This is a genomic window from Streptomyces sp. NPDC085596 (genome assembly GCF_044541565.1).
Taxonomy (GTDB): domain Bacteria; phylum Actinomycetota; class Actinomycetes; order Streptomycetales; family Streptomycetaceae; genus Streptomyces.
This window is the reverse complement of the sequence record NZ_JBITTC010000009.1, coordinates 1-114875: the sequence shown is the minus strand read 5'-3', so window position 1 is coordinate 114875 and position 114875 is coordinate 1. Positions and strand designations below refer to the sequence as shown.

Annotated in this window: 99 protein-coding genes, 3 pseudogenes and 1 riboswitch (1 of these 103 running past the window's edge); of the genes and pseudogenes, 63 read left to right on the top strand and 39 right to left on the bottom strand. The window is 70.8% G+C overall.

Features of this window, described 5'->3' with window-relative positions; genetic code table 11:
• The 3 genes from pyrH to ACIGA3_RS24695 form a co-directional block, all read left to right on the top strand.
• Window positions 1-274, top strand: the end of a protein-coding gene (gene pyrH, locus ACIGA3_RS24705; protein WP_399719547.1) for a UMP kinase. It extends 485 nt beyond the left edge of the window; the window shows 274 of its 759 coding nt (coding positions 486-759); its start codon lies beyond the left edge, outside the window; the stop codon is at window positions 272-274.
• 183 nt (window positions 275-457) lie between these two features.
• Complete coding sequence (gene frr, locus ACIGA3_RS24700; RefSeq protein ID WP_399719544.1) at window positions 458-1015, top strand: ribosome recycling factor; 558 nt, start codon at window positions 458-460, stop codon at window positions 1013-1015.
• Window positions 1015-2064 (top strand): phosphatidate cytidylyltransferase, encoded by a 1050-nt coding sequence (locus tag ACIGA3_RS24695; protein ID WP_399719541.1) that lies wholly within the window; start codon window positions 1015-1017, stop codon window positions 2062-2064. The genes frr and ACIGA3_RS24695 overlap by 1 nt, the downstream gene beginning before the upstream one ends.
• A gap of 84 nt (window positions 2065-2148) precedes the next feature.
• On the opposite strand, the pseudogene ACIGA3_RS24690 reads toward ACIGA3_RS24695, so the two are convergent.
• The 4 genes and pseudogenes from ACIGA3_RS24690 to ACIGA3_RS24675 all read right to left on the bottom strand — a co-directional run.
• Window positions 2149-2268 (bottom strand): annotated as a pseudogene (locus ACIGA3_RS24690) (GNAT family N-acetyltransferase); the annotation flags it as partial.
• A 7-nt stretch (window positions 2269-2275) separates the two neighbouring features.
• Window positions 2276-2695 (bottom strand): arsenate reductase ArsC, encoded by a 420-nt coding sequence (locus ACIGA3_RS24685; RefSeq protein ID WP_399719538.1) that lies wholly within the window; start codon window positions 2693-2695, stop codon window positions 2276-2278.
• The gene (gene arsB, locus ACIGA3_RS24680) at window positions 2688-3755 is read right to left on the bottom strand and encodes an ACR3 family arsenite efflux transporter (protein WP_399719535.1); all 1068 of its coding nucleotides are present in this window, start codon (window positions 3753-3755) and stop codon (window positions 2688-2690) included. The genes ACIGA3_RS24685 and arsB overlap by 8 nt, the downstream gene beginning before the upstream one ends.
• Before the next feature lie 23 nt (window positions 3756-3778).
• Window positions 3779-4186: an ArsR/SmtB family transcription factor gene (locus tag ACIGA3_RS24675; protein ID WP_399719532.1), complete on the bottom strand. Its 408-nt coding sequence runs from the start codon at window positions 4184-4186 to the stop codon at window positions 3779-3781.
• 79 nt (window positions 4187-4265) lie between these two features.
• On the opposite strand from ACIGA3_RS24675, the gene ACIGA3_RS24670 reads away from it, so the two are divergent.
• The 5 genes from ACIGA3_RS24670 (at window position 4266) to ACIGA3_RS24650 (ending at window position 9906) form a co-directional block, all read left to right on the top strand.
• Window positions 4266-4718, top strand: a complete 453-nt coding sequence (locus ACIGA3_RS24670) for an ArsI/CadI family heavy metal resistance metalloenzyme (RefSeq protein ID WP_399719530.1) — start codon at window positions 4266-4268, stop codon at window positions 4716-4718.
• A gap of 79 nt (window positions 4719-4797) precedes the next feature.
• Window positions 4798-5904 (top strand): 23S rRNA (adenine(2503)-C(2))-methyltransferase RlmN, encoded by a 1107-nt coding sequence (rlmN, locus tag ACIGA3_RS24665; RefSeq protein WP_399719527.1) that lies wholly within the window; start codon window positions 4798-4800, stop codon window positions 5902-5904.
• A gap of 57 nt (window positions 5905-5961) precedes the next feature.
• Window positions 5962-6069, top strand: a riboswitch (TPP riboswitch).
• 80 nt (window positions 6070-6149) lie between these two features.
• Window positions 6150-7223 (top strand): thiamine ABC transporter substrate binding subunit, encoded by a 1074-nt coding sequence (locus ACIGA3_RS24660; RefSeq protein WP_399719525.1) that lies wholly within the window; start codon window positions 6150-6152, stop codon window positions 7221-7223.
• Window positions 7224-7282: 59 nt separating this feature from the next.
• Window positions 7283-8884 carry an ABC transporter permease gene (locus ACIGA3_RS24655; protein WP_399719522.1) on the top strand — a complete coding sequence of 534 codons (1602 nt, stop codon included), beginning with the start codon at window positions 7283-7285 and terminating at the stop codon, window positions 8882-8884.
• Window positions 8884-9906: an ABC transporter ATP-binding protein gene (locus ACIGA3_RS24650; protein ID WP_399719520.1), complete on the top strand. Its 1023-nt coding sequence runs from the start codon at window positions 8884-8886 to the stop codon at window positions 9904-9906. Before ACIGA3_RS24655 ends, ACIGA3_RS24650 begins: the two co-directional genes overlap by 1 nt.
• Before the next feature lie 73 nt (window positions 9907-9979).
• Here the strand turns inward: ACIGA3_RS24650 and ACIGA3_RS24645 are convergent, their stop codons facing one another.
• The 8 genes from ACIGA3_RS24645 to ACIGA3_RS24610 all read right to left on the bottom strand — a co-directional run bounded on the left by ACIGA3_RS24645 (window position 9980) and on the right by ACIGA3_RS24610 (window position 17152).
• Window positions 9980-10687: an LAETG motif-containing sortase-dependent surface protein gene (locus ACIGA3_RS24645; RefSeq protein WP_399719517.1), complete on the bottom strand. Its 708-nt coding sequence runs from the start codon at window positions 10685-10687 to the stop codon at window positions 9980-9982.
• 158 nt (window positions 10688-10845) lie between these two features.
• Window positions 10846-11973, bottom strand: coding sequence for an LOG family protein (locus tag ACIGA3_RS24640; RefSeq protein WP_399719514.1), 1128 nt, complete (start codon window positions 11971-11973; stop codon window positions 10846-10848).
• Between the two features lie 20 nt (window positions 11974-11993).
• Complete coding sequence (locus ACIGA3_RS24635) at window positions 11994-12560, bottom strand: chloramphenicol phosphotransferase CPT family protein (RefSeq protein WP_399719511.1); 567 nt, start codon at window positions 12558-12560, stop codon at window positions 11994-11996.
• Between the two features lie 10 nt (window positions 12561-12570).
• The gene (locus tag ACIGA3_RS24630; protein ID WP_399719508.1) at window positions 12571-12978 is read right to left on the bottom strand and encodes a VOC family protein; all 408 of its coding nucleotides are present in this window, start codon (window positions 12976-12978) and stop codon (window positions 12571-12573) included.
• A gap of 95 nt (window positions 12979-13073) precedes the next feature.
• Complete coding sequence (locus tag ACIGA3_RS24625) at window positions 13074-14339, bottom strand: hypothetical protein (RefSeq protein ID WP_399719505.1); 1266 nt, start codon at window positions 14337-14339, stop codon at window positions 13074-13076.
• Entirely contained in the window at window positions 14321-15061 is a 741-nt protein-coding gene (locus tag ACIGA3_RS24620; RefSeq protein ID WP_399719502.1) for an ABC transporter ATP-binding protein, read from the bottom strand. Before ACIGA3_RS24620 ends, ACIGA3_RS24625 begins: the two co-directional genes overlap by 19 nt.
• 205 nt (window positions 15062-15266) lie before the next feature.
• Window positions 15267-16631 (bottom strand): aspartate aminotransferase family protein, encoded by a 1365-nt coding sequence (locus ACIGA3_RS24615; protein WP_399719499.1) that lies wholly within the window; start codon window positions 16629-16631, stop codon window positions 15267-15269.
• 2 nt (window positions 16632-16633) lie between these two features.
• Window positions 16634-17152, bottom strand: coding sequence for an Lrp/AsnC family transcriptional regulator (locus ACIGA3_RS24610; RefSeq protein ID WP_399719496.1), 519 nt, complete (start codon window positions 17150-17152; stop codon window positions 16634-16636).
• A 207-nt stretch (window positions 17153-17359) separates the two neighbouring features.
• Here ACIGA3_RS24610 and ACIGA3_RS24605 point away from each other — a divergent pair, with 207 nt between their 5' ends.
• From ACIGA3_RS24605 to ACIGA3_RS24585, 5 genes are all read left to right on the top strand, one after another.
• On the top strand, window positions 17360-18808 hold the full coding sequence (locus ACIGA3_RS24605) for a gamma-aminobutyraldehyde dehydrogenase (RefSeq protein ID WP_399719493.1): 1449 nt from the start codon (window positions 17360-17362) through the stop codon (window positions 18806-18808).
• A gap of 71 nt (window positions 18809-18879) precedes the next feature.
• Window positions 18880-20073: an extracellular solute-binding protein gene (locus ACIGA3_RS24600; RefSeq protein WP_399719490.1), complete on the top strand. Its 1194-nt coding sequence runs from the start codon at window positions 18880-18882 to the stop codon at window positions 20071-20073.
• A 47-nt stretch (window positions 20074-20120) separates the two neighbouring features.
• On the top strand, window positions 20121-20564 hold the full coding sequence (locus ACIGA3_RS24595) for a helix-turn-helix transcriptional regulator (protein ID WP_399719487.1): 444 nt from the start codon (window positions 20121-20123) through the stop codon (window positions 20562-20564).
• Window positions 20565-20574: 10 nt separating this feature from the next.
• Complete coding sequence (locus ACIGA3_RS24590) at window positions 20575-20985, top strand: VOC family protein (RefSeq protein WP_399719484.1); 411 nt, start codon at window positions 20575-20577, stop codon at window positions 20983-20985.
• A 48-nt stretch (window positions 20986-21033) separates the two neighbouring features.
• The gene (locus tag ACIGA3_RS24585) at window positions 21034-23415 is read left to right on the top strand and encodes an ATP-binding cassette domain-containing protein (protein WP_399719482.1); all 2382 of its coding nucleotides are present in this window, start codon (window positions 21034-21036) and stop codon (window positions 23413-23415) included.
• Window positions 23416-23464: 49 nt separating this feature from the next.
• Here the strand turns inward: ACIGA3_RS24585 and ACIGA3_RS24580 are convergent, their stop codons facing one another.
• Window positions 23465-24127 carry a DUF305 domain-containing protein gene (locus ACIGA3_RS24580; protein ID WP_399719480.1) on the bottom strand — a complete coding sequence of 221 codons (663 nt, stop codon included), beginning with the start codon at window positions 24125-24127 and terminating at the stop codon, window positions 23465-23467.
• 177 nt (window positions 24128-24304) lie between these two features.
• Between ACIGA3_RS24580 and ACIGA3_RS24575 the strand changes: the two genes are divergently transcribed.
• Window positions 24305-25807: an LVIVD repeat-containing protein gene (locus ACIGA3_RS24575; protein WP_399719477.1), complete on the top strand. Its 1503-nt coding sequence runs from the start codon at window positions 24305-24307 to the stop codon at window positions 25805-25807.
• A gap of 501 nt (window positions 25808-26308) precedes the next feature.
• Window positions 26309-26722 (top strand): hypothetical protein, encoded by a 414-nt coding sequence (locus ACIGA3_RS24570; protein WP_399719474.1) that lies wholly within the window; start codon window positions 26309-26311, stop codon window positions 26720-26722.
• Between the two features lie 154 nt (window positions 26723-26876).
• Here the strand turns inward: ACIGA3_RS24570 and ACIGA3_RS24565 are convergent, their stop codons facing one another.
• Both ACIGA3_RS24565 and ACIGA3_RS24560 read right to left on the bottom strand, forming a co-directional pair.
• Window positions 26877-27566, bottom strand: a complete 690-nt coding sequence (locus ACIGA3_RS24565; RefSeq protein WP_399719471.1) for a glycerophosphodiester phosphodiesterase — start codon at window positions 27564-27566, stop codon at window positions 26877-26879.
• A 349-nt stretch (window positions 27567-27915) separates the two neighbouring features.
• Window positions 27916-29107 (bottom strand): annotated as a pseudogene (locus ACIGA3_RS24560) (adenosine deaminase).
• Between the two features lie 48 nt (window positions 29108-29155).
• Here ACIGA3_RS24560 and ACIGA3_RS24555 point away from each other — a divergent pair.
• Window positions 29156-29929: a DUF4190 domain-containing protein gene (locus tag ACIGA3_RS24555; RefSeq protein WP_399719469.1), complete on the top strand. Its 774-nt coding sequence runs from the start codon at window positions 29156-29158 to the stop codon at window positions 29927-29929.
• On the opposite strand, the gene ACIGA3_RS24550 is transcribed toward ACIGA3_RS24555, so the two are convergent.
• Window positions 29915-30487: an NADAR family protein gene (locus ACIGA3_RS24550; protein WP_399719466.1), complete on the bottom strand. Its 573-nt coding sequence runs from the start codon at window positions 30485-30487 to the stop codon at window positions 29915-29917. The genes ACIGA3_RS24555 and ACIGA3_RS24550 overlap by 15 nt on opposite strands.
• Window positions 30488-30694: 207 nt before the next feature.
• On the opposite strand from ACIGA3_RS24550, the gene ACIGA3_RS24545 reads away from it, so the two are divergent.
• The 8 genes from ACIGA3_RS24545 to ACIGA3_RS24510 all read left to right on the top strand — a co-directional run bounded on the left by ACIGA3_RS24545 (window position 30695) and on the right by ACIGA3_RS24510 (window position 40382).
• Window positions 30695-32233, top strand: a complete 1539-nt coding sequence (locus ACIGA3_RS24545; RefSeq protein WP_399719464.1) for a gamma-aminobutyraldehyde dehydrogenase — start codon at window positions 30695-30697, stop codon at window positions 32231-32233.
• Window positions 32234-32289: 56 nt separating this feature from the next.
• Window positions 32290-33537: a spermidine/putrescine ABC transporter substrate-binding protein gene (locus ACIGA3_RS24540; protein ID WP_399719461.1), complete on the top strand. Its 1248-nt coding sequence runs from the start codon at window positions 32290-32292 to the stop codon at window positions 33535-33537.
• Window positions 33534-34694 (top strand): ABC transporter ATP-binding protein, encoded by a 1161-nt coding sequence (locus ACIGA3_RS24535; RefSeq protein ID WP_399719458.1) that lies wholly within the window; start codon window positions 33534-33536, stop codon window positions 34692-34694. The genes ACIGA3_RS24540 and ACIGA3_RS24535 overlap by 4 nt, the downstream gene beginning before the upstream one ends.
• Entirely contained in the window at window positions 34694-35620 is a 927-nt protein-coding gene (locus tag ACIGA3_RS24530) for an ABC transporter permease (RefSeq protein WP_399719455.1), read from the top strand. The genes ACIGA3_RS24535 and ACIGA3_RS24530 overlap by 1 nt, the downstream gene beginning before the upstream one ends.
• A 1-nt stretch (window position 35621) precedes the next feature.
• Window positions 35622-36422: an ABC transporter permease gene (locus ACIGA3_RS24525; RefSeq protein WP_399719453.1), complete on the top strand. Its 801-nt coding sequence runs from the start codon at window positions 35622-35624 to the stop codon at window positions 36420-36422.
• A 21-nt stretch (window positions 36423-36443) separates the two neighbouring features.
• Window positions 36444-37889, top strand: coding sequence for an NAD(P)/FAD-dependent oxidoreductase (locus ACIGA3_RS24520; protein WP_399719450.1), 1446 nt, complete (start codon window positions 36444-36446; stop codon window positions 37887-37889).
• 126 nt (window positions 37890-38015) lie between these two features.
• Entirely contained in the window at window positions 38016-38477 is a 462-nt protein-coding gene (locus tag ACIGA3_RS24515) for a hypothetical protein (protein WP_399719447.1), read from the top strand.
• 144 nt (window positions 38478-38621) lie between these two features.
• The gene (locus ACIGA3_RS24510; RefSeq protein WP_399719903.1) at window positions 38622-40382 is read left to right on the top strand and encodes a chitinase; all 1761 of its coding nucleotides are present in this window, start codon (window positions 38622-38624) and stop codon (window positions 40380-40382) included.
• On the opposite strand, the pseudogene ACIGA3_RS24505 reads toward ACIGA3_RS24510, so the two are convergent.
• Window positions 40324-40995 (bottom strand): annotated as a pseudogene (locus ACIGA3_RS24505) (phosphatase PAP2 family protein); the annotation flags it as partial. The gene ACIGA3_RS24510 and the pseudogene ACIGA3_RS24505 overlap by 59 nt on opposite strands.
• A gap of 398 nt (window positions 40996-41393) precedes the next feature.
• Complete coding sequence (gene gabT, locus ACIGA3_RS24500) at window positions 41394-42728, bottom strand: 4-aminobutyrate--2-oxoglutarate transaminase (RefSeq protein ID WP_399719444.1); 1335 nt, start codon at window positions 42726-42728, stop codon at window positions 41394-41396.
• Between the two features lie 247 nt (window positions 42729-42975).
• Here gabT and ACIGA3_RS24495 point away from each other — a divergent pair, with 247 nt between their 5' ends.
• From ACIGA3_RS24495 to ACIGA3_RS24470, 6 genes are all read left to right on the top strand, one after another.
• The gene (locus ACIGA3_RS24495) at window positions 42976-45102 is read left to right on the top strand and encodes an ATP-binding protein (protein ID WP_399719442.1); all 2127 of its coding nucleotides are present in this window, start codon (window positions 42976-42978) and stop codon (window positions 45100-45102) included.
• Window positions 45103-45223: 121 nt separating this feature from the next.
• Window positions 45224-46804: a PucR family transcriptional regulator gene (locus tag ACIGA3_RS24490; RefSeq protein WP_399719439.1), complete on the top strand. Its 1581-nt coding sequence runs from the start codon at window positions 45224-45226 to the stop codon at window positions 46802-46804.
• Between the two features lie 146 nt (window positions 46805-46950).
• Window positions 46951-48396 carry an aldehyde dehydrogenase family protein gene (locus tag ACIGA3_RS24485; protein WP_399719436.1) on the top strand — a complete coding sequence of 482 codons (1446 nt, stop codon included), beginning with the start codon at window positions 46951-46953 and terminating at the stop codon, window positions 48394-48396.
• 155 nt (window positions 48397-48551) lie between these two features.
• Window positions 48552-49376 (top strand): isocitrate lyase/phosphoenolpyruvate mutase family protein, encoded by an 825-nt coding sequence (locus ACIGA3_RS24480; RefSeq protein WP_399719433.1) that lies wholly within the window; start codon window positions 48552-48554, stop codon window positions 49374-49376.
• A gap of 186 nt (window positions 49377-49562) precedes the next feature.
• On the top strand, window positions 49563-50426 hold the full coding sequence (locus ACIGA3_RS24475; protein ID WP_399719430.1) for a formate/nitrite transporter family protein: 864 nt from the start codon (window positions 49563-49565) through the stop codon (window positions 50424-50426).
• Between the two features lie 148 nt (window positions 50427-50574).
• Window positions 50575-52512 carry an acyl-CoA dehydrogenase family protein gene (locus ACIGA3_RS24470; protein ID WP_399719429.1) on the top strand — a complete coding sequence of 646 codons (1938 nt, stop codon included), beginning with the start codon at window positions 50575-50577 and terminating at the stop codon, window positions 52510-52512.
• Between the two features lie 3 nt (window positions 52513-52515).
• Here the strand turns inward: ACIGA3_RS24470 and ACIGA3_RS24465 are convergent, their stop codons facing one another.
• The gene (locus tag ACIGA3_RS24465; RefSeq protein WP_399719426.1) at window positions 52516-52974 is read right to left on the bottom strand and encodes a lamin tail domain-containing protein; all 459 of its coding nucleotides are present in this window, start codon (window positions 52972-52974) and stop codon (window positions 52516-52518) included.
• A 211-nt stretch (window positions 52975-53185) separates the two neighbouring features.
• On the opposite strand from ACIGA3_RS24465, the gene dxr reads away from it, so the two are divergent.
• The 3 genes from dxr (at window position 53186) to ispG (ending at window position 57093) form a co-directional block, all read left to right on the top strand.
• Window positions 53186-54463: a 1-deoxy-D-xylulose-5-phosphate reductoisomerase gene (dxr, locus tag ACIGA3_RS24460; RefSeq protein WP_399719423.1), complete on the top strand. Its 1278-nt coding sequence runs from the start codon at window positions 53186-53188 to the stop codon at window positions 54461-54463.
• Window positions 54460-55764, top strand: a complete 1305-nt coding sequence (locus tag ACIGA3_RS24455) for a M50 family metallopeptidase (RefSeq protein ID WP_399719420.1) — start codon at window positions 54460-54462, stop codon at window positions 55762-55764. Before dxr ends, ACIGA3_RS24455 begins: the two co-directional genes overlap by 4 nt.
• A 171-nt stretch (window positions 55765-55935) precedes the next feature.
• The gene (ispG, locus tag ACIGA3_RS24450) at window positions 55936-57093 is read left to right on the top strand and encodes a flavodoxin-dependent (E)-4-hydroxy-3-methylbut-2-enyl-diphosphate synthase (protein ID WP_399719417.1); all 1158 of its coding nucleotides are present in this window, start codon (window positions 55936-55938) and stop codon (window positions 57091-57093) included.
• 21 nt (window positions 57094-57114) lie between these two features.
• Here ispG and ACIGA3_RS24445 read toward each other — a convergent pair whose 3' ends face one another.
• The gene (locus tag ACIGA3_RS24445; protein WP_399719414.1) at window positions 57115-57534 is read right to left on the bottom strand and encodes an ATP-binding protein; all 420 of its coding nucleotides are present in this window, start codon (window positions 57532-57534) and stop codon (window positions 57115-57117) included.
• Window positions 57535-57669: 135 nt separating this feature from the next.
• Here ACIGA3_RS24445 and ACIGA3_RS24440 point away from each other — a divergent pair, with 135 nt between their 5' ends.
• The 7 genes from ACIGA3_RS24440 (at window position 57670) to ACIGA3_RS24410 (ending at window position 62584) form a co-directional block, all read left to right on the top strand.
• On the top strand, window positions 57670-58500 hold the full coding sequence (locus ACIGA3_RS24440; protein ID WP_399719411.1) for a helix-turn-helix domain-containing protein: 831 nt from the start codon (window positions 57670-57672) through the stop codon (window positions 58498-58500).
• The gene (locus ACIGA3_RS24435; protein WP_399719409.1) at window positions 58497-58754 is read left to right on the top strand and encodes a DUF397 domain-containing protein; all 258 of its coding nucleotides are present in this window, start codon (window positions 58497-58499) and stop codon (window positions 58752-58754) included. Before ACIGA3_RS24440 ends, ACIGA3_RS24435 begins: the two co-directional genes overlap by 4 nt.
• 30 nt (window positions 58755-58784) lie before the next feature.
• Window positions 58785-59042 carry a DUF397 domain-containing protein gene (locus ACIGA3_RS24430; RefSeq protein ID WP_399719407.1) on the top strand — a complete coding sequence of 86 codons (258 nt, stop codon included), beginning with the start codon at window positions 58785-58787 and terminating at the stop codon, window positions 59040-59042.
• Window positions 59039-59296, top strand: a complete 258-nt coding sequence (locus tag ACIGA3_RS24425; protein WP_399719405.1) for a DUF397 domain-containing protein — start codon at window positions 59039-59041, stop codon at window positions 59294-59296. Before ACIGA3_RS24430 ends, ACIGA3_RS24425 begins: the two co-directional genes overlap by 4 nt.
• Before the next feature lie 95 nt (window positions 59297-59391).
• Complete coding sequence (locus tag ACIGA3_RS24420) at window positions 59392-60240, top strand: GNAT family N-acetyltransferase (protein ID WP_399719403.1); 849 nt, start codon at window positions 59392-59394, stop codon at window positions 60238-60240.
• Between the two features lie 34 nt (window positions 60241-60274).
• Window positions 60275-60805 (top strand): GNAT family N-acetyltransferase, encoded by a 531-nt coding sequence (locus ACIGA3_RS24415; RefSeq protein WP_399719400.1) that lies wholly within the window; start codon window positions 60275-60277, stop codon window positions 60803-60805.
• Window positions 60806-60880: 75 nt separating this feature from the next.
• A complete protein-coding gene (locus tag ACIGA3_RS24410; RefSeq protein ID WP_399719397.1) occupies window positions 60881-62584 on the top strand; it encodes a proline--tRNA ligase in 1704 nt (567 codons plus the stop codon).
• A gap of 67 nt (window positions 62585-62651) precedes the next feature.
• Here ACIGA3_RS24410 and ACIGA3_RS24405 read toward each other — a convergent pair whose 3' ends face one another.
• The 3 genes from ACIGA3_RS24405 to ACIGA3_RS24395 all read right to left on the bottom strand — a co-directional run bounded on the left by ACIGA3_RS24405 (window position 62652) and on the right by ACIGA3_RS24395 (window position 64694).
• Complete coding sequence (locus ACIGA3_RS24405; RefSeq protein WP_399719392.1) at window positions 62652-63569, bottom strand: aminoglycoside phosphotransferase family protein; 918 nt, start codon at window positions 63567-63569, stop codon at window positions 62652-62654.
• A 100-nt stretch (window positions 63570-63669) separates the two neighbouring features.
• A complete protein-coding gene (locus ACIGA3_RS24400) occupies window positions 63670-64179 on the bottom strand; it encodes a ferritin-like domain-containing protein (protein ID WP_399719390.1) in 510 nt (169 codons plus the stop codon).
• On the bottom strand, window positions 64176-64694 hold the full coding sequence (locus tag ACIGA3_RS24395) for a hypothetical protein (protein ID WP_399719387.1): 519 nt from the start codon (window positions 64692-64694) through the stop codon (window positions 64176-64178). The genes ACIGA3_RS24400 and ACIGA3_RS24395 overlap by 4 nt, the downstream gene beginning before the upstream one ends.
• Window positions 64695-64979: 285 nt before the next feature.
• Here ACIGA3_RS24395 and rimP point away from each other — a divergent pair, with 285 nt between their 5' ends.
• From rimP to ACIGA3_RS24350, 9 genes are all read left to right on the top strand, one after another.
• Complete coding sequence (rimP, locus tag ACIGA3_RS24390) at window positions 64980-65498, top strand: ribosome maturation factor RimP (protein ID WP_399719384.1); 519 nt, start codon at window positions 64980-64982, stop codon at window positions 65496-65498.
• Window positions 65499-65500: 2 nt separating this feature from the next.
• On the top strand, window positions 65501-66487 hold the full coding sequence (gene nusA, locus ACIGA3_RS24385) for a transcription termination factor NusA (RefSeq protein WP_399719382.1): 987 nt from the start codon (window positions 65501-65503) through the stop codon (window positions 66485-66487).
• Between the two features lie 82 nt (window positions 66488-66569).
• Entirely contained in the window at window positions 66570-66866 is a 297-nt protein-coding gene (locus ACIGA3_RS24380; protein ID WP_399719379.1) for a YlxR family protein, read from the top strand.
• A gap of 145 nt (window positions 66867-67011) precedes the next feature.
• Window positions 67012-70137, top strand: coding sequence for a translation initiation factor IF-2 (infB, locus tag ACIGA3_RS24375; protein ID WP_399719378.1), 3126 nt, complete (start codon window positions 67012-67014; stop codon window positions 70135-70137).
• Window positions 70138-70381: 244 nt separating this feature from the next.
• Entirely contained in the window at window positions 70382-70675 is a 294-nt protein-coding gene (locus ACIGA3_RS24370) for a DUF503 domain-containing protein (RefSeq protein WP_030817206.1), read from the top strand.
• 41 nt (window positions 70676-70716) lie between these two features.
• Window positions 70717-71169 (top strand): 30S ribosome-binding factor RbfA, encoded by a 453-nt coding sequence (gene rbfA, locus ACIGA3_RS24365; RefSeq protein ID WP_399719376.1) that lies wholly within the window; start codon window positions 70717-70719, stop codon window positions 71167-71169.
• Window positions 71166-72071 (top strand): tRNA pseudouridine(55) synthase TruB, encoded by a 906-nt coding sequence (gene truB, locus ACIGA3_RS24360; protein ID WP_399719373.1) that lies wholly within the window; start codon window positions 71166-71168, stop codon window positions 72069-72071. Before rbfA ends, truB begins: the two co-directional genes overlap by 4 nt.
• A 274-nt stretch (window positions 72072-72345) precedes the next feature.
• Window positions 72346-75795, top strand: a complete 3450-nt coding sequence (locus ACIGA3_RS24355) for a trypsin-like peptidase domain-containing protein (protein ID WP_399719371.1) — start codon at window positions 72346-72348, stop codon at window positions 75793-75795.
• A 124-nt stretch (window positions 75796-75919) separates the two neighbouring features.
• On the top strand, window positions 75920-76867 hold the full coding sequence (locus tag ACIGA3_RS24350; RefSeq protein WP_399719368.1) for a bifunctional riboflavin kinase/FAD synthetase: 948 nt from the start codon (window positions 75920-75922) through the stop codon (window positions 76865-76867).
• Between the two features lie 71 nt (window positions 76868-76938).
• Here the strand turns inward: ACIGA3_RS24350 and ACIGA3_RS24345 are convergent, their stop codons facing one another.
• The 3 genes from ACIGA3_RS24345 to eccE form a co-directional block, all read right to left on the bottom strand.
• Entirely contained in the window at window positions 76939-79824 is a 2886-nt protein-coding gene (locus tag ACIGA3_RS24345; RefSeq protein ID WP_399719365.1) for an SCO5717 family growth-regulating ATPase, read from the bottom strand.
• A 217-nt stretch (window positions 79825-80041) separates the two neighbouring features.
• A complete protein-coding gene (locus ACIGA3_RS24340; RefSeq protein ID WP_399719362.1) occupies window positions 80042-80821 on the bottom strand; it encodes a hypothetical protein in 780 nt (259 codons plus the stop codon).
• Window positions 80818-82152, bottom strand: coding sequence for a type VII secretion protein EccE (gene eccE / locus ACIGA3_RS24335; protein ID WP_399719360.1), 1335 nt, complete (start codon window positions 82150-82152; stop codon window positions 80818-80820). Before eccE ends, ACIGA3_RS24340 begins: the two co-directional genes overlap by 4 nt.
• Before the next feature lie 185 nt (window positions 82153-82337).
• On the opposite strand from eccE, the gene eccB reads away from it, so the two are divergent.
• Genes eccB through ACIGA3_RS24320 form a run of 3 tightly spaced genes read left to right on the top strand, consistent with a single transcriptional unit; the run spans window position 82338 to window position 86605 of the window.
• Window positions 82338-83861, top strand: a complete 1524-nt coding sequence (gene eccB, locus ACIGA3_RS24330) for a type VII secretion protein EccB (RefSeq protein WP_399719357.1) — start codon at window positions 82338-82340, stop codon at window positions 83859-83861.
• Between the two features lie 27 nt (window positions 83862-83888).
• Window positions 83889-85118, top strand: a complete 1230-nt coding sequence (gene mycP, locus ACIGA3_RS24325) for a type VII secretion-associated serine protease mycosin (protein ID WP_399719355.1) — start codon at window positions 83889-83891, stop codon at window positions 85116-85118.
• The gene (locus ACIGA3_RS24320; RefSeq protein ID WP_399719352.1) at window positions 85115-86605 is read left to right on the top strand and encodes a PQQ-binding-like beta-propeller repeat protein; all 1491 of its coding nucleotides are present in this window, start codon (window positions 85115-85117) and stop codon (window positions 86603-86605) included. Before mycP (ACIGA3_RS24325) ends, ACIGA3_RS24320 begins: the two co-directional genes overlap by 4 nt.
• Before the next feature lie 64 nt (window positions 86606-86669).
• Here the strand turns inward: ACIGA3_RS24320 and ACIGA3_RS24315 are convergent, their stop codons facing one another.
• Window positions 86670-86999 (bottom strand): DUF397 domain-containing protein, encoded by a 330-nt coding sequence (locus tag ACIGA3_RS24315; protein WP_399719350.1) that lies wholly within the window; start codon window positions 86997-86999, stop codon window positions 86670-86672.
• 293 nt (window positions 87000-87292) lie between these two features.
• On the opposite strand from ACIGA3_RS24315, the gene ACIGA3_RS24310 reads away from it, so the two are divergent.
• Both ACIGA3_RS24310 and ACIGA3_RS24305 read left to right on the top strand, forming a co-directional pair.
• Window positions 87293-87631 (top strand): WXG100 family type VII secretion target, encoded by a 339-nt coding sequence (locus ACIGA3_RS24310; protein ID WP_161150876.1) that lies wholly within the window; start codon window positions 87293-87295, stop codon window positions 87629-87631.
• A gap of 32 nt (window positions 87632-87663) precedes the next feature.
• On the top strand, window positions 87664-87975 hold the full coding sequence (locus tag ACIGA3_RS24305; protein ID WP_399719347.1) for a WXG100 family type VII secretion target: 312 nt from the start codon (window positions 87664-87666) through the stop codon (window positions 87973-87975).
• A gap of 77 nt (window positions 87976-88052) precedes the next feature.
• Here ACIGA3_RS24305 and ACIGA3_RS24300 read toward each other — a convergent pair whose 3' ends face one another.
• From ACIGA3_RS24300 to eccCa, 10 genes are all read right to left on the bottom strand, one after another.
• On the bottom strand, window positions 88053-88700 hold the full coding sequence (locus ACIGA3_RS24300; protein ID WP_399719344.1) for a hypothetical protein: 648 nt from the start codon (window positions 88698-88700) through the stop codon (window positions 88053-88055).
• On the bottom strand, window positions 88700-91024 hold the full coding sequence (locus ACIGA3_RS24295; protein WP_399719341.1) for a hypothetical protein: 2325 nt from the start codon (window positions 91022-91024) through the stop codon (window positions 88700-88702). The genes ACIGA3_RS24300 and ACIGA3_RS24295 overlap by 1 nt, the downstream gene beginning before the upstream one ends.
• Window positions 91025-91034: 10 nt before the next feature.
• Window positions 91035-91469: a hypothetical protein gene (locus ACIGA3_RS24290; protein ID WP_399719338.1), complete on the bottom strand. Its 435-nt coding sequence runs from the start codon at window positions 91467-91469 to the stop codon at window positions 91035-91037.
• 10 nt (window positions 91470-91479) lie between these two features.
• Window positions 91480-92088, bottom strand: a complete 609-nt coding sequence (locus ACIGA3_RS24285) for a hypothetical protein (protein WP_399719336.1) — start codon at window positions 92086-92088, stop codon at window positions 91480-91482.
• A 17-nt stretch (window positions 92089-92105) separates the two neighbouring features.
• Window positions 92106-94376, bottom strand: a complete 2271-nt coding sequence (locus ACIGA3_RS24280; protein ID WP_399719333.1) for a DUF6571 family protein — start codon at window positions 94374-94376, stop codon at window positions 92106-92108.
• A 20-nt stretch (window positions 94377-94396) separates the two neighbouring features.
• The gene (locus tag ACIGA3_RS24275) at window positions 94397-94813 is read right to left on the bottom strand and encodes a hypothetical protein (protein ID WP_399719330.1); all 417 of its coding nucleotides are present in this window, start codon (window positions 94811-94813) and stop codon (window positions 94397-94399) included.
• A gap of 57 nt (window positions 94814-94870) precedes the next feature.
• Window positions 94871-96169, bottom strand: a complete 1299-nt coding sequence (gene mycP / locus ACIGA3_RS24270; RefSeq protein WP_399719327.1) for a type VII secretion-associated serine protease mycosin — start codon at window positions 96167-96169, stop codon at window positions 94871-94873.
• Between the two features lie 68 nt (window positions 96170-96237).
• The gene (locus ACIGA3_RS24265) at window positions 96238-97776 is read right to left on the bottom strand and encodes a hypothetical protein (RefSeq protein WP_399719325.1); all 1539 of its coding nucleotides are present in this window, start codon (window positions 97774-97776) and stop codon (window positions 96238-96240) included.
• On the bottom strand, window positions 97776-98300 hold the full coding sequence (locus ACIGA3_RS24260; protein WP_399719322.1) for a hypothetical protein: 525 nt from the start codon (window positions 98298-98300) through the stop codon (window positions 97776-97778). Before ACIGA3_RS24260 ends, ACIGA3_RS24265 begins: the two co-directional genes overlap by 1 nt.
• An 86-nt stretch (window positions 98301-98386) precedes the next feature.
• Entirely contained in the window at window positions 98387-102349 is a 3963-nt protein-coding gene (gene eccCa, locus ACIGA3_RS24255) for a type VII secretion protein EccCa (RefSeq protein WP_399719319.1), read from the bottom strand.
• 162 nt (window positions 102350-102511) lie between these two features.
• On the opposite strand from eccCa, the gene eccD reads away from it, so the two are divergent.
• The 6 genes from eccD to ACIGA3_RS24225 all read left to right on the top strand — a co-directional run bounded on the left by eccD (window position 102512) and on the right by ACIGA3_RS24225 (window position 109622).
• Complete coding sequence (eccD, locus tag ACIGA3_RS24250) at window positions 102512-103981, top strand: type VII secretion integral membrane protein EccD (RefSeq protein WP_399719317.1); 1470 nt, start codon at window positions 102512-102514, stop codon at window positions 103979-103981.
• A gap of 177 nt (window positions 103982-104158) precedes the next feature.
• On the top strand, window positions 104159-104446 hold the full coding sequence (gene rpsO, locus ACIGA3_RS24245; protein ID WP_376118562.1) for a 30S ribosomal protein S15: 288 nt from the start codon (window positions 104159-104161) through the stop codon (window positions 104444-104446).
• A 320-nt stretch (window positions 104447-104766) separates the two neighbouring features.
• Entirely contained in the window at window positions 104767-106989 is a 2223-nt protein-coding gene (locus tag ACIGA3_RS24240; protein ID WP_399719315.1) for a polyribonucleotide nucleotidyltransferase, read from the top strand.
• Window positions 106986-108365, top strand: coding sequence for a M16 family metallopeptidase (locus tag ACIGA3_RS24235; RefSeq protein ID WP_399719312.1), 1380 nt, complete (start codon window positions 106986-106988; stop codon window positions 108363-108365). The genes ACIGA3_RS24240 and ACIGA3_RS24235 overlap by 4 nt, the downstream gene beginning before the upstream one ends.
• Before the next feature lie 38 nt (window positions 108366-108403).
• Window positions 108404-109156 (top strand): 4-hydroxy-tetrahydrodipicolinate reductase, encoded by a 753-nt coding sequence (gene dapB / locus ACIGA3_RS24230; RefSeq protein WP_399719309.1) that lies wholly within the window; start codon window positions 108404-108406, stop codon window positions 109154-109156.
• Between the two features lie 13 nt (window positions 109157-109169).
• The gene (locus ACIGA3_RS24225; RefSeq protein WP_399719307.1) at window positions 109170-109622 is read left to right on the top strand and encodes a hypothetical protein; all 453 of its coding nucleotides are present in this window, start codon (window positions 109170-109172) and stop codon (window positions 109620-109622) included.
• 67 nt (window positions 109623-109689) lie between these two features.
• Here the strand turns inward: ACIGA3_RS24225 and ACIGA3_RS24220 are convergent, their stop codons facing one another.
• Both ACIGA3_RS24220 and ACIGA3_RS24215 read right to left on the bottom strand, forming a co-directional pair.
• Entirely contained in the window at window positions 109690-110244 is a 555-nt protein-coding gene (locus ACIGA3_RS24220; RefSeq protein ID WP_399719305.1) for a hypothetical protein, read from the bottom strand.
• 91 nt (window positions 110245-110335) lie between these two features.
• Window positions 110336-110572, bottom strand: coding sequence for a hypothetical protein (locus tag ACIGA3_RS24215; RefSeq protein ID WP_399719303.1), 237 nt, complete (start codon window positions 110570-110572; stop codon window positions 110336-110338).
• A 215-nt stretch (window positions 110573-110787) separates the two neighbouring features.
• Between ACIGA3_RS24215 and thyX the strand changes: the two genes are divergently transcribed.
• The 3 genes from thyX to ACIGA3_RS24200 all read left to right on the top strand — a co-directional run bounded on the left by thyX (window position 110788) and on the right by ACIGA3_RS24200 (window position 114478).
• On the top strand, window positions 110788-111516 hold the full coding sequence (gene thyX, locus ACIGA3_RS24210) for an FAD-dependent thymidylate synthase (RefSeq protein ID WP_399719301.1): 729 nt from the start codon (window positions 110788-110790) through the stop codon (window positions 111514-111516).
• A 221-nt stretch (window positions 111517-111737) separates the two neighbouring features.
• Entirely contained in the window at window positions 111738-112637 is a 900-nt protein-coding gene (gene dapA / locus ACIGA3_RS24205; protein WP_388994541.1) for a 4-hydroxy-tetrahydrodipicolinate synthase, read from the top strand.
• 155 nt (window positions 112638-112792) lie between these two features.
• Window positions 112793-114478, top strand: coding sequence for a ribonuclease J (locus tag ACIGA3_RS24200; protein WP_399719299.1), 1686 nt, complete (start codon window positions 112793-112795; stop codon window positions 114476-114478).
• Window positions 114479-114875: the final 397 nt, after the last annotated feature.

Below are 114875 nucleotides of genomic sequence, written 5' to 3'. Positions count from 1 at the left end.
CGCCGAGGCGCTGCTCATGGGCAAGAACGGCGTGGACGGGGTCTATGACGCCGACCCCAAGACCAACCCGGACGCGGTCAAGTTCGACGCGCTCGGCTACGGCGAGGTCATCACCCGCGACCTCAAGGTCGCCGACGCCACCGCCGTCACCCTGTGCCGTGACAACAGCCTGCCGATCGTCGTGTTCGAGCTGCTGGCGGAGGGCAATATCGCGCGGGCCGTCAAGGGTGAGAAGATCGGCACGCTCGTGGGTGACCAGGGCAGCCGGGACTGACCGGCGACCCCGTCCTATGAGCGCGACCCCGTCCGGGACAAGGACGGGACGCGCCCCGGCCGGGGGATGGACAATGTCCTGCCGGTCGGGAACCGTGCAGGAAGCAGACGCGACGCAGCCGGCCGGCCGCCGCCCGATCGGGGACCGCAGCCGGGCCTTACTCAAGACACGCAGGAGCAAGTGGTGATCGAAGAGACCCTCCTCGAAGCCGAGGAGAAGATGGAGAAGGCCGTCGTGGTCGCCAAGGAGGACTTCGCCGCGATCCGCACCGGCCGTGCGCACCCGGCGATGTTCAACAAGATCGTGGCTGACTACTACGGTGCCCCGACGCCGATCAACCAGCTGGCCTCGTTCTCCGTGCCGGAGCCGCGCATGGCCGTGGTCACCCCGTTCGACAAGAGCGCGCTGCGCAACATCGAGCAGGCGATCCGTGACTCCGACCTGGGCGTCAACCCCAGCAACGACGGCAACATCATCCGTGTGGTGTTCCCCGAGCTGACCGAGGAGCGCCGCCGCGACTACATCAAGGTCGCCAAGCACAAGGCCGAGGACGCCAAGGTCTCGATCCGCTCCGTGCGCCGCAAGGCCAAGGACGCCATCGACAAGATGATCAAGGACGGCGAGGTCGGCGAGGACGAGGGCCGCCGCGCCGAGAAGGAGCTCGACGACCTGACCGCCAAGTACGTGGCGCAGGTGGACGAGCTGCTCAAGCACAAGGAAGCGGAGCTGCTCGAAGTCTGATGAGCGACTCTTCCTGGGGGGCGCCGCCGCAGGCGGGGCAGGCCGGGTACTGGGGGCCCACCGCGGGTGGGCCTGTCCAGGGGGCTGCCACGGCGGGTCCCGCATACGATGCGCCACAGGCGCAGCAGACTCACCCCATGCCCAGCGTGCCCGACGTGCCCGACGTACCCGCGTATGGCGGAGACCAGGACGACGACCCGATGCCCGACTCCCCGCAGCCGGTGCCCGCGCCGAAGAAGACAGCGGGCCGTGACCTGAGCGCGGCCATAGGCGTCGGCGTCGGACTCGGCGTGGTGATCATCGCCTCGCTGTTCGTCGTCAAGGCCGTCTTCGTCGGTGTCGTCGCCGTCGCGGTGGTCGTCGGATTGTGGGAGCTGACCAGTCGGCTCCAGGAGCGCAAGGGGATCAGGGCGCCCCTGGTACCGCTCGCGGTGGGCGGGGCGGCCATGGTGGTCGCCGGGTACGCGCGCGGTGCCGAGGGTGCCTGGGTCGCCATGGCGCTGACCGCGCTCGCGGTCCTGGTCTGGCGCATGACCCAGCCGCCGGAGGGCTACCTCAAGGACGTCACGGCCGGCGTCTTCGCCGCGTTCTACGTGCCGTTCCTGGCGACGTTCGTGGCGATGATGCTCACCGCCGACGACGGGCCCTGGCGGGTGCTGACGTTCCTGCTCCTCACCGTCGTCAGCGACACCGGCGCGTACGCGGTCGGCTGGCGCTTCGGCAAGCACAAGCTGGCTCCGCGCATCAGCCCCGGCAAGACCCGCGAGGGTCTGATGGGCGCGGTGGCGTTCGCCATGGTCGCGGGCGCGCTGTGCATGCAGTTCCTGATCGAGGACGGCGCCTGGTGGCAGGGCCTGGTCCTCGGCCTCGCGGTCGCGGCCAGTGCCACGCTGGGCGACCTCGGCGAGTCCATGATCAAGCGTGACCTCGGCATCAAGGACATGGGCACCCTCCTCCCCGGCCACGGAGGAATCATGGACCGCCTGGACTCCCTCCTGCCGACCGCACCGGTGGTGTGGCTGCTGATGGTGGCGTTCGTGGGGTCCTGAGCCCGGCCCGAATCCCGGCCTTCGGGCCCTGCCCGTATGAGGGCAGGGCCCGTCGGTGTCCACGGGGCACCTTCTCGGAGAATTGCCGATGCGTTCTCGCGTTCCGATGACGCGGAATCCCGAGGACCGGTGCAGGGTGAGGCTGGCGGAGTTCTCCGGGAAGACGCCGGACCGGATCGTCCAGATGTCCGCTCTCTCGGTCGATGTGGTGTCACTGCCGTACCGCCGGGGCGATCTCCTCGATGAGGCCGCGGACGCGGTGTTCGATCTCGTCGCGGATGGGACGGACGGCGTCGACGCCCTGGCCGGCGGGGTCGGTGAGTTGCCAGTCGAGGTAGCGCTTGCCCGGGAAGACGGGGCAGGTGTCGCCGCAGCCCATGGTGATGACGACGTCGGAGTCCTGGACCGCTTCGACGCTGAGCACCTTGGGGATTTCGGCCGAGATGTCGATGCCGACTTCGGCGAGTGCCGCGATCACGGCCGGGTTGACGGTGTCGGCCGGTGCGGAGCCGGCGGAACGGACCCGGACGCGGTCCCCGGCCAGCCGGGTGAGGAAGGCGGCGGCCATCTGGGAGCGTCCGGCGTTGTGGACGCAGACGAACAGCACCGTGGGCAGGGCAGTCTCAGACATGGGCGGGGTCTTCCGGGGCTGTGAGCGTGGCGGGGGTGAAGAAGCGGCGGGCGTACAGCGCGACGTGGACGAGGCCGATCAGTACCGGTACTTCGATGAGCGGGCCGACGACGCCGGCGAGGGCCTGGCCGGAGGTGGCGCCGTAGGTGGCGATGGCGACGGCGATGGCCAGCTCGAAGTTGTTGCCCGCCGCGGTGAAGGCGAGCGTGGTGGCACGCGGGTAGTCCAAGCCCACACCCCGGCCAAGGACCATGGAGCCGGCCCACATGAGCGCGAAGTAGACCAGCAGCGGCAGGGCGATGCGGGCCACGTCGAGGGGCTTGGATGTGATGGCGTCGCCTTGGAGGGCGAAGAGGATGACGACCGTGAACAGCAACCCGTAGAGGGCGAAGGGCCCGATGCGCGGGATCAGCTTCGACTCGTACCAGGTGCGGCCCTTGGTCCTCTCGCCGATGCGGCGGGTGAGGTAGCCGGCCGCGAGCGGGATGCCCAGGAAGATCAGCACGCTGCGGGCGATCTCCCACACCGAGACGTCGAGTCCGCTCTGTGCCAGGCCGAGCCGGCCGGGCAGGAAGCTCAGGTAGAACCAGCCGAGGGCCGAGAACGCGATCACCTGGAACACGGAGTTCAGGGCGACCAGGACGGCGGCGGCCTCACGGTGTCCGCAGGCGAGGTCGTTCCAGATGATGACCATGGCGATGCAGCGGGCGAGGCCGACGATGATCAGGCCGGTGCGGTACTCGGGCAGGTCCGGCAGGAACAGCCAGGCCAGAGCGAACATGAGCGCAGGGCCGACGATCCAGTTCAGCAGCAGCGAGGGCAACAGGAGCCGGCGGTCCCGGGTGACGGTGTCGAGGCGGTCGTAGCGGACCTTGGCCAGCACCGGGTACATCATCACGAGCAGGCCCGACGCGATCGGCAGGGACACCCCGCTCACGGTCACCGTCGCCAGCGCATCTCCGAGCCCGGGAACCAGGCGCCCCAGGCCGAGCCCGACCGCCATCGCGGCGAGGATCCACAGAGCCAGGTGGCGGTCCAGGAACGACAGGCGCCTGGCCACGCTCTGATCAGGTGCGTCCGGATTCAAGACGAAGCTCCGGCGGTCTCCGCGCGGACGGGCAGGGGCTCCCCGGCCGGGCGGGTCAGGATGCCCGCGAGACGGTCGGTCATCTCCGGCAGCAGCCAGTAGTAGACCCAGGTGCCGCGCCGCTCGCAGTCGATGAGGCCGGCCTGCCGCAGCAGCTTGAGGTGATGCGAGATGGTCGGCTGGGACAGGTCGAACGCCGGAGTCAGGTCACAGACACAGACCTCCCCGCCCGCCCTCGAAGCGATCAGCGACAACAGCCGCAGCCGGACCGGGTCCCCCAGCGCCTTGAACACTTTCGCCAGCTCGACGGCCTGATCCTCGCCCAGGGGAGCGGTCAGCAGCCCCGGGCAGCAGCCATCGTCCCCGGAGACCTGGCTCAACACGGCAAGCTCTTGCTTCGACATGCGTCTATGTTGACAGGCTTCTATTCAAGGCGCAATCTTGCATCGACAGACGTCAATGCAAGCCGATGGGAGTACCGCCATGTCCCGAGTTCAGCTCGCCCTCCGCGTCAGCGACCTCGAAGCGTCGGTCAGCTTCTACTCGAAGCTGTTCGGCACCGAACCGGCGAAGCGGCGCGAGGGCTACGCCAACTTCGCGATCACCGAACCGCCGCTCAAGCTCGTACTGATCGAAGGCGAGCCCGGACAGGACACCCGCCTGGACCATTTCGGCGTCGAGGTCGAGTCCACCGAGCAGGTCTCCGCGGCAACCGGACGACTTAAGGACGCCGGCCTGGCCGCCTTCGAGGAGAACGACACCTCCTGCTGCTACGCCCTCCAGGACAAGGTGTGGGTCCACGGCCCCGGGAAGGAGCCCTGGGAGGTCTACGTGGTCAAGGCCGACGCCGACACCCTCGGCAAGAGCGCCGCCCCCGGCCTCACCGCCGGCGGCTGCTGCTCCGGTCAGGGGCCGTCCGAGGCCGACCGACGCTGACGGTGGGCACCCACAGGTGACCGCCCCCACCCCGGTCTGGCCAAGGCCGGTCGTGTTGATCTGCGACACTGGAAGGGTTATGCCGAAGCCCGGAGAACTCACTTTCGTCGCCCCCCGCGGAGCCAAGAAGCCGCCGCGGCATCTCGCTGACCTTTCGCCCGCGGAGCGGAAGGACGCTGTTGCGGAGGCCGGCGAGAAGCCGTTCCGTGCCAAACAGCTCTCGCAGCACTACTTCGCGCGGTACGCGCACGACCCCGAGCAGTGGACGGACATCCCGGCCGGCTCGCGGGAGAGGCTGCGGGAGGCGCTGTTCCCGGATCTGATGTCGGTGGTCCGGCATCTGGCCACGGACCAGGGCACCACCCGTAAGACGCTGTGGCGGCTGTTCGACGGCACGCTCGTGGAGTCCGTGCTGATGCGGTACCCGGACCGGGTCACCATGTGCATCAGCTCGCAGGCCGGATGCGGGATGAACTGCCCGTTCTGCGCGACCGGGCAGGCGGGGCTGGACCGGAACCTGTCCACCGCCGAGATCGTGCACCAGATCGTGGACGGTATGCGGGCGCTCAGGGACGGGGAAGTTCCCGGCGGGCCCGCGCGGCTGTCCAACATCGTCTTCATGGGCATGGGCGAGCCGCTCGCCAACTACAAGCGCGTCGTCGGCGCCATCCGCGCCCTCACCGACCCCGCCCCCGACGGCCTCGGCCTCTCGCAGCGCGGCATCACCGTGTCGACGGTGGGCCTGGTCCCCGCCATTCACCGCTTCGCCGACGAGGGCTTCAAGTGCCGGCTGGCGATCTCCCTGCACGCCCCCGACGACGAGCTGCGCGACACCCTCGTCCCCGTGAACACGCGGTGGAAGGTGCGCGAGGTGCTGGACGCCGGGTTCGAGTACACGGAGAAGTCCGGGCGCCGGCTGTCCATCGAGTACGCGCTGATCCGGGACATCAACGACCAGGCGTGGCGCGGTGACCGGCTCGGCCGGCTGCTCAAGGGCAGGCCCGTGCACGTCAACCTGATCCCGCTCAACCCCACCCCCGGCTCCAAGTGGACCGCCTCCCGTCCCGAGGACGAGAAGGCGTTCGTGGAGGCCATCGCCGCGCACGGCGTGCCGGTGACCGTCCGGGACACCCGCGGTCAGGAGATCGACGGGGCGTGTGGTCAGCTCGCGGCCACCGAGCGGTAACCTGGGCCGGTCAGTACAAGTTCATACCCGTACACCTTCGTACGGTCATACATCTGCATATTCCGACAGGGGAGCGCCACAGCGCTGAGAGTGCGGCAAGCAGGCCGCAGACCCTCTGAACCTCGCCCAGGTCATTCTGGGTAGGAAGTTCGGTCATCACTCAAGCTGTTGCGCCCTGCCCGGGCTCCCGCGCGGAGTCCGGGCGGGGCCGCGTCTCTTCCTGGCCCACCCCAGGAGGACCACCAGTGCACACCAAGACCTTCGTGGCCGCGGCGGTCGGCCTCGGCCTGCTCACGCTCTCCGCGTGCGGGTCCACCGACACCAAGGGGGGCGCGGACACCAGGACCGTGACCCTCGTCAGCCACGACTCGTGGGCCGCGTCCAAGAACGTGATCGCGGACTTCGAGAAGCAGTCCGGCTACCGGTTGCGCGTCCTCAAGGACGGCGACGCCGGGCAGGCCGTCAACAAGGCGGTCCTCACCAAGGACAACCCGCAGGGCGACGTCTTCTTCGGCGTCGACAACACCCTGCTCTCCCGCGCCCTCGACAACGGCCTCTTCCAGCCGTACGCCGCCAAGGGCCTCGACCAGGCCGACCCCGCCTTCCAGCTCGACCGGGCCGAGCACCGGGTCACGCCGGTCGACCACGGCGACATCTGCGTCAACTACGACAAGGCGTACTTCGACAAGCACAAACTGAAGCCGCCGCGCACCTTCGCCGACCTCGCGGACCCCAAGTACAAGAACCTGCTGGTCACCGAGAACGCCGCCACCTCCTCGCCCGGCCTCGGCTTCCTGCTCGGCAGCGCCGCCAGTTACGGCGACAAGGGCTGGGAGGGGTACTGGAAGAAGCTCAAGGCCAACGGCGTCAAGGTCGTCGACGGCTGGGAGCAGGCGTACTACCAGGAGTTCTCCGGCTCCTCCGAGGGTAAGAAGGCGGGCGGTGACCGGCCGCTCGTCGTGTCGTACGCCTCCTCGCCGCCCGCCGAGGTGATCTACGCCAAGAAGAAGCCGGCGACCGCCCCCACCGGCGTCTCCGAGGGCACCTGCTTCCGGCAGGTGGAGTTCGCCGGGCTGCTGAACCACGCGAAGAACCCCGCGGGCGGCAAGGCGTTCCTCGACTTCCTGCTCTCCAAGGAGTTCCAGCAGGACATGCCGCTGAACATGTTCGTGTACCCGGTGATCAAGGACGCCAAGGTCCCCGCCGAGTTCACCGAGTACGGGCCCGCCGCCAAGGACCCGGCGACCATGGCGCCCGACAGGATCGCCGCCAACCGCGACCAGTGGGTCAGCTCGTGGACGTCACTCGTACTGAAGTAGCTGAAGTAGCTGAAGCAGCTGGACGGCGAAGCCGCGGGAGCGCGGCGCGGCTGGGGCTGATGGCCCTGCCCGTCGCGTTCTTCGCGCTGTTCTTCGCCTGGCCCGTCGCCGCCATCACGGCGCGGGGGCTCAAGGCCGACGGCAGCTGGCACCTCGGGCGGTTCGCCGAGGTGCTGGGCCGCTCCGACATCCGGCACGTGCTGTGGTTCACCACCTGGCAGGCGCTCGCCTCCACCGCGCTCACCCTGCTGATCGCGCTGCCGGCCGCCTACGCCTTCGCCCGGCTGGACTTCCCCGGCAAGCAGGTGCTGCGGGCCGTCGTCACGGTGCCGTTCGTGCTGCCCACGGTGGTCGTCGGCACCGCGTTCCTCGCGCTGGTCGGCCACGGCGGGCTGCTGGACGAGCTGTGGGGCGTGCGGCTGGACACCACGGTGTGGGCGATCCTCCTCGCACACGTCTTCTTCAACTACGCCGTCGTCGTCCGCACCGTCGGCGGACTGTGGGGGCAACTGGACCCTCGGCAGGAGGAGGCCGCCCGGATGCTCGGCGCGTCCCCGCCACGCGCCTGGCGCCAGGTGACCCTGCCCGCGCTGGCGCCCGCCGTGGCCGCCGCCGCGCTGATGGTGTTCCTGTTCACCTTCACCTCCTTCGGCGTGGTCCAGATCCTCGGCGGTCCCACCTTCTCCACCCTGGAGGTGGAGATCTACCGGCAGACCTCCGAGGTCTTCGACCTGACCACCGCCGCGGTCCTCACCCTCGTCCAGTTCGCCGCGGTCGGCGCGATCCTCGCCGTGCACGCCTGGACGGTGCGGCGCCGGGAGACCGCGCTGCGCCTGGTCGACGCCTCCGGCACCGCACGCCGGCCGCGCGGCGCCGGGCAGTGGGCGCTGCTCGGCGGGGTGCTCGCCACCATCGCGGTGCTGCTGGTGCTGCCGCTCGGCGTGCTGGTGCGCCGCTCGCTGGACGCGCCGGGCTTCGGCTACTACCGGGCGCTCACCGATGCCGATGGCGGTACGTTCCTGGTGGCGCCGCTGCACGCGGTGTGGACCTCGCTGGAGTACGCGGTCGCCGCCACCGGCATCGCCCTGGTCGTCGGTGCTCTCGCCGCGGCCGCGCTGGCCCGGCGGGACGCGGGCCGGCTGGTGCGCGGGTTCGACGCGCTGCTGATGCTGCCGCTCGGCGTCTCCGCCGTGACGGTCGGTTTCGGCTTCCTGATCGCGCTGGACGAGCCGCCGCTGGACCTGCGCCAGTCCTGGTTCCTGGTGCCGCTCGCCCAGGCGCTGGTCGGCGCACCCTTCGTCGTACGGACCATGCTGCCGGTGCTGCGGGCGGTGGACACCCGGCTCAGGGAGGCGGCGGCCGTGCTCGGCGCCTCGCCCTGGCGGGTGTGGCGGGAGGTCGATCTGCCGCTGGTGCGGCGGGCGTTGCTGGTCGCGGCCGGGTTCGCGTTCGCCGTGTCGCTGGGCGAGTTCGGAGCGACCGTGTTCATCGCCCGGCCCGACAACCCCACGCTCCCGGTCGCGGTGGCCCGGCTGCTGGGCCGGCCGGGCGAGCTGAACTACGGCCAGGCGATGGCCCTTTCCACGATTCTGATGGTGGTCTGCGCGGCCGCGCTGCTCGTCCTGGAGCGGCTGCGCACCGACCGGACGGGGGAGTTCTGATGCTGCTGAGCCTTGAGGAGGCGACCGTCCGTCTCGGCGGACGCCCGGTGCTCGACACGGTGGACCTCGATGTCGCCGAGCACGAGGTGGTGTGTGTGCTCGGGCCGAGTGGCAGCGGCAAGTCGACCCTGCTGCGAAGCGTGGCCGGGCTCCAACCGCTGTATTCCGGGCGGGTGTTGCTCGACGGCCGGGACCAGGCGGGTGTGCCCGCGCACCGGCGCGGGGTCGGGCTGATGTTCCAGGACCACCAGCTCTTCCCGCAGCGGGACGTGGGCGGCAACGTCGCCTTCGGGCTGCGGATGCACGGCATGCCCAAGGGCCAACGGGACGAGCGGGTGGGGGAGTTGCTGGAGCTGGTGGGGCTGCCCGGCGCGGCCCGGCGGGCGGTGGCCGCTCTTTCGGGCGGTGAGCAGCAGCGGGTGGCCCTCGCGCGGGCGCTCGCACCCCGGCCGCGGCTGCTGATGCTGGACGAACCGCTCGGGCAGCTGGACCGCTCGCTGCGGGAGCGGCTGGTGGTCGAACTCCGGGAGCTCTTCGGACGGCTGGGCACCACCGTGCTCGCCGTCACTCACGACCAGGGCGAGGCGTTCGCGCTGGCCGACCGGGTGGTGGTGATGCGGGACGGGCGGATCGCGCAGTCCGGGACACCGCTGGAGGTGTGGCGCAGGCCGGCCGACGCCTTTGTGGCCCGGTTCCTCGGCTTCGAGAACGTGGTCCCGGCGAGCGTCACCGGGGCGGCCGCCGACACCGCGTGGGGCAAGCTGCCGGTGCCGGAGGGTTCGCGGCAGGGCGCCGGGGAGCTGCTGGTACGGCCTTCCGGGGTGCGGCTCGTGGCCCTTGGTGAGGGGCTGCCCTGCACGGTGACCGCCCGCACCTTCAGGGGCACCCATGTGGCGCTCCGGCTCCGGCCCCAGGGCGGCGGCCCGCACCTGGAGGCGGCCTGCCCGCTGCGCGACGCGCCCGAGACCGGCGCCGAGACCGGGGTGGAGTTCGACGCGGCGGAGATCGTCGTCCTCGGCTGAGGTTCCAAAGGACAGCGGCCCGCCCCCGTGCGTGACGGGGACGGGCCGCTGTCGGGTACGGCGGGCGAAGGCGTCAGCTGCCGCTCTTCGCACCGCGGCGGCGCATACCGAAGTACACCGCGCCACCGCCGACGACGACGAGGGCACCGGCGACACCGGCGATCAGGCCGGTGTTGGAGTTCGCACCGGTCTCGGCGAGGTTCGAGTCACCGATGGCCGCGGACGGCGCGTTGCTCGGGGCCTCGGACGCCGGGGCGGCGGCGCTGCTCTCGGACGCCGAGGCGGACGGGGAGGCGCTCTCCTCGGCCGGGGCGGAGGCCGACGGGGTCGGCTTCGGCGACTCGGCGGCGGGCGGCTTCGGGGAGGGGGACTCCTCCTTCTTGCACGCCGTGGCCGGGGCCGTCAGGTTGGGCTCGATGTCCTTGTTGTTGATGAAGCGGGGCACGTTGACGCTGACGCGGTAGACCGCGCCGGGTGCCCAGTCCTCGTCGAAGACGATCGTGGCGCCCTGCTTGGAGCCGGTCACCACCTGCTCGCCGATCTTCTTCTCGTCGGCGCCGTTGTTCTCCAGGAACACCGTGACGGTGGCCTTCTGGCCGGAGGGGTCGACGTCCTTGACGACGATCTGACCCTTCTCGCCCGTGCAGACGGCCTCGGCCGAGAACTCGCTGATGTTGCACGCGAGAGCCTGGCCGGAGACGCCCAGGACCAGAGCGGCCGACGCGGAGGCAAGACCCAGGATGCGCACGGAGCGGCGCGCGTTACGGCGGGATATGGACAAGGCATGTCCTTTGCTGAGTGCAGAACTGCGGGGGGCAGAGGAGGAGTTGGAGCGGCGGACGGAGCGGAGCCCCAGCATCCCCACAAGACACACAGGTTTATAAGCGTGCCATAAGCATGTCAATGCGTAGGCGGTCAACGGGCGTTGACTTTACCTTCTTATTGCTCAGCGAGACGTTTCAACGTGTCGGAAGCCAGCTCGATCCGGCCAACCAGGGCTATTCGGGACTCCATCGGCCGTTCCCGTGCCAACGCCCGCAGCAGGGGCCAGGCGGGGAGCTTCTCCGTCCAGTGCTCCTCGTCCACCAGCACCATGGGCGTGGGATTGCCGCGCGAACCGTAGTAGTTGGGCGTGGCGTTGTCGAAGATCTCCTGTACGGTCCCGGCCGCGCCCGGCAGGAACACCACCCCGGCGTTGGAGCGGGCCAGCAGGCCGTCCTCGCGGGTGGCGTTGGCGAAGTACTTGCCGAGATGGGAGGCGAACGCGTTGGGCGGCTCATGGCCGTAGAACCAGGTCGGGATGCCCACCGACTCCCCGCCGTCCGGCCAGCGTTCCCGTACCTCGAAGGCGGCCCGCGCCCAGTCCGTCACGGACGGCGTGAATGACGGCGCCTTGGCCAGAATCCGCAGGGCCTCGCTGAGCATCCCGTCCTCGAACGGAGCCGCGTACGCGCCGAGGTTGGCCGCCTCCATCGCGCCCGGACCGCCCCCGGTCGCCACCGTGAAGCCCGCGCGGGCCAGTTCACGGCCGAGCCGCGCCGCACCCGCGTACGCCTCGGTGCCGCGGGCCATCGCGTGGCCGCCCATGACGCCCACCACCCGTGCGCCGGCGAGGAGTTCGTCCAGCGCGTCGGAGACCGAGTCGTCGTGGACCGCGCGCAGCATCGAGGCCAGGATGTCGCCGTCGGACTTGGTCCGCTGGAACCACTCGTAGGCCAGCGCGTCCGGCGTCGCCTCGTACCCGTCCGCCAGCGATGCGAACAACTCCTCGGGGGTGTAGGCGAATCCACGGTACGGATCGAAGGGCAGTCCCGGCACCGGCGGGAACACCAGAGCGCCACGCGCGGTGACTTGAGCCGCCGCACCGGCGTCCATCGGGCACCCGAGGAAGACGGCGCCCTCGGTGTCCAGCGCGAGCAGGTCGTCCGTACGGCCGGTCAGATCGACGGCCTGCACACGGAACCGCGCGAGTGTCCCGTACGCGGCGACGACGGCGTCGAACTCCGCCAGCGACTCGATCTCACGGTCCGGGGCGACCTCTTGGGGCCGGGCGGGTATCGGAGGCATCCGCACATGCTAGTGCGGCCTCACCTCTGACCCTCGATGGAGTACCGGGCCCGCAGGCGGCTGAACGCCGTGGGGGTGGGCCGGTGAGGGAGGAAGTCCCTGATGTGCTCGGCGCAGTCGCGCGGGCTCGCCGTCCCGGTGTCGCACTCCAGGTCGTAGTCGCCGTGGCTGTGGACCAGGTCGTACTGCTGGGCAGCGAGGCCCGCCTCCCGGTCGCCGCGTGCCCGCTCGCGCCGCTCCAGCTCCTCCAGAGAGCAGTGGACGCCGACGAAGAGGACGTCCTCGGGCCGCAGCACCGCCAGGCAGTCGGCCAGCCGCCACGGCTCGCTCAGCACATGGTCCACCACGAGGTCGTTGCCCACCCCGGCCATGGCCGCGATCGAGCGGTGGAAGCCGAGACGGGTCCGGCGCAGCGCGGCGTCGAACTCCCGTGGAGACAGCTCCCGTTGGGCGCGCATCGAGTTGAAGGCGTCCACCGACAGGTGGGAGAACACGCCGTCGTCCAGGATGTCGAGCAGCTCGCGCGCGATGCTCGACTTCCCGGAACTCGACGTGCCGTTGAGGAAGATGATCCGGCCGGGTGTCATACGGGCATGCTCACCCCTGGACCGCGGCCGGGTCCATCCACATGACCTCCCAGGTGTGGCCGTCGAGGTCGTCGAAGGCACGGCCGTACATGAAGCCGTGGTCCTGGGGTTCGCCGTGCGAGGTGCCGCCCGCCGCGATGGCCTTGTCCACCAGCTCGTCCACCTTCGCGCGGCTCTCGGCGCTCAGGCAGAGCAGGACCTCGCTGGAGGTACGGGAGTCCACGACCTTCTTCTGGGTGAAGCGGCCGTAGTGCTCGGGCGTCAGGAACATCGCCACGATGGTGTCGCTGATCATCACGCTGACGCAGTCGTCGCTGCTGAACTGCTCGTTGATGCCGTAACCCAGGCCGCCGTAGAACTTCCGGGTGGCGGGCACGTCGGCGGTGACCAGGTTCACGAAGATCATCTGCTGGTACATGGGTTCTCCCCTGAAATAGGTGCGCGGGCTGCCGTTCGCTGAGATAGACGACGGGCCGCCGGGAAACTCATCGGCGGCCCGTGGACTGGTCCTTCTCAGTTCGTCGGCGGCAGCGCCGACAGGTAGGCGATCAGCAGGGTCAACGGCACGAACAGGGCGATCAGGGCGCCGGCCCGCAGCGCGGCGGAACCGCGCAGCATCGTGGCCGGCGCGCCGAGCCGGAGCAGTGCGGCCGTGGTGCCGGCGCGGGACTGGCGGGCCTCCACGGCGGCCGTCAGCAGCGTCGCCAGCGTGCAGCCGCCGACCACCAGCGTGGCCACCGTGGACAGCGGTCCGAAGGCGGCGGCCGGCTGGTCGTACATCGCGGTCGTGGCGAGCGCGGCCGACGTCACCGCGCAGACCACCCCGAGCGGCCGCCCGATCCGGGTGGCCTCGGACATCAGCACCCGCCCCGCCAGCAGCCGCAGCGCGCCGGGCTGCGCCGACTGGAGCACCCGCCCGCACAGGTAGGTGAGGCCCGGCGCGGCCAGGACCAGCCCGAGCGCGGTGAGCAGCCACGCGCCCAGCACCGCCGCGCCCTCCACGGGCAGCGCCAGCACGGACGCCGGGGCGGCCCGGTTCGCGTACGCCTGCACGGCGAGGCCCGCCGCCAGCGCGGCGACACCCCAGGGGAAGCCCGCCGGAGCCTCACGGGGCGGCGGCGCGACGGTCAGCACGTCCGACCAGCCCGCCTCCTCGGCCCCGGCTGCCACGGGCGCCGTCTCCTCCGGCTGGGCCTCGGCCTTGCGGGTGACGGCGTGCCAGCGGGCGCCGAAGGACGCCGCGCCCTTCGTCGAGGCGGGCCGGCGCGGGTCCCTCGGGCGCAGGCTGAGCGCCACCGCCCCCGAAGCGGCGAGCGGCAGCAGCGCCAGCAGGGTCAGCGCGGCCGGTACCGGAAGCGGCCGGTCGGCCGCGAGGAACTGCGCGCCCTGCCCGTCGAAGGGCATGCCCGTCAGGTCGCCGCGCAGATGCAGGAAGAGCATCAGGGCCACCAGCGAGCCCAGCGTGCAGGCGAGCAGCGTGGTCAGCGCGGAGACCGCCATCAGACGGCCCGGCCCGAGTCCCACCGCCGACAGGCCCGGCCGGGGCCGGGTGCCGGGGTCGGTGCGGGCCACCGCGAGCGCCAGGTAGACCGTCGCGGCGAGCGGCACCACGCACCAGGCCAGGCGCAGCGCGGCCGCGCCCGGTGTCTGGGGGTGGTTCATCGCGTAGCCGAGCGAGCCGAGCAGCAGGAAGCCGGTGCCCGCCGAGGCGGCCGCCACGAGCAGTCGGCGCAGCTGGACTGCGGGCCGGGCCGCGCGGGTCAGACGGAGAGCGAGCACGCCGCCCGGCCTTCCGTGTCCGGGGCGTCCGGGAGGTGCACGGTCTTCACGCGGCGCCCGTCCAGCAGCTGGACCGTGCGGTCGGCGAGGGCCGCCGTCTCCGGGTCGTGGGTGGCGAGGACCACGGTGATGCCGTGCGAGCGGGCCGCCGTGGTGAGCGTGCGCAGTACGTGTCCGCGGTCGGCGCGGTGCAGCGGCGCGGTCGGCTCGTCGGCGAACAGGACCGTGGGGCCGGGGGCGAGCGCGCGGGCGATGGCGACGCGCTGCCGCTCCGCCTGGAGCAGTTCGTGCGGGCGCTTGCGGGACTTGTCCCCGACGTCCAGGCGCTCCAGCCACTCCATGGCGGCCACCTTGGCGCGGCGGCGGCTGGTGCCGCGCAGCATCAGCGGGAGCGCCGCGTTCTCCCAGACGTTCAGCTCCGGGACGAGTGCCGGGGCCGGGTCGATCCAGCCGAACCGGTCGCGGCGCAGCCGTTCGCGGGCCATCGGGCCCAGGGTGTGCACCGGGGAGCTGTTGAACCACACCTCGCCCTCGTCCACCTTGACCTGCCCGGACAGACAGCGCAGCAGGGTGGTCTTGCCGCTGCCGCGCGGGCCGCCGACCGCGAGGATCTCGCTCTCCCGTACGCCCAGCGAGATCCCGGCGACACCGGGAGAACCGTCGGGATACTTGAAGTGCAGGGAGCGTGCCCAGAGCACGTCGTTGTCCGGCGGAGCCTCCATGGCGTACACCTCGGTTCTGATCCGTTTTCCCGTGTCCGTATGCCCCGCCCGGGGGAACGAAGACCGGGCCGATCGGTCACTGGGCACGCTAGGCAGCACCGAGGGGGAGGCGGCACAGCACACGGCCCCGGACCGCCGTTCTCACTCGAACGGGCGGCGCCGGGGCCGTGTGCCGGCCGACCGGCCGGAGGCATCCGCTGGAGGCTCAGAGCTTGGTCCACGCCTCCGTCAGGGTCGCGCGCAGGATCTGCTCGATCTCGTCGAACGTCTCCTGGTTGGCGATCAGCGGCGGGGCGAGCTGGATCACCGGGTCACCGCGGTCGTCGGCGCGGCAGTACAGGCCGTTCTCGAACAGGGCCTTGGAGAGGAAGCCGTACAGGACGCGCTCGATCTCGTCGGCGTCGAAGGACTCCTTGGTGTTCTTGTCCTTCACCAGCTCGATGCCGTAGAAGAAGCCGTTGCCGCGGACGTCGCCGACGATGGGCAGGTCGTGCAGCTTCTGGAGGGTGCGCAGGAAGGCGCCCTCGTTGTCGAGGACGTGCTGGTTCAGGCCCTCGCGCTCGAACAGGTCCAGGTTGGCGAGACCGACCGCGGCGGAGACCGGGTGGCCGCCGAAGGTGTAACCGTGCAGGAAGACGTTGTCGCCCCGGTAGAAGGGCTCGGCGATCCGGTCGGACACGACGGTCGCGCCGATCGGGGAGTAGCCCGAGGTCATGCCCTTGGCGCAGGTGATGATGTCCGGCACGTAGCCGAACTTGTCGCAGGCGAACATCGTGCCCAGGCGGCCGAAGGCGCAGATGACCTCGTCCGAGACGAGCAGGACGTCGTACTGGTCGCAGATCTCGCGCACCCGCTGGAAGTAGCCGGGCGGCGGCGGGAAGCAGCCGCCGGCGTTCTGCACCGGCTCCACGAAGACCGCGGCGACCGTGTCCGGGCCCTCGAAGAGGATCTGCTGCTCGATCTGGTCGGCGGCCCAGCGGCCGAACGCCTCCGGGTCGTCGCCGTGGATCGGGGCGCGGTAGATGTTGGTGTTCGTCACCTTGTGCGCGCCCGGCACCAGCGGCTCGAAGGGGGCCTTCAGCGCGGGCAGGCCGGTGATGGAGAGGGCGCCGTGCGGGGTGCCGTGGTAGGCGAGCGAGCGGGATATGACCTTGTGCTTGGCGGGCTTGCCGACCAGCTTGAAGTACTGCTTGGCCAGCTTCCACGCGGTCTCCACGGCCTCGCCGCCGCCGGTGGTGAAGAAGACCTTGTTGAGGTCGCCGGGGGCGTAGCCGGCCAGCCGCTCCGCCAGCTCGATCGCCTTCGGGTGGGCGTAGGACCACACCGGGAAGAAGGCCAGCTCCTGGGCCTGCTTGAGGGCGGTCTCGGCCAGTTCCACCCGGCCGTGCCCGGCCTGGACCACGAACAGGCCCGCCAGACCGTCGAGATACCGCTTGCCCTTGTCGTCGAAGACATGGGTGCCCTCGCCCCGCACGATGGTGGGGACGGGCGAGTTCTCGTACGAGGACATGCGGGTGAAGTGCATCCACAGGTGGTCGTACGCGGTGCGGCTGAGGTCCTTCTGCGTCACGGTTATCGGGTTCCCCACATATAGGTCTGCTTCTTGAGCTTGAGATAGACGAAGCTCTCGGTGGAGCGGACACCGGGCAGGGCCCGGATGCGCCGGTTGATCACGTCCAGCAGGTGGTCGTCGTCCTCGCAGACGATCTCGGCGAGGACGTCGAAGGAGCCCGCGGTCATCACCACGTACTCGACCTCCGACATGGCGCTCAGCGCGTCCGCGATCGTCTCCACGTCACCCTCGACATGCACCCCGACCATCGCCTGGCGGCGGAAGCCCACGGTGAGCGGGTCGGTGACCGCGACGATCTGCATCACGCCCTGGTCCAGCAGCTTCTGCACCCGCTGGCGCACGGCCGCCTCGGAGAGGCCGACCGCCTTGCCGATCGCGGCGTAGGGCCTGCGGCCGTCCTCCTGGAGCTGCTCGATGATGGCGAGGGAGACGGCGTCCAGCTGCGGGGTGCCGCTCCTGGACTCGCGGGCGGAGTCCCTCTGTTCTGCGCTTCGACTGGCCACGTCCTCACTGTGCACGACGTCTCGACAGTTTCGCAAGGTTCGATCGATGAAATTCGTTGTTTACGGGCTTGCAGTGTGCGGATTTCGCAGGACTGGCGGTGGTGGGGGTGTTGAAAACGTGGGTGTCGCGACTAGGGTTGGCCTGTCCCAGCCATTGGACGGCCGTACTGGCCCGACCAGGCGGGACCGCTCGAACCCTCGAACCAGATCAGGAGGCCGGCAGTGAGCACCGAGCCGCGTGGGCTGCGCAAACTCCGGAACTATGTCGCCGGTGAGTTCCGGGACGCCGCCGACGGACGGACCACCGAGGTGGTCAACCCCGCCACCGGTGAGGTGTACGCGACCGCGCCGCTGTCCGGGCAGGCGGACGTGGACGCCGCCATGGACGCCGCCGCCAAGGCGTTCCCGGCCTGGCGCGACGCCACACCCGCCGAGCGGCAGAAGGCCCTGCTGAAGATCGCCGACGCGTTCGAGGAGCGGGCCGAGGAGCTGATCGCGGCCGAGGTGGAGAACACGGGTAAGCCCATCGGGCTCACCCGCTCCGAGGAGATCCCGCCGATGGTCGACCAGATCCGCTTCTTCGCGGGCGCGGCCCGGATGCTCGAAGGGCGCTCGGCCGGCGAGTACATGGACGGCCTGACCTCGATCATCCGCCGCGAGCCGATCGGCGTCTGCGCCCAGGTTGCGCCGTGGAACTACCCGATGATGATGGCCGTGTGGAAGTTCGCCCCGGCGCTCGCCGCGGGCAACACGGTCGTCCTCAAGCCCTCGGACACCACCCCGGCCTCCACCGTCCTCATCGCCGACATCATCGGCTCGGTCCTGCCCGAGGGCGTCTTCAACGTCATCTGCGGCGACCGCGACACCGGCCGCATGATGGTCGAGCACCCGACCCCGGCCATGGCCTCCATCACCGGCTCGGTGCGCGCGGGCATGTCGGTCGCCGAGTCGGCGTCCAAGGACCTCAAGCGGGTCCACCTGGAGCTGGGCGGCAAGGCGCCGGTCGTCGTCTTCGAGGACACCGACATCCCCAAGGCCGTCGAGGACATCTCCGTCGCGGGCTTCTTCAACGCCGGCCAGGACTGTACGGCCGCCACCCGCGTCCTCGTCCAGGAGTCCATCCACGACGAGTTCGTGGCCGCGCTCGCCAAGGCCGCCGCCGAGACCAAGACCGGGCAGCCGGACGACGAGGACGTGCTCTACGGCCCGCTGAACAACCCCAGCCAGCTGAAGCAGGTCGCCGGCTTCATCGAGCGGCTGCCCGCGCACGCCAAGGTCGAGACGGGCGGCCACCAGGTCGGCGACAAGGGGTACTTCTACGCCCCGACCGTGGTCTCCGGCCTTCAGCAGGACGACGAGATCATCCAGAACGAGGTGTTCGGGCCGGTCATCACCGTCCAGTCCTTCACCGACGAGGACCAGGCCGTCGAGTGGGCCAACGGCGTCGACTACGCGCTGGCCTCCTCGGTGTGGACCAAGGACCACGGGCGCGCGATGCGCATGTCCAAGAAGCTGGACTTCGGCTGCGTGTGGATCAACACCCACATCCCGCTGGTCGCGGAGATGCCGCACGGCGGCTTCAAGAAGTCGGGCTACGGCAAGGACCTGTCGGGGTATGGCTTCGACGACTACACGCGGATCAAGCACGTCATGACGTCGCTGGACGCCTGACCCCGTACCGGGGCCGACCGTCTCTCCGGGCGGAATTGTCCCTCCGGCGGGCGGGGCGGCACACTTCCTGGGTGCTTCACACCTCTGTTCGTGGCTCCGCCCCCTCCCGCCGGTCCTTCCTGCGGGCCCTCGGGGGCACCGCCGCGCTCGGCGCGCTCGCCGGGTGCGGGGTGCCCTCGGCGTACGTCCGCCCCGGCGACCGCTCCGCCCCCGACCGGTCCGCCACCGACCACCGGCTGACCTGGTCGAACTGGCCGCTGTACATCGACACCGATGACAATGACGCGGGCAGGCGGCCCACGCTGGACGCCTTCGAGAAGCGCACCGGGATCTCCGTCGACTACGTCGAGGAGATCAACGACAACGACGAGTTCTTCGGCAAGATCAGCCCCGCCCTGATGAACCACCGGCCCACCGGCCGCGACCTCATCGTCATCAGCGACTGGATGTGCGCCCGGTACGTCCGGCTGGGCTGGGTCCAGCGGATGGACCGGGCCCGCCAGCCCGACGTGGCGAAGTACCTGGACCCGCTGCTGCGCCGGCCGGCCTTCGACCCCGGCCGTATGTTCACCGTCCCCTGGCAGTCCGGCATCACCGGCATCGCGTACGACCGCCGCCGCGTCGGCCGCGAGATCCGGCACGTCAAGGACCTCTGGGCGAGCGACCTCAAGGGCCGGGTGACGCTGTTCTCCGGGCTGAACGAGGCGTTCGCGCTGCTGATGCAGGGCAACGGCGTGGACATCACCCGCTGGACGGCGAACGACTTCCACACCATGTGCGACCAGGTGGAACGAGAGGTCCGCCGGGGCCAGATCCGCCGCTTCACCGGCAACGACTACACCAAGGACCTGGTCAGCGGCGATGTCCTCGCCTGCCAGGCGTACTCAGGCGACGTCATCCAGCTCCAGGCCGACAACCCCCACATCCGCTTCGTCGTCCCCGAGGAGGGCGCCGAACTCTGGTCGGACTCCCTGATGATCCCCGACCGGGCCGCCCACAAGGCAGACGCCGAGCGCCTGATCGACTACTACTACAACCCCGACGTCGCCGCCGAACTCGCCACCTGGGTCAACTACGTCTGCCCGGTCCCGGCCGCCCAGCACATCCTCGCCGACAGCGACGACCCGGAAACGGCGTCCCTGGCGGCAAACCCCCTGATCTTCCCCACCCCCACCATGCGCCGGCGCCTGGCCATCGCCCGCGACATCGAGCCGACGGAACGAGCGGAGTTCACCCGGCGGTGGAACGGGATCGTGGGGTTGTAGGGACCGATGCCCCCTTCCCGGCGCCGCTCCCGTGGCACGATTTCAGGATGACCAGCTCACCCGGTGACACGCGGCGGTTGCGGGAGCTTCGGTTGTTGCGGCGGGTGCGGGACCGGATCGACCGGGAGTACGCGCGGCCGCTGGACGTGGAGGCGCTGGCTCGGGGGGTGAACATGTCGGCGGGGCATCTCAGTCGGCAGTTCCGGGCCGCTTACGGGGAGTCGCCGTACAGCTATCTGATGACGCGGCGGATCGAGCGGGCGATGGCGTTGCTGCGGCGCGGGGATCTCAGTGTGACCGAGGTGTGCTTCGAGGTGGGGTGTTCGTCGCTGGGGACGTTCAGCACGCGGTTCAGTGAGCTGGTCGGGATGCCGCCGAGCGTGTACCGGACCGAGGCCGCGCGGGCCACGGAAGGGCTGCCGACCTGCGTGGTCAAGGTGGTGACCAGACCGGTCAGGAATCGAGAAGCGCGGGTTCGGGGCCACGGCTAGCGTGACGGCCATGGACATCAGCATTCACGCCAGTTTCCTCCCGCAGGACGACCCGGAGGCGGCCCTCGCCTTCTACCGGGACACCCTCGGCTTCGAGCTGCGCAACGACGTGGGACACAACAACCTGCGCTGGCTCACCGTCGGCCCCAAGGGCCAGCCGGACACGAACATCGTGCTGAGCCCGCCCGCCATGGACCCCGGCATCACCGACGACGAGCGGCGCGTCATCGCCGAGATGATGGCCAAGGGCACCTACGCCAGCCTGGTCCTCGCCACCCCCGACCTGGACGGTACCTTCGACCGGCTGGTGGCCGCCGGTGCCGACATCGTCCAGGAGCCGGCCGACCAGCCGTACGGCATCCGGGACTGCGCGGTACGGGACCCCGCGGGCAACATGCTCCGCATCCAGGAACGCCGCTGAGCCGTCCCGGCGTACGACCGTAGTCCGGCACGTGAAGATGGAGACAGGATGACCAAGGCCACGGACGCGCACTCCGCCGAGCCGCACGCCGCCGACAGCCACGAGATGATCCGGGTCCACGGCGCGCGGGTGAACAACCTGAAGGACGTCAGCGTCGAGATCCCCAAGCGCCGGCTGACGGTGTTCACCGGCGTCTCCGGCTCCGGCAAGAGCTCGCTGGTGTTCGGCACCATCGCCGCCGAGTCGCAGCGGCTGATCAACGAGACGTACAGCGCGTTCGTCCAGGGCTTCATGCCGACGCTCGCCCGCCCCGAGGTGGACGTGCTCGACGGGCTGACCACCGCGATCATCGTGGACCAGCAGCGCCTCGGCGCCGACCCCCGCTCCACCGTCGGCACCGCCACCGACGCCAACGCCATGCTGCGCATCCTGTTCAGCCGGCTCGCCGCCCCGCACATCGGCCCGCCCAGCGCGTACGCCTTCAACGTCGCCTCGGTGCAGGCCAGCGGCGCGATCACGGTGGACCGGGGGGCGCGCAAGGCGGAGAAGGTGACGTTCAGCCGCACCGGCGGCATGTGCCCGCGCTGCGAGGGCCGGGGCGCGGTCACCGACATCGACCTCACCCAGCTCTACGACGACACCAAGTCGCTGCGCGAGGGCGCGCTCACCATCCCCGGCTACAGCGTCGACGGCTGGTACGGCCGTATCTACACCGGCTGCGGCTTCTTCGACCCCGACAAGCCGATCGCCAAGTTCACCAAGCGCGAGCTGCACGACCTGCTCCACAAGGAGCCCACCAAGATCAAGGTGGAGGGCATCAACCTCACCTACGAGGGCCTGATCCCGAAGATCCAGAAGTCGTTCCTGTCCAAGGACGTCGACGCACTCCAGCCGCACGTACGCGCCTTCGTGGAACGGGCCGTCACCTTCACCGTCTGCCCGGACTGCGAGGGCACCCGGCTGGGCGAGGGCGCCCGTACCTCGAAGATCGGCGGGGTGAGCATCGCGGACGCCTGCGCGATGCAGATCACCGACCTCGCCGAGTGGGTACGCGGCCTCGACGACCCCTCCGTGGCCCCGCTGCTCACCGCGCTGGGCCACAGCCTCGACTCGTTCGTGGAGATCGGCCTCGGCTATCTCTCCCTCGACCGCCCCTCGGGCACGCTGTCCGGCGGCGAGGCGCAGCGGGTGAAGATGATCCGGCACCTCGGCTCCTCGCTCACCGACGTCACGTACGTCTTCGACGAGCCCACCACCGGTCTGCACCCGCACGACATCCAGCGGATGAACGGACTGCTGCTGCGGCTGCGCGACAAGGGCAACACGGTGCTGGTCGTGGAGCACAAGCCGGAGACGATCGCCATCGCCGACCATGTGGTCGACCTCGGTCCGGGCGCCGGTACGGGCGGCGGCGCCGTCTGCTTCGAGGGCACCGTCGAGGGGCTGCGGGCCTCGGACACCGTCACCGGGCACCATCTGGACGACCGGGCCTCGCTCAAGGAGACCGTCCGCGAGGCCAGGGGGGCGCTGGAGATCCGGGGCGCGGACGCCAACAACCTGCGCGGGGTCGACGTGGACATCCCGCTCGGGGTGCTGGTCGCCGTGACCGGGGTCGCCGGGTCCGGCAAGAGCTCGCTGGTGCACGGGTCGGTGCCCGAGAGCGAGGACGTCATCTCCGTCGACCAGGGTGCGATCCGGGGCTCGCGGCGGAGCAACCCCGCTACGTATACCGGGCTGTTGGACCCGATCCGCAAGGCGTTCGCCAAGGCCAACGGGGTCAAGCCCGCGCTGTTCAGCGCCAACTCCGAGGGCGCGTGCCCCACTTGCAACGGCATCGGCGTGGTCTACACCGACCTGGCCATGATGGCGGGCGTCGCCACGACGTGCGAGGAGTGCGAGGGCCGGCGCTTCCAGTCGGCGGTGCTGGAGTACCGGCTCGGGGGCCGCGACATCAGCGAGGTGCTGGCGATGCCGGTGAGCGAGGCGGAGGAGTTCTTCGCCGAGGGCGAGGCCCGTATCCCGGCCGCGCACCGCATCCTGACCCGCCTCCGTGACGTGGGCCTCGGCTACCTCACCCTCGGCCAGCCGCTGACCACCCTCTCCGGCGGCGAACGCCAGCGGCTCAAGCTGGCAACGCACATGGCGGACAAGGGTGGTGTGTACGTCCTGGACGAGCCGACCGCCGGGCTGCACCTCGCCGATGTGGAGCAACTCCTCGGCCTGCTGGACCGGTTGGTCGACTCCGGCAAGTCCGTCATCGTCGTGGAACACCACCAGGCGGTGATGGCCCACGCGGACTGGATCATCGACCTCGGTCCCGGTGCGGGCCACGACGGCGGCCAGGTCGTCTTCGAGGGGACACCGGCCGAGCTGGTGGCGGACAGGTCGACGCTGACGGGGCAGCACTTGGCGGAGTACGTGGGGGAGTGAGGCATCGCTGACCGGGGCGCCCGGCCGTCCGTCCGGCCCGTCGCCCCGGTCAGAGCATGTCGCGCATCCGGACGATCTCGCTCGTCTGCTGGGCGATGACGTCGTCGGCCATCTCCTCGATCTGGATGTTGTTGCCCTGCGCCTTCACGTCGGTGGCCATCGTGATCGCGCCGTCGTGGTGGGCGATCATCAGCTTGAGGAAGAGCTGGTCGAACGCCCTGCCCTTGGCGGCGCGCAGCTTGGTGAGCTGTGCGGCGGTCGCCATTCCCGGCATGGTCCCGTGGTGGTGATCCTCGCTGCCTTTCCCGTTCGTGGCCAACCAGCCCTTCATGGCGCTGATTTCGGGGCCCTGGGCGGCGGAGATCCGTTCCGCGATGCGCTTCACCTGTGTCGACTGGGCTCTCTTCGGGGCGAGTTCGGTCATCTCCAGGGCCTGGGTGTGGTGGGTGATCATCATGTGCGCGTAGGAACGGTCCGCCGCGTTGGGGGAGTTGTCGTCCTTGCGCTGCTCGGCGGCGTCCTCGGCGGACATCGTCCGGTTCGCCTCGCCCGGCTTGCCCGGCGCGATGACCGAAGGTCCGCCGTGCGCGGCGGACTTGGCGCCGGGATCTCCGGAACCTCCGGAACCTTCGGAACCTGAGCAGCCGCCGACCGCGAGCACTGCCGTGGCGGCCAGGAGGGCCGTGATGAGGGACGCGCGGCGGTGAAGCACGGAAATCTCCTGCCTTCGTGACGGTCCGGGTGCTGACCGTCCTAGCACTCTTCGGCCCGCGAATGACCGAGAACCTTCGGACGCGACTCATTGCGCACTGTTGACCTGTCCATGACGCGGACGATACTGCGGGGGAGTGTGAGCCGCGCCCCCACGTCCGGCACCAGGGAGGAAACAGTGACTCTGTCCCACGATCCCCGAACTCGCCACAGACGACTTGGAGTTGCCGCAGCCGCGGCAGGACTCCTGGCCGCGTTGCTCACCGCCGTACCGGCCTCCGCCACACCCGGCCCCGGCGACAGCCCCGCCGCCGGGCAGCGTGTCTCCAAGAGCGACGCGGCCGAGGTGCGCGGTGCGATCGCGGACGGCGAGATACCGGGCCAGGACGAGATCGTCCACTCCGCCAACATCGAACACCTCACCAACGTCCCCAAGGACGCCCTCCCCGGCTTCAACACCGACCTCGCCTTCCAGGGCCGGTACGCCTACGCCGGCAACTACGACGGCTTCCGCATCTTCGACATCAGCAACCCCAAGGCGCCGAAGACGGTCTCGCAGGTGCTGTGCCCCGGCTCGCAGAACGACGTCTCCGTCAGCGGCGACCTGCTCTTCCTCTCCACCGACTCCTCGCGCAGCGACAACTCCTGCGCCAGCACCACGCAGCCCGCGACCGAGAAGTCGTCGTGGGAGGGCATGAAGATCTTCGACATCAGCGACAAGGCGAACCCGAAGTACGTCGCCGCCGTGGAGACCGCCTGCGGCTCCCACACCCACACGCTGGTGCCCGAGCGCAGAGACGTCTACGTCTACGTCTCCTCGTACTCGCCGAGCGCCACCTTCCCCGACTGCCAGCCGCCGCACGACGGCATCTCGGTCATCAAGGTGCCGCGCAAGGCGCCCGAGAAGGCGGCCGTGGTCGGCTTCCCCGTCCTCTTCCCCGGTGAGGGCCCGGACGGCGGCGGCAACCCCGGCGCGCCCACCAACCCCGGCGTCTCCAAGACCACCGGCTGCCACGACCTGACCGTCCTGCCCTCGAAGGACCTGGCGGCGGGCGCCTGCATGGGCGACGGCATCCTGTTCTCCATCAAGGACCCCGAGCACCCGAAGGTCATCGACCGGGTCCAGGACAACGTCAACTTCGCGTTCTGGCACTCCGCGACGTTCAACCAGCGCGCGGACAAGGTCGTCTTCACCGACGAGCTGGGCGGCGGCGGGGCGGCCACCTGCAACGCGGCCATCGGCCCGAACCGCGGCGCCGACGGCATCTACGACATCACCGGCCGCGGCGACCACCGCAAGCTGGTCTTCCGGAGCTACTACAAGATCCCCCGCCACCAGGCGGACACCGAGAACTGCGTCGCCCACAACGGCTCGCTGATCCCGGTCAAGGGCAAGGACCTCATGGTCCAGGCGTGGTACCAGGGCGGCGTCTCCGTCTGGGACTTCACCGACTCCCGCCACCCGAAGGAGATCGCCTACTTCGAACGCGGCCCCCTCTCCACGGACACCCTCCAGGTCGGCGGCTCGTGGTCGGCGTACTACTACAACGGCTACATCTACTCCAACGACATCGTGAAGGGCTTCGACGTCCTGAAGCTGAGCGACCGCCGTACGGACTCGGCCCGGCGGGTGCACCTGCCTGAGCTGAATGTGCAGACGCAGCCGGATTACTTCGACTGAGCGGATCTTGTGGGCATCGGCGGCTTCTCGCGCGGGGCGCGTTCGGGAGAGGGGAGCTGCCGATGCCCAGGCTCTACGCCGACACCTAGGATCGGCGACGGACCATGCCTGAGCGCACGGTTCGACCGGATAGACGATGATCAAGCGCGTGGGCTTCTACCAGGAGTTCGGGTATCACGACGTGACCTCGGCCCGCTTCCTCCGCGATGCGGTCAGGAGACGTCCACTGAGATCTACTCCGTCACGGTGGCGGAGCGGGACGTCATCACGGGCGACACCCGGATTCCCGGCGCCGGGTCCCTCGTCACCGACGGAACCTGGCTGTGGCCGGCCAGCTGGCGCACTACGTGCGGCGACGGTGGGCCGCAGGCGACCGCCCTCGCCCGCGTGTCACGTTTCCCCTCGCGGATCGTTGAATTCTCTGAATGCTGCTTTCCCTTGCTTTGCGTCGCTGGTTGCGTTACCTTTAGGGGGTCGACGCCGGCTAGCAAGGGGGTGGGCATGAGCCCGACTATTGACGTTGACGAGCAGACCTATCGTTCCATCGAGTTCGCCGCGCGCATGGGTAGTACCACTGCGGGTGAGGTCGTTGCCCGGCTTGTGAGGACCGCAAGCATGCCGTCCTCCGAGACGGCCGCCACGAGCGAAGACGGCGCGGAATCAGAGCGCAAGGTAGGTGTGTACGTCGACTATGAAGGTCATCGCACTCGTGGCAGCTATGACCCGGACACGAAGCGGATCGACATCGCGTCGGGGCCGCTTGCCGGGCAGAGCTTCAAGACACCGACCGGCGCGGCACGGGCAGTAGTGACGCACTACAAGCCAGGCGTCAATCCGAATCGGAACGGCTGGTCGTTTTGGTTGCTTGATGACGGGTCCGGCGCTTTCCTGCAGACCATCCGGCACGCGACCTGAGTTCGCAGGGGGGGAACCGATAACGGCACGTCGGTGGCATCGCCCCTGAAACGCTGTAGGGCCAGTTCAGGAGGAGACCCCTCCCGGACTGGCCCTTCTCTGCGCCCCGGCGGGATGCGAAACCTACGACCCCCGTTTTAGGGGAACGGTGCTCCTATGCCACCTTCGCCCGCAGAGCGGTCAGCGTGTCGATCCTGTTTGTCGTGATCGAGTCCGCCCCCAGCGCCAGCAGCTTGCGCATCGAGTGGCCTGTGTCCGGGGTCCATACCGACAGGAGGTAGCCCTCCTTGTGGACTCGGGTTGCCAGGTCCCGGTCGACGAGGGAGAAGCGGTAGTTGAGCCAGTGGGGGCGTAGGGCGTCCAGGAGCGCTGGGCGGGGGCGGGCGGTGCTGGTCCAGGTCAGGGCGATTTCGGCGGAGGGGTCGGCGGCGCGGAGCGTGAGCATCGACTCCGCGCCCGCGCAGTAGTAGACGCGGTCTTCCGCTCCGGCGTCGCGGACGGCGCCCAGGATGCGGTCCGCCGTACGGGGAGTCACGCCGCCGCACAGGTCCGCCATGACCCGGGTGCCCTCCGTGGCGGACAGGGCTTCCGCCAGGGTCGGGATGCCGCCCGCCGTCAGTTCCGTCACCCGGGCCGCTGTCAGGGCCGAGAGGGGGCGGTCGATCTCCCACAGGCGCTTCAGGCTGTCGTCGTGCAGCAGGACGGGTACACCGTCGCGGGTGAGGCGTACGTCGATCTCGACCGCGTCCGCTCCCCGGTCGAGCGCGGAGCGCAGCGAGGCGAGGGTGTTCTCGCGGAAGCGGTAGGGGTCGCCCCGGTGTGCGACGGCGGTCCAAGTCTGCATGGGCGCCATTCTGGCAGCCGACGACGCGTCAGCGGGCGAACCCAGCTGGCAGCCGGCGTCGGTCCGCAGGACGGCCGGCCCGGTAGCCGACGCCAGTCATGGGACGGCCAGGCTCCGGTAGCCGACGCCAGTCATGGGACGGCCAGGCTCCGGTAGCCGACGCCAGTCATGGGACGGCCAGGCTCCGGTAGCCGACGCCAGTCGTGGGACGGCCGGGCCCCGGCAGCCGGCGCCGGTCAGTGGATGAACCGGCGTGGCAGCGGGACCGCCATGCCCCGGCGGTCATCGCCGGGGCAGTGGACGAACCGGGCTGGGCATCGGTCAGTGGTCCGGGCGGGACTCCGCGGCGTCAGCCGGCGAGCCAGGACTCCGTGTACGCGTCGATCTCCGCCGCGATCCGCTCCTTGCCCGCCGCGTCCAGGAACGACGCCTCCACCGCGTTCTTCGCCAAGGCCGCGAGACCGCGCTCGTCCAGGTCGAGCAGGCGAGCCGCGATCGCGTACTCCTTGTTCAGGTCCGTGCCGAACATGGGCGGGTCGTCGGAGTTGATGGTGACCAGGACGCCCGCGTCCACGAACTGCTTCAGCGGGTGCTCGTCCAGGGTGCGGACCGCGCGGGTGGCGATGTTGGAGGTGGGGCAGACCTCCAGGGCGATGCGGTGCTCGGCGAGGTGGGCGAGCAGCTTGGGGTCCTGGGCGGAGCTGGTGCCGTGGCCGATCCGCTCCGCGCCCAGAGTGGTCAGGGCGTCCCAGACCGTCTCCGGGCCCGTCGTCTCGCCGGCGTGCGGCACCGAGTGCAGGCCCGCCGCGATCGCGCGGTCGAAGTACGGCTTGAACTGCGGACGGGGTACGCCGATCTCCGGGCCGCCGAGGCCGAAGGACACCAGGCCCTCCGGGCGGATGCGGTCGTCCGTCGCCATCCGGGCCGTCTCCTCCGCCGACTCCAGCCCGGCCTCGCCGGGGATGTCGAAGCACCAGCGCAGCACGGTCCCGAAGTCGGCCTCGGCGGACTTGCGGGCGTCCTCGATCGCGTCCATGAAGGCCCGGTCCTCTATCCCGCGCCGGGTCGAGGAGAACGGGGTGAGGGTCAGCTCGGCGTACCGCACCTGCTGCCGGGACATGTCACGCGCGATCTCGTACGTCAGCAGCCGGACGTCCTCCGGGGTGCGGACCAGGTCCACGACCGACAGGTACACCTGGATGAAGTGCGCGAAGTCGGTGAACGTGAAGTACTGCGCCAGCGCCTCCGGGTCGGTCGGGACCTTGGAGTCGGGGTGCCGGGCGGCCAGTTCCGAGACGATGCGGGGGGAGGCGGAACCGACGTGGTGGACGTGCAGTTCGGCCTTCGGCAGTCCGGCGATGAAGGTGTGCGGATCGCGGGCGGCGCTGCGCTCGGTCAAGGGGTCCTCCCCAGGGAAAGGCGCCCGTGGGCCAGGTGTGGTGGTCCGGGCGCGGGTGATCGGCTGATCGGGTGGTGCGCAGACATCCTAGAGCGGGGCGGGAGGCGCCGCGGTCGGTCAGGGGCAGCGCCGTACGGCCCATGGGGCCGCTCTAACATGGGCTGAACAAGCTACGTGGGGGGATGAGGACGTGACGGAGCAGACGCAGCCCGACGGCGGACGAGGGACGACCGGAGAGGGGCCGGCCTCCGACCCGTGGGCGCCGCCGCAGGGCCCCTCACTGCACAAGGGCACGCAGAACCAGACGCCGCCCTCGGTCCACGACCAGGCCACCATGGCCGCCATGCCCGCCGTCGGATTCGGCCCCCACGCCGGCCCCACGGTGCCCCCGCAGCAGAGCGGCCCCGCCGTCCCGCCGCCGCCCATCGGCCCGAACGGCCCCGGCGTCCCACCCTTCGCCCCCACCGGCGCCCCCACACCCCCCGCCGGCTACGGCTACCCGAGCTACCCCGGCTACCAGAACCCCCAGGGCTACACCCCGAACCCCCAGGGCTACGCCCAGAACCCCCAGGGCTACACCCAGCCCCCCGCCTACGGCTGGCCCGGCGCCCCCATGGGACCCGTCCCGCAGAACAACGCGGGCACCGCCGCCATGGTGCTCGGCATCCTCTCCATCGTCCTCTTCTGCCTCTACGGCGTCGTCTCCCTCGTCCTCGGTGTCATCGCCGTGATCCTCGGCGTCCAGGGCCGCAGGCGTGCCGACCGGGGTGAGGCCACCAACCGCTCGCAGGCCCAGGCGGGCTTCGTCCTCGGCATCATCGGCATCGTGGTGGGCCTGGCCGCCCTGGTGTTCTTCATCGGCATCCTCGTGTTCGCCGCGCACAAGGAGGACAGCAGGCAGGACGAGCCGAGCGGCTCCTCCTACAACTCCGCGCCGCAGATCCCCGCTTCACCCCGCCTCTGATCCAGCCGCCCGCAGCCGCTCCCGAGCCTCCATCAGGGCGAAGCCCAGGAGGTTCGGGCCCTTCCAGCGGGCCGGGTCGGACGCGGCCTCGTCCCGCACGCTGAGCCCGATGCCCCACACGCGGTCCACCGGGCTCGCCTCCACCAGCACCCGCTCGCCCGTGCCGAGCAGGAACTCCCGCAGGCCGGGATGGGCGGCGAACTTGTGCACGCTGCCCTCGACGACGATCCGGAACCGCTCCCGGCGCCATATCTCCTCGTCGAAGCCCCGGACCAGCCGCCCCGCCTTCTTCGCCTCGGCCGGATGCCCGGCGGCCAGGACCTGGCGCTCGGCGTCGGGGTCCGCGAAGAGCCGCGCCTTGCCCGCCATCATCCAGTGCTCGGCCGTCGCGTAGCCGACCCCGTCCACCGTGAACGGCGCCGGCCACCACTGGCTCAGGCACCCCGCGCCCACGCCGCCGTCCCGCTGCGGGCGGTGCCCCCAGAAGTGCAGGTACCTCACGGGCGCCCCCGCCCGGACCGCGCTGATCAGCGCATCCACACCGTCGATCTTCCCCATGCACGCGAGTGTGGCAGCCGCCACTGACAATCCGCCCGGCCCTTCCCTTCCGACTCGGCAGCCGGCCGACAGATTTCGTCGCGTAACCAAAAGGCAACAACGGAATCCCTTGTTGGAGTGCTGCCCCTCTGTCAGGATCGGCACTCAAATCGAGCTGGAGCCACGCCACTCGGCCCCCGAACGGGGTGTCCGGCGGAGGAGAGCGACATGCACAAGCCGGGCACCGACACCCCGGAACGATTTCCCGCGCGCGACCGCTTCACCGAGGGCGCGCAGTTCATCGCGGGCCGCCCCGCGCCGGGCACCTCGGGCCGCACCCACGCGGTGACCGACCCCGCGACCGGCGAGGAGGTGTACCGCTACGAGCTCGCCGGTGAGCAGGACGTCGACGCGGCCGTGGCCACCGCCCGCGCCGCCTTCCCCGGCTGGTCCGCCGCCACGCCCGGCGAGCGCTCCGACGCCCTCCATCGCTTCGCCGCCGTGCTCGCGGACCGGGCCGAGGAGTTCGCCCGTGCCGAGTCGCTCCAGTGCGGCAAGCCGCTGAAGCTCACCCGCGAGTTCGACGTACCGGGCACCATCGACAACACCGCCTTCTTCGCGGGCGCCGCCCGGCAGCTCCAGGGGCAGTCGGCGGGGGAGTACTCCGGTGACCACACCTCGTACGTCCGGCGCGAGCCCATCGGGGTGGTCGGGTCGATCGCGCCCTGGAACTACCCGCTCCAGATGGCCGCGTGGAAGATCCTCCCGGCCGTCGCCGCGGGCAACACGATCGTGCTCAAGCCCGCCGAGCTGACCCCGCTCACCTCCCTGCTCTTCGCGCGGGCGGCCACCGACGCGGGCATCCCGGACGGCGTGATCAACATCGTCAGCGGGACCGGGCCCGAGGCGGGGGAGCGGCTGGTCGGGCATCCGGACGTGGCGATGACGTCGTTCACCGGGTCCACCGCCGTCGGCCGCAGGGTCGCGGAGATCGCCACGGCGACCGTCAAGCGGCTGCACCTGGAGCTGGGCGGCAAGGCGCCCTTCGTGGTGTTCGACGACGCCGACCTGGAGGCCGCCGCCAACGGCGCGGTCGCGGGCGCGCTCATCAACACCGGCCAGGACTGCACGGCCGCCACCCGCGCCTATGTGCAGCGCCCGCTGTACGAGGCGTTCGTGGAGCGGACCGCCGCGCTGATGGAGACCGTGCGGCTCGGCGACCCCTTCGCGCCCGGCACCGACCTCGGCCCGCTCGTCTCGCACGCCCACCGCGACCGCGTCGCCGCCTTCGTGGACCGGGCCCGCGCCTACGCGACGGTCGTCACCGGAGGCGAGGCTCCCGGCGGCGACCTCAAGAGCGGCGCCTACTACCGGCCCACTCTCGTCACCGGCGCCGCCCAGGACAGCGAGATCGTCCAGTCGGAGATCTTCGGCCCGGTGCTGGTCGTACTCCCCTTCGACACCGACGACGAGGGCCTCCGGCTCGCCAACGACACCCCGTACGGGCTCGCCGCCTCCGCCTGGACCGGCAACGTCTACCGCGCCCAGCGGGCCACCCGCGACCTGCGGGCCGGCTGCGTGTGGATCAACGACCACATCCCGATCATCAGCGAGATGCCGCACGGCGGATACAAGGCGTCCGGCTTCGGCAAGGACATGTCGGCGTACTCGTTCGAGGAGTACACCCAGGTCAAGCACGTCATGTTCGACAACACGGCGGTGGCCCGCAAGGACTGGCACCGCACGGTCTTCGGGGACCGCCCCTAAGCCCCCCTAAGCCCCCCCCCGCCAAGCCCCCCGCTTTCCGAAAGGGCACCACGCGTATGGATCAGTACGAGCCTGACCGCCTGACCCCGGCCCAGCTGGCCGCCGTGCGGCGCGGCATGCGCAACGGCCGGGCGGCACTGACCCGCCGGTCGCTGCTGCGGGCGTCCGCCACAGGCGTGCTCGCGGTCGGCGGCCTGGGGACGCTGAGCGCCTGCGGCATCCCGGCGGCCGGACGGACGCCGGGCGGCACCTCGGCGGACGACCGCTCGGCACGGGAGAAGACGGTCAACTTCTCCAACTGGACCGAGTACATCGACGTGGACGACAGCGGCAAGCGCCACCCCACGCTCGCCGCGTTCCAGAAGAAGACCGGCATCACGGTCCGCTACACCGAGGACATCAACGACAACAACGAGTTCTTCGGCAAGATCAAGCCGCAGCTCGCCGCAGGCCAGGAGACCGGCCGCGACCTGATCGTCCTCACCGACTGGCTGGCCGCCCGGATGATCCGGCTCGGCTGGGTGCAGAAGCTGGACCCGGCGAACCTCCCGCACGCCTTCGCCAACCTCTCGCCGCAGTTCCGCGAGCCCGACTGGGACCCCGGCCGCGCCTACTCGTACCCCTGGCAGGGCATCTCCACGGTCATCGCCTACAACAAGAAGGCGCTGGACGGCGTCGAGGTGAGATCCGTCTCCGACCTGCTCGACAACCCCAAGCTCAAGGGCCGGGTCGGCTTCCTTTCCGAGATGCGGGACAGCGTCGGGATGACCCTGCTCGACATGGGCAAGGACCCCGCCGACTTCACCGACGACGACTACGACGCTGCGATATCCCGCCTCCAGAAGGCCGTAGACAAGGGCCAGATACGGCGGTTCACCGGCAACGACTACACCGCCGACCTCGCCAAGGGCGACTTCGCGGCCTGTGTCGCCTGGGCCGGTGACGTGGTCCAGCTCAAGGCGGACAGCCCCGACGTGGACTTCGTCATCCCCGACAGCGGCTACATGACCTCGACGGACAATATGCTGATCCCCAACAAGGCACGTCACAAGACGAACGCCGAGCGGCTGATCGACTTCTTCTACGAACCCGAGCAGGCCGCCGCGCTCGCCGCCTACATCAACTACGTCACTCCGGTCGACAGCGTGAAGCCCTGGCTTGCGAAGATCGACCGGGACGCGGCGGACAATCCGCTGATCGTCCCCGACAAGGCCATGCAGGCGAAGTCCCACGCCTTCCGCTCCCTGAGCCAGAAGGAAGAGACGGCCTACGAAGAGAAGTTCGCAAAGCTCACAGGGGCGTGACGAGGATGAAGACGACGACAGACGGCAGCGGCGACGTCCGCCTCACCGGGATCGGCAAGACGTACGGCAGCTTCACCGCCGTGCACCCGCTGGACCTCACCGTGCCCCAGGGCTCCTTCTTCGCGCTGCTCGGCGCCTCCGGCTGCGGCAAGACCACCACCCTGCGCATGATCGCCGGGCTGGAGGAGCCGACCTCCGGGACCGTGTACCTCGGTGACCTGGACGTCACCGGGCTGCCCCCGTACAAGCGGCCGGTCAACACGGTCTTCCAGTCCTACGCCCTCTTCCCGCACCTCGACATCTTCGAGAACGTCGCCTTCGGCCTGCGCCGGCGCGGCGTCAAGAGCGTCAAGAAGCAGGTCGAGGAGATGCTGGAGCTGGTCCAGCTCGGCGAGCAGGCCCGCAAGAAGCCGCACCAGCTCTCCGGCGGCCAGCAGCAGCGCGTCGCGGTCGCCCGCGCCCTGATCAACCACCCCAAGGTGCTCCTGCTCGACGAACCCCTCGGCGCCCTCGACCTCAAGCTGCGCCGCCAGATGCAGCTGGAGCTCAAGCGCATCCAGACCGAGGTCGGCATCACCTTCGTCCATGTCACGCACGACCAGGAGGAGGCCATGACCATGGCCGACACGGTCGCCGTGATGAACGCGGGCCGCGTCGAGCAGCTCGGCTCGCCCGCCGAGCTGTACGAGAACCCGCGCACCACCTTCGTCGCCAACTTCCTCGGCACCTCCAACCTGATCGAGGCGGAGGTCGACTCCCGTGGCGGCGGCGACATCGTGCTGCGCGCCGGGGACGGCAAGCTGCTGCTGCCCGAGGCGCGATGTTCCGCGCCCGCCCCGGCCGGCGGCAAGCTGCTCGTCGGCATCCGCCCCGAGAAGATCGCGCTCACCCACGCCGACGACGCGGGCGCGGTCCCCGAGGGCCGCAACCGCCTCACCGGCACCATCGCGGACGCCAGTTTCATCGGCGTCTCCACCCAGTACGTGATCGACAGCCCGGTCGCGGGCGCGCTGGCGGTGTACGCCCAGAACGTCGAGCGGGACACCCGGCTGGTGCCCGGCGCCGAGGTCGTCCTGCACTGGAACCCGGCGCACACCTTCGCCCTCGACGCGGCCCAGGACATCGACGCCGGCACCGAAGAAGAGGCGGCTCTCTGATGCCGACGCTCGCCGAGGCGCCCCCGCCGCTCGCCCCACCGGAGCCCGCGAAGCCACCCCGCGGGCGCGGCCGGTTCACCCCGTACTGGCTGCTGCTGCCCGGCATCCTGTGGCTGATCGTGTTCTTCGCGCTGCCGATGGTCTACCAGGCGTCGACCTCCGTGCAGACCGGGTCGCTGGAGCAGGGCTACAAGGTCACCTGGCACTTCGCCACCTACTGGCACGCGCTCGCCGAGTACTGGCCGCAGTTCGTCCGCTCGGTGCTCTACGCGGCCGCCGCGACCGTGCTCTGCCTGCTGCTGGGCTATCCGCTGGCGTATCTGATCGCGTTCCGCGCCGGGCGCTGGCGGAACCTGATCATGATCCTGGTGATCGCGCCGTTCTTCACCAGCTTCCTGATCCGCACCCTCGCCTGGAAGACGATCCTCGCGGACAACGGTCCCGTGGTGCACGCGCTGAACACCCTGCACGTGCTGGACGTGACCGGCTGGCTCGGCTGGACGGCCGGCGACCGGGTGCTGGCCACCCCGCTGGCGGTGGTGTGCGGGCTGACGTACAACTTCCTGCCGTTCATGATCCTGCCGCTGTACAGCTCGCTGGAGCGGATCGACGTACGGCTGCACGAGGCGGCCGGCGATCTGTACGCCCGGCCCTGGACCACCTTCCGCAAGGTGACCTTCCCGCTGTCGATGCCCGGCGTGGTCTCCGGCACCCTGCTCACCTTCATCCCGGCGGCCGGTGACTACGTCAACGCCGAACTGCTCGGCTCCACCGACACCCGCATGATCGGCAACGTCATCCAGACCCAGTTCCTGCGCGTCCTGGACTATCCGACGGCCGCCGCGCTCTCCTTCATCCTCATGGCCGCGATCCTGGCCATGGTCACCATCTACATCCGCCGGGCCGGGACGGAGGACCTCGTCTGACATGGCCGTCTTCACCTGGCTCAAGCGCCGTCTCGTCGTCGTCGCGGGACTGCTGACGCTCGCCTATCTGCTGCTGCCGAACATCGTCGTGACGGTGTTCTCCTTCAACAAGCCCAAGGGCCGCTTCAACTACGAGTGGCAGCACTTCTCCACCGACGCCTGGCAGGACCCCTGCGGGGTCGCCGACATGTGCGGCTCGCTCGGCCTCAGCCTCCAGATCGCCCTGTGGGCCACCGTCGGAGCCACCGCGCTCGGCACGATGATCGCGTTCGCGCTGGTCCGCTACCGGTTCCGGGCGCGCGGCGCGGTCAACTCGCTGATCTTCCTGCCGATGGCGATGCCCGAGGTCGTCATGGCCGCCTCGCTGCTCACCCTGTTCCTCAACATGGGCGCCCAGCTCGGCTTCTGGACGATCCTGATCGCCCACATCATGTTCTGCCTCAGCTTCGTCGTCACCGCGGTCAAGGCGCGCGTGATGTCGATGGACCCGCGCCTGGAGGAGGCCGCCCGCGATCTGTACGCGGGGCCGGTGCAGACCTTCTGCCGGGTCACCCTGCCGATTGCGGCACCCGGAATCGCCGCGGGCGCGCTGCTGTCCTTCGCGCTCTCCTTCGACGATTTCATCATCACCAATTTCAACGCGGGCTCGACCGTCACCTTCCCCATGTTCGTCTGGGGCTCGGCACAGCGCGGAACGCCCGTTCAGATCAACGTCATCGGGACGGCCATGTTCCTGGTCGCCGTACTGTTCGTGCTGGTCTCGATGCTCGTCACCCACCGACGCGGTAAGCAGAAGGCGTAAGCCCCGTAGGGAGTTGAAATCATGGCCCCTGGTGCCATGAGCCGTGGAAAAGACAGCCGTGGAAAAGACAACTGGATCGCTTCCCTCTCCGAAGCCCAGCCGGTCCCCTACTGGCTGGAGGACCCCGGCAGGCCCCACCCCGAGCCCGCCCTCACCGGCACCGACACCTGCGACCTCCTCGTGGTCGGCGGCGGCTACAGCGGACTGTGGAGCGCGCTGAACGCGAAGGAGCGCGACCCCGGCCGGGACGTGGTGCTGCTGGAAGGGCGCGAGGTGGGCTGGGCCGCCTCGGGCCGCAACGGCGGGTTCTGCGCCGCCTCCCTCACCCACGGCCTCGCCAACGGACTGGCCCGCTGGCCGGGCGAGATCGGCCGGCTCCAGGAACTCGGCACCCGCAACCTCGACGAGATCGAGGCCGCGCTCGCCCGGCACGGCATCGACTGCGACTTCGAGCGCACCGGCGAGATCGACTTGGCCACCGAGACCTACCAGGCGTGGGAACTGCGCGACTGGCACCGGGAACTGGAGGACAGGGGCCTCGCGGAGGGCATGGAGTTCCTGGGCCGCGACGCCCTGCGCGCCCAGGTCGACTCGCCCACCTTCGAGGCCGGACTGTGGGACCGCCGGGGCGTGGCCCTGCTGCACCCGGCCAAGCTCGCCTGGGGCCTGAAGCGGGCCTGCCTCGCCGTCGGGGTGCGGGTGTACGAGCGCACACCGGCCCTGACCCTGAAGCAGTACGGCGCCGGCATGGAGGTCGGCACCCCGTACGGCACGGTCCGCGCCCGCAAGGTCGCGCTCGGCACCAACATCTTCCCGAGCCTGCTGCGCCGGGTCCGCTCCTACACGGTGCCGGTCTACGACTACGCGCTGACGAGCGAGCCGCTGAGCGCGGAGCAGCTCTCCTCGCTCGGCTGGAAGAACCGCCAGGGCCTCGGCGACGCGGCCAACCAGTTCCACTACTTCCGGCTGACCCCGGACAACCGGGTGCTGTGGGGCGGCTACGACGCGATCTACCCCTACGGCGGCCGGGTCCGCGCGGAGTACGACGACCGGCCGGAGACCTACGCCAAGCTGGCCGGGCACTTCTTCACCTGCTTCCCGCAGCTGGAGGGCGTCCGCTTCACCCACGCCTGGGGCGGCGCCATCGACACCTGCTCCCGCTTCTCGGCGTTCTTCGGCACCGCCCATCAGGGCCGGGTCGCCTACGCGGCGGGCTACACCGGGCTCGGTGTGGGTGCCACCCGCTTCGGCGCCGATGTGATGCTGGACCTGCTGGACGGCGCGGACACCGAGCGCACCCGGCTGGAGATGGTCCGCAAGAAGCCGCTGCCGTTCCCGCCCGAGCCGTTCGCCTGGACCGGGATCGCGCTGACCCGGTGGTCGCTGGCGCGGGCCGACGCGCAGGGCGGGCGGCGCAATCTGTGGCTGCGGACCATGGACCGGCTGGGCCTCGGCTTCGACAGTTAGCCGCCGATCTCACCCGATGTGATCCAGCTCACTCGAAAGAGCCCGGCGAACCCGCGTAATGCGCGCGGGCCGACCTCCCTCTCATTCGCAGACGCGCCCGCGTCCACGAGAGAGGGAGGTCTTTTCATGACAGGGGCGAAGACTGCGGTCGAGTGGCTGGCGTCCGTGGCACCGGACCCGGAAGCCTGCCGGTGGGAGTGGGAGCGCAGCCCGCTGGGGGTCGCCCTGCTGCCCGCCGGAAAGGCGTGGGACGTGCTCGTCCTGCCGGGGGAGCTGGGCTATCCGACGCTGGACGTGCTCACCCGCGTCCTCGATCAACCCGGCCCGGTGCTGGTCGACTTCGGGGACAACCGGGTGGGCTTCTTCGTGCCGCCCGGCACCGCCGCCCGCTGGCTGGGCACCGGTATCCGCACGGCCGGCTCCGGCACCTGGATCGTGGTGCCGTATCCCGGCCGGGCGACCCAGGGGGTGCGCTGGCTGGTGCCGCCGGACGGGTCGGGCACGCTCACCGACCCGGCGCTGCTGGAGCTGGCGATGCACGAGGTGGCGGCCGCACTGGCCAGGGACGAGGACGGGCGCCGCTTCTGACTCCTCGGCGGCGACTCCTGGATGGCGACTCCTTGACAACGCAATTGGTCTGGACCAAGTTGGGTGCACCCTCGACCTCCAACTCCCCCATGCCTGGAGGCATTTGTGGACCGTCCCCGACCTCTGGTCGCATTCCTCACGGTCATGGCCCTCGCCGTGCCCGGCAGTGCCGCGCTCTCGTCGGCCGCCCGTGCGGCCGACGCGGACGCCGCGGTCAACGGCGGCTTCGAATCCGGCCTGTCCCCCTGGACCTGCACCGCCGGCACCACCGTCACCTCCCCGGTGCACGGCGGCGCCTCGGCGCTCAAGGCGACCCCGGAGGGCAGTGACAACGCCCAGTGCTCCCAGACGGTGAACGTAAGACCCAACTCCCAGTACACGCTGACCGGTTGGGTGCGCGGCTCCTACGTCTACCTCGGCGCGAGCGGCACCGGCACCACCGACGTCTCCACCTGGACCCAGTCCGCGCCCGACTGGCAGAAGCTCGCCACCACCTTCACCACCGGCGCCAACACCACCAAGGTCACCCTCTACACCCACGGCTGGTACGGCACCGGCGCCTACTACGCCGACGACATCTCCCTCACCGGCCCCGGCGGCACCACCACCCAGCCGCCCACCGTGCCGACCGGGCTGAAGACCGGCACCGTCACCGCCACCTCCGTGGCCCTGTCCTGGACCCCGGTGAGCGGTGCGACCGGCTACTCGGTCTACCGGGACGGCGTCAAAGTACAGAGTGGCAGCGGCACTTCGGCCACCGTGAGCGGCCTGAACCCCTCGACCGCGTACGCCTTCCAGGTCACCGCGAACAATGACGCGGGGGAGTCCGCCCGCTCCGCCACGGTGACCGCGACCACCCCGGCCCGCGGCGACGGCGGGGGCGGCGCGGAACTGCCCGCCCACGCCCTGGTCGGCTACCTCCACGCCGGCTTCGCCAACGGCTCCGGCTACACCCGCGTGGCCGACGTGCCCGACAGCTGGGACGTCATCGACCTGGCCTTCGGCGAGCCCACCTCGGTCACCTCCGGAGACATCCGCTTCAACCGCTGCCCGGTCTCCGAGTGCCCCAACGTGGAGAGCGACGCCGACTTCAAGGCGGCCATCAAGGCCAAGCAAGCCGCAGGGAAGAAGGTGCTGATCTCCATCGGCGGGCAGAACGGCCAGGTCCAGCTGACCACCACGGCCGCCCGCGACGCCTTCGTCTCCTCCGTCTCGAAGATCATCGACCAGTACGGGCTGGACGGTCTCGACATCGACTTCGAGGGCCACTCGCTCTCACTGAACACCGGTGACACCGACTTCAGGAACCCGACCACCCCGGTGATCGTCAACCTGATCTCCGCGCTGAAGACCCTCAAGGCCAAGTACGGCGCCAAGTTCGTGCTCACCATGGCCCCGGAGACCTTCTTCGTGCAGAACGGCTACCAGTTCTACGGCAGCGGCAAGTGGGGCGGGCAGGACCCGCGCTGCGGCGCCTACCTCCCGGTCATCCACGCCCTGCGCGACGACCTCACCCTGCTGCACGTCCAGGACTACAACTCCGGCCCGATCATGGGCCTGGACAACCAGTACCACTCCATGGGCGGCGCCGACTTCCACATCGCCATGACCGACATGCTGCTCACCGGCTTCCCGGTCGCGGGCGACGCGAACAACGTCTTCCCGCCGCTGCGCCCGGACCAGGTCGCCATCGGCATGCCCGCCTCGGTCAACGCGGGCAACGGTTATGTCGCCCCGGCCGAGGTCACCAAGTCCCTGGACTGCCTCACGAAGCGGACGAACTGCGGCTCGTACCCGACCCACGGGACCTGGCCCGCGCTGCGGGGTCTGATGACCTGGTCGGTGAACTGGGACCGGTTCGCGGGCTGGGAGTTCCAGCGGACCTTCGACGCCTACTTCGGCTGAGCACCAGCGTGAGACAGGCCAGCAGCACCGTGCCCAGGCACCAGGACGCCAGCACGTCCAGCGGCCAGTGCCACCCTCGTCGCACCAGCCCGTACGACACCGCGAGCACCAGCGCGGCGGGGATGCCGACCACCGTGAGGCGAGCGGCGAGGGTGCGGCACCAGGGCAGGAGGAGCAGCGCCGAGGCGCCGTACGCCACAGCCGCCGTCGCGGTGTGGCCGGAGGGGAAGTAGCCGGTGGCCGGGGGCACCACGGGGGTCCCCGGCCGCGCGGTCCACAGCTTCAGCGGGACGACGATCGCCGGGAGCACCGCCATCAGCAGCGCGGCCGCCGAGGGCGGCAGCCACCAGCGGTGCGCCCCGGCGGACCGGCCACGCCAGGCGGCGTAGCCGAGGGCGAGCACCAGCACCGGTACGGCCACCTCGATGTTGCCGAGGTCGGAGAGGAGTTCGGAGAAGCGGTCCGGGTGGACCAGGCCACGGCTGAGCCGGGCGTCCAGCGCGAGCAGCGGCCCGTGTGCCAGCACCTGCCAGGTGAGCAGCGCGAACAGCAGCGCCGGGAGGCCCGTCAGGAGGGCGGCGGCCAGGGCGAGGCGGCGGGCGGGAGTGGGCACCGGGCCAGCTTCGCACGAGCGCGAGGGGGAGAAGGAGGTCGGCCGCCCCGGAACAGGGGGGGTGGTTCCGGGGCGGCCGACCGGACCGGGATGTCGCGCGCCCCGGGGGGTTTGGGGCGGCGACCGTCCGATCGGTGTGGAGATCCCGGAGCCCTCAGGCCCCGGTTGTGTGCGCGAGGGCACGACCAGGTCGAAGCTGGGGAGGCCCCGGCCTGAACTCGCCCGCAGTCCCCTGCGAGCGGGGTGTATCTCTCATCGGGACCGAACTTACGGCAGGCGGAGGCGGTCGGACAGACGCAATCGCGTCCTGTCATCCACCTCGCACACGTTCTTCACACGGCCCGCCGCAGTCGTCCGCCAGAGGTGCGGACCACTCGCCGAAGGAGCGGTCCGTTCGCTCAGATGCGCGAGAAAGCCTGCTCGATGATGTCCAGGCCCTCGTTCAGCAGGTCCTCGCCGATGACCAGCGGGGGCAGGAAGCGCAGCACGTTGCCGTAGGTGCCGCAGGTCAGGACCAGCAGGCCCTCCTGGTGGCACGCCTTGGCCAGCGCCGCGGCCGCCTCGGCGTTCGGCTCCTTGGTGGCGCGGTCCTTGACCAGCTCGATGGCGATCATGGCGCCCCGGCCGCGGATGTCGCCGATGATGTCGAACTTCTCGGCCATCGTCGCGAGGCGGCCCTTCATGACCTCCTCGATGTGCTTGGCCTTGCCGTTGAGGTCCTGCTCCTTCATCGTCTCGATCGCGCCGAGCGCGGCGGCGCAGGCCACCGGGTTGCCGCCGTAGGTGCCGCCGAGGCCGCCCGCGTGCGGGGCGTCCATGATCTCGGCGCGGCCCGTGACGGCGGCGAGCGGCAGACCGCCCGCGATGCCCTTGGCGGTGGTGATCAGGTCCGGGACGATGCCCTCGTCCTCGCACGCGAACCACTGGCCGGTGCGGCAGAAGCCGGACTGGATCTCGTCCGCGACGAAGACGATGCCGTTGTCGTTGGCGAACTTCACGATCTCCGGCAGGAAGCCCTTGGCCGGCTCGATGAAGCCGCCCTCACCGAGCACCGGCTCGATGATGATCGCGGCCACGTTGTCCGCGCCGACCTGCTTGGTGATCTGGTCGATGGCCTGCTTGGCGGCCTCCGGACCCGCGTTCTCCGGACCGGTCGGCCAGCGGTAGCCGTAGGCCACCGGCACGCGGTACACCTCGGGCGCGAACGGGCCGAAGCCGTTCTTGTACGGCATGTTCTTCGCCGTCAGCGCCATCGTGAGGTTGGTGCGGCCGTGGTAGCCGTGGTCGAACACCACGACCGCCTGGCGCTTGGTGTGGGCGCGGGCGATCTTCACCGCGTTCTCCACCGCCTCGGCACCCGAGTTGAACAGCGCCGACTTCTTCGCGTGGTCACCCGGCGTCAGCTCCGCGAGGGCCTCGGCGACCTCCACGTAGCCCTCGTACGGGGTGACCATGAAACAGGTGTGGGTGAAGTCGGCGAGCTGGGCGCTCGCGCGGCGCACCACGGCCTCGGCGGAGGCGCCCACCGAGGTCACGGCGATGCCGGAGCCGAAGTCGATCAGGCTGTTGCCGTCGACGTCCTCGATGACGCCGCCGCCCGCGCGCGTGACGAACACCGGCAGCGTGGAGCCGACGCCCTGCGCGACGACCGCGGTACGGCGGGCCTGCAGCTCCTGCGACTTCGGGCCGGGAATGGCGGTGACGACGCGGCGCTCCTGCGGAAGTGCGGTCATGCGGGGCTCCTGGGGGGTATTACGGACGCTTGCCTTGTTTTCCCGCAGGCTAAGACGGGTGCCGTGGGGTGGGCATGCTCCATGTGGGCGGTTTCGGCGCGGCCCGTTGTCCGTGGTGGACATAGCGGCCCGGGTCACCGGAGCGGCCGGACATCGGACGTCGGCCGCGTAAACGGTGAACTCCCCTTGCGGGGGCGTTAGATTGACTCGCTGACGGTGACGGAACGGCTGGTCGGGGGGCAGGGCGATGGACAGCGAAGGTACGCGGGACACGCGGGCCACCCACACCGGCCCGGTGCCGCGCCCGACGCGGCCCCCGGAAGGGTCCACGCCACCCATGCCCACGATGCCACCCGGAGCGCCGCCCCGCCCGGACGGCTCGGCCTTCCTCACCTGGCTGCGCGCCTCCCGGCCCACCGCCGCGCCCGGCGTGTGGCGGTTCGGGCACCGGCCACGGCCCGAGACCGAGCCCGAGCTGATCCCGGCCCGCCAGCTGCTCAGCGGGGCCGTGATCGCGTTCCTCGTCGGCTGGCTGGTGTGGTCCCTGCTCTGGAACGGCTACCTCGGCGGCTGGTGGGTGCTCCCGCTGGAGCTGTTCACCCCGGACTCCTGGCGCGAGGGCAACGACCGCGTCGGCAACGCCGTCCTCTGGTACTCGTACTACACCCTCATCGCCGCCGTCATCCTGCTCGCCGTCGCCCGGATCGGCCGCTGGGGCGAGGTCTGGCGGCGCTTCGGGCCCCCCGCCTGGCTCAAGACCACCACCCCGGCCGAACCGCCGCCGCCCGCGCCCGGCGAGGACCCCGCCGACTGGCCCGAGCTGCGCGCCCACGGCGCCCACGAGGCCGCCGAGCGGCTCGCCGCCGAGGCGCGCACCGGGCTGATGCGGGACGTCGACCACGCCCGGATCGGCCGCGCCTGGCAGGGCGTGCGCTCCGGCGCGAACACCCTGGCCGCGTTCACCGGTGCCGTCCTGCGTGACGGCTCCGCCGCCTGCCCGCACCCCTCCGGCGACCGCGACCTGCCCGCCCGCCACGCCCGGCACGACCTGCTCACCGGCCAGGTCCGGCTCGGCACCGCCGCCGACGACCCGCGCAACCCCTACCAGTACCGGGGTGCCGGACTCGCGCTCGGCACCGACCTGCTCGGTACCTCCCTGGTCGCCGTCGGCCCGGCCGGCTCCGGCAAGACCGGCAGCCTCGTCCGGCCGCTCGCGGAGTCCCTCTGCCTGCACGCCCTCGCCGGCCGCGCCGCCGTGGTCAGCGTCGGCGCGGCGGGCGCCGGACTCGGCCCGGCCGAGGCGTACGACGTGGTCGTCCGCGTCGGCCACCCCGACTCCGTGTACGACCTCGACCTCTACGGCGGCACCACCGACCCCGACGAGGCCGCCGCGATACTCGCCGAGGCCCTGGTCGGCGACCTCGCCGACGCGCACCCCGGCTCCGACAGCCGCCGCTCCACCACCGTCCTCGCCCAGCTCCTCGGCCCCTTCCGCGCCGTCCACGACCGCTTCCCCTCCGTCCCCGAGCTGCGCGGGCTCCTCGACGGCGCCCCCGGCCCTGTCGCCGCGCTGCGCAAGGCGCTCACCGAGACGGGGCACGCGTCCCTGCTGCGCGAACTCGACGCCCGCGAACGGCAGCAGGCGCACCCCGGCGATGTGGCCGCCGTGCTCGCGGACCGGGTCGCGCTGCTGGACCGGCCCGCCTTCGCCGCCTTCTTCGACACCTCCGGCGCGTCCCGGCCGTTCACCCTGAAGGCCCTCGACCACCCGGTCCGCGTCCGCATCGACCTGCCCCAGCGCGGCCACGCCGACGCCTCCCGCATCCTGGCCCGGCTGGTGCTGGCCCAGTTCACGGCCGCCGTCACCGCCCGCGAGGACCGGTCGCTCTTCGCCTGCCTGCTGCTGGACGAGGCGGCCGGCGTCGTCACCCCCGAGTCCGTACGCGGCATCCAGCGGCTGCGCTCCGCGGGCGCGGGCGTCGTCCTCACCCTGCGCACCCTGGACGACGTACCCCGCCCGCTGCGCGGCCCGCTGCTCGGCGCCACCGGCTGCCGCATGGCGTTCTCCGGCCTCACCCCCTGGGACGGCCAGGACTTCGCCGAGGTCTGGGGCAAGGAGTGGATCGAGACCCGCGACGTCACCGACCGGCAGATCATCGCCGAGACCCCGGCCGGCAAGGCCGTGCACATGCTGCGCCGTGTCATCACCGGCCAGGCGCCCACCGCCCGCGCGGTCACCGTCCGCCAGGTCGAACGGGAACGCTGGTCCGCCTCCGAACTGGCCCACGCGGTCCCACCGGGCCACGCGGTCCTCTCCCTGACGACGGTGCGGGGCGAACACGCTCCGCCCCTGCTGGTGGACCTGCGGGACTGAACGGCAGCCCGCCACCGTACGGTGAGGCAGAATCGGGGTGGGCCGTTCATACGCGGCGGCCAAAAGATCACCGCCCCCGGTCGGCGCGACGATGCGCAGGCCGCCCCGACCTGAAGGTCCCATGCCGCCGACGCTCGCCTCGCTCGTCCACCACTCCGCGCTCAAGCTGACCGTCCGCGCGGGCGAGGACCGGCTCGACGTGCCCGTCCGCTGGGCGCACGTCAGCGAGCTGGCCGACCCCGTGCCGTACATGGAGGGCGGGGAGCTGCTGCTCATCACCGCGCTCAAGCTGGACGCGGAGGACCCCGAGGCGATGCGGCGGTACGTGAAGCGGCTGGCCGGCGCGGGCGTCGTCGGCCTCGGCTTCGCGGTCGGCGTCAACTACGACGACATCCCCGAGGCGCTGGTCCAGGCCGCCCGGCAGGAGGGGCTGCCCCTGCTGGAGGTGCCCCGGCGCACCCCGTTCCTCGCCATCAGCAAGGCCGTCTCCGCCGCCATCGCCGCCGACCAGTACCGCGCCGTCACCGCGGGCTTCGCCGCCCAGCGCGAGCTGACCCGGCAGGCGCTGACCACCGGCCCGGAGGGCCTGCTCGCCGCGCTCGCCGCCCAGGTCGACGGCTGGGCCGCGCTGTACGACGCGTCCGGCGCCGTCGTCGCCGCCGCGCCCGAGTGGGCCGGCCGCCGGGCCGCCCGGCTCACCGCCGAGGTCGAGCGGCTGCGGGAACGCCCCGCCCCCGCCTCCTCGGTGGTCGCCGCCCCCGACACCGAGGACCGGATCGAACTGCACTCCCTGGGCACCGGCCGCCGCCCCCGCGCCGCGCTCGCCGTCGGCACCGCCGCCGCCCCCGGCACCGCCGAGCGCTACGCCGTGCACTCCGCGATCGCCCTGCTGACCCTCACCACCGAGCGTTCCCGCTCCCTGCAGGCCGCCGAACAGCGGGTCGGCGCGGCCGTGCTGCGCATGCTGCTGGCCGGGGAGCCCGACCACGCCCGCGCGGTCGCCGGTGACCTGTACGGCGGGCTGCTGGACGCGCCCTTCCGGGTCCTCGTCGCCGAGTCCGCGCCCCCGGGGGCGGACGTCGACCCGCTCGGCGCGCTCGCGGAGGCCGCCGAGTCCGCCGCCGCCCGCTCCGGGGAATCCGTCCTGGTCGTGCCCGAACGCGAGCGGCTGGTGGTCCTCGCCACCGACGGCGGCACGGCGGTCGCCGCCTGCACGGCGTACGCGGACGCGCTGGAGGCGGCACGGCTCGTACCGGAGTCCTCCGGCGGCGAGGACGGCGAACTCGTCGTCGGCCTCTCCGCTCCCGCGGGTCCCATCGCGGCCGCCTCCGCCTACCGGCAGGCCGAGCAGGCGCTCTCGGTGGCCCGGCGACGCGGCCGGGTCCTGGTCGAGCACGAGCACGTCGCGACCGGTTCGGTACTGCCGCTGCTGGCCGACGACGCGGTACGGGCCTTCGCGGACGGCCTGCTGCGGGCGCTGCGCGACCACGACGCGACCGGGCGCGGCGACCTCGTCGCCTCACTGCGGGCGTGGCTGTCCCGGCACGGGCAGTGGGACGCGGCCGCCGCCGACCTCGGCGTGCACCGGCACACCCTGCGCTACCGGATGCGCCGGGTCGAGGAGATCCTCGGCCGCTCGCTGGACGACCCGGACGTGCGGATGGAGCTGTGGCTGGCGCTGAAGGCCACCTCGGCGGAGTAGCCGACCACCCCGCCCGCTCCGACCCCGCCGAACCGGAGCACGGCCCACCCCTATCCGTACGACTCGGACAAGCGACCGCCGGGCGCGCCCGCCCTACCGTGGATCACGCAAGCACACCCCCCGACGCGGAAGGGCCGGACCCGCACATGACCTCCACCCACGCCTTCTGGCTGGCCGGCCGCCAGGCCACCGGCGAGGACAGCTTCGACGTCACCTCCCCGTGGGACGGCCGTCTCGTCGGCCGGGCGAGCGTGCCCACCGACGCCCAGGTCGAGGAGGCCGTGGCCGCCGCGTACGCCGTGCGCGACGAGTTCGCCGCCGTCCCCGCGCACGTCCGCGCCGCCGCCCTGGAGCACGTCGCGAAGCGGCTGACCGAGCGCACCGAGGAGATCGCCCAGCTGATCTCCGGCGAGAACGGCAAGCCCGTCAAGTGGGCGCGCGGCGAGGTCGCCCGTGCCGTCTCCGTGTTCCGGCTCGCGGCCGAGGAGGCCCGGCGGTTCAACGGCGGCGAGGCCCAGCGGCTCGACACCGACGCGGGTGGCCAGGGCCGTATGGCGCTGATCCGCCGCTTCCCCAAGGGTGTCGTCCTCGGCATCGCGCCGTTCAACTTCCCGCTGAACCTGTGCGCGCACAAGGTCGCCCCGGCCATCGCCGCCGGTGTCCCGATCATCCTCAAGCCCGCCCCGGCCACCCCGCTTTCCGGCCTGGTCATCGGCGAGCTGCTGGCCGAGACCGACCTGCCCGCCGGGTCCTGGAGCGTCCTGCCGGTCACCAACGACAAGATGCCCGCGCTGGTCCAGGACGAGCGGCTCCCGGTGATCTCCTTCACCGGCTCCGAGCAGGTCGGCTACGCGATCATGGACTCGGTGCCGCGCAAGCACTGCACGCTGGAGCTGGGCGGCAACGGCGCGGCCGTCGTCCTCGGCGACTGGGCGAGCGACGCCGACCTGGACTGGGCCGCGACCCGCATCGCCACCTTCTCCAACTACCAGGGCGGCCAGTCCTGCATCTCGGTGCAGCGGGTGATCGTGGACGGCGCGGTGTACGAGCGGCTGCTGCCGCGCATCGTCGCCGCCGTCGAGGCCCAGGTCACCGGTGACCCGTCCGACGACAAGACCGAGGTCGGGCCGCTGGTCAGCGAGGCCGCCGCGCAGCGCGTCGAGTCCTGGGTGAACGAGGCCGTCGAGGCGGGCGCCACCCTCCTCACCGGCGGTGAGCGCGACGGCGCCACCTACGCCCCGACCGTCCTCACCGACGTGCCCGCCGGTGCCACCCTCGCCACCGAGGAGGTCTTCGGACCCGTCCTCACCGTGCAGAAGGTCGACGGCGAGGCCGAGGCGTTCGCCGCGGTCAACGACTCCAAGTACGGCCTCCAGGCAGGCGTGTTCACCCACGACCTCCAGACCGCCTTCCGCGCCCACCGCGCCCTCGAGGTCGGCGGCGTCGTCATCGGCGACGTCCCCTCCTACCGCGCCGACCAGATGCCGTACGGCGGCGTCAAGCAGTCCGGCGTCGGCCGCGAGGGCGTCCGCTCCGCGATGGACGACTACACCTACGAGCGCGTCCTGGTCCTCACGGGCCTCGCACTCTGACCTGCCACGGACAGGTCACCACGACGGCCGGAGCCCACACTGTGCGGGGGCTCCGGCCGTCGGCGTTCTCCGACGGCCGACCGCATTGACGGCGGGCGGCATTCATGTCGGATTCCTGCCAGAAGGCGGTCCGCGTACGGTGCTTGACTGCGGTCATGACCCACGCGTACGCGGCCGACGCCCGCCTCTTCCGCTCCCTGCACACCCCCTCCGCCCCCCTCGCGCTCGCCAACGCCTGGGACACGGCGAGCGCCCGCGTCGTCGAGGCGGCGGGCGCCCCCGCGATCGCCACCACCAGTGCCGGTGTCTCATGGGCGCTCGGTTCGCCCGACGGCGGCTCCCTCACCCGGGAGCGGGCCCTGGAGGTGATCGCCCGGATCGCGGACGCCGTCACGGTCCCGGTCACCGCCGACATCGAGGACGGGTACGGCGAGGACGCCTCCGCCGTCGCCGAGACGGTCGCCGGGGTGATCGAGGCGGGCGCCGTCGGCGTCAACATCGAGGACGGCACCCGGACCCCGGCCGAGCTGGCCGCCCGGCTCGCCGCGGCCCGCCGGACCGCGGAGCGGGCGGGAGCGGACCTCTTCCTCAACGCCCGGGTCGACACCTACTTGCTGGGCCTGGGCGCCCCGGAGACACGCCTCGAGGAAACCCTGACCCGGGCCCGGCTGTACGTCGAGGCGGGCGCCGACGGCATCTTCGTCCCCGGTGTCACCGATCCGGCCACCCTCCAGGCGCTGACCGGGGACATCCCCGTACCGCTCAACGTCATGGCCGGCCCCGGCGCGCCGTCCGTCGCGGATCTGGGCACGCTCGGTGTGGCCCGGGTGAGCCTCGGTCCGGGCGTGGCGCTGGCCGCGTACGCCGCCGCCCGCCGTGCCGCGCGGGAGCTGTACGAGACCGGCTCCGTCACCTCGCCCACCGACGTCCTGTCCTTCGCGGAACTGGACGGGCTGCTCGCCGGGCCCGGTCAGCCGTAGGCTGCCCGGGCCAGTGATAGGCGCGACCTATGGCGCGATAGATTTGGCCGATTAAGTCGGGATAAGCATTGCCTATTACGTCATTGATTCGACTTTTGACATTTCCTGATCGGTGCGCGCACACTGCTCCACGCAGTGAGAGTCGGACAATCCGACCATGAGTGAGCAGCACCTGAGAGGGCCACCGTGCCGATACCACTTGAAGAAGCCCTGGACGACCAGATCGCGGCAGCGCGCGGCAAGGCGAAACTTCTCCGCTCTCCCGGCCGCTACCTGGTGCTCTCGGCACTCGCCGGTGCCTTCATCGGTATGGGCGTCGTGCTGATGGTCATGGTGTCCGGCCCGCTCAGCCTCGCGCACTCTCCCTGGGTCAGGCTGATCCAGGGCCTGGTCTTCGGTGTCGCGCTGACGCTGGTGATCTTCGCCGGTGGCGAGCTGGCCACCAGCAACATGATGACGATGGTCCAGGGCGCGGTCCGCAGGGCCCTCTCGCCCGCTGCCGCGCTCGCCGTGATCGTCGGCTCCCTCGTCGGCAACCTGGTCGGCTCGGTCGGCCTCGCCTGGCTGGTCCACGCCGCCGGGGTGCTGGGCGTCGCGCCCGCCCCCGGAGCGCCCGCCCCCGGTCTGGCCGGCCTGACCGGCATGCTCAACGCCAAGATGGCCGAGAGCGGCGAGGCGATGTTCTTCCGCGGCGTGCTCTGCAACTTCCTGGTCTGCCTGACCGTGTGGATGGGCATGCGCACCCGCTCCGACGCCGCCAAGATCATGCTGATCTTCGCGGGCATCCTGGCCTTCGTCGCCTCCGGCTTCGAGCACGTCGTCGCCAACATGACGACCTTCTCGCTCGGCCTGTTCGAGCACGTCCCCGGCGACACCCTCGCCGCCTTCGGCCACAACCTCCTCCTGGTCGGCCTCGGCAACCTCGTCGGCGGCGGACTGCTGGTCGGCGTCGCGTACTCCTTCACCGGCCGCCGGAACACCCCGGCCGCCACCCAGGACAGCCCCGCCGAGGACCCGAAGCCCCTGGTCCCGGCCCTCGAAACGGTCTGAGCAGCCGCTGTCCCCCCGTGCGTCCGTTCACCTGAACGGACGCGCAAGGGGTGGTGGGGGGCGCCCGATTCAGGTACCAACGATCCAGTAGCAACGGGTCGGTTACCCACGGTCCGCCACCATCCCTCTTCGCGGCGAGGTGAGCCTCATGTCCGCCCCCACCACTCAACGCACCAACGTCTCCGAGCGCGAGGCCCGACAGGTGGCGGAGGCCGCCCGGGAGCAGAACTGGCGCAAGCCCAGCTTCGCCAAGGAGCTCTTCCTCGGGCGCTTCCGGCTCGACCTCATCCACCCCCACCCGCTCCCCGACGCCGAGAGCGTCCGGCGCGGCGAGACCTTCCTCGCCGAGTTGCGCGCCTTCTGCGAGACGGAGATCGACGCGGCCCGCATCGAGCGCGAGGCCCGCATCCCCGACGAGGTCGTGGCCGGCCTGAAGCGGCTCGGCGCCCTCGGGATGAAGATCGACACCAAGTACGGCGGCCTCGGCCTCTCCCAGCTGTACTACAACAAGGCCCTCGCCCTGGTCGGCTCGGTCAGCCCCGCGATCGGCGCCCTGCTCTCCGCCCACCAGTCGATCGGCGTACCGCAGCCGCTGAAGATCTTCGGCACCCAGGAGCAGAAGGACGCCTTCCTGCCCCGCTGCGCCACCACCGACATCTCCGCCTTCCTGCTCACCGAGCCGGACGTCGGCTCGGACCCGGCGCGGCTGGCCACGTCGGCCGTCCCGGACGGCGACGACTACGTCCTGGACGGCGTGAAGCTGTGGACCACCAACGGCGTCGTCGCCGATCTGCTGGTCGTCATGGCGCGGGTGCCGAAGTCCGAGGGGCACCCCGGCGGCATCACCGCGTTCGTGGTGGAGGCCGACGCCGAGGGCATCACGGTGGAGAACCGCAACGCCTTCATGGGGCTGCGCGGCATCGAGAACGGCGTCACCCGCTTCCACCGGGTGCGGGTCCCGGCCGCCAACCGGATCGGCCCCGAGGGCGCCGGTCTGAAGATCGCGCTCACCACGCTCAACACCGGCCGGCTCTCCCTGCCCGCGATGTGTGCCGGTGCGGGCAAGTGGTGCCTGAAGATCGCCCGCGAGTGGGCTGCCGAGCGCGAGCAGTGGGGCAAGCCGGTCGCGCTGCACGAGGCCGTCGGCGCCAAGATCAGCTTCATCGCGGCGACCACGTTCGCGCTGGAGGCCGTCGTCGACCTCGCCTCCCAGATGGCCGACGAGGACCGCAACGACATCCGCATCGAGGCCGCCCTCGCCAAGCTGTACGGCTCGGAGATGTCCTGGCTGATGGCCGACGAGCTGGTCCAGATCCGGGGCGGGCGGGGCTACGAGACCGCCGAGTCGCTCGCGGCCCGCGGCGAGCGGGCCGTACCGGCCGAGCAGATGCTGCGCGACCTGCGCATCAACCGCATCTTCGAGGGCTCCACCGAGATCATGCACCTGCTGATCGCACGCGAGGCCGTCGACGCCCACCTCTCGGTCGCCGGTGACCTCATCGACCCCGACAAGTCCCTCCAGGACAAGGCGAGGGCCGGTGCGGGCGCGGGCGTCTTCTACGCCAAGTGGCTGCCGAAGCTGGTCGCGGGTCCGGGGCAACTCCCCACCTCGTACGCCGAGTTCAAGCACGGCATCGACCTGTCCGGGCATCTGCGGTTCGTCGAGCGGCACGCCCGCAAGCTGGCCCGCGCCACCTTCTACGGCATGTCCCGCTGGCAGGGCCGGATGGAGACCAAGCAGGGCTTCCTCGGCCGGATCGTGGACATCGGCGCGGAGCTGTTCGCCATGAGCGCGGCCTGCGTACGGGCCGAGCGGCTGCGGCGGGAGGGCGAGCACGGCCGCGAGGCGTACCAGCTCGCCGACGCCTTCTGCCGCCAGGCCCGCGTCCGCGTGGACGAGCTCTTCGCCCGCCTGTGGCACAACACCGACGACATCGACCGCAAGGTGGTCAAGGGCGTCCTCGGCGGGGCCTACGAGTGGCTGGAGGAGGGCGTCCTCGACCCCTCGGGCGACGGCGTCTGGATCGCGGACGCGTCACCGGGGGCGAGCGAGCGCGTCAACGCCCGTCGCCCCTACGGCGGTTAGCTGCTAGCAGTACTTGTCGCTGCCGTTCCGGGTCGTCCACGAGCAGGTGTCGACCTTGGAGCCGTTCGACTTGGTCAGGGTCGCCGTGTCGCTGGTGTTGTTCCAGACGTAGGCGCGGCGGCCCTGGTACCTGTCCGAGGCGGTGTTCGATCCGCTCCCGGTGTGGATCTTCATGTACTTCCCGGCGCCGATCTTCACGTTCGGGAACGAGTACTTGTGGTTCGAGGCGTCCTTGAGGACCCACCCCTTCAGTGAGACGGCCGAGCGGCTGGTGTTCTTGAGCTGCACCCACTCGCCGTTGAGGCTGGAGTTGGAGCGGGTGTCCTTGCCGGGGCTGTCGAAGTAGACCCGGTGGATCTGGACGCTGCCGGCCGCCTGGGCCGGGGTGCTCAGCAGGGTGCCGGTGAGCAGGGCCGCGCCGGCGAGAGCGGGCAGGGCGGCGCGAAGGCGCACGGTACGCACGAAGAGATCCCCCCAAGGATGTCGTTCACAAAGGCGTTGCACGGATGGGAAGTTCACCCGTTCAACTGAATTGTTATCACAGGATCTTCACCCGAGATTCACAAAGGGAGAAACCTTCCGGCGGCCGTGCGGACCGCGCGTCCGCCACTCCGGCCACCCGACCGAGGGACGCGCGGTCCGCACGGCCGCCGCGTGCGGCCACAATGGAGGGATGACCGACAGCCCCGACAGCCCCGCCCCGCTCGCCGACCCGCACCTCGTGTTCGACCCCGTCGCGGGCGACGGCCCGAAGGACGTGGTGATCCTCGGCTCCACCGGGTCCATCGGCACCCAGGCCATCGACCTGGTGCTGCGCAACCCCGACCGCTTCAGGGTCACCGCCCTCTCCGCGAACGGCGGCCGGGTGGACCTCCTCGCCGAGCAGGCGCGCAAGCTGCGGGTACGCACCGTCGCGGTCGCCCGCGAGGACGCGGCGCCGGCGCTGCGCGAGGCCCTGGCCGGGCAGTACGGGACCGAGCCGCTCCCGGAGATCCTCGTGGGCCCGGACGCCGCCGCCCAGGTCGCCGCCTCCGACTGCCACACCGTGCTGAACGGCATCACCGGCTCCATCGGCCTCGCGCCGACGCTGGCCGCCCTGGAGGCCGGCCGCACCCTGGCGCTGGCCAACAAGGAGTCGCTGATCGTCGGCGGCCCGCTGGTCAAGGCGCTGGCCAAGCCCGGCCAGATCATCCCGGTCGACTCCGAGCACGCGGCCCTCTTCCAGGCCCTCGCCGCCGGCACCCGCGCCGATGTGCGCAAGCTGGTCGTCACCGCCTCCGGCGGCCCCTTCCGCGGCCGGAGCAAGGCCGAGCTGGCGGAGGTCACCGTCGCCGACGCCCTCGCGCACCCCACCTGGGCGATGGGCCCGGTGATCACGGTCAACTCCGCGACCCTGGTCAACAAGGGCCTGGAGGTCATCGAGGCCCACCTGCTCTACGACATTCCCTTCGACCGCATTGAGGTGGTCGTGCATCCCCAGTCGTATGTCCACTCGATGGTCGAGTTCACCGACGGTTCCACGATCGCCCAGGCGACGCCCCCCGACATGGGTGGGCCGATCGCCATCGGCCTGGGCTGGCCCGAGCGCGTCCCGGACGCCGCCCCGGCCTTCGACTGGAGCAAGGCGTCCACCTGGGAGTTCTTCCCGCTGGACAACGACGCCTTCCCCTCGGTGAACCTCGCCCGGCACGTGGGCCGGCTCGCGGGCACCGCCCCGGCGGTGTTCAATGCGGCCAACGAGGAGTGCGTCGAAGCCTTCCTGGGCGGCGCTCTGCCCTTCAACGGGATCATGGAGACCGTCATCCGGGTGGTCGAGGAACACGGCACCCCGGTCACGGGAACTTCGCTCACGGTGTCGGACGTCCTCGAAGCGGAGACCTGGGCCCGGGCCAGGGCCCGTGAACTGACCAAACTGACCAACCGGACGGCTAACGCGGAGGCGCGTGCATGACGACCTTGATGTTCATCCTCGGCATAGTGGTCTTCGCGGTCGGCCTGCTCGTCTCGATCGCCTGGCACGAGCTGGGGCACCTGTCCACGGCCAAGCTCTTCGGCATCCGCGTCCCGCAGTACATGGTGGGTTTCGGCCCGACCATCTGGTCGCGGCACAAGGGCGAGACCGAGTACGGGATCAAGGCCGTCCCGCTCGGCGGCTACATCCGCATGATCGGCATGTTCCCGCCGGACGACGCGGGCCGGGTCACCGCCCGCTCCACCTCCCCGTGGCGCGGCATGATCGAGGACGCCCGCTCTGCGGCGTACGAGGAGCTCCAGCCGGGCGACGAGACGCGGATGTTCTACACCCGCAAGCCGTGGAAGCGCGTCATCGTCATGTTCGCCGGCCCGTTCATGAACCTGATCCTGGCCGTCGGGCTCTTCCTCACGGTGCTGATGGGCTTCGGCATCCAGCAGCAGACCAACACGGTCTCCTCGGTCTCGCCCTGCGTCATCGCGCAGAACCAGAACCGTGACGACTGCAAGAAGTCCGACCCGGCCTCCCCGGCCGCCGCCGCCGGGATCAAGGCGGGCGACAAGATCGTCTCCTTCGACGGCAAACCCACCGAGAAGTGGAACACGCTGTCCGACCTCATCCGGGACAGCGCGGGCCGCAACGTCCCGATCGTGGTCGAGCGCGACGGCGAGCGGCTCACCCTGCACGCCACCATCGCCACCAACCAGGTCGCCAAGAAGGACTCCGCCGGCGCCTACGTCCAGGGCGAGTACGTCAAGGCCGGCTTCCTCGGCTTCAGCGCGGCCACCGGCGTCGTCAAGCTCGACTTCGGCGACTCGGTGGTCTGGATGGGCGACCAGGTCGGCAACGCCGTGGAGTCCCTCGTGGCCCTCCCCGGCAAGATCCCGGCCCTGTGGAACGCCGCCTTCGGCGACGGCCCGCGCGAGCCGGACTCCCCGATGGGCATCGTCGGCGCCGCCCGCGTCACCGGCGAGATCGCCACGCTGAACATCCCGGCCTCGCAGCAGGTCGCCATGGCCGTCTTCGTGGTCGCCGGGTTCAACCTGTCGCTGTTCCTCTTCAACATGCTCCCGCTGCTCCCGCTCGACGGCGGGCACATCGCGGGCGCCCTGTGGGAGTCGCTGCGGCGCCAGGTGGCCCGGGTGCTGCGCCGCCCCGACCCCGGCCCGTTCGACGTGGCCAAGCTGATGCCGGTGGCCTACGTGGTGGCGGGGATCTTCGTCTGCTTCACGGTGCTCGTGTTCATCGCGGACGTGGTCAACCCGGTACGGATCTCCTGACCTCGTACGACCAGGAAGGCGACCCGGAACTCTTCGTTCCGGGTCGCCGCCCATTGGGTGGGTTTGCCGGGTGGGATGTGCTGGGGCAGGGCCCCGTGTCGTAATCTCAAAGTCTGGAGCCCGCCGTTCACGGGACCGGATCTTGATCCACGACTTGGGGTTGCACAGCAGATGACTGCGATTTCTCTCGGCATGCCGTCCGTACCGACCAAGATCGCCGAACGGCGCAAGAGCCGTCAGATCCAGGTCGGCACCGTCGCGGTCGGCGGCGACGCCCCCGTGTCGGTGCAGTCGATGACGACGACGCGTACGTCGGACATCGGGTCGACGTTGCAGCAGATCGCTGAGCTGACGGCGTCGGGGTGCCAGATCGTGCGGGTCGCCTGTCCGACGCAGGACGACGCGGACGCGCTGGCCACCATCGCGCGGAAGTCGCAGCTCCCGGTGATCGCGGACATTCACTTCCAGCCGAAGTACGTCTTCGCCGCGATCGAGGCGGGCTGCGCGGCGGTCCGGGTGAACCCCGGCAACATCAAGCAGTTCGACGACAAGGTCCGCGAGATCGCCAAGGCTGCCAAGGACCACGGCACCCCGATCCGCATCGGCGTGAACGCGGGCTCCCTGGACCGCCGTCTGCTGCAGAAGTACGGCAAGGCCACCCCGGAGGCCCTGGTGGAGTCGGCGCTGTGGGAGGCGTCCCTCTTCGAGGAGCACGACTTCCGGGACATCAAGATCTCGGTGAAGCACAACGACCCGGTCGTGATGATCGAGGCGTACCGGCAGCTCGCGGCCCAGTGCGACTACCCGCTGCACCTGGGTGTGACTGAGGCGGGTCCGGCGTTCCAGGGCACGATCAAGTCGGCGGTGGCCTTCGGTGCGCTGCTGTCCGAGGGCATCGGTGACACCATCCGCGTCTCCCTGTCGGCGCCGCCGGTGGAAGAGGTCAAGGTCGGCAACCAGATCCTGGAGTCGCTGAACCTGAAGCAGCGGGGCCTGGAGATCGTGTCCTGCCCGTCCTGTGGTCGCGCCCAGGTCGACGTCTACAAGCTGGCCGAAGAGGTCACCGCCGGCCTGACCGGCATGGAGGTCCCGCTCCGCGTCGCCGTCATGGGCTGCGTCGTGAACGGCCCCGGTGAGGCGCGCGAGGCGGACCTCGGCGTCGCCTCCGGCAACGGCAAGGGCCAGATCTTCGTGAAGGGCGAGGTCATCAAGACCGTCCCGGAGTCGAAGATCGTGGAGACCCTCATCGAGGAGGCCATGAAGCTGGCCGAGAAGATGGAGGCCGAGGGCATCACGTCGGGCGAGCCGACGGTAGCCGTAGCGGGCTGACCCCCCCGCGTCCGAGTCCCGTCACCCCCCGGTGGCGGGACTTTGCCGTACCTCCGCCCACACCGTCTTGCCGGGCTGCCTCGGCGCCACCCCCCACTTGTCCGCGAGCGCCTCGACCAGGATCAGCCCCCGGCCGGACTCCCCGCACGGCACCCGGATCTCGGGCAGCCGCTCGGTCAGGGTGTCCGAGACCTCCACGCGTACGACGCCGTCGTCCCCGGCCAGCCGCAGGTGAAAGTCCCGGCCGGGTACGCGGCCATGCCGTACGGCGTTGGCGGCCAGCTCGGCCGCGATCAGCGTGACGGCCTCGTTGAGTCGGCCGTCGTACGGATGCCCCCATTCGTCCAGCCGGACCGAGACCAGCCGCCGGGCGAGCCGTGCGCCACGCGGGGTGGAGGTGAAGCGCATCGCGAATTCCTGGGTGGAGATTTCTGATTTCACGCCGTTACGGTCCCGCACGCTCAGTAGCGTTGGACAGTGGCAGCACCGGGACCACCAGGCGTTGTACACGGGCGGGGTGCGGCTGTACACGAGCGCGCCGTGACCGAGGGTGGCGTACGGGCATTGGGGGTAGGCATGAGCGAGGAATCACAGGAGGACCAGGAAGCGCTGGGCGCGGGTATCCCGCTTGTCTTCGGACGGTTGCTGAAGCGGTTACGTGTCCAAGCGGGGGTGGATCGGGCCGAGTTGGGTCGCCGTACGGGCTACTCGGCCGCGACCATCACGTCCTACGAGGTGGGCAGGCGCATCCCGAACGAGAAGTTCATCCGGCAGGCGGATGGTGTGCTGGACGCGGGCGGGATGCTGGCCGATTTCGTCGAGGACATGGCGAAGGCGCAGTATCCGGCCTTCTTCCGGGATGCGGCGAGGCTCGAGAAGGAAGCCGTCGGGTGGCATGTGTATGACGCACTACTGATTAACGGCCTGTTGCAGACGGAGGACTACGCGCGGACGGTGTTCACCATGCGACGGCCCCTGCTGGACGAGGCGACCATCGAGCAGCGCGTCGCGGCGCGACTGGCTCGGCAGGAGATTTTCCAGCGCAAGTCTGCGCCCACCATGAGCTTCGTGATGGAGGAAGCTCTTCTGCACAAGGGGTGGGGCGGACCGGCGGTCATGCGTGGGCAGTTGGAGCAGATCCTGCTCATCGGACAGCGGCGTAACGTGGAGATCCAGGTCATGCCGAACGAGTGCGAAGAGCACGCTGCCCTGTTTGGTACCTTCACCTTGATCGACACGGCGAAGGGGCGCAGGATCGGCTACGCGGACGCGCACAAGGGGAGCCGCCTCTACTCCGATACTCAGACGGTCAGGGAGATGGAGGAGCGCTACGGTCTCCTGCGTGCCCAGGCCCTGACACCGATCAAGTCGCTAGCCCTCGTCGAGAAGTTGCTGGGAGAGACATGAACGTCGAAAAGCCGTCCGAGCTGACGTGGTTCAAGAGCACCTACAGCGACGGCGAAGGCGGCCAGTGCGTCGAGGTCGCCCTACCGTGGCGCAAGTCCAGTTACAGCGACGGCGACGGCGGTCAGTGCGTCGAGGTCGCCGCTTGCCCGGCCACCATCCACGTGCGCGACTCCAAGCAGAACCCCACCACTGCCCCCACCCTTTCCGTACCGACCACCGCGTGGCAGGCATTCCTGGGGCTCGTCCAGGCTTGAGAGGGATTACAGCGGGGGAGGCTGTGAGGCATGACCGTCGAGAAGCTGTCCGAGCTGACGTGGTTCAAGAGCAGCTACAGCGCTGGTGATGGCGGGCAGTGCCTCGAAGCCGCCCTCCCCTGGCACCGGTCCAGCTACAGCAGCGGCGGCGGCGGCGAATGCGTCGAGGTCGCCGCCTGCCCCGCCACCATCCACGTGCGTGACTCCAAGCAGAATCCCGCCACCGCCCCCACCCTCTCCGTGCCGGCCACCGCGTGGCACGCGTTCCTGGGGCTCGTCCAGGCATGAACGTCGAGATGCCGTCCGACCTGACGTGGTTCAAGAGCAGCTACAGCACAGGCAGCGGCGGCGAGTGCCTCGAAGCCGCCCTCTCCTGGCACCGGTCCAGCCACAGCAGCGGGGCCGGAGGCCAGTGCGTAGAGGTCGCCGCCTGCCCCACCACCATCCACATCCGCGACTCCAAGCAGAACCCCTCCGCCGCCCCCACCCTCTCCGTACAGACCACGGCGTGGCACGCGTTCCTGGGGCTCGCGCGAGGTTGAGAGAGACTGCGGCGGAGGCGCGACGCACCGCACCGGCGGGAACGCGCGGCTATAGTGCCAAGACCAGCGCAGACCCCAGGGTGAGGCCCCCGCACGTGTTGACCCAGACCACCTCACGGGTGCTCGAACCGAGCGACCTCGACGCAGCGCTCGCGGTCCTCGACCGCGAGCCCGTCGCCAACGCCTTCGTGGCCGCCCGTGTCCAGGTGGCCGGCCTCGACCCCTGGCGCCTCGGCGGCGAGATGTGGGGCTGGTACGAGGACGGCATGCTCACGTCCCTGTGCTACGCGGGCGCCAACCTCGTCCCCGTCTGCGCCACCCCCCGCGCCGTGCGCGCCTTCGCCGACCGCGCCCGCCGGGGCGGCCGCCGCTGCTCCTCGATCGTCGGCTCCGCCGAGGCCACCGCCCAGCTGTGGCGGCTGCTGGAACCGCACTGGGGCCCCGCCCGCGAGGTCCGCGCCCGCCAGCCCCTCATGGTCACCGACCACATGCCCGCCGACATCACGCCCGACCCCTATGTCCGGCGCGTCCGCAAGGACGAGATGGACACGATCATGCCGGCGTGCGTGGCCATGTTCACCGAGGAGGTCGGCGTCTCCCCGATGGCCGGCGACGGCGGACTCCTCTACCAGGCGCGCGTCGCCGAACTCGTCGGCGCCGGCCGCTCCTTCGCCCGCGTCGACGGCCGCGGCAACGTCGTCTTCAAGGCCGAGATCGGCGCCGCGACCTCCCGCGCCTGCCAGATCCAGGGTGTGTGGGTCGCCCCCGAGTACCGGGGCAAGGGCCTCGCCGCCCCCGGCATGGCCGCCGTACTGCGCTACGCCCTCGCCGACATCGCCCCCGTGGCCAGCCTCTACGTCAACGACTTCAACACCGCCGCGCGTGCCACGTACCGCAGGGTGGGGTTCCAGGAGGTCGGCCAGTTCATGAGCATTCTCTTCTGACGGGTCCGCCGAGCCACCCCTGTACGCTCCCCGCATGGACCTCGTGATCGGCACCCTGGACCTCGAAGCCCACGTCGACGAGGCCCTCGCCGTACAGGCCCTCGCCTTCGGCCTCGGCCCCGACGAGATCGCCGTACGCCGCCAGATCGTCCAGCGCCACATGCGCATGCCCGGCGCCCGCGCCCTCGGCGCCACCAGCCGGGGCGCGCTGATCGGCTTCGTGTACGGCATGCCCAACTCCCGCGCCCACTGGTGGTCCACCATCGTGGAGCCCTACCTGCGCGCCCAGGGCAACGACGGCTGGCTCGACGACTCCTTCGTCATCACCGAGCTGCACGTCCACCCCGGCCACCAGAACCGGGGCATCGGCCGCCACCTGATCACCCGCATCACCGACAGCGCCGCCGAACCCCGCTCCATCCTCTCCGCCATCGACACCGACAGCCCCGCCCGCGGCCTCTACCACGCCCTCGGCTACACCGACCTCGCCCGCCAGGTCCACTTCCCGAGCGCCCCCAAGCCGTACGCCGTCATGGGCGCCCCCCTCCCGCTGCGCCGTCGATAACCGATTTCCACCCGCGCGGGAGCCCCGGCTAACCTCCTAGCCATCACCCACATTTCCGGCAGGAGTACGAGAACAATGGCGAACGTACCGGTCCAGCGCATGTCCAAGTTGTTGGCGAAGACGCTGCGCGACGACCCGGCCGACGCCGAGGTCCTCAGCCACAAGCTCCTCGTCCGCGCCGGTTACGTCCGCCGCACCGCCGCCGGCATCTGGTCCTGGCTGCCGCTGGGCACCAAGGTCCTCGCCAACGTCGAGCGGATCGTGCGCGAGGAGATGGACGCCATCGGCGCCCAGGAGGTCGTCCTCCCCGTCCTGCTGCCGCGCGAGCCCTACGAGGCCACCGGCCGCTGGGACGAGTACGGCGCCGAGCTGTTCCGCCTCCAGGACCGCAAGGGCGGCGACTACCTCCTCGGCCCCACCCACGAGGAGATCTTCACCCTGCTGGTGAAGGACCAGGCGTCCTCCTACAAGGACCTGCCGGTGATCCTGTACCAGATCCAGTCCAAGTTCCGGGACGAGGCGCGCCCCCGCGCGGGCATCCTGCGCGGCCGCGAGTTCCTGATGAAGGACTCGTACTCCTTCGACACCGAGGACGAGGGCCTCGCCACCTCCTACGCCGCGCACCGCGCCGCCTACCAGCGGATCTACGAGCGCCTCGGCCTCGACTACCGCATCTGCGCGGCCACCGCGGGCGCCATGGGCGGCTCCCGGTCCGAGGAGTTCCTCGCCCCGGCCGAGGCCGGCGAGGACACCTTCGCCGACTGCCCCAACTGCGACTTCGCCGCCAACACCGAGGCCGTCTACTACGAGACCGCCCCCGTCGACGGCTCCGCCGTGCCCGCGCTGGAGGAGATCCCCACCCCGGACACCCCGACCATCGAGACCCTGGCCGCCTCCCTCGGCGTCCCCGCCTCCGCCACCCTGAAGAACCTGCTGGTCAAGGTGGACGGCGAGATCGTCGCCGTGGGCGTGCCCGGTGACCGCGAGGTCGACATGGACAAGGTCGAGGCGCACTTCGCCCCCGCCGCCGTCGAGCTGGTCACCGCCGAGGACTTCGTCGGCCGCCCCGACCTGGTGCGCGGCTACGTCGGCCCGCAGGGCCTGGGCGAGAAGGTCAAGTACATCGCCGACCCCCGCGTGGCCCCCGGCACCGACTGGATCACCGGCGCCAACAAGGAGCACACGCACGCCAAGAACGTCGTCGCCGGCCGTGACTTCGAGGTCGACGAGTACGTCGATGTCGTCGTGGTCCAGGACGGCGACCCCTGCCCCAAGTGCGGCGCCGGGCTGAAGCTGGACCGCGCCATCGAGATCGGCCACATCTTCCAGCTCGGCCGCAAGTACGCCGACGCCCTCAAGCTCGACGTGCTCGGCCAGAACGGCAAGCCCGTCCGCGTCACCATGGGCTCCTACGGCATCGGCGTCTCCCGCGCCGTCGCCGCCCTCGCCGAGCAGACCGCCGACGAGCACGGCCTGTGCTGGCCCAAGGAGGTCGCCCCGGCCGACGTGCACGTGGTCGCCGCGGGCAAGGCGCTCCAGACCGAGCTGGCGCTCGACGTCGCCGAGAAGCTGTCCGCCGCGGGCGTCCGGGTCCTGGTCGACGACCGCGCCGGGGTCTCGCCGGGTGTGAAGTTCACCGACGCCGAGCTGATCGGCGTACCGCAGATCCTGGTCGCCGGCCGCCGCTCCGCCGACGGCGTGCTGGAGCTGAAGGACCGCAAGACCGGTGAGCGCGAGGAGCTGACGGTCGAGGAGGCCATCGCCCGCCTCACCGCCTGACGCTTCACCGCCTGATCAGGCACAGCGAAAAGCCCGGCCGCACCGAGCGGCCGGGCTTTTCGCGCACTCACAGCCAGGTGGCGAACTCCAGCAGCAGGTCAGCGTCCTGCTCCCGGCCCACCCGGCGGGCCCGTACCCCGGACTCCACGGCCCGGAACAGCGTCCAGCCGCGCAGCCGCTCCTGGTCCACCTCCAGCGACTCCGCGAGCCGCTTGATCCGGCGCCGGGTCACCGCCGCGCCGGACGGCACCGCGATCAGGTCCTCCACCCGGTCCCGCACCAGCCGCGCCAGATCGAAGGCGCACTCGCCGACCACCGGGTCCGGGCCCACCGCCAGCCACGGCAGCCGCTCCCCGCCCAGCACCTTGCTCTGCCGGAACGTGCCGTGCAGCAGCCGGTGGTCCGGCGCCTCGGCCAGCAGCTCCTCGCGCACCGCCAGCGCCGCGTCCACCAGCGGCGCCGACTCGGGGTCCTGCAGAGCACTCGCGGCCATCGCCTCGGCCTGCCGCCCGGTGCGCTCCGCGACCGTCTCGAACCGGTGCGCGCCCTCGCCGGCCGGCGGCTCCACCCACAGGCGGCGCAGCGTTCCCGCCGCCTCCAGCAGCGCCTTGGCCTCCGGGAGCGAGCGCACCGACACATCCGGATGCAGCCGCTCCAGCAGCAGCGCACCCTCCGTCACGTCCTCGGGCCCGCCGTCCAGCAGCTGTACGGCACCCAGGCCACCCCAGTGCGCCAGCGCCGCCCGCTCGCTCTCCGGCCGGGACCGGGCGGGCACCAGCTTCAGCACGGCGGGACTGCCGTCCGCGCGCCGTACCAACAGCACCAGACTGCTCCGGCCGCCTGGCACCTGCACCCGGTCCACGGTCAACTCGCGTGCGGCGACGGCCCGTTCAGCCGCCTCGGGCAGTCCGGCCAGCCAGTCGTCACCGGGCGGCGCGGTCTCCCGGCTCGCCCGGACCAGTCGCCGAGGCGGTTCGAAAGCCATGCGCGAGTCGGTCCCCTTCTCCTGTGTCCGTCCGGGCCCCCGCAACGGAGGCCCAGGGAAGGCTACGCCTTCCCGGCCCCCGCTCCGGTCGGTCCTGTGCTCACGCGGTCGGGGACGCCGAGGGGGCGGAGTCCGCCGCTCCGGCCCGGCCGGTGGTGTCGTCGGTGCGTTCCGCGAGGCCGGGGAAGGCGGGGGACTCACCGCTCCAGCGGACCGCGCGGACCGCCGCCTCGCGCAGGGCCGAGGTGGCCGTGGTGCGGCGGTGGCCGGTGGAGGCGCGGACCAGGTCGGCGTAGACGCCGGCGAGACGTTCCTCCAGCTCGGCGGCCAGGCGCAGCGCGGCGGGGGAGTCCGCGACCGTGAACGGCAGCGCGTACGCGGGGCTCGCCGCCACCGGCTCACCGCCCAGATCGCGGACCGAGCGGGCCAGGGTGTCGCGGGCCGCGCGGTGGGCGTCGTGCGCGGAACGCGCCTCGCCCTGCCGGGGTGCCCCGATCCGGCCGCCGACGACGCCGTAGCCGTACACCGCCGCGTGCTCCGCCGCCAACGCCGCCTGGAGAGCGGTCAGTTCGGCCTTCTTCGCCTTGTCGGTCCCGTCGTGGACGCTCACTTCGCCGCCTCCGTCAGCAGATACGCGTGCGCGGACCCGGCCGCCGACACCGACGCCAGCAGCCGTGCCAGCTCGCCCGGTACCTCCAGCAGCGCCCCCGCGCGCCGGTCCGCCACGGTCCGCTCGGCGGACGCCAGCGAGGTCAGTGCGTCCTTCTGGTCGGCGGGGGCGGTGGGGGCCGGGGAGGGCGACGGCTTCGCCTTGTCGCCGCGCTTCGCGTTGCCGTCGTCCGCGCCGCCGAAGGCGTCCCGGTGCGCGGCCACCGCCGCCCGCAGCGGAGCGAGCCGGCCGGCGAGCGCCGGGTGCGCGTCGAGCACCGCGTCGTAGCGCGCGAGCAGCCCGGCGCTGTCCCGCGCCGCACGCGCGCGTGCACGGGTGGCAGCCGACGCCGCGCGCTCGGCGGGACCGGAGCCGGACGAGCAGCCCGCCAGCAGGGCGGTGGCACCGGCGAGGGAGGCGAGCAGGGTTCTTCTGCGCGGCCCCGAACGGGCGCGCGGCGGTGGGGAGTACGACACGGCAGACGTCCTCGGAGACTCGTACGGGGACAGACGGGGAGGGGCGGGGGAGGGGCACCGGAAAGCGGCGCCCGGCGAACGGGCGGCACGCCCGTGATCACCGTACCCGCGCCCCGTGCCCGCACCGCTCACCGGCACCGCCCCACACCCCCGGGCGGCCACCGGAAGGACGCGGTCGGCCCATGGCCGCCCAGGGTGGACGGCAACACCCATCCCGACCGGATACCCTTTGACCAGACACGCGACCCATCCCACAACAGCACACGCGGCCGAGGAGTCACCCGGATGAGCACCACCCAGAGCGAGAGGCTGCGAGAGCTGCTCGAACCGCTCGTCACCTCCCAGGGGCTGGATCTCGAGGAGATCGCCATCGACTCCGTCGGACGCAAGCGGGTGCTGCGCGTGGTCGTCGACTCCGACACCGGGGCGGACCTGGACCGGATCGCCGATGTGAGCCGTGAGCTCTCGGCGAAGCTCGACGAGACCGACGCGATGGGCGACCAGGCGTACGACCTGGAGGTCGGCACCCCCGGCGCCGAGCGCCTCCTCACCGAACCCCGTCACTACCGGCGTGCCGTGGACCGGCTGGTTAAGTTCCAGCTGGCCGACGACGACGAGATCGTCGCGCGCATCCTGAGCGTGGACGACGAGGGTCTGGACCTGGAGGTTCCCGGTGTGAAGGGCCGCAAGGCCAAGAACCGCCGGCTCGGTTTCCCGGAGATCGCCAAGGCGCGGGTGCAGGTCGAGTTCAACCGCAAGGACAAGGCGGACAAGACGGACATGAAGGAAGAGGAGGAGGCGTAGCCGTGGATATCGACATGAGCGCCCTGCGGGGCTTGGTCAGGGAGAAGGAGATCTCCTTCGACCTGCTGGTCGAGGCGATCGAGTCGGCCCTCCTCATCGCGTACCACCGTACCGACGGAAGCCGCCGCCACGCGCGCGTGGAGCTGAACCGGCAGACCGGTCATGTGACCGTGTGGGCGAAGGAGGACCCCGAGGACGTCGAGGAGGGGCAGGAGCGCCGCGAGTTCGACGACACCCCCTCCGGGTTCGGCCGGATCGCCGCCACCACCGCCAAGCAGGTCATCCTGCAGCGGCTGCGCGACGCGGAGGACGACGCCACGCTCGGCGAGTACGCCGGCCGCGAGGGCGACATCGTCACCGGCGTGGTCCAGCAGGGCCGCGACCCGAAGAACGTGCTCGTGGACATCGGCAAGCTGGAGGCCATCCTGCCGGTGCAGGAGCAGGTCCCCGGCGAGACCTACCAGCACGGCATGCGGCTGCGTTCCTACGTGGTCCGCGTCGCCAAGGGCGTGCGTGGCCCCTCGGTCACGCTCTCCCGCACCCACCCCAGCCTGGTGAAGAAGCTCTTCGCCCTGGAGGTGCCGGAGATCGCGGACGGCTCGGTGGAGATCGCCGCGATCGCCCGCGAGGCCGGCCACCGCACCAAGATCGCCGTACGGTCCAACCGTTCGGGCCTGAACGCCAAGGGTGCCTGCATCGGCCCGATGGGCGGCCGGGTGCGCAATGTGATGGGCGAGCTGAACGGCGAGAAGATCGACATCGTCGACTGGTCGGACGACCCGGCCGAGATGGTGGCGAACGCCCTGTCACCCGCTCGGGTGAGCAAGGTCGAGGTCGTCGACCTCGCCGCCCGCTCCGCCCGGGTCACCGTGCCGGACTACCAGCTGTCGCTGGCGATCGGCAAGGAAGGGCAGAACGCCCGGCTCGCGGCCCGGCTCACCGGCTGGCGCATCGACATCCGGCCGGACACCGAGCAGGTCACCGACTAGCTCACCGCCCCGTTCACCACACTGCAACTGTTCGACCTCTACCCCAACGGGGTGAGGTCGGTACGGGGAGGTAGACTTAGCCGTGTCTGGCCGGACGCACACCCGAGCATGCCCTGAACGCACCTGTGTGGGGTGTCGGAAGCGGGCGGCCAAGAACGATCTACTGCGGATCGTGATGATCGAGGACGCCTGCGTCCCCGATCCTCGCGGTACGCTGCCCGGCCGGGGTGCTTATGTACACCCGGCACTGGTCTGTCTGGACCAGGCGGTTCGCCGCCGGGCGTTCACGCGGGCACTGCGCGCCCCGCGAGCGCTCGACACAAACGCGTTGCGCCGATACGTCGAGCAGACAACAGTTGCCGAGCAGGCAACACCGTAAGAAGTGCCGTCCGGAGCGCCGTGGCGGCCTGGTACCTCGCGAGTCGAAAGCAGGTCGAGATTGCGATGAGCACTCGATGAGTACGCGATGAGTACGCCCATGAACTAGCGACGGTCCGGCTTCACCCGGACCTCAAAGGAGCGAAGTGGCTAAGGTCCGGGTATACGAACTCGCCAAGGAGTTCGGTGTCGAGAGCAAGGTCGTCATGGCCAAGCTCCAGGAACTCGGTGAATTCGTCCGTTCGGCGTCTTCGACGATCGAAGCGCCTGTCGTACGCAAGCTGACCGACGCCTTCCAGGGCGGTGGCAACGGCAAGTCCGCCGGCAAGCCCGCCCCGCGCAAGGCATCCCCCAAGCCCGGCGCGCCCTCCCCGGCGCCGGCTGGGGGCACCTCCCACGCCGCCAAGGCCGTGGGGGACGGGCCGTCCGCCCCGAAGCCGGGCGCCCCCAAGCCCGCCGCGCAGCAGCCCGCTGCCCCGGAGGCTCCCTCGGCTCCCGCGCCGGCCACTCCCGGCCCGCGTCCGGTGCCGGGTCCCAAGCCCGCGCCTCGCCCGGCCCCGGCCGCCCCGGAGTTCACCGCTCCGCCGGCCGCCCAGGCTCCGCAGGCTCCCGCCGCGCAGGCTCCCGCCGCGCAGGGTCCGCGTGCCGGTGGCGCCCGCCCCGGCGCTCCCAAGCCCGGTGGTGCCCGTCCGGCCACTCCCGCTCAGGGTCAGGGTCAGGGTCAGGGCCAGTCGGGCCGTCCCGGCCAGGGCGCTCCGCGCTCCGGTGGCCAGGCCCCGCGTCCCGGCGGTCGTCCGGCCGGTCCCCGTCCGGGTAACAACCCCTTCACCTCCGGTGGCTCCACCGGCATGGCGCGCCCGCAGGCGCCCCGTCCGCAGGGCGGTCCCCGTCCGGCAGGCGGTCCCGGTGCCCCCGGCGCCGGTCCCCGTCCGCAGGGTCCGGGTGCCCAGGGTGGCGGTCCGCGTCCGCAGGGTCCGGGCGGTCCCCGTCCGGCGCCCTCCGGCATGCCCCGTCCGCAGGGTGGTCCGCGTCCCGGCCCGGCCGGCCCGCGTCCCAACCCCGGCATGATGCCGCAGCGTCCCGCCGCGGGCCCGCGTCCCGGCGGCGGTGGCCCCGGTGGCCGCGGTCCCGGTGCCGGCGGTCGTCCCGGTGGTGGCGGCGGCGGTCGTCCGGGTGGCGGCGGCTTCGCCGGCCGTCCCGGTGGCGGTGGCGGCGGCTTCGCCGGTCGTCCCGGTGGTCCCGGTGCCGGTGGCGGTGGCGGCGGTTTCGCCGGTCGTCCCGGTGGTGGCGGCGGTGGCCGTCCCGGCTTCGGCGGTCGTCCCGGTGGTCCCGGTGGCCGCGGTGGCACGCAGGGCGCCTTCGGTCGTCCCGGTGGTCCCGCGCGTCGTGGTCGCAAGTCGAAGCGGCAGAGGCGCCAGGAGTACGAGGCCATGCAGGCCCCGTCCGTCGGCGGCGTGATGCTGCCTCGCGGCAACGGACAGTCCGTCCGTCTGTCCCGCGGTGCGTCCCTCACCGACTTCGCGGAGAAGATCGGCGCCAACCCGGCGTCGCTCGTCGGCGTGATGATGAACCTCGGCGAGATGGTCACTGCCACGCAGTCCGTCTCCGACGAGACGCTGAAGCTCCTCGCGGACGAGATGAACTTCGTCCTCGAGATCGTCAGCCCCGAGGAGGAGGACCGCGAGCTGCTCGAGTCCTTCGACATCGAGTTCGGCGAGGACGAGGGTGGCGAGGAGTTCCTCGTCGCGCGTCCGCCGGTCGTGACCGTCATGGGTCACGTCGACCACGGTAAGACCCGACTGCTGGACACCATCCGCAAGACGAACGTCGTCGCGGGCGAGGCCGGCGGTATCACGCAGCACATCGGTGCGTACCAGGTCGCGACCGAGGTCAACGGCGAAGAGCGCAAGATCACCTTCATCGACACCCCGGGTCACGAGGCGTTCACCGCCATGCGTGCCCGTGGTGCGAAGTCGACCGACATCGCGATCCTGGTCGTCGCGGCCAACGACGGTGTCATGCCGCAGACGGTCGAGGCGCTGAACCACGCCAAGGCGGCCGACGTGCCGATCGTGGTCGCGGTCAACAAGATCGACGTCGAGGGTGCCGACCCGACCAAGGTGCGCGGTCAGCTGACCGAGTACGGTCTGGTGGCCGAGGAGTACGGCGGCGACACCATGTTCGTCGACATCTCCGCCAAGCAGGGCCTCAACATCGAGAGCCTGCTGGAGGCCGTGGTCCTCACCGCGGACGCCTCGCTCGACCTGCGGGCCAACCCGGAGCAGGACGCGCAGGGTATTGCGATCGAGTCCCACCTCGACCGCGGCCGCGGTGCCGTCGCGACCGTCCTGGTGCAGCGAGGCACCCTGCGGGTCGGCGACACCATGGTGGTCGGCGACGCGTACGGCCGTGTCCGCGCGATGCTCGACGACAAGGGCGAGAACGTGGAAGAGGCGGGTCCCTCGACCCCGGTCCTCGTCCTCGGTCTCACCAACGTCCCGGGCGCCGGCGACAACTTCCTGGTCGTCGACGAGGACCGCACGGCGCGTCAGATCGCCGAGAAGCGGGCGGCGCGCGAGCGCAACGCCAACTTCGCCCGCCGGGGTGTCCGGTTCTCCCTGGAGAACCTGGACGAGGCCCTCAAGGCCGGTCTGGTGCAGGAACTCAACCTCATCATCAAGGGCGACGCGTCCGGTTCGGTGGAGGCTCTCGAGTCCTCGCTGCTCCAGCTCGACGTCGGTGAAGAGGTCGACATCCGTGTCCTGCACCGCGGTGTGGGTGCGGTCACCGAGTCGGACATCAACCTGGCGACCGGCTCCGACGCCATCGTCATCGGCTTCAACGTCCGCGCTGCGGGCCGCGCGGCGCAGATGGCGGAGCGCGAGGGCGTCGACGTCCGGTACTACTCGGTGATCTACCAGGCCATCGAGGAGATCGAGGCGGCCCTCAAGGGCATGCTCAAGCCGGAGTACGAGGAGGTCGAGCTCGGCACGGCGGAGATCCGCGAGGTCTTCAAGTCGTCCAAGCTCGGCAACATCGCCGGTGTCCTGGTCCGCTCGGGCGAGGTCAAGCGCAACACCAAGGCGCGCCTCATCCGCGACGGCAAGGTCATCGCGGAGAGCCTCAACATCTCCGGGCTGCGTCGCTTCAAGGACGACGTCACCGAGATCCGCGAAGGCTACGAGGGTGGTATCAACCTCGGAAACTTCAACGACATCAAGGTCGACGACGTCATCGCGACGTACGAGATGCGCGAGAAGCCGCGCGCGTAACGCTGCGCTGCGCGTCGGCCGATGGGACCTCCGGGTTCCGTCGGCCGGCGCCGTCACCTGGGGGCTCCGCCCCCGGACCCTCCTTCAGCCGGGGGTCCGGGGGCGGGGCCCCCAGGCGGGACCGCAGCTCACGGTGCCGTAAACCCTGTCGAGCCATCGGCGGGTAAGCGGTACCGTTCTTGGTGTCCCCGGCCATACGGACGAGGGGCCACCGATCCCGTACCGGCGGGTTAACCGGTTGCACATGTACGTGGGGACTCTGTCCTTCGACCTCCTCCTCGGCGACGTCCACTCGCTGAAGGAGAAGCGCTCCGTCGTCCGCCCGATCGTCGCCGAACTCCAGCGGAAGTACTCCGTGAGCGCGGCCGAGGTGGACCATATGGACCTGCACCGGCGAGCGCTCATCGGCCTCGCCACGGTGTCCGGCGACGCGGCGCACCTCACCGACGTACTGGACCAGTGCGAACGGCTGGTCGCCGCCCGCCCCGAAGTGGAGCTGCTGTCCGTGCGACGGCGCTTCCACGGCGACGACGACTGACCACGAAAACGCGAGAAGAAGAAAGAACGGGAGACGGACCAGTGGCCGACAACGCTCGGGCGAAAAGGCTGGCGGACCTCATCCGCGAGGTGGTGGCCCAGAAGCTGCAGCGGGGGATCAAGGACCCGCGGCTCGGCTCGCACGTCACCATCACGGACACGCGGGTCACGGGTGACCTGCGGGAGGCGACCGTCTTCTACACGGTCTACGGCGACGACGAGGAGCGGGCGGCCGCCGCCGCGGGCCTGGAGAGCGCCAAGGGCATCCTGCGCTCCGAGGTCGGCCGCGCGGCCGGAATCAAGTTCACGCCGACCCTGGCCTTCGTCGCGGACGCCCTGCCGGACACGGCCCGCAACATCGAGGACCTCCTCGACCGGGCACGGCAGTCCGACGCCCAGGTGCGCGAGGCGTCCGCGGGCGCCCCGTACGCCGGTGGCGCGGACCCGTACCGCAAGCCGGAGTCCGACGACGAGACGGACGACACCGCCGAATGACAGCCAAGCCCACCCCGCCCGACGGCCTTGTCATCGTCGACAAGCCGTCGGGCTTCACCTCGCACGACGTGGTCGCCAAGATGCGCGGGATCGCCCGGACCCGCCGCGTGGGCCACGCCGGCACCCTCGACCCCATGGCCACCGGTGTCCTCGTCCTCGGTCTGGAGCGCGCCACCAAGCTCCTCGGGCACCTCGCCCTGACCGAGAAGGAGTACCTGGGCACCGTCCGGCTCGGCCAGAACACCCTCACCGACGACGCCGAGGGGGAGATCAGCTCCTCCGCCGACGCCTCCAAGGTGACCCGCGCGGCGATCGACGCCGGTGTCGCCAAGCTGAGCGGCGACATCATGCAGGTGCCGTCCAAGGTCAGCGCCATCAAGATCGACGGCGTGCGCTCCTACAAGCGGGCCCGTGAGGGCGAGGACTTCGAGATCCCGGCCCGCCCGGTGACCGTCTCCTCCTTCACGGTGTACGACGTCCGGGACGCCGTCGCCGAGGACGGCACCCCCGTGCTCGACCTGGTCGTCTCCGTGGTGTGCTCCTCCGGCACCTACATCCGCGCCCTCGCCCGCGACCTGGGCGCCGACCTGGGCGTCGGCGGCCACCTCACGGCGCTGCGCCGGACGCGGGTCGGCCCGTACAAGCTGGACTCCGCCCGGACCCTGGACCAGCTCCAGGAGGAGCTGACCGTGATGCCGGTCGCCGAGGCCGCCTCCGCCGCGTTCCCCCGCTGGGACGTGGACGCGGGGCGCGGCCGGCTGCTGCTGAACGGCGTCCGGCTGGAGATGCCCGAGGTGTACGCGGGCGTGGGTTCGGTCGCGGTCTTCGACCCCGAGGGCCGGTTCCTCGCGCTCGTCGAGGAGCAGAAGGGCAAGGCCAAGAGCCTCGCCGTCTTCGGCTGACCGGGCCTCCTCCGGAACGCCACGGGTGTGCCCGTGGAGCGGCGGTCACGGGGTACGTGCCACACCCGCCGCTCCACGGTCCCCCCTCGGTTCCCCCACCCCTGACGTCTATCCACTTCACCCCGCCGATTCACCCGTCCGGACGGGCGCTCGGAGTGAACCGGGGGAGCGGAAGGGGGCGCTTTCGTCCCACGCCCTGTTCCCGTGATCATCACGCGCCTACCGTCGAGATGAAACGCGAGTGCAGGCGGGTGCATGGGTGGGGAGGCAGGCGATGGCGGAAGAGGGGCCGCGAACGGGGAGCGGTGACGGGACGGCGGCCGTGGTGCTTACCCGGGCCGAGCCGTCCGACCGGTCCGAGCGTTCCGGCGACTGCGCGGACGCCCTGGTGCAGATCCGCGACCTCTCCGGGCGCCCGCGCGGCACCGGCTTCCTCGCCGACCACCACGGCACCCTGCTCACCAGCCACGAGGCCGTCGAGGGCCTGACCCAGCTGGTGCTGCGCGCGGCGGACGGGCGCACTCGCGTGGTCGACGCCGAGGCCGTCGTCCCGCTGCCGCGACACGGGCTCGCGCTCGTCCGCACCGAGAACCTGGGCGTGGCCCCGCTGCCGCTGACCGTGCGCGAGCGGATCGAGGCGGGCACCTACGTACGGATCGCGGCAGGAGGCTGGCGCGAGGTACGGGTGCTCACCGCCGTACCGGCGGCCTACCCCGCCGAAGGCCGCAGCCAGGTCATCGCCGACGCGCTGGAACTCGCGCTCGGCACCGCCGCCCGCGACGCGCTCCGCCCCGGCGGCGGTACGACCGGCGGCCCCGTCCTGGACGCCCGCACCGGCGCGGTCCTCGGCGTCCTCGGCGCCACCCTGCGCTCCGCCGTACGGGACTCCGGCTTCGCCGCCCCCGTACGCCCGCCCGGCGAGGCGGACCCCGCGCTCACCGCGCTGCTCGCCCGCAACGCGACCACCGTCCCGGCCTACGGCGCCGACCTCAACCTCGCCGGAGTCCTCCAGCTGTGCGCCGCCTCCGTCAGCCAGGACGGCCCGCCCGGCACCCTCACCGGACTGGCCGGCGTTGTCGAACGGGCATCGGTGGAGCGGGAGTTGGCCGACTTCATGGAAGGGTCGCACGCCGTGCTCGCCCTCACCGGCGACCCCGGCAGCGGCCGTACGACCGAGCTGGCGGCGCTCGCTGCCCGGCGTCGGCGGAGCGACGCCCCGGCTCCCACGCTGTGGCTGCGCGGAGCCGACCTCCAGGACACCGACGACTCCGTGGCCGACGCGGTCCGACGGGCGCTGGAGCGGGCCGCGCCCGTCGCCGCCGCCTCCGGTCCCGGCCGCCCGGCCGGCCTCGGCGAGATCGACCCCGAGCGGCCCGCCGCGCTGGCCGCGCGGGAGGGGCGCCCGCTCCTGCTGTGCCTCGACGCCCCCGAGGAGATGCCGGCCGCCCTGCTGCCCGAGTGGGCCGGGGGCACCGCCGACTGGCTGCGCGCCACCGGAGCCCGGCTGGTGCTGGCCTGCCGGGACGAGTTCTGGGAGAGCGCCGCCGGAATGTCCCCCGCGCGCCTGCGTCTGACGGGGCTCACCCGGCAGGAGGCCCGCGCGGCCCGCTCCCGGCACGGCATCCCCGACGGCGCCCTCACCGACGCCGACGCCCGGCATCCGCTCGCCCTGCGCCTGCTGTCCGAGGTGCGCGCCGCGCTCCCGGCCGACGCGCCCATCGGGCCCCTGGACCGGCACGACGTCTTCGCCGCCCACCTCGACCTGATGTGCCTGCGCGTCGCCGAGCGGCTCGCGGCCGCCAACGGCCTCGCCGACACCGCCGTACGACGCCTCGCCACCAGAGTCGCCGGTCAGGTGCACGAGGCCGCCCGGCGCGCCCTCGGGCATGGGCAGGGCGCGCTGGACCGGGAGACCTTCGAGGCCGTCTTCCCGCACGGGCGCGCCCCGGCCCGGCTCGGCGGGGCCACCGGGTGGGCGTCCGCAGTCCTCGCCGAGGGGCTGCTGATCCGCTCCGGGAGCGGCTACCGCTTCGCGCACGAAGAGTTCGCCGACTGGGTCCAGGGCACGCATCTCGACCTGGACGAGGCGCTGCACGTACTGGTCCACCGCCCGCACGCCGAGCGCCCGCCCGGGGTGCTGCCGGTGCCGCACCACCGGATCGGGCCCGTCGTCCAGGCCCTGCTGCTCCTCGGCCGCCGCCGCGGACCCCGCCAACTCGCCTTCCGGCTGCGGGAGCTGGCCGACGCCCTCGATCTGGACCCGGCCTCCTGGTGGGCCGCCCGGCTGCTCACCCGGACCCTGCTGCGCACCCCGGACGCCCTGCCGTACCGCGAGGTGCTGCGCTTCCTCGCCGACCGCATCGTGGCCTGGCGGCGCGCGGGCCAGACCGTGCCCGCCGAGTTCGGGCCCGCCTTCTGGACCGCCCTCGCCCTGCCCGACGCCGAGCGGTTCGCCCTGCTGCGGCGGCTGGTACTGGCGGACCCGGCCGTGCCCGAGGGCGTGGGGGAGCGGTACCTGGACGCGGTGGCCCGGCTGCTCGCCGCCGACCCGGCCGCGGGCCAGCCCCACCTCACCCGCTGGTTCGAGGACGAGTGCCCGCTGCCCGCCACCCCGCACGCCACCGTGGCCACCGCCGCCCAGGCCCTGCTGCACACCCATCGCCACGGCGCGCTCGACCACCTCACCGAGGCCCTGATCGACAGCGGCCACCGCAGAGCCGTGGAACTGCTCGCCGTCCTCGCCGAGGACGAGCCCTCCGCCGCCTGCCGTGCCGTCGACCGCTGGGCCCACTACGAGGACCCCGACCACCGGGCCACCGCCCTGGTCCTCGCCCGCCGCACCGCACCCCACGCCGGCACCCCCGCCGACCACACCCTGCTGCGCCGCGCCGCCCAGGCCCTGCTGGCCCGCCCTGCCGACCGCGCCCTGCACGGCGGTGCCCTGGCCCTGCTGGCCGTCGACCCGGTCAGCCGCGACCAGCACCTGCCACGGGCGCTGCGCCACTTCACGGCCGGCGACAGCGGGCTGCCGCCCACCGCCCTCCTCCCGGCCCTGGCCACCCACCCCGACACGGTGCTCGACGCCTTCCGGGCCCGGCTGCGGCGCGGCCCGGACCCCGCCCGCGCCCTGCGCGCGCTGGCCGACGTCACCGATCCGGCGCTCGCCCGCCGCGTCGCCGTCCTGGTCCGGGAGACGGTCGCGCCCCGCCCGGAGACCGCGCCCCTCGTCGCCGAGTACGTCGACCGCCGCATCGGTCACGGCCCCACCGCGCGCGCCGAACTGCTGCCCCTGCTCACCGGGCTGCTCGGCAAGGGCTTCGAACCGGTCCGCGCCGCCCTCGCCGCCGTCCTCGTCGCCCCCGGCACCCCGGCCACGACCCCGCTGCGCCGCGAACTGCTGGACCTGCTGCTCGCCCATGAACGGGACCCGGACGTCCTGGTCGCGGTGCTGCGCGCGGCCGCCGCCCTCCTGGACAGCGACGGCGACGGCGCGGACCCGTCGGCGGAGGAAGCCCGGGGGCTCGTCCACCGCACCGCCCGCCTCCTCGGCCGTACCCCCGAGGGCGGCGACCACCGTCTGACGGGCCTCGTCCGTGAGCTGCCCGGCTTCGCCGCCCGGCTCGCCCGCTGGCTGACGGAGGCGCCGGACGACTGGGCCGCCGTCGTCGGCCCCGGCGTCCGGCGTGCGATCGAGGAGCGGGCCGGGACACCCGTACCCGCGTGAGCAGGGGTTTTCGGCGTGCGCCCGGTCACAGGGGGCGTACCGATGCGGAGCCCGGTGACCCGGCATGGCACTCTTGGACCTGCACAAGAGTCAGACACGGACACGGGTTCGAGGAGCGGTCACAGTGCAGCGCTGGCGTGGCTTGGAGGACATCCCTCAGGACTGGGGGCGCAGCGTCGTCACCATCGGGTCCTACGACGGTGTCCACCGCGGCCACCAGTTGATCATCGAGCACGCCGTCGACCGCGCCCGCAAGCTGGGCGTCCCGGCCGTCGTGGTCACCTTCGACCCGCACCCCAGCGAGGTCGTGCGGCCCGGCAGCCACCCCCCGCTGCTCGCCCCGCACCCGCGCCGGTGCGAACTGATGGCGGACCTCGGGGTGGACGCGGTGCTCGTACTGCCCTTCACCCCCGAGTTCTCGCAGCTGTCCCCGGCCGACTTCGTCGTCAAGGTCCTGGTCGACAAGCTGCACGCCAAGGCCGTCGTGGAGGGCCCGAACTTCCGCTTCGGGCACCGCGCGGCCGGCACCGTGGACTTCCTCGCCGAACAGGGCCGGGTCTACGACTTCGAGGTGGAGATCGTCGACCTGTACGTCACCGGCGAGGCGGGCGGCGGCAAGCCGTTCTCGTCCACGCTGACCCGCACCCTGATCGCCGCGGGCGATGTCGCCGGGGCCCGCGAGATCCTGGGCCGCCCGCACCGGGTGGAGGGCGTGGTCGTCCGGGGCGCCCAGCGCGGCCGCGAACTCGGCTTCCCCACCGCCAACGTGGAGACCCTGCCGCACACCGCCATCCCCGCCGACGGCGTCTACGCCGGATATCTGCGCGCCCAGGGCGAGACGATGCCCGCCGCGATCTCGGTCGGCACCAACCCGCAGTTCGACGGCACCGAGCGCACCGTGGAGGCGTACGCCATCGACCGCGTCGGCCTCGACCTGTACGGGCTGCACGTCGCCGTCGAGTTCCTCGCCTATGTGCGCGGCCAGGCGAAGTTCGACTCGCTGGAGGGCCTGCTGGAGCAGATGGGCGCGGATGTGGAGCGGTGCCGGGAGATCGTGGCCGCGGACGCGTAGTTCTTTCGCAAGTCCCGCAAGGGAAAGGGCGGCCGGTGCGCTGAGCACCGGCCGCCCTTCGCCGTCTTTGGCTACTGCTGCGGGGGCGCCTGCGGGGGCTGCGCCTGGGGCGGGCCCGGGTACGGCGGGTACTGCGGGTGGCCGGGGGCGGCCTGCGGGTGGCCGGGCTGCGGCGGGTACGGCTGGCCCTGCGGCTGCTGCGGATACGGCTGGGGCGGGTACGACTGCTGGCCCGGTACGAACGGCTGGCCGGGCTGCTGCGGATACGGCTGGGGCGGGTACGACTGCTGGCCCGGTACGAACGGCTGGCCGGGCTGCTGCGGGTACGACTGGGGCGGGTACGGCTGGCCCGCACCCTGCTGCCCCGGCATCGGCGGAGCCGCGACCGGAGGCGGGTTGCCGTCCCTGGTCCACAGCCCGTGCGCCTGCTGATGCCGTACGAAGTCCTCGGCGACCATGGCCGCGAGCGTGAAGTACGCCTCCCGCACCTTCGGCCGCATCATGTCGAGGTTCACCTCGGCACCGGCCGACAGATGCTCGTCGAACGGCACCACGACCACACCCCGGCACCGCTGCTCGAAGTGCGACACGATGTCATCGACCTTGATCATCTTGCCGGTCTCGCGGACCCCGGAGATCACCGTGATCGACCGGGAGACCAGGTCGGCGTAGCCGTGCGCGGACAGCCAGTCCAGCGTGGTGCTGGCGCTGCTCGCGCCGTCCACCGAGGGGGTGGAGATGATGATCAGCTGGTCGGCGAGGTCCAGCACCCCGCGCATCGCGCTGTACAGCAGACCGGTGCCCGAGTCGGTCAGGATGACCGGGTACTGCTTGCCGAGCACGTCGATCGCGCGCCGGTAGTCCTCGTCGTTGAACGTGGTCGAGACGGCCGGGTCGACGTCGTTGGCGATGATCTCCAGACCCGAGGGCGCCTGCGAGGTGAACCGCCGGATGTCCATGTACGAGTTCAGATGCGGGATCGCCTGCACCAGGTCACGGATGGTCGCGCCGGTCTCCCGGCGCACCCGGCGGCCGAGCGTGCCCGCGTCCGGGTTGGCGTCGATGGCGAGGATCTTGTCCTGCCGCTCGGAGGCCAGGGTGGAACCCAGCGCGGTGGTCGTGGTCGTCTTGCCGACCCCGCCCTTGAGGCTGATCACCGCTATCCGGTAGCAGGACAGCACCGGGGTGCGGATCAGCTCCAGCTTGCGCTGCCGCTCCGCCTCCTCCTTCTTGCCGCCCAGCTTGAACCGGGACGCGGCCGTCGCCGGGCGTCCACTGCGCGTCTTCTGCCGCTTGTTGTTCACCAGCCGGTCGGAGGACAGCTCCACGGCCGCGGTGTAACCAAGCGGCGCGGCACCCGGATGCGTCGGCTGCCGCTGGTCGTGCTGCACGGGCTGCGGCCACGCGGCACCGGCACGCGGGTCGGGTGCCTGCCCCTCCGGCCCCTGCGGGAAGCCGTAACCGGCGGGCGGGGCAGGGGGGTTGGGAGGCTGCGGGGAGCTGGTCTGCTGCTGGGGGAAGCCGTAGCCGGGGGGTGGGGTGGGGCCGGCCGGGGGCTGCTGGGGCACGCCCTGCTGCTGCGGGAAACCGTACGAGGGCGGCTGAGCGGGGTCCGCCGGGGGCTGCGGGGAGCTGGTCTGCTGTTGCGGGAAGCTGTAGCCGGGGGGCGGGGTGGGTCCCGTCGGGGGCTGCTGGGGCACGCCCTGGTGCGGCGGGAAGCCGTAACCGGGCTGCTGGGCGGGCGGGTTGGGCTGGGCGGTGTTCGGGAAGCCGTAGCCCGGCGCGGGGTTGGGAGCGGCCGGGGGCGGCTGCGGGGCGCCCTGCTGGGGCGGGAAGCCGTAACCGGGCGCGGGAGCGGGCGGGTTGGGGCCCGTGGGCTGCGCGGGGGCGCCGGACTGGTCCCAGGCGGCGGGTGCGGGCTGCGGCGGGAACGGCGGCTGCTGCGGGGGCACCGGCGCCTGGTCCTGCGCGGGCGCGTGCGGCGGCTGACCCGGCATGGGGCCGGCCTGCGCGGGCCACTGCGCCGCCGGGGCGGGCGCGGCGGGCTGGTACGACGGGGGCAGCGGGGGGACGCCCTGCTGCGGGACGGGCGGGGGAGTCCAGGCGGGGGCCTCGGGAGCCGGGGCCTCGGCGGCCGGTGCCTCCGGGGCGTCCTCGCTCCCGGTCTCGGCTTCCGGGGCTTCGGCCTCCTGCGCGGAGTCCTCGGTGGTGTCCTGCTCCGCGTCGTCCTCGGCGGGGTCGTCCTGAGGGGACTCCGCCTCGCCGGTGGCCGCGCCGTCCTCGTCCTCGGTCTCAGCGGCGGCGCTCGGCCGGTCGTCGGCGTCCTCGGCCGCGTCGGCGCCCGGCGCGCCCTCGGCATCCTCGCCGTCCTCGCCGTCCTCGGCATCCTCGTCGTCGGAGTCCGGCGCCCCGGCCTCCGCCGCCTCGCGCTCCGCGATCTCCCGCTTCAGCGCCGCGGCGGAGAAGCGCATGGTCGCGCCGCTCTCCAGGTCCCCGTTCTCCGGCTCGGGCTCCGGGGCGGCGGGCGCCGGAGCATCATCGGACCGCGGCGCTTCGACCCCCGTGGGCAGCGGCGGCGCCGGAACGGGGCTGCCGACCGGCGGCGCGGGCGGGCCCGACGGGGCGGGCTGCGCGTACGGCGCACCGGGACCGCTCGCCGGGGCAGGCGGCGTGAACGGCGCACCGGGCGCGGGCGGCGTCGCGGGGAACGGCGGCACCAGCGCCGGAGCGGGCTCACCGGAACCGTTCGTACCGTCGCCGGCCGGGGCACCCGACGCACCCGAGCCGACCGGAGTCGCAGGAGAGCCACCGGACGACGACGCGTTCTGCGTGTACCAGGCGGGCGGCGCGTAGTCGATGGTGAACTCGCCCGTGTTCTCGACGGCCGACTCCGCGTCGGGCTGGTCGTCGTCGGGTGTGGCCCAGCCCCCGCGCATACCGTCCCGATCGCTGCTCACAGTTCCTCCTGGTGTGGTCGAGCACTTTCATCGCGTGCCGGGGCGACCGGGTCGAGTGACAGCCCGGTCCACCGGCCCTCCCCCCAGGGACGGCGCCCGTCCACAGGTTTCGGCAACGCGCCCGCTCCCAGCCTAATCACCACGAGTCTCACCCCGGCAGGCCCGGTTCACCCTCGGAACGCTCAAAACGCGAACAAAGCGGGCGGGAAAGGTCCGTTCAGTCCATCCGGCGCGGGTTGCCCAGCAATCCGATCTCGGCGTCGGTGGGCTGGGTCAGCACATACTGCCGGTCCCGGTCGGTGCACCACAGGGTGACCCCGTCGGGCAGCCCCGGCAGCGACTCCACCTCGGCCCGCGACAGCCCCATCGTGCGCCCCAGCTCGGCCGCCTCGTCCGGCGAGACCCGCTGGATGCCGGTGAGCCGCGCCTGCCGCAGCAACCGGGGCGCGACCGGGCTGAGATACGGCAGCAGCGTCACCACCGACTGCCAGGGCCCCGCCGCCACCCGCCCGCGCGGCGGCCGCATCCCGCAGTCCCGCACCACCAGCACCGGCGTGCCCGCGGACGCGCCCTGCGGCGGCACCCGGCCCACGTCGTACACCGAGAGCCCGTTCTGCCCGCCGCCCATGGCATGCACCATCTGCATCCACGACTGCGGCCTGCCGGTCTCCACCGCGACCCGCGCGCCCGTCGCCGCCGTGCGCAGCGCCAGCACCTGGGCCGTCCACAGGCCGCCGATCAGCACCACGTCGTACGGAGTGGGCCGGTTGACGCCCAGCACCGCCGGACGCCCCTCGGTGTCCACCCCGGCCACGACCCCGTCGTCCCCGATGGGCAGCGCCAGCGCGTCCAGTTCGGCGGCGGGCAGGAGGTGCCGGCCGTGCCGGGGGCCGATCAGCCCGAACCCCTGCCGCAGCCGCTCCCCGGCCCGGCGCAGCCCGGACCCCGCCCGCGTCGCCTCCGCGTCCGGAGCGTCGGTCGCCTGTGTGCTCGTCATCGCGCGCCTCCCAGCGGCAACGTGGCCAGCATGCCCGGCAGTTGCTCACGGTCCAGCCGGGCGAGACCCGCACCGGCATGCCGGGCCGCACCTTCCAGCGAACGGCGCGCGGCCACGAGTTCCTCGTCACTGCGCCCCGTCACCCGCAGATGACCGGTCAGCGACACCTCCTGGCGCTCAGCCCGCGAGAGCGTGAGGCTGAAGGTGGTGGCCAGCGCCGGAGTCGCCGTGACCAGCGCGACGAACTGCGGCAGCGTCTCGCCCCGTTCACCGCCCAGCCGGGGCCAGCGCCTTATCCAGTACGTGGTGTGCCGACGGTTGTCACAGCGCCAGCCCCGCCCCGACTCCTCGGTGCGCCGCTCGCGCCGCTCACCGCGCCCGGCCTCGGCCGTGACCAGCGGGTTGGCGCAGGCGGAGGTGGCGAGCGCGCCGATCAGCTCCTCCTCGTCGAGGATGGTCGCCCGCATGCCCGCGCCCGTCAGCCGGCTCGCCAGATGGTCCGCGACCCGCGCGAGGCACTTCTGCGCCCCCGCGAGCCCGCCCCCGCGCGCGGCCACCGCCTCCGCGCACAGCTCGGGATCGAGCTTCAGCGCGATCCAGGTGATCCGCACCGCCGGAGCGCCCGTCTGCTCCTGGAGCGGAAGGTAGTTGGCGACGGCCACCGACTGCTGGGGCAGATGCAGCGCGGGCGCGGGCTGGGTGTGCAGCACGACCTGGGCCGACTCCAGCCGGATGCCGTCGACCTCCAGCGCGTCCCGCACCAGGGCCAGCGGCAGCGGCTGGCGGTTGCGGTCCGCGCGCAGCGCCGTCGCGTCGGCCTCCACCTGGAGCACGGCGGTGAGGAACGTGCCGTCACCGGCCATCCCGACCGGCCGCCGGTCCCGTACCCCGTACGAGTAGGTCCGCAGCGCGGGCTCGCATTCGAGCGCGGGCACCAGCGCGGGCTCCGTACCCGGCGGAACGGGTGTGTTCCTGGCGCGCTGTTGACGCGCCCTCAACGCACGCGCGGTGACCAGCCATTCGGGCAGCGTGCGCCCCCGGCGGCGCACCACGGCCAGCAGTACCAGCGCCACCGCGACCAGCGCGGCGGGCACCAGCGCGAAGGGCGAGATCACCCAGCCGACGACCAGGACGGCGACGGCCAGCTCCAGCAGTACGAGCCGTTGCAGGCGAAACGATCCGACCTGCCCTCCCGTCGTCCGGAAGTGGGCCCCGCCGGGCGCCGTCGGAGCCTGCGGCCCCGCCGGACCGCCACCCGGCTCCGGCTCGGGCGCGCGCGGTTCCTCGGCCCGCGCCCGGCCCCGCAAGCGCGACCGCGTACCGGAAGCCATCACCGAATCCCCCCGTATCACTCACAACTCACAGGTCCCGGCATCCCATTCGGGCCCCTCGAAGGCCCCGGTACCCTACCCGCTCCACCAGCACCGGCGGCCACCATGCATAGTAGAGGGCCGGTCTGACATCGCGGCGCGGGACCGGTGCCCGCCACTGCGACAACGGGGAGAAGCAGGCACTTATGGCATCACGGCGGGATGAACTCAACGCCTACACGTTTGCGAAGAGGCGCACCCTCGCGGCCTTCCTCCAGCCCTCGCCGTCCGGGTCCGAGGAAGGCGCCCCCAAGCCGCTGCGCGCCGTCGTACCGACCATGGTCGCGGGCGCGCTGACCCTGGCCGTCTTCGGCGCCTGGGGCATGTTCCAGCCCACCGCCCCCTCCGGCTGGGACGAGCCCGGCACCCGTGTCATCGTCGGCAAGCAGTCCACCACCCGGTACGTCGTCCTCAGGACCGGCAAGACGAACCGGCTGCACCCGGTGCTCAACCTCGCCTCCGCCCGCCTGCTGATGAACGACGCCGGTTACCAGGTCATCCAGGTCAGCGACAAGATCCTCGACTCCGGCAAGCTGTCGCGCGGCCCCATCCTCGGCATCCCCTACGCCCCCGACCGGCTCCCCGCCGCCGACGACGCGGGCACCGCCAAGCGCTGGGCCGTGTGCGACCAGCCCGGCGGCAAGGGCGAGACCGTCCAGCAGGCCACCTTCGTCCTCGCCCACCGCGACGCCCCCAGGACGGACGGCGCGGGCCGCCTCGACGGCGGCGACGTGCTCTACGTCAAGACCCGCACCGGCGCCCGCTACCTCGTCGACGCCCACGGCACCGCCTACGCCCTCACCGGCACCGAGGCCGACCCGCTGACCAACGCGCTCGTCGGCAGCCGCCGGCCCCAGCTCGTCACCAAGGAATGGCTCGCCACCCTCCACCAGGGCGCCCCCATCCGCTTCCCCCAACTCCCCGCGGGCGTCGGCACCCCGGCCCAGGTGCCCGGCCAGCTCGCCCCCGAGGAGAACAAGGTCGGCATGGTCCTGCGGACCGAGACCGGCGAGGGCACCAAGTACTACGTCGTGCTGCCCGGCAAGGTGCAGCCCGTCAGCGACTTCACCGCCTGGCTGCTCATCACCTCGCCCCAGACAGCCAAGCTGGACATGAACGGCGAGGCCCGCACCGTCGGCCTCCAGGACTTCACCGCCGACCCCGCCCCCTTCGCCGGGCAGCCCGCCGACTGGCCCCAGCAGCGCGCGAACCAGGTCAACGCCGCCGACTCCAGCTCCGGCCGCGACACCGTGTGCAGCGTGCTCCGCGAGGTCTCCGGCGACAACACCACCACCCTGAGCACCTGGGCCGGCAAGGACTACCCGGCCGAGATCACCGCCGACGGCACCAGCACCTACGTCACCCCCGGCACCGGAGAGCTCTACACCCAGAGCCAGGGCACCGCGACCACCGCGGGCGGGCTCTTCCTGGTCACCGACACCGGTCTGCGCTACGCCGTCCAGAACAACGGCGACAGCGACAGCCGCACCTCCGACATCGGCGCCCAGGACAAGAAGTCCTCCGACGGCACCCCCGAGCCCAGCGAGGCCCAGGTCAAGCTCGGCTACGAGAACGTCCGGCCCGCCAAGGTGCCCGCCGACTGGTCCGAACTGCTCGCCAAGGGACCCCGCCTCGACACCAACGGCGCCCGCCAGCCACAGGGTTCGTAACAGCACGTTCCACGCGACGACAACACGATGAGGAGCGCCGTAGGAGTGCTGCCCGCGAAGGCAACCCTGCTGACCGCCGCCGTACTGCTGACCACCCTCGGCACCGCCCCGCCCGCGCCCGCCCTCCACCTGGACGGCAGCGGCGAGTGCACCTTCCCCGCCAAGACCGTCAAGGGCACCCCCTGGTCGCTCCAGCGCGTCCTGCTGGACGAGCTGTGGCGCGGTACCGACAAGGGCAAGGGCGTCCGGGTGGCCGTCATCGACACCGGCGTCGACACCAAGAACCCCCAGCTCGCCCCGGCCGTCGACAAGGCGCTCGGCCGCGACTTCCTGACCAAGGGCAAGGGCGCCGACCCCACCGACGACCAGGTCGGACACGGCACCAAGGTCGCCGGCATCATCGCGGCCCGCCCCCGCGCGGGCACCGGCTTCGTCGGCCTCGCCCCCAACGCCACCATCATCCCGATCCGGCAGAACGACGCCCAGAACACCGGCGACTCCGACTCGATGGCCCAGGCGATCGACCACGCCGTGGCCAGGGGCGCCGGCGTCATCAACATCTCCCAGGACACCACCAAGCCGCTCTCCGGCACCTCCGCCCTCGCCGGGGCCGTACGCCGGGCCATCGCGCGCGGGGCCGTGGTCGTCGCCTCCGCCGGCAACGACGGCCTCGACGGACAGGTCAAGAACACCTACCCGGCCGCCTTCCCCGGCGTCCTCGCCGTCGCCTCCTCGGACCGCAACAACGAACGCGCCGCCTTCTCCCAGGCCGGCTCCTTCGTCGGCGTCGCCGCCCCCGGCGTGGACATCCTGTCCACCGTCCCCGGCGGCGGCCAGTGCACCGACAACGGCACCAGCTTCTCGGCCCCCTTCGTCGCGGGCGTCGCCGCCCTCCTCAAGGAGAAGCACCGCGACTGGAGCCCCGCCCAGATCGTCACCCGCATCGAGCAGACCGCCGAACGCTCGGTCAACGGCCACGACAACTTCGTCGGCTGGGGCGTCGTCGACCCCGTACGCGCCGTCCAGGACTCTGACCTCGCCGCCGCGCCCGCCAGCCCCACGCCCGACCCCGGCCTGTCCAAGGCCCCCGTGCCCGATGTGGCCCCCTTCTCGCTGGCCGAGTCCCCCGAGGAACGCGACCGGCGCTACGCCACCTACGTGCTCGGCATCGCCGTCGTCCTCGTCGCCGTCATCGCGGGCACGGCCATCGTCACGCGCGACCTGCGCCGCCGTCACCGAAAGGACCCCACAGCGTGAGCTTCGGCCCGCCCGCGTCCATCTACACCGAGTCCGCCCAGTCCGCGGACAAGATCCGGACCAGACGCCGCAGACGCCTGCTGGGCGGAGCCGCGGCGGTCGTGGCGGCCGCCGCTCTCGTCATCGGAGCGGTGGCCCTCTGGCCCGCTTCCGGCGACGACCCGAAGAACGCGGCGGCAGAGGTGAAGCAGGCGTCTGACGAGGTGCGCGAGACGCACGAGAGGACGCCGAGTTCCCCCGAGGGCGAGCTGAGCGTCCAGCACAACGAGGAGAAGCTCACCTCGGACACCCGCTACGGCCCCGGCCTGTGGGCCACCGAGAAACTCGCCGTACGCGGTGTGGCCACCCGCCTGGAGGGCTACAAGATCGCACCCGGTTACGACGAGACGGCCTGGTCCCTCGAACTCGACGGCCACATCTGCGCCACCAGCCGGGACATGACGGCGGACCATCGCACCGCCGTCGTCATCCAGCCACCCCACAGCGGTGCCTCGGCCGGCAAGGGCGTCTGCGACGAGGTCGTCCTCGTCGACCTGGACACCGGCAAAAAGCTGTGGCAGCGGAAGATGCCCGCCGCCGACTTCGCCTACGTCACCAACACCAACCTGGCGCTCACCAAGGGCGTCGTCGCCATCGCGTGGGGCCACGGCTCGGTCGCCTACGACATGGCGAGCGGCAGGAAGCTGTGGAACACCTCCACCGGCGCCGAGTGCCAGGACCAGGGGTACGCGGGCGGCCGCGCGCTGCTCGCCCTGGTCAAGTGCGGACAGTCCGGCGACGCCACCTACCGGGTGCAGAAGCTGGACGCCCGCACCGGAAAGCCCCGCTGGACCTACCAGGTCTCCAAGGGCGTCCAGGGGGTCTACCTGCCCTCCGCGGACCCGCCCGTACTGGCCGTGGAGGCCGGGGACATCGACGTCACCGACCTGATCACCCTCGACGGGGCCAACGGCCACCGGGCCGCCACCATCTCCATGAGCGGCTACGAGCCCCTGTGCGGCAGCGTCGGCCTCGCCGGCCCGTACTTCGGCGTGCTCGACAAGTGCCCCGGCCTGGTCGTCGGGCAGGACCGGCTCTACGTCATGTCCAAGGAGAGCACCGAGATCGACCAGCCCGCCGACCGCATCGTCGCCTTCGATGTCGAAAAGGGCACCACGGCGGGCAAGTTCGAGGGGCGGCCCTTCCAGAACGTCGTCCCGCTGCGCGCCGACGGCGACGACCTGGTCCTCTACCGCCGCAGCATCGACACCGTCCAGCCCGCCGCCGTGGTCGCGTGGAACTCCCGTACGGACAAGGAGACCCCGTACCTCCTCTTCCACCTCCCGGAGGACGACGAGGGCGCCCTCAGCGACCCGGAGCGGACCCAGATCGCGTACGAGCACGGGCATGTCTTCTTCGCCCGGCGCGAGATGGAACGCGACGACAAGGAGGCGAAGAGCCCTGTGCTTTCGGTCCTGGGCGTGGGGCCGGCGGGGTTGAAGCACTGAGGTGACGCGAGAAGGCGGGAGGACCCCAGGGGCCCTCCCGCCTACTTCTGAGCTGTGCGCGCCTCTACTCGGAGGCAGCCTTACGCTCTCGCTCGGCCTCCTCGATGGCCGCGAGCCCCCCGTTGTGCTCCGTGGGCTTCAGGTCGAACTCCCCGTCGCGCGCGCCGAGTACGAAGGCACGCCACTCGGCCTCGGTGTAGCGCAGCACGGTCTCGGGTTCGAGCGAGGACCGCATGGCCACGGCGCCGTCGGGGAGATAGGCGATCTCCACCCGCTCCTCGTGCTCCTCGGCGCCGGGCGCGCAGTGCCATTCGACGCCGGAGATGTCGAGGGCGTACAGCTCGTCGCGCTCACGATCCTTGCGCGCCTTCATCTCCTCAGCCGTCTCCGTCATGACGCGGCGACCCCTTTCCGACGTTTCAACGCTCTGTGGTGACAGTAGCCGTCACGGTACCGGTAGCCGGAACTCCCGTATCTGGACTTTGCAGTTGGAAGGGCCAGACGAAATGACTAGAGTGGCTGCGGGTGCCACGACTGTGGTACCGCACGGGGGCGGTGCGACGCTGCGGCCACGCGGCGCGTGAACACGCAGCAGGTCTTGCCCGCCAGGACCGCCGGAACTTCGGTTCCGGCGGACCCGTCGCGGTGGTGAAGGTCACCGTCGCAGCAAGAGGAGGGCAAGAACGTATGGCTTCGGGCGTTGACCTCAGCGCACACGCGCTCACCGGACTGGCTAACGACATCCGGGACTTCCACCACCAGGTGAGCGAGCGCGTGACGTCCCTCAACCGGGTCGTCGACATGATCCAGGCCGGCTGGAAGGGTGCGGCGGGCAAGGAGTTCGACACCGTCCAGCAGGGCGTGAACAAGAACCTCAAGAAGCTCCAGGACGACCTCGTCGACCTGGAGGAGGCGATGCGGGCGAGCGTCGGCGGGTTCACCGACCAGGAGCAGGAGCGGATCTCCGACATCCGCAAGGTCGACAACTCCTACCAGGTCACCAGCCGCATCACGGACCTCGCCTGATCCTCAGGCCCGCATCCACGAGGGAGAGACGCATGAGCTACGCAGGAGACCGCACCGCGGTCAATTACGACACCGTCACCCAGGCCGCCAGCGACGTCCGCAACACGGCCAAGAACCTGTCCGAGCAGCTGGAGACCCTCATGCGCCGGGTCAAGGCCGTCGCCGAGACCTGGGAGGGCGAGGCGAAGACCGCCTACGCCGACATCCAGCGCGACAGCAACGAGCAGATGGACCAGATGACCCACAAGCTCGCCCGCATCGCCAAGCTCCTCGACGACTCGGTCGTCGGCTACCAGGACACGGACCAGGGCAACGCGGCCCGGTTCCGGATGCTGATGGGCTGAGTCCGGCTGGGACTCGTTGAAGGGGCGCCACGCATCTCGCGTGGCGCCCCTTCGGCTCTCACCCGAAAGAGGCGGGCTCAGTGTGGACCGTAGACCCCGGAGATCGCCTCCGGCGCCCCCTGCGAGAGGCCGGTCCCCTGACAACCGAGCTGCTGGGCAACGCTCTTGGCGGCGGCGTTGGCGACGATCATCTGGTTGTCGGCTGCTTCCTTGCCCGAGAGCTTGACCTTGCTTTCGCGTTCCAGCCTGGCGTTGACGATGATGTCCTTCTTCGGACTCGTCATCTGGCAATGGAAGTAGATGGAGGACACCCGCTCTTCGGACGCCGCGGAGGCCCCGGTCCGGTAGTACGTAGAAGTCTTCTCGGACTCAGAGTTCGCCTTCAAAATGATCACAGCCTCCCGGAAGTAGACGGTGACGAGTTGCCCTCCTCCGGCGGCCGGCCGCAGAAGGCAGTTCGGTACCCCCATCGTTTCGAATGCGCCCACCTCTCCGTCCGACGCACGGAGCGTTGCAAGCGCCTCCTTCGGTTCCGACCCTTGGTCACTGAAACGTTCCATTCCCGTGATCTTGGTCAGGGCGGACTCCACTGAAGGATCGTGGGCAAACTTCCCGCAAGCTTCCCCAGCCCGGATTCCGGAATCAGCCGTGGTGTCGGCGCTGCATGCCGTAACAAGACATAGCAGAGCGATGCCCACCGTTGCGAAGTTGAACCTGTGCAGCATCAGTCATCCTTTTTGTACGGGTCGGGCAGGTCTGAATCGCCGAAGCGGAGGCGACCGTTGTAGACCACGGACTCAAGGTCCTCGCGGATGGCATTCCGGTTCTCGGTGCTCCACCCAGGGGCATCCGCGTAGGCTTCGGCGGGCATGAGGGAACGCTCCTGCCCCTGCTTCAGCGCGTTCGCAGCAAGGTCGTCATAGTTCTTCTTGAGTTCCTTGTCCATGCTGTTGGCGTGCGATTCGGAAGCCTCGTCCGTGTACATGCCCAGGCCGCTGACCACGGCGCTTCCCACAGTATCGGCGATCACTGGAATGAAGGGACCAGCTGCTCCCTCGGTGGCAATGGCGATTCCCCCACCCACCACCGCCTCCGTGCCGAACTTGATCCATTCAGTGGATTGGGCAATCGCCTTCTTCTTCTCTTCCGAGTCTTTTTCATAGTCCTGATCGATCTGCCCCATGCGAGAGTGATCCAGGATCCCGTGGGTCTCGGCTCCGATACGCAAAGTAGTGTGAGCGTCGGCCAGGTCGGTCATCTTGAGCTCCGCCGATCCGGGTTCGGGGCCAACGACACCCAAGGTGTGCGCGGTGTACACGGACTGCGCAGCGGACAGTAGGGCATGTCCTTCCTTGCCCTGGGACACGATGCTCAGGTAGTTGACGGCGTCGCTGTTGTTGAAGAGCAGCTTGTCGTTGAAATCTGCCCCGAACCGGGAATCGCCATTAGGTAGCTTGGCTCCGAACGGTGAATTCTCAACCGCACGTGTGGAGTCCCAGCTCCCCTGCTCCAGCGAGCGATTGAACTCATCGATGTACGCACTGCCGATCTTGCCCAGGCTGTCCGAGATCCCCTGCTCGTGCGAGAACTTGGGATCGCTGCCGTAGAAGCCCACGATCTTCTGGACGACCTTGGCGTTGTCCAGAGTCCGTGTGTCCTTGAGGCCCTCGGCCGGCGCGTCGTAAGCGTGCCCGGTCGCCGCGGATTCCAGGGCGTGACCGAGGCTGTCGTAGCCGTACTTGGTGCCGTAGCCGTCCTTGTACGTGTCCTCGACCCACGCCCGGTCCTTCGTGAAGTACTTGAAGGCGTCGACGGGCTTGTGGTCTCCGTGACCGTCGGAGGGAACGTCGATCTTGCTGTTGAAGAAGTCGGTGGACGCCTTGGAGTTGTGCCCCAGCGCCTCCATGAAGCCGGCCATGGGATCACGGCCGAGATCCTTGCCGTCCCAGTTCAGGTGAGGCGGCATTCCCAGGCCGGCGTTCCAGACCTGGCCCGGCCGCAGCGCGCCGTCGTGCGTCATCTTGCGCTCCGCGACCGTGACAGCGCTGCCGTAGTCCTTCAGGAACTTGGTGTCGAAGGAGCCGTGGCGCATCAGGTTGCTCATCACCTGGAAGCCGTAGGCCGACGTACCGCGACTCTGCACCACATCGGTCCCGGAACTGATGACGTCCGACTTCCAGCGCTCCATCGCAGGGCTGTGCGAGTGGCTCGCCTCGGCCAGCGTCATGCTCCAGTTCTGCTGGAGCTCCTTGATCTGCTTCGGATGGTCGAGCGCGAGACGTGAGCCGTCGGACGGGTCTCCCATGTCGACCCAGTAGTCGAGATTTCCCTTCACCCCGACCTCGAGAGCGAACCGCTCGGCGAAGTACGCGTCACCCTTGTTGTCCGTGAAGTACTTGTTCAGGCGCGCGATCTCCTCCGAGGAGGCTCCGTCCCCCTTGGCGACGAGCTTTGCCGCGGCTTTGGCGTCCTCGGCGTCCTGGACGTGGGCCGCCTGTTTCAGGGAGCGGTACTCCGTGCCGGAGAAGTTGTTCTCGTCCTTGCCGGTAAGGGTGCGCAGGGCACGGGACGCGGTCTCGTCCGCCTCGGTGGCGGCGGACACGGCCTCCTTGATGCCGGCGCGAACGCGGTCGAACTCACCCTCCTCCGGCTTCGGGCCGGCGTAGCCCTTCGGCCGGCGATCGGGGTGGACGAGGTAACTCACCGTCCCGTCCGGGTCGATACGGATGCCCTGCCCGGGAGCGTCGTCGACGATCTTCTTGAGTTTGTCCTTGGCGGACTTGAACTCGTGATGCGCGTCCCGAAGGATGTTCCGGATGCTCTCGGCTTCCTTGGCCGCGTCGCCGAACTCCTTGGCGGTCTTCTTGATGAAGGGGCGGGTGACGCCGGCGTTCTGGCCCTTCCAGTCCGCTTTCTCCGCCTTGCGCTGCATGCCGTTCTCGGCCTTCTCCTGCAGCGTCTTCAGCTTCTTGACGGTCTCCGACCAGTCGTCCACGGCGTCCTGCATGCTGCCCAGGCGGGCATGGAGGAGATCGTCGAACGCGACCATGCTCAGGTCCTTACTTGAAGTGCTTGTCGATTTTCTCGACGGAAAGGTTGGTCACGAGGGTTTCTTCATGGTTCTTGTGCGTCCACACCGTGTCCTCGAGGTGGTTGTGGATATGCGCACAGGCACTGAGCAGCGCCTCGGCCTGCGAACACCACGTGAACCACGCCGAGGACAGCGCGAGGCCGGTCTTGAAGCCGTCGTCGGATAGTTGATCCGAGGCGGTGCCGGTCGTCGCACCGGCGTGGAACGCGTCAGTCTCAAGGTGGTGGAACAGCTCCTGCGCGTCGTTCCCGACGGCCTTCAGGTCCGGGGAAGTGACGGTGTAGTCGGAGGCGCCACCGGTCGTGATACCGGGATAGGGGTCCGCATGATTGAGCTGCATACTGCTCTGCTGCCGGGCCGCAGCGGTACTCCGCGCCTGACCCCACATCGCGTCGAATGACATGGTTGGCTTTCTAGTTCTTCTTGAGCGGCAGGTACTTCATCTTCGCGGGGTCCGGGAACTTGATCTCGTTCTCGCATTTGAGCAGCTTGACCATTTTGCGGGAGGATTGGAACAAGGTGCGGAACTTCGCCTGGTTGCTCAGGTCCAGATCGCTTTGAAAAGTACCCGTGACGAAGAGCGGCCGAAATCGATCTGACGAGTCGCACGGGAAGTAGACATCAGCGCCCCCCGATTCGGTCGTAGCCTGCATGCCATTCCCCAGCTTGTACGCCTTGTACGTGCTGTAGCTTCGAGTTTCGTCCTCCGGGAACAACCCCCCTTGTCCCGGACTGAATTTGATCGACAGTGCACCGGACTCGTATTTGGAAGAGTCCTTGTCATCGAGTAGGCACACATAAGCGGCATGGCGCTTCCCCGTCAGGCTTTTCACGGCAGCGGCATGCGAGCGCGGCCCACTTGCGACGTGAAGGCTGTCGAATTCCTCACTCTTCCGGGCCTCGTTTATCGTTCCGGAGTCGAATACCCCTTCGCACGCCCCTTTCAGAGCTGCTTCTCCATGAAGCTTCGTGTCCCCGCCGCATCCTGTGCAGGCAAGTGCGACCAGTGCCATGCTGGCCATGACCAGACTGTATCGAGTCATCGGCGACCTCCGTCCGTGCGGTCTTGCACATTCGCCCCGCGGTCGTATGCGTTCAAAACGTCTTCAGTGAAGTCTTCCCCGTTGCGCTGCTGCATGTAGAGCAACGCCGGTTTGATCGCCCGCGTCGTCCCGAGTTCACTGAAACGGTCGGCCGTCATTCTGTTCTTGTCGGAGAGGTCAGCCTCCTTTTCCTTTGTTTCTCTGTCGATCTCGATGCCCCACTGGGTTTCCGCTGCTCCGGCTGCCCCCTCCACCAGAGTGGGAACCGCGAACGCTGCGGCCGCTGACACGGCCGGCCCTCCCACTGGAAGCAGGATCAGGCCCGTTGCCAGCCCCGCACCTTGGCTGATGCCGAATTTCTTCCATTCCGCTGATTCACCGAGCTTGTCGTTGATTTTGTCGGTGTCGTCCCCGTACTGTTTGTCGACGGCCGAGATGCGCCCCTCGTCCAGGACGCCGTGCACGTATCCCCCGTTCATGATGACCTTCTGCGCATCTTCAGGCGCATCTCGGTAGGTTTCCAGAGCGCCCAATGTGAATGCCTGCTGGGCGGACGAAAGAATCTTGTATCCATCTTCGTCCTGAGCAACGTTGTAAAGAAAATGGCTCGCAGTCGGGTTGCCGAGATCCAGGTGACCGGGGCCATCGTGATGATAGAGGCGGGTGTTTCCGAGAACTGACCCGCGTCCGCCTTCGTCCATGGTGGACCAGTTGAGGTCGTCCATGTAGCCGGCCCCCATCCGAGCCAAACTGTCACTAATTCCAGGTTTCTGGTCAATGAGGTCGATCTTCTCGGAAACGGTGCGTGCTACCTGCTCCATGATGTTCGCTGTTCTGTCATCCCGGTGCAGCATTCCGTCTGGGGCGTCGTACGGGGTTCCCAGGGTTGCCGCTTCCAAGGCGTGACCGAGTTCGTCGTAGCCGTAACCCCCGTGATCCTTGGCGAACGGGTTTCCGTCCACCCACTCGCGCTTTTCGAGCAGATACGTCAGATCGGGGTCAACCTTCGAGTTGTCATCCCAGTTCTTTGAAAAGAAGAGATCCTTCGCAGCGTCCGGGTTATGCCCCAGCGCCTCCATATACCCCGCCATCGGATCGACCCCCTGATCATTTTTGGAGTCGAAGTTCAGGTAAGGAGAAGGATCCCCCTCGGCCCGCCAGAGTTCGTTCGGCTTGTCGTCCTTGTGGGACTTCTCGAAGCCGATGAGCTTCTGGCCGTAGTCGTTCAGGAACTCGCGGTCGTAGTTGCCGTACCGCATCAGGCTGCTCATCACCTGGAAGCCGAAGGGACCCTTCTGGGTCGTGCCCCTGGCCATGTCCAGGTAGTCGATCTGGTTGCCGCCCTGGGCGAGGACGTCGCGCTTCCAGTGGTCCATTCCGGGGCTGTCGACGTGCGAGGCGGTGGCCAGGGTGAAGCTCAGGGACTTCTGGATGGCGGCGGACGCCTTGGTCTGGGCGTCGCCCGTCTGGACCCGGTCCGCGATCCGCGTCCAGAGTTCGAGCGTGCCCTTGCCGCCCAGATTCGTGGCGAACTTCTCCGCGAAGTACGGGTCGCCCTCGTGCCTGCTGAGGAGGGAGTTGATACGCCGGAGCTCGGCGGGGTCGAGGGAATCCAGCGCCGAAGCCTGCCCCAGCTTGCTGCTCCTGCCGGTCAGCTTCTCCAGTTCCTTCAGATCCCGGTCCGCCTGCTCACGGCCCTTCCTGGCCGCGGCGATACTGTCGGACGTGTTCGGGTTGAAGCCCTTGGAGCGGCCGTTCTGGTCTTGGGTCAAGGCCCAGTGCAGCGCCTCATCGGCCTCGTTGGCGGTGTCGAGCGCGGAACGAATGCCGCTGCGATACGCCTGCAGCGACTCCTGGTACCCCTTGTTCAGAGCCGCGAGGTGCTCGGTCGGCGTGTCCTTCGGAGGGTCGAAGTACACCTCTCCGGACGGCTTGATCGAGAGGTACTTGTCGCTCTCGATGTCATGCGTCAGGTTCTTCAGCTTCTTCTGCGCGCCGGCGAAGATCTCGTGAGCGTCGTCCAGCAGCTTGTAGACGTCCTGCGCCTCGTCGGCCGCGGCCGTGATCTGCCTGCCGACGTACTGCACCTTGCCGAGTGCCGCGGTGGCGCCCGCGCCCTTCCAGTCCGAGCCCTCCAGGTCCTTCTCCACCGTGTTGGAGTACTGGGTGTGGACCTTCTTGAAGCCCTCGGGCAGCTTGCGCCACTTGTTCACCGCCTCGGACAGTTCGGTGAAGTCGGCATGGAGCAGCGTCTGGTAGTCCAACATGTCGTCCCCGTTCGGTCCCGCTACTTGAGTCGTTCGCTGCTGTGGCGGGCCTTTTCCTGCTGCTCGCGGGCCGCGTACTCGTTGGCGCTGGTGCGCAGGGCACCGGCCACGTCGTTCTTGAGCAGGCTCTCCACGTAGTCGACCTGGCCGCGCCACCTCGTCATGAACGTGGTGAACGCGGGGCCGGACTTGAAGCCCTTCAGGCTGCCGGCCACCTGACCGGTCTCCTTGCTCGCCGCGTCGTCCGTCTTCACGAAGTCGGTGCGCGCGGTGTCGGCGCTCTTCGCCCGGTGGCGGAGAAAGCCCGCGTCCGCGACGAGCTTCTTGCCGGACACGTCCCCGCCCGGATCGGCGGGGACGTGGTTCAACCGCATGCTGCTGTGCTGTCGGGCGGCCGCAGTTGTCCGCGCCTGGCCCCACATCTCATCGAACGACATCTGCGTCTTCTCTTTCCGCGGACGAGACGAGCGAGCGAGCCGTCGGTACTCGATCACTCACGGGTTCTGCTCTGTGTGCTGGTGCGAGTCCGCCGGGGGGTGGTACGGGCCCTGGGCGGGGAGGTACGGAGGGTAGGCGGGAGGCGGCGGTGGGGCTGCTGCCGTGCGGCGGCGGGTGCGGAGTACGGCGAGGGTGATCCCTGTGCCGATCAGCAGCGCGGCTGCTATCCCTACGCCGGTCCAGAGGAAGGTGTTTCCACTGTCACTGGGCTTCGGCGCCGCCTTCTCGTGCTTCGCGGGTGCGGTGGGCTTCGGCGCCTTGGGGGAGGGGGACTTGGCGGCCGCCGCGGCCAGGTCGGGGAGCGGGTACACGTTCGCGGGGCCAGGGTTCACGGTCTGCGTGAACGCGAGCCGGGGGCGGACGACCCCGTAGCCGAGAGCATCGTCCCTGTTCGCGCCGTCCGTGGACTTCCCCAGCGTGTCCAGCATGACCCGCAGAACCTGGTTGTTGGTCCAGTCGGGGTGCGCGGACCATATGAGTGCGGCGGAGGCCGAAGCGATCGCGGTGGCATCGCTGGTGCCCTTCGACTCGCAGTACCCGGTCTCCAAGGTACAGGCGTGCACCATGCCCACTCCGGGGGCGGTGATGTCGACCTCAGGTCCCTTCTGGGAGAAGTCAGCCACCGTGGCCTCCTTGTCCACTGCTCCCACCCCGACCACGCCGGGGGTCGAGGCCGGGTAGGACGGCAGATTCTCCTTGTCGCCCCTGTTGCCGACCCCGGCGAACAGTAGTTTCCCCTTGGACAGGGCGTATTTGACGGCAGCCGCCAGTTCGGGAGTGCCGACGTCGTGGCGATCACGTGAGTCGCTCAGCGCCAGCGACATGTTGATGATCTGGGCCTTGGAGTCGGCGGCGTAGCGGATCGCCTGTGTCAACTTGTCCGAGTACTCGGTGTTGGCCTCGATCCTGCCGGCGACCTCTTGGCTGTCCAGCATGCGGATGGGCAGGATCTTCGCTCCCGGTGCGAGACCGTACGAAGCGTTCGGCCCGCCATGTGCTCCCGTCGCCGCGATGATCGCGGCCATCGACGTGCCGTGGCCGATGACGTCGGTGTGTTCGTCGCCGCGCAACGAGGAGAAGTCCGTCCCGTCCAGGATCTGGCCCTTGAGATCTGGGAGTGAGCCGTCGACGCCGGAGTCGATGAGGGCCACTGTCATCCCGCGACCCGTGCTGGACTTCCAGATCTCCGGCGCGTGCATGGCATCGAGGTACCACTGCCGCTCCCGGATGGACTCCGCCTGCGCCGGGCCGGCTGAGAGTCCGACGAGGAGCAGGCCGAGAGTGGCCGACGCCATGGAGGTGACTCGATGGCGCTTCATGCCTCTGGTACGCATGTGCCTTCCTGGGGTTGGTGGGCGCGGACTCAGTCGACCACGGGAGGCAGAGGCCGACGCCCGTCTCTAGCCCAGGTCTCCTCGTCCTCCACGAGGTAGTCCGGCCGCTTGTCGCGCTGCTGCGGCTTGCTCGAGTCGGCGGCCCTGCCCGGGGCACTGGTGCGACCGGCCTGGGAGGTCTGCGTCTGGTCGGCGCCCTTGGCCGTCGGGCGAACAAGTCCGGAGCCCCCCGAGGTGAAAGGGCGACCGCCTGAGCGACCCGGCTGGCCGGAACGGCCGCCGAGGACACTGCCGGTCCCGGACGCGAGCCGACGACCGGAGTTCATACCTCCTGCGGAGCGAGCCCCCTCGACAGAGCCGGGGGAGAGGGCGCGGCCGAGCGGAGTGCGCCCCTGTCCATTCTCGCTTCCGATGACGGTTCCCCGCGGAATCCCGTTCGCGGGGCGACCGTTCGCGTTGACCTGCCGGCCTCCGACGATCCCCGTGTCCCGAGGCATGCGCGGCACACCTTCGATCGGCTTCGTCAGACCGGGCAGCTGCGGAAGCCGACCGGCGCCGGGCCCACGTGACAGCGACTCCGCACCAGGAATACGGCCACCTCCGGCGAATGTGGGCGGCAGGCCGACCGGCAGCCCCGGTGTCGACAGCTCACGCGGGGGCTGGACCGGACCCACCGGCGGCGCGGTGAGTGGCGGCGTCGACGTGTGTGGAAGTGTGTCGGCGCTGTCGATGTTCAGGGACACGGGTTCGGGACGAACCGAGGTGTGGCCACTTGAACGTGTCGGGCCTTCGAGTGCAGAGCCCGCCGAGGCATGGTGTACGCCGACAGGCCGCGCGTCCATCCTGGTGTGGGCCGTAGTACCGGCCCCCCCGACAGGACCGTGCCCGGCGTAGTCGGTGGGCCCGACAGGGACCAGGCGCTCCTCAGCGACCCACCAGTCGGGGTTCCCCGTCCGCCCCGCCGCCGGCGCGAACGTAGGTGGCGTGACGCTGTTTATCTGCGTGGCTGAATGCTCGTACGTCTCCGCCAGCTTGCGCATCTGCTGGATGGCGTCCTGGCGGGCGGCGTCGATATGGACCTGAGCGGCGGTCGCATCGGAATGGGCGGTCGCGGCTGCCTTACGGGCATCGGGGTCGTTCCGGGCCCCCGGCTGCTTCGCCGCGTCGATCGTCTTGCGGGCGTCGGCCAGCACGGCCTTCGCGTTCGCCGTCTCCGACGTGTCCGGCATGGACGACTTCGCATCGGCGATGGCGTCGGAGACCCTGCTCATCCACTGGGACGCCTCTCCCGCGTAGTCGCCCAGCCGGAGTGTGGAGCTCGCGGTGTGGCCGCCCCATTCGCGGAAGGAATCGCCGGCCTTGCCCTGCCACTCCAGGTCCTTGACGTGCTTCATCAAGTCCTCGCCGATCTTGGTGATCGTCGACGCGGCCTTGGACAGTTTGGACGCGATATGGGCCGCGGATTCCCGGTCGGCGGAGTCCAGCATGGCCGCCAGCTGCTCGTGCGTCATGGACTCGAAGTCCGTACGGCTGAGCTTCGGCTCGGACTGTTTCGGCTGCTCGCTCATCAAAGGACCCCCTTGGCCTTCGGCGCGTCAGGATTCCGCTTGTGCCGTGCGTACGGGTCCCGCTCCGCGTCGTAGTACTTCTCCGTCTCCGCGTTCACCGCCCGCATCCGCGCCTTGATGTCCTCGTCCAGGTTCGCGTAACCCACGCGCGACGCGTGTACCGCGAGGCTCATGCTCTCGATCTGGGCGCTCAGCGCCTTCGAGAGGTTCTCCAACTCGTCGTGGACGATGGTGTACGAGTCGTGGAGGAACTGCGCCTCCTTGAAGGCGGACGCCCCGAGCTGGGCGCGCGGCAGGCGGTCCTCGCCGACCTTGCCCGGTGCCGCCTCCGACTTGTCCAGCTCGACGAGCAGGGCGTCGACCCGCTTCTTGAAGCTCTTCATGGCGTTGTGCTGGATGTCCAGCGCCATGGCCGGATTGACCCCCGCCAGGGTGTCGAAGCTCGTCCCCGTGTCGGGCACCTGCCGGCCGCCCGAACCGTCGCCGCCCGAACCCGCGGCCACGCCGCCCCCGTCCGAACTCACCTCAGCCGCCTCCCCGTTCTCCCCGTGTCATCCCCGTTCCTTCGCTCGTTCGAACGGAGGAACGGGTGTGTTTTCCATCGGTCACTCTAATGCCGTTGCGGAAGCAACCCCAGCTGAATAAGGGACGTTCCGCGCTTGCGGGAAACGAACACGCCACGGCCCGGCGGCATGGGACGCGCCCGTACCGTGCCGAGGATGTCGCCCTCGCTGGGGTCGCCCGAAAGGACCACGCCCTGTGCGCCCAGCTCCTTCACCCGCTGCATGAACGACTCGTACATGGCGCGCGAGGCGCCGGCCTGGCTGCGGGCGATGATGAACTTCACGCCGACGTCGCGCGCGAAGGGCAGGTGCTCGACCAACTGGGCAAGGGGATTGCCGGAGTTGGTCGCCACCAGCTCGTAGTCGTCGATGATGACGAAGAGTTGCGGACCGCTCCACCAGCTGCGGTCGCGCAACTGCTGCGGGGTGATGTCCGGCTTCGGCGCCCGCATCTCCATGAACTGCCGGATCGCGTCCATGTGGACCTGCATCGCCGAGGCCATCGGCGCGTACTCGAGGAGGTGCTCCTCCGGGACCGCCTCCAGCATGGTGCGCCGGTAGTCACCGACGACGATGCGGGCCTCGGCCGGGGTGTACCGCTCGGCGATCTGCTTGGCGATCAGCCGCAGCAGGTTCGTCTTGCCGGACTCGCTCTCACCGAAGACCAGGAAGAACGGGTCGGTGTCCAGGTCGACGAAGACCGGCTCCAGGTTGGCCTCGTCGATGCCGATGGCGATGCCCGCCTGCGGGAACTCGAAGCCCTTGGGCAGCTGGTCGGCCGGCAGTTTGCGCGGCAGCAGACGCACCGTGGGAGCGGCGGGCCCCTGCCAGTCGGCCTTGACCCGCTGGACCAGCGCGGCCGTCGCCTCGGACAGGTCGCCCGCCGACGAGGAGCCGTCGATACGGGGCAGCGCCGTCATGAAGTGCAGCTTCTCCGAGACCTGGCCGCGGCCGGGCACGCCCGCCGGGACGTTCACCGCGACCTTGCGGTCGAACTCGGAGTCCATCGGGTCACCGAGCCGCAGTTCGAGCCGGCTCAGGATCTGGTCCTTCAGGGCCGCCCGGACCTCCATGTAGCGCGACGCGGAGACGACGACATGGATGCCGTAGCCGAGACCCCGGCCCGCGATGTCGTTGACGACACCCTCCAGGCCCTCGTACTCGGTCTTGAAATTGCCCCAGCCGTCGATGACCAGGAACACGTCCCCCCACGCCTCGCCCGGCAGCTCGCCCGCCGCGCGGCGCCTGCGGTAGGTGGCGACGGAGTCGATGCCGTTGGTACGGAAGAACTGCTCACGGCGGTTGAGGATGCCCGCGACCTCCGCGACCGTACGGCGCACCCGCTCCGGGTCCAGCCGGGACGCCACCCCGCCCACATGCGGGAGATCCGCCAGCGAGACCAGGCCCCCGCCGCCGAAGTCCAGGCAGTAGAACTGCGTCTCCAGCGGGGTGTGGGTCAGCGCGAACGACGCGACCAGCGAGCGCAGCAGCGTCGACTTGCCCGACTGCGGGCCGCCCACGACCATCATGTGGCCGGCCGCGCCGGAGAAGTCCCGGTACAGCACCTCGCGCTTCTGCTCGAAGGGCTTGTCGATCAGGCCCAGCGGCACGGCGAGCGCGCCCGCGCGCGGGTACTCCGGCGCGTGCAGACCCCGCTCCGGCGACACCGACAGCACGGGCAGCAGCTGGTCCAGCGCGGGCGCCTCCTCCAGCGGGGGCAGCCACACCTGGTGCGCGGGCACGCCCTGGCCGTCGAGCCGCTGCACGACCACGTCCAGCACCGTGTCCGCCAGCGCGTCGTCCTCCGCGCGGGCGGCCCGCTCCCGCTCCTCGGCCGGATCGGGCGCCGCGTACGCCATCGGCACCGGCAGCGCTGTGAACCGCGCAGGGCGGCGCTCGACGGGCGCGCTGCCCTGCGTGACCTCGGCCCCGCCCGCGCGGTACGCGCCCGAGACGTACGCCGCCTTGAAGCGCACCATTTCGTCCGTGCCGAACTTCAGATACCCGGAGCCGGGCACGGAGGGCAGGTGGTAGGCGTCCGGCACGCCGAGCGCCGCCCGCGACTCGGCCGCGGAGAACGTCCGCAGACCCACCCGGTACGACAGATACGTGTCGAGGCCGCGCAGCCGGCCCTCCTCAAGCCGCTGCGAGGCGAGCAGCAGATGCACGCCCAGGGAGCGGCCGATCCGGCCGATCTGGATGAACATGTCGATGAAATCGGGCTTGGCGGTCAGGAGTTCGCTGAACTCGTCGATCACCAGGACGAGCGAGGCCAGCGGCTCCAGCGGGGCACCCGCCGCGCGCGCCTTCTCGTAGTCGTGGATGTTGGCGTAGTTGCCCGCCGACCGCAGCAGCTCCTGGCGGCGCTGGAGTTCGCCCCGGATCGCGTCGCCCATGCGGTCGACCAGGGTGAGGTCGTCGGAGAGGTTGGTGATCACGGCCGCGACGTGCGGCATCTGGGACATGCCCGCGAAGGTCGCGCCGCCCTTGAAGTCCGCGAGGACGAAGTTCAGCGTCTCCGAGGAGTGCGTGACCGCGAGCCCCAGCACCAGGGTGCGCAGCAGCTCCGACTTGCCGGAGCCGGTCGCGCCCACGCACAGGCCGTGCGGGCCCATGCCGTCCTGCGCGGCCTCCTTCAGGTCCAGCATCACGGGCTGGCCGTCCTCGCCGACGCCGATCGGCACCCGCAGCCGCTCCGACATGGAGCGCGGCCGCCAGGTGCGCCGTACGTCCACCGAGGCGGCGTCCCCGAGGCCGAGCAGGTCGGTGAAGTCGAGGTTGGAGAGCAGCGGTTCGTCGTCGTCCCCGCCGCCCATCCGCAGCGGGGCGAGCTGGCGGGCCAGCGCCTCGGCGCCGGGCAGCGACAGCCCGTCGGGCGTGCCCTCGAAGGCCACGTCGCCACCGGAGTCCAGCCGCAGCCGCTCCGGGCGCACCACGATGGAGAGGTCACCGCGCGGGGTGTCCAGCTCGCCGGGGACGACCTCCACGATCGTCACGCCCTGCAGGCCCTCCGCCGCAGCGAACACCGACGACGGGGGCACCATGCCGCCGTCCAGCACCACCAGGATGTGCGGCTGGTCCAGCAGCGGCTGGCCGCCCCGGCTGAACCGGGGCCGCTCCGCCAGCCGGCCGGCCAGCAACTGCTCCAGCTCACCGAGGTCGTCGCTGAACAGCCTGCGGGTGCCCGCACCGTCGAACTGGCCCGGCAACTGGCAGTGCGGCAGCCACTTCGTCCAGTCCCAGCGCTCCGCCGCGCCCCGCGAGGCCACCACGGCCACGACCAGGTCGTCGGGGGAGTGCAGGGTCGCCGCCTGTGCCACCAGGGCGCGCGCGGCGGACGGGGCGCGCTCCTGATCGCCGGAGACCGTCACGTGGTAGAAGGCGCGCAGCGACAGCGCCACCGGCAGCCCGTCCAACTGGCCGTGCACCGACAGGAAACGCTGCATGGCGCCGGCGCACAGCGGCTCCAGCTCGTCCACGGGCGCGGTCTGGGGCGCCAGCAGGGGAGTGGCCAGCTGCTGCGGGCCCAGGCCGATCCGCACCTGCCCGAAGTCCTCGTCCGCCACCCGCCGTTCCCACACCCGGCTGCCCTCGGCGACCAGCGACCACAACTGCTCCGGAGCGGGGTGCAGATAGAGCTGCGCGTCCCGCTGACGAAGAGCGGTCTTGCGCACCGTGCGCCGGGTCTGGGCCAGATAACGGAGGTAGTCACGGCGAACGTCGGCCATTTGCCCTTGCGTACCGCGACGGTGCCGGACGATCTGCGAGACCACCATCGCGGCCGTGGACACGAGCATGACCACACCCATGATCCGCATGAACGGATGGGCGTTCGGGGATGCGAAGTAGAACACCACGGAGGAGCCCATGCCGAGGGTCGGCAGGACCTGCATCAGCATGCCCTCCTGCTGCCCGCGCGGCAGCTCGGGAGGAGCCTCCAATTGCACCTCGTCCGCGGACACTTCGGGCGGCAGCGCGCGAGGCGGGCGCTTGATGACGAGCTGGCTCACCGGAGCGTCAGTCCTCCTGCACGGACGATCGGTTGATCACCGGCACCCCCGTGGCGACGGTCGTCCTCCGCTTGCCGGCGATCCTACTGGTCACCACTGACGGCGGGTCCCGGTAGGGTGACGCCCGCAGCGTGCGCATCCGCGAACAGGGGGTCTGTGAAGGTGAGTACGACAGCGGCTACGGGATTCAGCAGGGTCACGGTCGTGGCACCCGACAGCCGTATCGACGTGGCACTCCCGGTCGACATCGCCGTGGCCGACATCTATCCCGAGATACTGCGCCTGACCGGCCAGACCCAGGAGGTCGGCACCCCGGCCGGCTACCACCTGGTCCGTCGCGACGGCCGCGTGCTCGACAGCGCCCGCACCCTCGCCGACGAAGGTGTCCTGGACGGCGAGGTGCTGAGCCTGCGCCCCTTCGCCGACTCCCTGCCGCCCGCCGTCTACGACGACGTCTCCGACGCCGTCGCCTCCGCCGTCGTCCGCGACCGGCACCTGTGGAGCGAGGACCTGCTGCGCGTCGCGGGCCTCGCGGGCGGCGCCCTGCTCGTCCTGCTGACCGGCTTCGTCCTCTGGTACGCCGACCCCGTACGCCACGACATGCACGGTCTGCCCGGCGTCATCGCCGGCGGCCTCGGCGTCCTGCTCACCGCCTTCGCCGGGGTCCGCGCCCGGGTGTACGGCGACCGGGGCGCCGCCGTCGCCGTGGGCCTCGGCGCGCTGCCGCTGCTGATGATCGCGGGCTCCGGGGTCATCGGGGCGCCGGCGGCACAGGGCCCGGGCAAGCTCCAGTTCATGCTCGGCTGCGTGGCCGTACTGATCGCCTCGGTCGCCCTGGTGGCACTCACGCCGGGCGGGGACGCCCCGTTCGTCGCCGCGTCCTTCCTGGCGACCGTCGGCACCCTCGCCACCTTCGTGGCCCTCCTCACCAACGCCTCCGCCACCGCGACCGCCGCCGTGTGCGCCCCCGTCGCCATCGGCCTGGTCGCCTTCCTGCCCGGCCTTTCCGCCCGCTTCGCCCGGCTGCCCATCGGCTACGCCTCGCCGCACTCCGCCACCGACGACGCCTTCGACCCGGACACCGCGCAGGGCGCCGACGCCGCACCGCTCGACGCCGACCTCGTCGCCGCCCAGGCCCGGCGCGGGCACGAGATGCTGCTCGGCCTCGTCGGCGGCACGGCGGCCCTGGTCGTCGCCTCCGCCGCCGTCCTCGGCTTCTGCGACAACGTCTGGGGCCAGCTCCTCGCGCTCACCACCGGCCTCGCCATGCTGATCCGCGCGCGCCTGTTCCGCTACACCGCCCAGGTGTCCTGCGTCCTGGTCGCCGGCCTCGCCGCCATCGCGCTGCTGCTGCTCGGCCTCGCCCTGAACCCGCCCCACGACGCCCTCACCGACTTCGTGCTCCACCACGACCGCGGCGCCCTCGACCTGCGCACCGCCTGGCTGACGGCGGCCGTCGCCGTGGGTGCCGTACTGGTCACCGCGATCGGCCTGATCGTCCCGAGCAAGGGTCTGTCACCCTTCTGGGGCCGCTTCCTCGACCTCGCCGAGGGTGCCGTCCTGCTGGCCCTGGCCCCCCTCTGCCTGGCCACGCTGGGTGTCCTCGCTGACGTACGCTCGATGGTCGGCTAGGCACCGTGAAGAGGGCCCGGACGGCCCTGGTACCCTGAGTGACGGCCGTTCGTGTACGCACCCCCGGAGCTTCCGCTCCGGAGGCCGCGCTCAGCGAGTCCCCGCCTCCCGAGTAACGGAAGCTCCCCCGAGATTCAGACCGGGGGCACTCGGTGGCCACCATCATGAGGAGTACGAGTGTCTCTCGACGCCGCTACGAAGAAGCAGCTCATCGCCGAGTTCGGCCAGAAGGAGGGCGACACCGGCTCCCCCGAGGTCCAGGTCGCCATGCTGTCGCGCCGGATCTCCGACCTGACCGAGCACCTCAAGGCCCACAAGCACGACCACCACTCCCGCCGTGGTCTGCTCATCCTGGTCGGTCAGCGCCGCCGTCTGCTGCAGTACCTGGCCAAGAAGGACATCCAGCGCTTCCGCGCCCTGGTCGACCGCCTCGGCATCCGCCGCGGTGCGGCCGGCGCCAAGTAAGTCGCCATGAGGGAGCGGTTCCCGACGGATCGGGAGCCGCTCCCTTTGCCGTACGTGCCCGCCGGCCGTGCTCGCCGCGAGGGCGGAAACATGCGGACTGTCACTCCCCCTTTGTAGGGTGTTAGCACAACGCATCACGTACGACACAGAACGAGGAGAGGCGCACCGCACCGCCGCCGGTCCTCGGTAGTGGCCCCCAGGGGGGAAGTGATCCCCTGGGTGCTTCGATCGAAGACCGGTCCGCACCAGACGGAGCGCTTCTCCCACCACCGTCCCCCCGCCACACGGGCGAGCGGGACGAAGACGAGGAGAAAACGCTAGTGGAGAACGAGACCCACTACGCCGAGGCCGTTATCGACAACGGTTCCTTCGGCACCCGCACCATCCGCTTCGAGACGGGCCGCCTGGCCAGGCAGGCCGCCGGCTCCGCCGTGGCGTACCTGGACGACGACACCATGGTGCTGTCGGCCACCACCGCCTCCAAGGCCCCCAAGGACCAGCTCGACTTCTTCCCCCTCACGGTGGACGTCGAGGAGCGGATGTACGCCGCCGGCAAGATCCCCGGCAGCTTCTTCCGCCGCGAGGGCCGCCCCTCCGAGGACGCGATCCTCACCTGCCGCCTGATCGACCGCCCGCTGCGCCCGTCCTTCAAGAAGGGCCTGCGCAACGAGATCCAGGTCGTCGCCACGATCATGGCGCTCAACCCCGACCACCTGTACGACGTCGTGGCGATCAACGCCGCGTCCGCGTCGACGCAGCTGGCCGGCCTGCCCTTCTCCGGCCCGATCGGCGGCGTCCGCGTCGCGCTGATCCGCGGCCAGTGGGTCGCGTTCCCGACGCACACCGAGCTCGAGGACGCCGTCTTCGACATGGTGGTCGCCGGCCGCGTCCTGGAGGACGGCGACGTGGCGATCATGATGGTCGAGGCCGAGGCCACCGACCAGACGATCAAGCTGGTCGAGGGCGGTGCCGAGGCGCCGACCGAGGAGGTCGTCGCCGCCGGTCTCGAGGCCGCCAAGCCCTTCATCAAGGTGCTGTGCCGCGCCCAGGCCGACCTCGCCTCCAAGGCCGCGAAGCCCGAGGGCGAGTTCCCGGTCTTCCTGGACTACCAGGACGACGTGTACGAGGCGCTGAAGAAGGCCGTCCAGCCGGAGCTGGCCCAGGCCCTCACCATCGCGGGCAAGCAGGAGCGCGAGGCCGAGCTGGACCGCGTCAAGGCGCTCGCCGCCGAGAAGCTCCTGCCGAAGTTCGAGGGCCGCGAGAAGGAGATCTCCGCCGCTTACCGCTCGCTGACCAAGCAGCTGGTCCGCGAGCGCGTGATCAAGGAGAAGAAGCGCATCGACGGCCGCGGCGTCACGGACATCCGTACGCTCGCCGCCGAGGTCGAGGCCATCCCGCGCGTGCACGGCTCGGCGCTGTTCGAGCGTGGCGAGACCCAGATCCTGGGCATCACCACCCTGAACATGCTCCGCATGGAGCAGCAGCTGGACACCCTCTCCCCGGTGACCCGCAAGCGCTACATGCACAACTACAACTTCCCGCCGTACTCCGTCGGCGAGACCGGCCGCGTCGGTTCGCCGAAGCGCCGCGAGATCGGCCACGGCGCCCTCGCCGAGCGCGCGCTCGTGCCGGTGCTGCCGACGCGCGAGGAGTTCCCGTACGCGATCCGTCAGGTGTCCGAGGCCCTCGGCTCCAACGGTTCGACGTCCATGGGCTCGGTCTGCGCCTCCACCATGTCGATGCTGAACGCCGGTGTGCCGCTCAAGGCCCCCGTCGCCGGTATCGCCATGGGCCTGATCTCCGAGCAGGCCGACGGCGAGACGCACTACGTCACCCTCACCGACATCCTCGGTGCGGAGGACGCCTTCGGTGACATGGACTTCAAGGTCGCCGGCACGAAGGACTTCGTGACCGCCCTCCAGCTCGACACCAAGCTGGACGGCATCCCGGCCTCCGTCCTGGCCGCGGCCCTCAAGCAGGCCCGCGACGCCCGTCTCCACATCCTCGACGTGATGATGGAGGCCATCGACCGGCCCGACGAGATGTCCCCGAACGCCCCGCGGATCATCACGGTCAAGATCCCGGTCGACAAGATCGGTGAGGTCATCGGCCCCAAGGGCAAGATGATCAACCAGATCCAGGAGGACACGGGCGCCGACATCACGATCGAGGACGACGGCACGATCTACATCGGCGCGGTGGACGGACCGTCCGCCGAGGCCGCCCGTGCCACGATCAACGGCATCGCCAACCCGACGATGCCCGAGGTCGGCGAACGCTACCTGGGTACGGTCGTGAAGACCACCACCTTCGGCGCGTTCGTCTCCCTGCTCCCCGGCAAGGACGGTCTGCTGCACATCTCGCAGATCCGCAAGCTCGCCGGCGGCAAGCGCGTGGAGAACGTCGAGGACGTCCTCGGTGTGGGCCAGAAGGTCCAGGTCGAGATCGCCGAGATCGACTCCCGCGGCAAGCTCTCCCTGATCCCCGTGGTCGAGGGCGAGGACGGTTCGGACGAGACGAAGAAGGACGACGCCGACCAGTGACGTCCCGTAGCTTCCAGGCGACGGCCCGCACCTCCTCGGAGGCGCGGGCCGTCGCCCGTACCCAAACCCTCATCAAGGGCAGAGACGGCATCGGCACCGTCCGCAGGACCACCCTCCCCGGCGGCCTGCGCATCGTCACCGAGACGCTGCCCTCCGTGCGCTCGGCCACCTTCGGCATCTGGGCGCACGTCGGCTCCCGTGACGAGACGCCGGCGCTGAACGGCGCCACCCACTACCTGGAGCACCTGCTCTTCAAGGGCACCGACAAGCGCTCCGCCCTGGACATCTCCGCCGCGATCGACGCGGTCGGCGGCGAGATGAACGCGTTCACGGCCAAGGAGTACACGTGCTACTACGCACGCGTGCTCGACACCGATCTGCCGCTCGCCATCGACGTGGTGTGCGACATGCTGACCGGCTCGCTGATCCGCGAGGAGGACGTCGACGTCGAACGCGGCGCGATCCTCGAAGAGATCGCCATGACCGAGGACGACGCCGGCGACTGTGTGCACGACCTGTTCGCGCACACCATGTTCGGCGACAACGCCCTGGGCCGCCCGGTCCTCGGCACGGTCGACACCGTCAACGCCCTCACCGCCGACCGCATCCGCCGCTTCTACAAGAAGCACTACGACCCGACCCACCTCGTGGTCGCGGCCGCCGGCAACATCGACCACGCCAAGGTCGTCCGCCAGGTCCGCGCGGCCTTCGAGAACTCGGGCGCCCTGCGCGACACCGGCGCCCTGCCCATCGCCCCGCGCGAGGGCAGCCGCACCATCCGCACCGCGGGCCGCGTCGAGCTGGTCGGCCGCAAGACCGAGCAGGCGCACGTCATCCTCGGCATGCCCGGCCTCGCCCGCACCGACGACCGCCGCTGGGCCATGAGCGTGCTCAACACCGCCCTCGGCGGCGGCATGTCCTCCCGGCTCTTCCAGGAGGTCCGGGAGAAGCGCGGCCTGGCCTACAGCGTGTACTCCTACACCTCCGGCTTCGCCGACTGCGGCCTGTTCGGGGTGTACGCGGGCTGCCGCCCGAGCCAGGTCACCGACGTACTGAAGCTCTGCCGGGACGAACTCGACCAGGTCGCCGAGCACGGCCTCACCGACGACGAGATCAACCGCGCCATCGGCCAGCTCCGGGGCTCCACCGTGCTCGGGCTGGAGGACACCGGCGCGCTGATGAACCGTATCGGCAAGAGCGAGCTGTGCTGGGGCGAGCAGATGTCCGTGGACGAGATGCTGACCCGGATCGCCGCGGTGACCCCGGACGAGGTCCGTTCGGTCGCCCGCGACATCCTGGGACAGCGCCCGTCGCTGTCGGTCATAGGCCCGCTGAAGGACAAGCAGGCCGCCCGGCTGCACGACGCGGTCGCCTGACCCACCCGGCACCTCAACTGCGGTAAGGAAACGAAGAGATGAGCAAGCTGCGCGTGGCGGTCCTCGGCGGAGGCGGCCGCATCGGGTCCGAGGCGGTACGGGCCGTCGAGGCCGCCGAGGACATGGAGCTGGTGGCCTCCCTCGGCCGGGGCGACAAGCTGGAGACCCTGGTGGACGCCGGTGCCCAGGTCGCCGTCGACCTCACCACCCCCGCCTCGGTCATGGGCAACCTCGACTTCTGCGTGCGCCACGGCATCCACGCGGTCGTCGGCACCACCGGCTGGACCGACGAGCGCCTCGCGCAGCTGAGGGGCTGGCTCGACCGGTCCCCGGAGACGGGCGTGCTCATCGCCCCGAACTTCTCCATCGGCGCCGTCCTCACCATGAAGTTCGCGCAGATCGCCGCGCCGTACTTCGAGTCCGTCGAGGTCGTCGAGCTGCACCACCCCAACAAGGTGGACGCCCCCTCCGGCACCGCCACCCGCACCGCCCAGCTCATCGCCGAGGCCCGCCGTCAGGCCGGCCTCGCCCCGGCGCCGGACGCCACGGTCACCGCGCTGGACGGGGCGCGAGGCGCCGACGTGGACGGCGTGCCCGTGCACGCGGTCCGGCTGCGCGGCCTCCTGGCCCACCAGGAGGTCCTGCTCGGCGGCGAGGGCGAGACCCTCACCCTCCGCCACGACTCGCTGCACCACAGCAGCTTCATGCCGGGCATCCTGCTCGGTGTGCGCCGCGTGGGGTCCGCTCCGGGCCTCACCTTCGGCCTCGAACACTTCCTCGACCTGGGCTGAGTACCCCTACCTCATGCGCGCGAAGATCACCTACCTCGTCACGGCCGCCGTCCTGGTCTTCTACTTCGTCCTGGTCGGCAGCCGGGGCGTGATGCTCATCCAGTCCGGCACGCTCCTCACCGTCACCTTCGGTGTGGCCGTGCTGATCCTGCCGGTCATCGGCGTCTGGTTCCTCTGGAAGAACACCCAGTTCGTCCGCCGGGCCAACCAGCTCGCCGCCGAGCTGGAGGCCGAGGGCGGCCTGCCCGTCGACGAACTGCGCCGCACCCCGGAGGGCCGGATCGACCGCGACTCGGCCGACGAGGTGTTCGCCCGGCGCAAGGCCGAGACCGAGGCCGCCCCGGATGACTGGCGCAGCTGGTTCCGGCTCGCCGTCGCCTACCACGACGCCCGCGACACCCCGCGAGCCCGCAGGACGATGCAGCGCGCCATCGCCCTGCACGACGGCCGGCACATCCCCGCCTGACCCCGCATACGCCGAAGGGGCCGCCCGCGCTGTCGCGGAGCGGCCCCTTCGGCGTATGCGTACGGTCTCAGCCGCGCCGGTACTCCGCGGCCCACGCCTCGATCGTGTCGGAGGCCAGGTCGAACCCGGCCGGGCGGTTCAGAAAGTCCAGGGTGTGCGTGGTCAGCAGCGGGGCAGTGTCGTCGGGGGCGAGGTCGTCGCGGACCAGTGTCAGCGCCTGACCCTGCACGGTGCGGGGCAGCCCCAGCCAGCGCACCGGCTGCTGCGCCGTCCGCAGCGAGACGACCCGCGGCCAGGGCACCGTACGCGTCACGAGGAAGCCGACCTGGCGCAGGCCGTGCGGGCTCACCCAGACGCCCATGCGCAGCACCCGCAGCGCGCTGAGGATGATCGCCAGCGAGGCCACGAAGGTGAGCCCGGCGGAGGCCGTGGTACCGGTCAGGGCGGTGAGCACGGCCCCGAACAGCACGAACGAGGAGAACAGCAGCCCCAGCGCCGCCCCGCCCACCCGCCACGGGCCGGGGCGGTACGGGCGCCGCCAGCGGTCCCGGTCGTCGTACGGCAGCGAGCTCTCGTCGGCCGCCTCGAAAGTGCGGTCGGCCGTCAGGAAGGGCAGGGGCACGGCTGTTCCTCGCAAGGTCCTCGCACGGGCTTGTGCCCGGTGAGGCTATCCGCCTGTGGTCAGGCTCACCAGCCGTGGGCGTCCGGAAGGGTCAGTGCCCCGGTGCCGCCTGCGACTGCCCGGCCGGCGGCCCCGACGGAGTGGACAGCGCGGGCATGCCGACGACGAGCGCGCCGACTATCCCGGCGACGAGGGTCAGCACGAGCAGCCCGCGCCCGGCCATCTCACCGCGGGACGCCCGCTGCCGGGGTGGGGGAGTGACATTGCCGCGGAACCTGTCGGCCTCGGCGATGAAGGCGAAGGGTACGGGCTCACGACGACGGAACATCGGGGGTGGATCTCCTTCCGGGGTGTACGGGCAGCTCGCGGGAGACGGCAGATGCCTCACCGGAGCGACCTCACCCCTTCAGACGACCGAGTGACAGAAAAGGTGCCCATGTCCGGAAAACCGCTGGATGCGATCTTTGAGGTGAGGTGTTGCTCTGACCGGTGCGCGTGCCCCGTATGGTGGGCGCAAACCGCAGAAGTGATGGAAGGACCTTTGTGACCACCCCCGAGCCGCTCACGCTCCGTAGCGATGTCACCGTCGAGCTGGTGAAATCCAGCGCGTCGGACAGCGATGTCCTCTTCGCCGCCCGAGTCTCCACCCTGGGCGAGCAGTCCCTGGACGAGCTGCAGAAGGACCCCGAGCGCTCCAAGGGCCTGATCAACTACCTGGTGCGGGACCGGCACGGCAGCCCGTTCGAGCACAACTCGATGACCTTCCTCATCAGCGCCCCGATCTTCGTCTTCCGCGAGTTCATGCGACACCGCGTGGGCTGGTCGTACAACGAGGAATCGGGCCGTTACCGGGAGCTCCAGCCGGTCTTCTACGTCCCCGACACCTCCCGCAAGCTCGTACAGGAGGGTCGCCCGGGCAAGTACGTCTTCGTCGAGGGCAGCCCCGCCCAGTACGACGCGGTGCGCGACACCCTGACGGAGTCCTACGAGCAGGCGTACGCCGCCTACCAGAAGCTGCTCGCCGAGGGCGTCGCCCGCGAGGTCGCCCGCGCGGCCCTCCCGGTCGGCCTGTACTCCTCGATGTACGCCACCTGCAACGCCCGCTCCCTGATGCACTTCCTGGGCCTGCGCACCCAGCACGAGCTGGCCAAGGTGCCGTCCTTCCCGCAGCGGGAGATCGAGATGGTGGGCGAGAAGATGGAGGCCGAATGGGCCCGTCTGATGCCGCTCACCCACGCCGCCTTCAACGCCAACGGCCGGGTGGCCCCGTAACGAAGCCCTGTTCCCCGCGCGGAACGGATGTACGGATCTACCTCCCGAAGTGTCCGTATTGCGGCATTTAGAGAAGTTCATCTAGCCTGATCAAACGGACCCGGCACTGCTTGAACCCCCGAGCAGGCAGTGCCGGGCTCCTTGTTCGTCGCGAGTTTGTCCTGACTTTCCCGCCACCCCACGGGCAGACCATGGATCGAGTACCGAGTAGCGTGTCACCCATGGCTCCGACCTCGACTCCGCAGACCCCCTTCGGGCGGGTCCTCACCGCCATGGTCACGCCCTTCACGGCGGACGGCGCACTCGACCTCGACGGCGCGCAGCGGCTCGCCGCCCACCTGGTGGACGCAGGCAACGACGGCCTGATCGTCAACGGCACCACCGGCGAGTCACCCACCACCAGCGACGCGGAGAAATCGGACCTCGTACGAGCCGTCGTGGAAGCGGTCGGAGACCGCGCCCGCATCGTGGCCGGAGTCGGCACCAACGACACCCACCACACCCTCGAACTGGCCCGCCAGGCCGAACGCGACGGCGCCCACGGGCTCCTGGTCGTCACGCCGTACTACAACAAGCCCCCGCAAGAGGGCCTGTACCGCCACTTCACGGCCGTCGCCGACACCACCGGCCTCCCGGTGATGCTCTACGACATCCCCGGCCGCAGCGGCGTCCCGATCAGCACCGAGACCCTGGTCCGCCTCGCGGAGCACCCCCGGATCGTCGCCAACAAGGACGCCAAGGGCGACCTCGGCCGCGCCAGCTGGGCCATCGCCCGCTCCGGCCTCGCCTGGTACTCCGGCGACGACATGCTGAACCTCCCCCTGCTCTCCGTCGGCGCCGTCGGCTTCGTCTCGGTCGTGGGCCACCTCGTCGCCCCCGACCTGCGCGCCCTCGTGGACGCCTACACCTCGGGCGACGTCGTCAAGGCCGCCGAGATCCACCAGAAGCTGCTCCCGGTCTACACCGGTGTCTTCCGCACCCAGGGCGTCATGACCACCAAGGCCGCGCTCGCCCTCCAGGGCCTGCCCGCAGGACCCCTGCGCGCCCCCATGGTCGAGTGCTCCCCGGAGGAGATCGCCCAGCTCAAGATCGATCTTGCCGCCGGCGGGGTACAGCTCTGACAACAGACTTCAGCACCATCCGAGCCATACAACTGCAGTACACAACCGCATAGCGGGCCACCGGTGCCCGCAACCCCCTTACGACAACCGCACGCACTGAACGTCATGCGCGCCATGTGCCCCAGGTATGTGGCGCGTGTGGTCAGGAGAGTCTTTTGAGTCATCCGCACCCTGAACTGGCCCCCCCGCCGCCACTCGCCAAGGAAGCCCTGCGGGTCACCCCGCTCGGCGGTCTCGGCGAGATCGGCCGGAACATGACGGTCTTCGAGTACGACGGCCGTCTCCTGATCGTCGACTGCGGCGTGCTCTTCCCCGAGGAGGAGCAGCCCGGAGTCGACCTGATCCTGCCGGACTTCTCGTCCATCCGGGACCGCCTCGACGACATCGACGGCATCGTCCTCACGCACGGCCACGAGGACCACATCGGCGCGGTCCCGTACCTGCTGCGCGAGAAGCCGGACATCCCGCTGATCGGCTCCAAGCTGACCCTCGCGCTGATCGAGGCCAAGCTCCAGGAGCACCGCATCCGCCCGTACACCCTGGAGGTGGAGGCGGGCGACCGCGAGCGGATCGGCCCCTTCGACCTCGAGTTCGTCGCGGTCAACCACTCCATCCCGGACGCCCTCGCGGTCGCCATCCGTACCCCGGCCGGCATGGTCGTGCACACCGGTGACTTCAAGATGGACCAGCTCCCGCTGGACGGCCGTCTCACCGACCTGCACGCCTTCGCGCGGCTGAGCGAGGAGGGCATCGACCTCCTCCTCTCGGACTCCACGAACGCCGAGGTACCCGGCTTCGTCCCGCCCGAGCGCGACATCTCCAACGTGCTGGACAACGTCTTCGCCGGTGCGCACAGCCGCATCATCGTGGCGAGCTTCGCCAGCCATGTGCACCGCATCCAGCAGATCCTGGACACCGCCCAGAAGTACGGCCGCAAGGTCGCCTTCGTCGGCCGCTCCATGGTCCGCAACATGGGCATCGCGCGGGACCTCGGCTACCTGAAGGTCCCGGCGGGCCTGGTCGTCGACGTCAAGCAGCTGGACGACCTCCCGGCCGACAAGGTCGTCCTGGTCTGCACGGGTTCCCAGGGCGAGCCGATGGCGGCGCTGTCCCGCATGGCCAACCGGGACCACCAGATCCGTATCGTCGAGGGCGACACGGTCATCCTGGCCTCGTCCCTCATCCCCGGCAACGAGAACGCGGTCTACCGCGTGATCAACGGCCTGACCCGCTGGGGCGCCAACGTCGTGCACAAGGGCAACGCCAAGGTGCACGTCTCGGGCCACGCGTCCGCGGGCGAGCTGCTGTACTTCTACAACATCTGCCGCCCGAAGAACCTCATGCCGGTCCACGGCGAATGGCGCCACCTGCGCGCCAACGCCGAGCTGGGTGCCGCGACCGGTGTCCCGCACGACCGGATCGTCATCGCCGAGGACGGCGTCGTCGTCGACCTGGTCGAGGGCAAGGCGAAGATCGCGGGCAAGGTCCAGGCCGGCTACGTCTACGTCGACGGCCTTTCCGTCGGTGATGTGCGCGAGCCCGCGCTGAAGGACCGCAAGATCCTCGGGGACGAGGGCATCATCTCGGTCTTCGTCGTGATGGACGCGTCCACCGGCAAGATCACGGGCGGCCCGCACATCCAGGCCCGCGGTTCCGGTATCGAGGACGCGGCCTTCGCGGAGGTCCTCCCGAAGATCACGGAATCGCTGGAGCGGTCGGCCCAGGACGGCGTCGTGGAGCCCCACCAGATGCAGCAGCTGATCCGGCGGACGCTCGGTAAATGGGTCTCGGACACCTACCGCCGGCGCCCGATGATCCTCCCGGTCGTCGTCGAGGTCTGATCCACGACGCTCTGACCTGCAGTGGGGCCCCTCGACACCGGTCGAGGGGCCCCACTGCGTCCGCCCGGCCGTCGCCCGGCGGAAAAAATCTTGACAGCACGGGTTGACACCCACATGGCCGATCCGTAGAGTCCTTGGTCTGCCCCGGAGCCGTAACGGTTCTGTGGTGGCACCTCCGCCGCGACAGCGGCACTCCAACCACCAGCTCGACTCTCCCGTTCGGGATTGCTTTCGGTACGTCCGAATTCAATTCGAATGGGCTCGGCAGCCCGATTAGGAACTGCCGGGGTTGATCGGCTAAGGTTTGAGACGTCGGAACGGCCCAGCGGGCCGGGAAGACAACCCCCTCTGACTGGGAATCAGACGCCGAAAGGATCTGATAGAGTCGGAACCGCCG

Excerpts from the sequence above, each read along its gene's own strand:
- ACIGA3_RS24695 (WP_399719541.1), top strand. The coding sequence starts at position 1,015 with ATGAGCGACTCTTCCTGGGGGGCGCCGCCGCAGGCGGGGCAGGCCGGG.
- ACIGA3_RS24685 (WP_399719538.1), bottom strand. The coding sequence starts at position 2,695 with ATGTCTGAGACTGCCCTGCCCACGGTGCTGTTCGTCTGCGTCCACAAC.
- ACIGA3_RS24675 (WP_399719532.1), bottom strand. The coding sequence starts at position 4,186 with ATGTCGAAGCAAGAGCTTGCCGTGTTGAGCCAGGTCTCCGGGGACGAT.
- ACIGA3_RS24670 (WP_399719530.1), top strand. The coding sequence starts at position 4,266 with ATGTCCCGAGTTCAGCTCGCCCTCCGCGTCAGCGACCTCGAAGCGTCG.
- rlmN (WP_399719527.1), top strand. The coding sequence starts at position 4,798 with ATGCCGAAGCCCGGAGAACTCACTTTCGTCGCCCCCCGCGGAGCCAAG.
- ACIGA3_RS24655 (WP_399719522.1), top strand. The coding sequence starts at position 7,283 with ATGGCCCTGCCCGTCGCGTTCTTCGCGCTGTTCTTCGCCTGGCCCGTC.
- ACIGA3_RS24650 (WP_399719520.1), top strand. The coding sequence starts at position 8,884 with ATGCTGCTGAGCCTTGAGGAGGCGACCGTCCGTCTCGGCGGACGCCCG.
- ACIGA3_RS24640 (WP_399719514.1), bottom strand. The coding sequence starts at position 11,973 with ATGCCTCCGATACCCGCCCGGCCCCAAGAGGTCGCCCCGGACCGTGAG.
- ACIGA3_RS24635 (WP_399719511.1), bottom strand. The coding sequence starts at position 12,560 with ATGACACCCGGCCGGATCATCTTCCTCAACGGCACGTCGAGTTCCGGG.
- ACIGA3_RS24630 (WP_399719508.1), bottom strand. The coding sequence starts at position 12,978 with ATGTACCAGCAGATGATCTTCGTGAACCTGGTCACCGCCGACGTGCCC.
- ACIGA3_RS24620 (WP_399719502.1), bottom strand. The coding sequence starts at position 15,061 with ATGGAGGCTCCGCCGGACAACGACGTGCTCTGGGCACGCTCCCTGCAC.
- ACIGA3_RS24595 (WP_399719487.1), top strand. The coding sequence starts at position 20,121 with ATGACCAGCTCACCCGGTGACACGCGGCGGTTGCGGGAGCTTCGGTTG.
- ACIGA3_RS24590 (WP_399719484.1), top strand. The coding sequence starts at position 20,575 with ATGGACATCAGCATTCACGCCAGTTTCCTCCCGCAGGACGACCCGGAG.
- ACIGA3_RS24585 (WP_399719482.1), top strand. The coding sequence starts at position 21,034 with ATGACCAAGGCCACGGACGCGCACTCCGCCGAGCCGCACGCCGCCGAC.
- ACIGA3_RS24570 (WP_399719474.1), top strand. The coding sequence starts at position 26,309 with ATGAGCCCGACTATTGACGTTGACGAGCAGACCTATCGTTCCATCGAG.
- ACIGA3_RS24565 (WP_399719471.1), bottom strand. The coding sequence starts at position 27,566 with ATGCAGACTTGGACCGCCGTCGCACACCGGGGCGACCCCTACCGCTTC.
- ACIGA3_RS24550 (WP_399719466.1), bottom strand. The coding sequence starts at position 30,487 with ATGGGGAAGATCGACGGTGTGGATGCGCTGATCAGCGCGGTCCGGGCG.
- ACIGA3_RS24545 (WP_399719464.1), top strand. The coding sequence starts at position 30,695 with ATGCACAAGCCGGGCACCGACACCCCGGAACGATTTCCCGCGCGCGAC.
- ACIGA3_RS24540 (WP_399719461.1), top strand. The coding sequence starts at position 32,290 with ATGGATCAGTACGAGCCTGACCGCCTGACCCCGGCCCAGCTGGCCGCC.
- ACIGA3_RS24530 (WP_399719455.1), top strand. The coding sequence starts at position 34,694 with ATGCCGACGCTCGCCGAGGCGCCCCCGCCGCTCGCCCCACCGGAGCCC.
- ACIGA3_RS24525 (WP_399719453.1), top strand. The coding sequence starts at position 35,622 with ATGGCCGTCTTCACCTGGCTCAAGCGCCGTCTCGTCGTCGTCGCGGGA.
- ACIGA3_RS24520 (WP_399719450.1), top strand. The coding sequence starts at position 36,444 with ATGGCCCCTGGTGCCATGAGCCGTGGAAAAGACAGCCGTGGAAAAGAC.
- ACIGA3_RS24515 (WP_399719447.1), top strand. The coding sequence starts at position 38,016 with ATGACAGGGGCGAAGACTGCGGTCGAGTGGCTGGCGTCCGTGGCACCG.
- ACIGA3_RS24510 (WP_399719903.1), top strand. The coding sequence starts at position 38,622 with ATGGCCCTCGCCGTGCCCGGCAGTGCCGCGCTCTCGTCGGCCGCCCGT.
- gabT (WP_399719444.1), bottom strand. The coding sequence starts at position 42,728 with ATGACCGCACTTCCGCAGGAGCGCCGCGTCGTCACCGCCATTCCCGGC.
- ACIGA3_RS24495 (WP_399719442.1), top strand. The coding sequence starts at position 42,976 with ATGGACAGCGAAGGTACGCGGGACACGCGGGCCACCCACACCGGCCCG.
- ACIGA3_RS24490 (WP_399719439.1), top strand. The coding sequence starts at position 45,224 with ATGCCGCCGACGCTCGCCTCGCTCGTCCACCACTCCGCGCTCAAGCTG.
- ACIGA3_RS24485 (WP_399719436.1), top strand. The coding sequence starts at position 46,951 with ATGACCTCCACCCACGCCTTCTGGCTGGCCGGCCGCCAGGCCACCGGC.
- ACIGA3_RS24480 (WP_399719433.1), top strand. The coding sequence starts at position 48,552 with ATGACCCACGCGTACGCGGCCGACGCCCGCCTCTTCCGCTCCCTGCAC.
- ACIGA3_RS24470 (WP_399719429.1), top strand. The coding sequence starts at position 50,575 with ATGTCCGCCCCCACCACTCAACGCACCAACGTCTCCGAGCGCGAGGCC.
- dxr (WP_399719423.1), top strand. The coding sequence starts at position 53,186 with ATGACCGACAGCCCCGACAGCCCCGCCCCGCTCGCCGACCCGCACCTC.
- ACIGA3_RS24455 (WP_399719420.1), top strand. The coding sequence starts at position 54,460 with ATGACGACCTTGATGTTCATCCTCGGCATAGTGGTCTTCGCGGTCGGC.
- ispG (WP_399719417.1), top strand. The coding sequence starts at position 55,936 with ATGACTGCGATTTCTCTCGGCATGCCGTCCGTACCGACCAAGATCGCC.
- ACIGA3_RS24440 (WP_399719411.1), top strand. The coding sequence starts at position 57,670 with ATGAGCGAGGAATCACAGGAGGACCAGGAAGCGCTGGGCGCGGGTATC.
- ACIGA3_RS24435 (WP_399719409.1), top strand. The coding sequence starts at position 58,497 with ATGAACGTCGAAAAGCCGTCCGAGCTGACGTGGTTCAAGAGCACCTAC.
- ACIGA3_RS24430 (WP_399719407.1), top strand. The coding sequence starts at position 58,785 with ATGACCGTCGAGAAGCTGTCCGAGCTGACGTGGTTCAAGAGCAGCTAC.
- ACIGA3_RS24425 (WP_399719405.1), top strand. The coding sequence starts at position 59,039 with ATGAACGTCGAGATGCCGTCCGACCTGACGTGGTTCAAGAGCAGCTAC.
- ACIGA3_RS24415 (WP_399719400.1), top strand. The coding sequence starts at position 60,275 with ATGGACCTCGTGATCGGCACCCTGGACCTCGAAGCCCACGTCGACGAG.
- ACIGA3_RS24410 (WP_399719397.1), top strand. The coding sequence starts at position 60,881 with ATGGCGAACGTACCGGTCCAGCGCATGTCCAAGTTGTTGGCGAAGACG.
- ACIGA3_RS24405 (WP_399719392.1), bottom strand. The coding sequence starts at position 63,569 with ATGGCTTTCGAACCGCCTCGGCGACTGGTCCGGGCGAGCCGGGAGACC.
- rimP (WP_399719384.1), top strand. The coding sequence starts at position 64,980 with ATGAGCACCACCCAGAGCGAGAGGCTGCGAGAGCTGCTCGAACCGCTC.
- ACIGA3_RS24370 (WP_030817206.1), top strand. The coding sequence starts at position 70,382 with ATGTACGTGGGGACTCTGTCCTTCGACCTCCTCCTCGGCGACGTCCAC.
- truB (WP_399719373.1), top strand. The coding sequence starts at position 71,166 with ATGACAGCCAAGCCCACCCCGCCCGACGGCCTTGTCATCGTCGACAAG.
- ACIGA3_RS24355 (WP_399719371.1), top strand. The coding sequence starts at position 72,346 with ATGGCGGAAGAGGGGCCGCGAACGGGGAGCGGTGACGGGACGGCGGCC.
- ACIGA3_RS24340 (WP_399719362.1), bottom strand. The coding sequence starts at position 80,821 with ATGACGAGCACACAGGCGACCGACGCTCCGGACGCGGAGGCGACGCGG.
- eccE (WP_399719360.1), bottom strand. The coding sequence starts at position 82,152 with ATGGCTTCCGGTACGCGGTCGCGCTTGCGGGGCCGGGCGCGGGCCGAG.
- eccB (WP_399719357.1), top strand. The coding sequence starts at position 82,338 with ATGGCATCACGGCGGGATGAACTCAACGCCTACACGTTTGCGAAGAGG.
- mycP (WP_399719355.1), top strand. The coding sequence starts at position 83,889 with ATGAGGAGCGCCGTAGGAGTGCTGCCCGCGAAGGCAACCCTGCTGACC.
- ACIGA3_RS24315 (WP_399719350.1), bottom strand. The coding sequence starts at position 86,999 with ATGACGGAGACGGCTGAGGAGATGAAGGCGCGCAAGGATCGTGAGCGC.
- ACIGA3_RS24310 (WP_161150876.1), top strand. The coding sequence starts at position 87,293 with ATGGCTTCGGGCGTTGACCTCAGCGCACACGCGCTCACCGGACTGGCT.
- ACIGA3_RS24305 (WP_399719347.1), top strand. The coding sequence starts at position 87,664 with ATGAGCTACGCAGGAGACCGCACCGCGGTCAATTACGACACCGTCACC.
- ACIGA3_RS24300 (WP_399719344.1), bottom strand. The coding sequence starts at position 88,700 with ATGCTGCACAGGTTCAACTTCGCAACGGTGGGCATCGCTCTGCTATGT.
- ACIGA3_RS24295 (WP_399719341.1), bottom strand. The coding sequence starts at position 91,024 with ATGGTCGCGTTCGACGATCTCCTCCATGCCCGCCTGGGCAGCATGCAG.
- ACIGA3_RS24290 (WP_399719338.1), bottom strand. The coding sequence starts at position 91,469 with ATGTCATTCGACGCGATGTGGGGTCAGGCGCGGAGTACCGCTGCGGCC.
- ACIGA3_RS24285 (WP_399719336.1), bottom strand. The coding sequence starts at position 92,088 with ATGGCCAGCATGGCACTGGTCGCACTTGCCTGCACAGGATGCGGCGGG.
- ACIGA3_RS24280 (WP_399719333.1), bottom strand. The coding sequence starts at position 94,376 with ATGTTGGACTACCAGACGCTGCTCCATGCCGACTTCACCGAACTGTCC.
- ACIGA3_RS24275 (WP_399719330.1), bottom strand. The coding sequence starts at position 94,813 with ATGTCGTTCGATGAGATGTGGGGCCAGGCGCGGACAACTGCGGCCGCC.
- mycP (WP_399719327.1), bottom strand. The coding sequence starts at position 96,169 with ATGGCGTCGGCCACTCTCGGCCTGCTCCTCGTCGGACTCTCAGCCGGC.
- ACIGA3_RS24265 (WP_399719325.1), bottom strand. The coding sequence starts at position 97,776 with ATGAGCGAGCAGCCGAAACAGTCCGAGCCGAAGCTCAGCCGTACGGAC.
- dapB (WP_399719309.1), top strand. The coding sequence starts at position 108,404 with ATGAGCAAGCTGCGCGTGGCGGTCCTCGGCGGAGGCGGCCGCATCGGG.
- ACIGA3_RS24225 (WP_399719307.1), top strand. The coding sequence starts at position 109,170 with ATGCGCGCGAAGATCACCTACCTCGTCACGGCCGCCGTCCTGGTCTTC.
- ACIGA3_RS24215 (WP_399719303.1), bottom strand. The coding sequence starts at position 110,572 with ATGTTCCGTCGTCGTGAGCCCGTACCCTTCGCCTTCATCGCCGAGGCC.
- dapA (WP_388994541.1), top strand. The coding sequence starts at position 111,738 with ATGGCTCCGACCTCGACTCCGCAGACCCCCTTCGGGCGGGTCCTCACC.